General features: G+C 56.0%; 103 protein-coding genes and 1 tRNA gene (2 of these 104 only partly in view). 32 read left to right on the forward strand and 72 right to left on the reverse strand.

Annotation, left to right across the window (positions count from 1 at the left end):
* From L383_RS12700 to rsuA, 3 genes are all read right to left on the reverse strand, one after another.
* Nucleotides 1-266, reverse strand: the 5' portion of a protein-coding gene (locus tag L383_RS12700) for a YejG family protein (RefSeq protein ID WP_014884590.1). It extends 79 nt beyond the left edge of the window; the window shows 266 of its 345 coding nt (coding positions 1-266); the start codon lies at nt 264-266; the stop codon falls past the left edge of the window.
* Between the two features lie 279 nt (nt 267-545).
* Nucleotides 546-1,742 (reverse strand): Bcr/CflA family multidrug efflux MFS transporter, encoded by a 1,197-nt coding sequence (locus tag L383_RS12695; RefSeq protein ID WP_023330939.1) that lies wholly within the window; start codon nt 1,740-1,742, stop codon nt 546-548.
* Between the two features lie 15 nt (nt 1,743-1,757).
* Entirely contained in the window at nt 1,758-2,465 is a 708-nt protein-coding gene (gene rsuA / locus L383_RS12690; protein WP_014884592.1) for a 16S rRNA pseudouridine(516) synthase RsuA, read from the reverse strand.
* 151 nt (nt 2,466-2,616) lie between these two features.
* Here rsuA and L383_RS12685 point away from each other — a divergent pair, with 151 nt between their 5' ends.
* A complete protein-coding gene (locus L383_RS12685) occupies nt 2,617-4,377 on the forward strand; it encodes a DNA repair helicase RadD (RefSeq protein ID WP_023330940.1) in 1,761 nt (586 codons plus the stop codon).
* A gap of 125 nt (nt 4,378-4,502) precedes the next feature.
* The gene (gene rplY, locus L383_RS12680; RefSeq protein WP_014884594.1) at nt 4,503-4,787 is read left to right on the forward strand and encodes a 50S ribosomal protein L25; all 285 of its coding nucleotides are present in this window, start codon (nt 4,503-4,505) and stop codon (nt 4,785-4,787) included.
* A gap of 51 nt (nt 4,788-4,838) precedes the next feature.
* Here the strand turns inward: rplY and yejK are convergent, their stop codons facing one another.
* On the reverse strand, nt 4,839-5,846 hold the full coding sequence (gene yejK / locus L383_RS12675; protein WP_014884595.1) for a nucleoid-associated protein YejK: 1,008 nt from the start codon (nt 5,844-5,846) through the stop codon (nt 4,839-4,841).
* Nucleotides 5,847-5,980: 134 nt separating this feature from the next.
* Between yejK and L383_RS12670 the strand changes: the two genes are divergently transcribed.
* From L383_RS12670 to L383_RS12660, 3 genes are all read left to right on the forward strand, one after another.
* Complete coding sequence (locus L383_RS12670; RefSeq protein WP_014884596.1) at nt 5,981-6,208, forward strand: YejL family protein; 228 nt, start codon at nt 5,981-5,983, stop codon at nt 6,206-6,208.
* A 19-nt stretch (nt 6,209-6,227) separates the two neighbouring features.
* Nucleotides 6,228-7,988 carry an LPS biosynthesis-modulating metalloenzyme YejM gene (gene yejM / locus L383_RS12665; protein WP_023330941.1) on the forward strand — a complete coding sequence of 587 codons (1,761 nt, stop codon included), beginning with the start codon at nt 6,228-6,230 and terminating at the stop codon, nt 7,986-7,988.
* 71 nt (nt 7,989-8,059) lie between these two features.
* Nucleotides 8,060-8,136 (forward strand) — tRNA-Pro (locus L383_RS12660).
* A 92-nt stretch (nt 8,137-8,228) separates the two neighbouring features.
* Here L383_RS12660 and L383_RS12655 read toward each other — a convergent pair.
* Nucleotides 8,229-8,489, reverse strand: coding sequence for a DUF2534 family protein (locus L383_RS12655; protein ID WP_008500962.1), 261 nt, complete (start codon nt 8,487-8,489; stop codon nt 8,229-8,231).
* Nucleotides 8,490-8,697: 208 nt separating this feature from the next.
* Between L383_RS12655 and eco the strand changes: the two genes are divergently transcribed.
* Complete coding sequence (eco, locus tag L383_RS12650; protein WP_023330942.1) at nt 8,698-9,198, forward strand: serine protease inhibitor ecotin; 501 nt, start codon at nt 8,698-8,700, stop codon at nt 9,196-9,198.
* Between the two features lie 80 nt (nt 9,199-9,278).
* Here eco and mqo read toward each other — a convergent pair whose 3' ends face one another.
* Complete coding sequence (gene mqo / locus L383_RS12645) at nt 9,279-10,928, reverse strand: malate dehydrogenase (quinone) (protein WP_014884599.1); 1,650 nt, start codon at nt 10,926-10,928, stop codon at nt 9,279-9,281.
* Between the two features lie 187 nt (nt 10,929-11,115).
* Here mqo and L383_RS12640 point away from each other — a divergent pair, with 187 nt between their 5' ends.
* Nucleotides 11,116-12,405 (forward strand): SulP family inorganic anion transporter, encoded by a 1,290-nt coding sequence (locus L383_RS12640; protein WP_023330943.1) that lies wholly within the window; start codon nt 11,116-11,118, stop codon nt 12,403-12,405.
* Here L383_RS12640 and mgtE read toward each other — a convergent pair.
* From mgtE to L383_RS12610, 6 genes are all read right to left on the reverse strand, one after another.
* Nucleotides 12,368-13,804 (reverse strand): magnesium transporter, encoded by a 1,437-nt coding sequence (gene mgtE, locus L383_RS12635; RefSeq protein ID WP_014884601.1) that lies wholly within the window; start codon nt 13,802-13,804, stop codon nt 12,368-12,370. The two genes, L383_RS12640 and mgtE, sit on opposite strands and share 38 nt — an antisense overlap.
* Nucleotides 13,805-13,952: 148 nt before the next feature.
* Complete coding sequence (locus tag L383_RS12630) at nt 13,953-15,596, reverse strand: multidrug ABC transporter permease/ATP-binding protein (RefSeq protein WP_032629321.1); 1,644 nt, start codon at nt 15,594-15,596, stop codon at nt 13,953-13,955.
* Between the two features lie 69 nt (nt 15,597-15,665).
* Nucleotides 15,666-16,322, reverse strand: a complete 657-nt coding sequence (alkB, locus tag L383_RS12625) for a DNA oxidative demethylase AlkB (protein WP_023330945.1) — start codon at nt 16,320-16,322, stop codon at nt 15,666-15,668.
* Nucleotides 16,322-17,380, reverse strand: a complete 1,059-nt coding sequence (ada, locus tag L383_RS12620; RefSeq protein ID WP_023330946.1) for a bifunctional DNA-binding transcriptional regulator/O6-methylguanine-DNA methyltransferase Ada — start codon at nt 17,378-17,380, stop codon at nt 16,322-16,324. Before ada ends, alkB begins: the two co-directional genes overlap by 1 nt.
* Before the next feature lie 72 nt (nt 17,381-17,452).
* Nucleotides 17,453-18,508 (reverse strand): FAD:protein FMN transferase ApbE, encoded by a 1,056-nt coding sequence (gene apbE / locus L383_RS12615; protein ID WP_023330947.1) that lies wholly within the window; start codon nt 18,506-18,508, stop codon nt 17,453-17,455.
* A gap of 115 nt (nt 18,509-18,623) precedes the next feature.
* The gene (locus L383_RS12610; protein ID WP_014884606.1) at nt 18,624-19,739 is read right to left on the reverse strand and encodes a porin OmpC; all 1,116 of its coding nucleotides are present in this window, start codon (nt 19,737-19,739) and stop codon (nt 18,624-18,626) included.
* A 743-nt stretch (nt 19,740-20,482) separates the two neighbouring features.
* Between L383_RS12610 and rcsD the strand changes: the two genes are divergently transcribed.
* Nucleotides 20,483-23,155: a phosphotransferase RcsD gene (rcsD, locus tag L383_RS12605; protein WP_014884607.1), complete on the forward strand. Its 2,673-nt coding sequence runs from the start codon at nt 20,483-20,485 to the stop codon at nt 23,153-23,155.
* Between the two features lie 16 nt (nt 23,156-23,171).
* A complete protein-coding gene (gene rcsB / locus L383_RS12600) occupies nt 23,172-23,822 on the forward strand; it encodes a response regulator transcription factor RcsB (RefSeq protein WP_003859405.1) in 651 nt (216 codons plus the stop codon).
* Between the two features lie 79 nt (nt 23,823-23,901).
* Here the strand turns inward: rcsB and rcsC are convergent, their stop codons facing one another.
* Nucleotides 23,902-26,748, reverse strand: a complete 2,847-nt coding sequence (gene rcsC, locus L383_RS12595; protein WP_023330948.1) for a two-component system sensor histidine kinase RcsC — start codon at nt 26,746-26,748, stop codon at nt 23,902-23,904.
* 134 nt (nt 26,749-26,882) lie between these two features.
* Nucleotides 26,883-29,519, reverse strand: coding sequence for a DNA topoisomerase (ATP-hydrolyzing) subunit A (gyrA, locus tag L383_RS12590; RefSeq protein WP_014884608.1), 2,637 nt, complete (start codon nt 29,517-29,519; stop codon nt 26,883-26,885).
* A 146-nt stretch (nt 29,520-29,665) separates the two neighbouring features.
* Here gyrA and ubiG point away from each other — a divergent pair, with 146 nt between their 5' ends.
* The 4 genes from ubiG to yfaE all read left to right on the forward strand — a co-directional run bounded on the left by ubiG (nt 29,666) and on the right by yfaE (nt 34,512).
* Nucleotides 29,666-30,394, forward strand: a complete 729-nt coding sequence (gene ubiG, locus L383_RS12585; protein WP_023330949.1) for a bifunctional 2-polyprenyl-6-hydroxyphenol methylase/3-demethylubiquinol 3-O-methyltransferase UbiG — start codon at nt 29,666-29,668, stop codon at nt 30,392-30,394.
* Between the two features lie 347 nt (nt 30,395-30,741).
* Nucleotides 30,742-33,027 carry a class 1a ribonucleoside-diphosphate reductase subunit alpha gene (nrdA, locus tag L383_RS12580; protein WP_014884610.1) on the forward strand — a complete coding sequence of 762 codons (2,286 nt, stop codon included), beginning with the start codon at nt 30,742-30,744 and terminating at the stop codon, nt 33,025-33,027.
* 100 nt (nt 33,028-33,127) lie between these two features.
* On the forward strand, nt 33,128-34,258 hold the full coding sequence (nrdB, locus tag L383_RS12575) for a class Ia ribonucleoside-diphosphate reductase subunit beta (protein WP_014884611.1): 1,131 nt from the start codon (nt 33,128-33,130) through the stop codon (nt 34,256-34,258).
* Nucleotides 34,258-34,512 (forward strand): class I ribonucleotide reductase maintenance protein YfaE, encoded by a 255-nt coding sequence (gene yfaE / locus L383_RS12570; RefSeq protein ID WP_008500234.1) that lies wholly within the window; start codon nt 34,258-34,260, stop codon nt 34,510-34,512. Before nrdB ends, yfaE begins: the two co-directional genes overlap by 1 nt.
* A 103-nt stretch (nt 34,513-34,615) precedes the next feature.
* Here the strand turns inward: yfaE and glpQ are convergent, their stop codons facing one another.
* On the reverse strand, nt 34,616-35,674 hold the full coding sequence (gene glpQ, locus L383_RS12565) for a glycerophosphodiester phosphodiesterase (RefSeq protein ID WP_023330950.1): 1,059 nt from the start codon (nt 35,672-35,674) through the stop codon (nt 34,616-34,618).
* Between the two features lie 11 nt (nt 35,675-35,685).
* Nucleotides 35,686-37,038 (reverse strand): glycerol-3-phosphate transporter, encoded by a 1,353-nt coding sequence (gene glpT / locus L383_RS12560; protein WP_014884613.1) that lies wholly within the window; start codon nt 37,036-37,038, stop codon nt 35,686-35,688.
* A gap of 252 nt (nt 37,039-37,290) precedes the next feature.
* On the opposite strand from glpT, the gene glpA reads away from it, so the two are divergent.
* Genes glpA through glpC form a run of 3 tightly spaced genes read left to right on the forward strand, consistent with a single transcriptional unit; the run spans nt 37,291 to nt 41,313 of the window.
* The gene (gene glpA, locus L383_RS12555) at nt 37,291-38,919 is read left to right on the forward strand and encodes an anaerobic glycerol-3-phosphate dehydrogenase subunit A (RefSeq protein WP_023330951.1); all 1,629 of its coding nucleotides are present in this window, start codon (nt 37,291-37,293) and stop codon (nt 38,917-38,919) included.
* Nucleotides 38,909-40,126 (forward strand): glycerol-3-phosphate dehydrogenase subunit GlpB, encoded by a 1,218-nt coding sequence (glpB, locus tag L383_RS12550; RefSeq protein WP_023330952.1) that lies wholly within the window; start codon nt 38,909-38,911, stop codon nt 40,124-40,126. The genes glpA and glpB overlap by 11 nt, the downstream gene beginning before the upstream one ends.
* Nucleotides 40,123-41,313 (forward strand): anaerobic glycerol-3-phosphate dehydrogenase subunit GlpC, encoded by a 1,191-nt coding sequence (glpC, locus tag L383_RS12545; protein ID WP_023330953.1) that lies wholly within the window; start codon nt 40,123-40,125, stop codon nt 41,311-41,313. Before glpB ends, glpC begins: the two co-directional genes overlap by 4 nt.
* A gap of 32 nt (nt 41,314-41,345) precedes the next feature.
* On the opposite strand, the gene L383_RS12540 is transcribed toward glpC, so the two are convergent.
* From L383_RS12540 to tctD, 4 genes are all read right to left on the reverse strand, one after another.
* Complete coding sequence (locus tag L383_RS12540; protein WP_023330954.1) at nt 41,346-42,545, reverse strand: nicotinamide mononucleotide deamidase-related protein YfaY; 1,200 nt, start codon at nt 42,543-42,545, stop codon at nt 41,346-41,348.
* A 93-nt stretch (nt 42,546-42,638) separates the two neighbouring features.
* Nucleotides 42,639-43,178, reverse strand: coding sequence for a YfaZ family outer membrane protein (locus L383_RS12535; protein ID WP_023330955.1), 540 nt, complete (start codon nt 43,176-43,178; stop codon nt 42,639-42,641).
* 129 nt (nt 43,179-43,307) lie between these two features.
* Nucleotides 43,308-44,717 (reverse strand): sensor histidine kinase, encoded by a 1,410-nt coding sequence (locus tag L383_RS12530; RefSeq protein WP_023330956.1) that lies wholly within the window; start codon nt 44,715-44,717, stop codon nt 43,308-43,310.
* Entirely contained in the window at nt 44,704-45,378 is a 675-nt protein-coding gene (tctD, locus tag L383_RS12525; protein WP_014884620.1) for a transcriptional regulator TctD, read from the reverse strand. The genes L383_RS12530 and tctD overlap by 14 nt, the downstream gene beginning before the upstream one ends.
* Before the next feature lie 141 nt (nt 45,379-45,519).
* Between tctD and L383_RS12520 the strand changes: the two genes are divergently transcribed.
* From L383_RS12520 to L383_RS12510, 3 genes are read left to right on the forward strand one after another with little or no spacing between them, the layout of a single operon-like run.
* A complete protein-coding gene (locus L383_RS12520) occupies nt 45,520-46,500 on the forward strand; it encodes a Bug family tripartite tricarboxylate transporter substrate binding protein (RefSeq protein WP_023330957.1) in 981 nt (326 codons plus the stop codon).
* Nucleotides 46,501-46,511: 11 nt separating this feature from the next.
* Nucleotides 46,512-46,943, forward strand: coding sequence for a tripartite tricarboxylate transporter TctB family protein (locus L383_RS12515; RefSeq protein ID WP_014884622.1), 432 nt, complete (start codon nt 46,512-46,514; stop codon nt 46,941-46,943).
* A gap of 11 nt (nt 46,944-46,954) precedes the next feature.
* The gene (locus L383_RS12510; protein ID WP_014884623.1) at nt 46,955-48,469 is read left to right on the forward strand and encodes a tripartite tricarboxylate transporter permease; all 1,515 of its coding nucleotides are present in this window, start codon (nt 46,955-46,957) and stop codon (nt 48,467-48,469) included.
* On the opposite strand, the gene menE is transcribed toward L383_RS12510, so the two are convergent.
* The 8 genes from menE to L383_RS12470 form a co-directional block, all read right to left on the reverse strand.
* Nucleotides 48,470-49,831, reverse strand: a complete 1,362-nt coding sequence (gene menE / locus L383_RS12505; protein ID WP_023330958.1) for an o-succinylbenzoate--CoA ligase — start codon at nt 49,829-49,831, stop codon at nt 48,470-48,472. It lies immediately after the preceding gene.
* Nucleotides 49,828-50,793, reverse strand: a complete 966-nt coding sequence (gene menC / locus L383_RS12500) for an o-succinylbenzoate synthase (RefSeq protein ID WP_023330959.1) — start codon at nt 50,791-50,793, stop codon at nt 49,828-49,830. The genes menE and menC overlap by 4 nt, the downstream gene beginning before the upstream one ends.
* On the reverse strand, nt 50,793-51,650 hold the full coding sequence (gene menB / locus L383_RS12495; RefSeq protein WP_013098093.1) for a 1,4-dihydroxy-2-naphthoyl-CoA synthase: 858 nt from the start codon (nt 51,648-51,650) through the stop codon (nt 50,793-50,795). Before menB ends, menC begins: the two co-directional genes overlap by 1 nt.
* Nucleotides 51,647-52,423 (reverse strand): 2-succinyl-6-hydroxy-2,4-cyclohexadiene-1-carboxylate synthase, encoded by a 777-nt coding sequence (gene menH, locus L383_RS12490; protein ID WP_023330960.1) that lies wholly within the window; start codon nt 52,421-52,423, stop codon nt 51,647-51,649. The genes menB and menH overlap by 4 nt, the downstream gene beginning before the upstream one ends.
* Nucleotides 52,420-54,090: a 2-succinyl-5-enolpyruvyl-6-hydroxy-3-cyclohexene-1-carboxylic-acid synthase gene (gene menD, locus L383_RS12485; RefSeq protein WP_023330961.1), complete on the reverse strand. Its 1,671-nt coding sequence runs from the start codon at nt 54,088-54,090 to the stop codon at nt 52,420-52,422. Before menD ends, menH begins: the two co-directional genes overlap by 4 nt.
* Before the next feature lie 88 nt (nt 54,091-54,178).
* Nucleotides 54,179-55,474 carry an isochorismate synthase MenF gene (gene menF / locus L383_RS12480; RefSeq protein WP_023330962.1) on the reverse strand — a complete coding sequence of 432 codons (1,296 nt, stop codon included), beginning with the start codon at nt 55,472-55,474 and terminating at the stop codon, nt 54,179-54,181.
* An 86-nt stretch (nt 55,475-55,560) separates the two neighbouring features.
* Nucleotides 55,561-55,866: a stress response protein ElaB gene (elaB, locus tag L383_RS12475; RefSeq protein WP_008500219.1), complete on the reverse strand. Its 306-nt coding sequence runs from the start codon at nt 55,864-55,866 to the stop codon at nt 55,561-55,563.
* 53 nt (nt 55,867-55,919) lie between these two features.
* Complete coding sequence (locus L383_RS12470; RefSeq protein WP_023330963.1) at nt 55,920-56,381, reverse strand: GNAT family N-acetyltransferase; 462 nt, start codon at nt 56,379-56,381, stop codon at nt 55,920-55,922.
* Between the two features lie 71 nt (nt 56,382-56,452).
* Between L383_RS12470 and rbn the strand changes: the two genes are divergently transcribed.
* Both rbn and L383_RS12460 read left to right on the forward strand, forming a co-directional pair.
* Entirely contained in the window at nt 56,453-57,370 is a 918-nt protein-coding gene (gene rbn / locus L383_RS12465; protein WP_023330964.1) for a ribonuclease BN, read from the forward strand.
* A gap of 64 nt (nt 57,371-57,434) precedes the next feature.
* Nucleotides 57,435-58,439 carry a chemotaxis protein gene (locus L383_RS12460; RefSeq protein WP_014884631.1) on the forward strand — a complete coding sequence of 335 codons (1,005 nt, stop codon included), beginning with the start codon at nt 57,435-57,437 and terminating at the stop codon, nt 58,437-58,439.
* A 92-nt stretch (nt 58,440-58,531) separates the two neighbouring features.
* Here L383_RS12460 and nuoN read toward each other — a convergent pair whose 3' ends face one another.
* The 14 genes from nuoN to lrhA all read right to left on the reverse strand — a co-directional run bounded on the left by nuoN (nt 58,532) and on the right by lrhA (nt 75,040).
* Nucleotides 58,532-59,989, reverse strand: a complete 1,458-nt coding sequence (gene nuoN, locus L383_RS12455; protein WP_014884632.1) for an NADH-quinone oxidoreductase subunit NuoN — start codon at nt 59,987-59,989, stop codon at nt 58,532-58,534.
* Between the two features lie 6 nt (nt 59,990-59,995).
* Nucleotides 59,996-61,525, reverse strand: coding sequence for an NADH-quinone oxidoreductase subunit M (gene nuoM / locus L383_RS12450; RefSeq protein WP_014884633.1), 1,530 nt, complete (start codon nt 61,523-61,525; stop codon nt 59,996-59,998).
* 76 nt (nt 61,526-61,601) lie between these two features.
* On the reverse strand, nt 61,602-63,443 hold the full coding sequence (gene nuoL, locus L383_RS12445) for an NADH-quinone oxidoreductase subunit L (protein WP_023330965.1): 1,842 nt from the start codon (nt 63,441-63,443) through the stop codon (nt 61,602-61,604).
* Entirely contained in the window at nt 63,440-63,742 is a 303-nt protein-coding gene (gene nuoK / locus L383_RS12440; RefSeq protein ID WP_003861496.1) for an NADH-quinone oxidoreductase subunit NuoK, read from the reverse strand. Before nuoK ends, nuoL begins: the two co-directional genes overlap by 4 nt.
* Nucleotides 63,739-64,293 carry an NADH-quinone oxidoreductase subunit J gene (gene nuoJ / locus L383_RS12435; RefSeq protein ID WP_008500212.1) on the reverse strand — a complete coding sequence of 185 codons (555 nt, stop codon included), beginning with the start codon at nt 64,291-64,293 and terminating at the stop codon, nt 63,739-63,741. Before nuoJ ends, nuoK begins: the two co-directional genes overlap by 4 nt.
* 10 nt (nt 64,294-64,303) lie before the next feature.
* Nucleotides 64,304-64,846, reverse strand: a complete 543-nt coding sequence (nuoI, locus tag L383_RS12430; protein ID WP_003861491.1) for an NADH-quinone oxidoreductase subunit NuoI — start codon at nt 64,844-64,846, stop codon at nt 64,304-64,306.
* A gap of 13 nt (nt 64,847-64,859) precedes the next feature.
* A complete protein-coding gene (gene nuoH, locus L383_RS12425; RefSeq protein WP_008500211.1) occupies nt 64,860-65,837 on the reverse strand; it encodes an NADH-quinone oxidoreductase subunit NuoH in 978 nt (325 codons plus the stop codon).
* Complete coding sequence (nuoG, locus tag L383_RS12420) at nt 65,834-68,557, reverse strand: NADH-quinone oxidoreductase subunit NuoG (protein ID WP_023330966.1); 2,724 nt, start codon at nt 68,555-68,557, stop codon at nt 65,834-65,836. The genes nuoH and nuoG overlap by 4 nt, the downstream gene beginning before the upstream one ends.
* A 54-nt stretch (nt 68,558-68,611) precedes the next feature.
* Nucleotides 68,612-69,949, reverse strand: coding sequence for an NADH-quinone oxidoreductase subunit NuoF (gene nuoF / locus L383_RS12415; protein WP_003861487.1), 1,338 nt, complete (start codon nt 69,947-69,949; stop codon nt 68,612-68,614).
* Nucleotides 69,946-70,446, reverse strand: coding sequence for an NADH-quinone oxidoreductase subunit NuoE (gene nuoE, locus L383_RS12410; RefSeq protein WP_014884636.1), 501 nt, complete (start codon nt 70,444-70,446; stop codon nt 69,946-69,948). The genes nuoF and nuoE overlap by 4 nt, the downstream gene beginning before the upstream one ends.
* A gap of 2 nt (nt 70,447-70,448) precedes the next feature.
* Nucleotides 70,449-72,251: an NADH-quinone oxidoreductase subunit C/D gene (gene nuoC, locus L383_RS12405; protein WP_014884637.1), complete on the reverse strand. Its 1,803-nt coding sequence runs from the start codon at nt 72,249-72,251 to the stop codon at nt 70,449-70,451.
* A gap of 89 nt (nt 72,252-72,340) precedes the next feature.
* Nucleotides 72,341-73,015: an NADH-quinone oxidoreductase subunit NuoB gene (nuoB, locus tag L383_RS12400; RefSeq protein ID WP_003861482.1), complete on the reverse strand. Its 675-nt coding sequence runs from the start codon at nt 73,013-73,015 to the stop codon at nt 72,341-72,343.
* A 15-nt stretch (nt 73,016-73,030) separates the two neighbouring features.
* Nucleotides 73,031-73,471: an NADH-quinone oxidoreductase subunit NuoA gene (gene nuoA / locus L383_RS12395; RefSeq protein WP_014171000.1), complete on the reverse strand. Its 441-nt coding sequence runs from the start codon at nt 73,469-73,471 to the stop codon at nt 73,031-73,033.
* Nucleotides 73,472-74,101: 630 nt separating this feature from the next.
* Complete coding sequence (lrhA, locus tag L383_RS12390) at nt 74,102-75,040, reverse strand: transcriptional regulator LrhA (protein ID WP_014884638.1); 939 nt, start codon at nt 75,038-75,040, stop codon at nt 74,102-74,104.
* Between the two features lie 940 nt (nt 75,041-75,980).
* Between lrhA and alaA the strand changes: the two genes are divergently transcribed.
* Nucleotides 75,981-77,195 (forward strand): alanine transaminase AlaA, encoded by a 1,215-nt coding sequence (gene alaA, locus L383_RS12385; protein WP_003861471.1) that lies wholly within the window; start codon nt 75,981-75,983, stop codon nt 77,193-77,195.
* Nucleotides 77,196-77,313: 118 nt separating this feature from the next.
* Nucleotides 77,314-77,913, forward strand: a complete 600-nt coding sequence (yfbR, locus tag L383_RS12380) for a 5'-deoxynucleotidase (RefSeq protein ID WP_023330968.1) — start codon at nt 77,314-77,316, stop codon at nt 77,911-77,913.
* A 52-nt stretch (nt 77,914-77,965) separates the two neighbouring features.
* On the opposite strand, the gene L383_RS12375 is transcribed toward yfbR, so the two are convergent.
* The 4 genes from L383_RS12375 to yfbV all read right to left on the reverse strand — a co-directional run bounded on the left by L383_RS12375 (nt 77,966) and on the right by yfbV (nt 81,587).
* Entirely contained in the window at nt 77,966-79,798 is a 1,833-nt protein-coding gene (locus tag L383_RS12375) for an SLC13 family permease (protein WP_023330969.1), read from the reverse strand.
* A gap of 75 nt (nt 79,799-79,873) precedes the next feature.
* Nucleotides 79,874-80,533 (reverse strand): sugar phosphatase, encoded by a 660-nt coding sequence (locus L383_RS12370; protein WP_023330970.1) that lies wholly within the window; start codon nt 80,531-80,533, stop codon nt 79,874-79,876.
* 11 nt (nt 80,534-80,544) lie between these two features.
* On the reverse strand, nt 80,545-81,039 hold the full coding sequence (locus L383_RS12365) for a YfbU family protein (protein ID WP_008502874.1): 495 nt from the start codon (nt 81,037-81,039) through the stop codon (nt 80,545-80,547).
* 92 nt (nt 81,040-81,131) lie between these two features.
* Nucleotides 81,132-81,587, reverse strand: a complete 456-nt coding sequence (gene yfbV, locus L383_RS12360) for a terminus macrodomain insulation protein YfbV (RefSeq protein ID WP_014884642.1) — start codon at nt 81,585-81,587, stop codon at nt 81,132-81,134.
* A 337-nt stretch (nt 81,588-81,924) separates the two neighbouring features.
* Here yfbV and ackA point away from each other — a divergent pair, with 337 nt between their 5' ends.
* Together ackA and pta are read left to right on the forward strand one after the other, a co-directional pair.
* Nucleotides 81,925-83,127, forward strand: a complete 1,203-nt coding sequence (gene ackA / locus L383_RS12355; protein WP_014884643.1) for an acetate kinase — start codon at nt 81,925-81,927, stop codon at nt 83,125-83,127.
* A 76-nt stretch (nt 83,128-83,203) separates the two neighbouring features.
* On the forward strand, nt 83,204-85,345 hold the full coding sequence (pta, locus tag L383_RS12350; RefSeq protein ID WP_023330971.1) for a phosphate acetyltransferase: 2,142 nt from the start codon (nt 83,204-83,206) through the stop codon (nt 85,343-85,345).
* A gap of 43 nt (nt 85,346-85,388) precedes the next feature.
* Here the strand turns inward: pta and L383_RS12345 are convergent, their stop codons facing one another.
* From L383_RS12345 to L383_RS12325, 5 genes are all read right to left on the reverse strand, one after another.
* Nucleotides 85,389-86,342, reverse strand: coding sequence for a transketolase family protein (locus L383_RS12345; RefSeq protein WP_023330972.1), 954 nt, complete (start codon nt 86,340-86,342; stop codon nt 85,389-85,391).
* Nucleotides 86,335-87,165: a transketolase gene (locus L383_RS12340; RefSeq protein ID WP_023330973.1), complete on the reverse strand. Its 831-nt coding sequence runs from the start codon at nt 87,163-87,165 to the stop codon at nt 86,335-86,337. The genes L383_RS12345 and L383_RS12340 overlap by 8 nt, the downstream gene beginning before the upstream one ends.
* Entirely contained in the window at nt 87,162-88,553 is a 1,392-nt protein-coding gene (locus L383_RS12335; protein ID WP_014884647.1) for a PTS ascorbate transporter subunit IIC, read from the reverse strand. Before L383_RS12335 ends, L383_RS12340 begins: the two co-directional genes overlap by 4 nt.
* Nucleotides 88,554-88,574: 21 nt before the next feature.
* Nucleotides 88,575-88,847, reverse strand: coding sequence for a PTS sugar transporter subunit IIB (locus L383_RS12330; RefSeq protein WP_014884648.1), 273 nt, complete (start codon nt 88,845-88,847; stop codon nt 88,575-88,577).
* A gap of 79 nt (nt 88,848-88,926) precedes the next feature.
* On the reverse strand, nt 88,927-89,370 hold the full coding sequence (locus L383_RS12325; protein ID WP_023330974.1) for a PTS sugar transporter subunit IIA: 444 nt from the start codon (nt 89,368-89,370) through the stop codon (nt 88,927-88,929).
* A gap of 233 nt (nt 89,371-89,603) precedes the next feature.
* On the opposite strand from L383_RS12325, the gene L383_RS12320 reads away from it, so the two are divergent.
* Nucleotides 89,604-90,623 carry a LacI family DNA-binding transcriptional regulator gene (locus tag L383_RS12320; protein WP_014884650.1) on the forward strand — a complete coding sequence of 340 codons (1,020 nt, stop codon included), beginning with the start codon at nt 89,604-89,606 and terminating at the stop codon, nt 90,621-90,623.
* Nucleotides 90,624-90,626: 3 nt separating this feature from the next.
* Here L383_RS12320 and yfcD read toward each other — a convergent pair whose 3' ends face one another.
* The 3 genes from yfcD to yfcF are packed head-to-tail and all read right to left on the reverse strand — an operon-like array spanning nt 90,627 to nt 92,501.
* Nucleotides 90,627-91,193 (reverse strand): NUDIX hydrolase YfcD, encoded by a 567-nt coding sequence (yfcD, locus tag L383_RS12315; RefSeq protein WP_006811396.1) that lies wholly within the window; start codon nt 91,191-91,193, stop codon nt 90,627-90,629.
* 55 nt (nt 91,194-91,248) lie between these two features.
* Complete coding sequence (yfcE, locus tag L383_RS12310) at nt 91,249-91,800, reverse strand: phosphodiesterase (RefSeq protein WP_023330975.1); 552 nt, start codon at nt 91,798-91,800, stop codon at nt 91,249-91,251.
* Nucleotides 91,801-91,856: 56 nt separating this feature from the next.
* On the reverse strand, nt 91,857-92,501 hold the full coding sequence (gene yfcF, locus L383_RS12305) for a glutathione transferase (RefSeq protein ID WP_023330976.1): 645 nt from the start codon (nt 92,499-92,501) through the stop codon (nt 91,857-91,859).
* 141 nt (nt 92,502-92,642) lie between these two features.
* Between yfcF and yfcG the strand changes: the two genes are divergently transcribed.
* The 4 genes from yfcG to L383_RS12285 all read left to right on the forward strand — a co-directional run bounded on the left by yfcG (nt 92,643) and on the right by L383_RS12285 (nt 95,177).
* Nucleotides 92,643-93,272 carry a GSH-dependent disulfide bond oxidoreductase gene (gene yfcG, locus L383_RS12300; protein WP_014884653.1) on the forward strand — a complete coding sequence of 210 codons (630 nt, stop codon included), beginning with the start codon at nt 92,643-92,645 and terminating at the stop codon, nt 93,270-93,272.
* 75 nt (nt 93,273-93,347) lie between these two features.
* Nucleotides 93,348-93,716, forward strand: a complete 369-nt coding sequence (gene folX, locus L383_RS12295) for a dihydroneopterin triphosphate 2'-epimerase (RefSeq protein ID WP_023330977.1) — start codon at nt 93,348-93,350, stop codon at nt 93,714-93,716.
* Nucleotides 93,717-93,729: 13 nt separating this feature from the next.
* Entirely contained in the window at nt 93,730-94,623 is an 894-nt protein-coding gene (locus L383_RS12290) for a TIGR01777 family oxidoreductase (protein WP_023330978.1), read from the forward strand.
* A 44-nt stretch (nt 94,624-94,667) separates the two neighbouring features.
* The gene (locus L383_RS12285) at nt 94,668-95,177 is read left to right on the forward strand and encodes a GNAT family N-acetyltransferase (protein WP_023330979.1); all 510 of its coding nucleotides are present in this window, start codon (nt 94,668-94,670) and stop codon (nt 95,175-95,177) included.
* A gap of 96 nt (nt 95,178-95,273) precedes the next feature.
* Here the strand turns inward: L383_RS12285 and L383_RS12280 are convergent, their stop codons facing one another.
* The 16 genes from L383_RS12280 to pdxB form a co-directional block, all read right to left on the reverse strand.
* Nucleotides 95,274-96,431 carry a DDE-type integrase/transposase/recombinase gene (locus L383_RS12280; RefSeq protein WP_023330980.1) on the reverse strand — a complete coding sequence of 386 codons (1,158 nt, stop codon included), beginning with the start codon at nt 96,429-96,431 and terminating at the stop codon, nt 95,274-95,276.
* 166 nt (nt 96,432-96,597) lie between these two features.
* Complete coding sequence (hisP, locus tag L383_RS12275) at nt 96,598-97,371, reverse strand: histidine ABC transporter ATP-binding protein HisP (RefSeq protein WP_014884660.1); 774 nt, start codon at nt 97,369-97,371, stop codon at nt 96,598-96,600.
* 8 nt (nt 97,372-97,379) lie between these two features.
* Complete coding sequence (locus L383_RS12270) at nt 97,380-98,096, reverse strand: ABC transporter permease (RefSeq protein ID WP_008502590.1); 717 nt, start codon at nt 98,094-98,096, stop codon at nt 97,380-97,382.
* On the reverse strand, nt 98,093-98,779 hold the full coding sequence (locus L383_RS12265) for a histidine ABC transporter permease HisQ (protein WP_014884661.1): 687 nt from the start codon (nt 98,777-98,779) through the stop codon (nt 98,093-98,095). The genes L383_RS12270 and L383_RS12265 overlap by 4 nt, the downstream gene beginning before the upstream one ends.
* A gap of 88 nt (nt 98,780-98,867) precedes the next feature.
* Nucleotides 98,868-99,650 carry a histidine ABC transporter substrate-binding protein HisJ gene (hisJ, locus tag L383_RS12260; RefSeq protein ID WP_023330981.1) on the reverse strand — a complete coding sequence of 261 codons (783 nt, stop codon included), beginning with the start codon at nt 99,648-99,650 and terminating at the stop codon, nt 98,868-98,870.
* Between the two features lie 226 nt (nt 99,651-99,876).
* On the reverse strand, nt 99,877-100,659 hold the full coding sequence (argT, locus tag L383_RS12255; RefSeq protein WP_014884662.1) for a lysine/arginine/ornithine ABC transporter substrate-binding protein ArgT: 783 nt from the start codon (nt 100,657-100,659) through the stop codon (nt 99,877-99,879).
* 290 nt (nt 100,660-100,949) lie between these two features.
* The gene (locus L383_RS12250; protein ID WP_014884663.1) at nt 100,950-101,519 is read right to left on the reverse strand and encodes a UbiX family flavin prenyltransferase; all 570 of its coding nucleotides are present in this window, start codon (nt 101,517-101,519) and stop codon (nt 100,950-100,952) included.
* Nucleotides 101,520-101,608: 89 nt separating this feature from the next.
* On the reverse strand, nt 101,609-103,126 hold the full coding sequence (gene purF / locus L383_RS12245) for an amidophosphoribosyltransferase (RefSeq protein ID WP_014884664.1): 1,518 nt from the start codon (nt 103,124-103,126) through the stop codon (nt 101,609-101,611).
* Nucleotides 103,127-103,159: 33 nt separating this feature from the next.
* On the reverse strand, nt 103,160-103,648 hold the full coding sequence (gene cvpA, locus L383_RS12240; RefSeq protein ID WP_000262116.1) for a colicin V production protein: 489 nt from the start codon (nt 103,646-103,648) through the stop codon (nt 103,160-103,162).
* A gap of 219 nt (nt 103,649-103,867) precedes the next feature.
* Nucleotides 103,868-104,554, reverse strand: coding sequence for a cell division protein DedD (gene dedD / locus L383_RS12235; RefSeq protein WP_023330982.1), 687 nt, complete (start codon nt 104,552-104,554; stop codon nt 103,868-103,870).
* Nucleotides 104,544-105,812 (reverse strand): bifunctional tetrahydrofolate synthase/dihydrofolate synthase, encoded by a 1,269-nt coding sequence (gene folC, locus L383_RS12230; protein WP_023330983.1) that lies wholly within the window; start codon nt 105,810-105,812, stop codon nt 104,544-104,546. Before folC ends, dedD begins: the two co-directional genes overlap by 11 nt.
* Nucleotides 105,813-105,882: 70 nt before the next feature.
* Nucleotides 105,883-106,788, reverse strand: a complete 906-nt coding sequence (gene accD / locus L383_RS12225) for an acetyl-CoA carboxylase, carboxyltransferase subunit beta (RefSeq protein ID WP_014884667.1) — start codon at nt 106,786-106,788, stop codon at nt 105,883-105,885.
* Between the two features lie 154 nt (nt 106,789-106,942).
* Nucleotides 106,943-107,602: a DedA family protein gene (locus tag L383_RS12220; protein WP_023330984.1), complete on the reverse strand. Its 660-nt coding sequence runs from the start codon at nt 107,600-107,602 to the stop codon at nt 106,943-106,945.
* Nucleotides 107,603-107,630: 28 nt separating this feature from the next.
* Nucleotides 107,631-108,443, reverse strand: coding sequence for a tRNA pseudouridine(38-40) synthase TruA (truA, locus tag L383_RS12215; RefSeq protein WP_014884669.1), 813 nt, complete (start codon nt 108,441-108,443; stop codon nt 107,631-107,633).
* The gene (locus L383_RS12210) at nt 108,443-109,456 is read right to left on the reverse strand and encodes an aspartate-semialdehyde dehydrogenase (protein ID WP_023330985.1); all 1,014 of its coding nucleotides are present in this window, start codon (nt 109,454-109,456) and stop codon (nt 108,443-108,445) included. The genes truA and L383_RS12210 overlap by 1 nt, the downstream gene beginning before the upstream one ends.
* A 67-nt stretch (nt 109,457-109,523) precedes the next feature.
* Nucleotides 109,524-110,660, reverse strand: coding sequence for a 4-phosphoerythronate dehydrogenase PdxB (pdxB, locus tag L383_RS12205; protein ID WP_023330986.1), 1,137 nt, complete (start codon nt 110,658-110,660; stop codon nt 109,524-109,526).
* A gap of 113 nt (nt 110,661-110,773) precedes the next feature.
* Here pdxB and flk point away from each other — a divergent pair, with 113 nt between their 5' ends.
* Complete coding sequence (gene flk / locus L383_RS12200) at nt 110,774-111,778, forward strand: flagella biosynthesis regulator Flk (protein ID WP_014884672.1); 1,005 nt, start codon at nt 110,774-110,776, stop codon at nt 111,776-111,778.
* Nucleotides 111,779-111,862: 84 nt separating this feature from the next.
* Here the strand turns inward: flk and L383_RS12195 are convergent, their stop codons facing one another.
* Nucleotides 111,863-113,041, reverse strand: coding sequence for an MFS transporter (locus tag L383_RS12195; protein ID WP_023330987.1), 1,179 nt, complete (start codon nt 113,039-113,041; stop codon nt 111,863-111,865).
* 68 nt (nt 113,042-113,109) lie between these two features.
* Nucleotides 113,110-114,327 carry a beta-ketoacyl-ACP synthase I gene (fabB, locus tag L383_RS12190; RefSeq protein ID WP_014884674.1) on the reverse strand — a complete coding sequence of 406 codons (1,218 nt, stop codon included), beginning with the start codon at nt 114,325-114,327 and terminating at the stop codon, nt 113,110-113,112.
* Between the two features lie 158 nt (nt 114,328-114,485).
* Here fabB and mnmC point away from each other — a divergent pair, with 158 nt between their 5' ends.
* Nucleotides 114,486-115,343 carry the 5' end (the start) of a bifunctional tRNA (5-methylaminomethyl-2-thiouridine)(34)-methyltransferase MnmC2/FAD-dependent 5-carboxymethylaminomethyl-2-thiouridine(34) oxidoreductase MnmC1 gene (mnmC, locus tag L383_RS12185; RefSeq protein ID WP_023330988.1) on the forward strand. 1,140 nt of this gene lie beyond the right edge of the window, so the window shows 858 of its 1,998 coding nt (coding positions 1-858); it begins with the start codon at nt 114,486-114,488; the stop codon falls past the right edge of the window.

The following is a 115,343-nucleotide window of genomic DNA, read 5'->3' on the forward strand; positions in this document are numbered from 1 at the left end:
TCCTGGCTTTTAACAAACAGGCACGGCTCACCTTCGCACTCCAGTACGGAGCTGTCCACTTCGATATCCGTCAGGGCCTGACTGAGACGCTCCATCACCCGCCACGCATTTTCGTCGCTTGGGCTCAACAGTTTGAGCGCCACGAGGCAATTGTCACTGCCCGCGCCGTTTTGCGGAATCGGTTCAACTTTCGAACCTGCAAAACCCGCCGACCAGCGATAGCTCTGGGGCAAGCGATGGACAATGGAGAGTTGTAATGTATTCACGTTCGTTCCCCGGAAGCAAAATTTACTTCACAATTTATTTACATTTATAGTAACACATCATCGCTAACCTGCACTATTCAGCGCTTTTTTATCGGTATAGAGGTTCGCGTCGGCGCTATATGTACCCGTTTCTGCGATCTAACTCAACCTTTTTGAATACAATGATGTGACTTTTTACATAAATAGATTTTACATAAAATAAACAAACACGGGATAAACGAACGCGGGTTTGGTTGATATGTATCAACAAAAAAGGCCCTGTCGGGCCTTATCTGCTCATCAATGAGCCACTTTCCGTGGCCGGCTGGCATAAAGACAGAAGAGGACGGAGCTGGTTGCGCAAAACGCCATCGCCCATAGCATAGGCCAGGCCGTGGTGAAGGTCGCCATAGACAGTAATGCCCCGACGATGGCGCCAATGCCGAAGCGGAACGTCCCCGCCAGTGACGATGCAGTTCCCGCCATATGCGGGAATTCATCGAGGATCACCGCCATCGCATTTGAGGATATCATCGACACGCAGCCCACAAAGGCCGCCACGCCAATCACCAGCGCCCAGAAGCCCACGCCCAGGAATGCACTGACCACCAGCCAGACAGCCATCACAAACTGGATCCACAGCCCGGCGCGGAACATGTTCAGCGCGCCGACCCGCCGGACAAAGCGGCTGTTAATAATAGTCAGTACAAACAGGAAGACGATATTGAGCGCAAAATAATAGCCGAAGTGCTGCGGAGAAACATGGTTCAGCTCGATATAAACAAACGGCCCGGCGCTCAGGAAGGAGAACATCCCGGCGAAGCTGAACCCGCTTGCCAGCATATAGCTCAGCACGCGCTTGTGGCGAAACAGCGAGGCAAAGTTACCTATTGTGGTGCGAATGTGGAATTTCTGGCGGTGCTCGGCAGGAAGCGTTTCATCAATAAAGAAGAAAATCATTGCCGAGGCCAGCAGTGCAGCCAGCGCCAGGATCCAGAAAATCGCATGCCAGCTAAACCACACCAGAACCGCCCCACCGGCCATCGGAGCCACCAGCGGCGCAATCGTCGTCACCAGCATGACAAACGACATCATGCGGGAGAACTCTTCTTTCGGGTAGATATCACGCATCAGGGCGTTGATCACCACACTCGCTGCAGCAGCGGCCAGACCGTGCAAAAATCGCATGAAAATCAGATGATCGATGGTTTGCGCCAGCGCGCAGGCCACCGCCGCCCCGGCAAAGACCAGCGTTCCGCCCAGAATAACCGGTTTGCGCCCCAGGCTGTCGGCCATCGGGCCGTACAATAACTGGCCGAGAGCAAAGCCGAGAATATAGGTGCTGAGCGTCATCTGTGCGCTGCCAGCAGGTACCCCAAACTGCGCGGAAATGACCGGCAGCGCGGGCAGATACATATCTATAGACAGCGGCATCAACATGGCCAGCAGGCCAAGAATGAAGACAATTTTGAACGACGAGTGTGGCCTGGTGGTCACAGAAATCTCCTGAAATTAGTGCGAAGGCAGACCGACGCTGGCGATCTCTTCTTCCGTCAGCGGGCGATATTCGCCAGGCGCCAGGTCGGGATCGAGCGCGATTGCGCCAATACGTTCGCGATGCAGACCGACAACGCGGTTACCCACTGCGGCAAACATGCGTTTAACCTGATGGTAACGCCCTTCGCTGATGGTAAGACGGACTTCCGTCGGCGTGATCACGTCCAGCACCGCCGGTTTAGTCAGGTCTTTTTCATTATGCAGCTGAACGCCTTTCGCGAATTGCTCTGCAGTGTCATCCGCAACCGGCGACTCCAGCGTGACCAGATAGGTTTTCTCGCAGTGGTGACGTGGGGAAGTAATACGGTGTGACCACTGCCCGTCGTCGGTCATCAGCACCAGCCCGGTGGTGTCGATGTCGAGGCGGCCCGCGGCATGCAGCTTATGCGCCACCGGTTCGTCGAGGAAATAGAGTACCGTCGGGTGATCGGGATCGTCCGTTGAGCAGACGTAGCCTTCCGGCTTGTGGAGCATGAAGTAGCGCGGGCCGTTCTGCTGGGTCAGCGGATTGCCGTCGTATTCAACCTGATGCTCAGGTTGAAGTTTGAAAGCGCTGTCTCTCACAATGTCGCCATCCACGGTAACGCGGCTGGCGCGAATTTCGCGCCCGGCAATAGCGCGGCTTACGCCGAGTTGCTGAGCGATAAACTTATCAAGTCGCATGAAATCTTTTTAGCCTTAATGGTGCTGGAAGTCGGACCGTGCGTCCGAAAAAGAAGCAGTCAGGAACGGTTCAGTATAATGGTCTGGTTGCGCCACTCAAGGGAAAAAGTTTCGTGGCATACTATATGCGGATTAACGAAACTGAGACACCATGACTTTTACACTTCGTCCCTATCAGCAGGAAGCCGTTGACGCCACCCTCGCCTGGTTTCGCAAACACCGGGAACCGGCAGCGATTGTCCTCCCGACCGGCGCAGGCAAAAGCCTGGTCATTGCCGAGCTGGCCCGCCTGGCGCGTGGCCGCGTGCTGGTGCTGGCGCACGTCAAAGAGCTGGTCGCGCAGAACCACGCCAAGTATTGCGCGCTGGGGCTGGAGGCCGATATTTTCGCCGCCGGGCTCAAGCGTAAAGAGAGCCACGGTAAGGTTGTCTTTGGCAGCGTGCAGTCGGTCGCCCGCAACCTGGATCTGTTTCGCAGCGAGTTTTCGCTGCTGATTGTCGACGAGTGTCACCGCATCAGCGATGACGACGACAGCCAGTATCAGCAAATCCTCACGCACCTGAAAGAGGTGAACCCTCACTTACGCCTGCTGGGCCTGACGGCAACCCCGTTTCGCCTGGGCAAAGGCTGGATTTACCGCTTTCATTATCACGGCATGGTGCGTGGCGATGAAAAAGCATTGTTCAGCGACTGTATCTACGAACTTCCGCTGCGCTACATGATTAAACACGGCTACCTGACGCCGCCCGAGCGGCTGGATATGCCGGTGGTACAGTACGACTTCAGCCGGTTACAGGCGCAGAGCAACGGCTTATTCAGCGAAGCGGATCTCAACCAGGAATTGAATAAGCAAAAGCGCATAACGCCGCATATCATCAGCCAGATTGAGGAGTTTGCCGCGACGCGCAAAGGGGTGATGATCTTTGCCGCGACAGTCGAGCACGCGCGAGAAATTACCGGACTGCTCCCCGCTGACGACGCTGCGTTAATTACCGGCGAAACGCCCGGCCCTGAGCGTGACAGGCTGATTGAGGCGTTTAAAGCCCAGCAGTTCCGCTATCTGGTGAATGTTTCCGTGTTAACCACCGGTTTTGACGCCCCGCACGTCGACCTGATTGCGATTTTGCGCCCGACGGAATCCGTCAGCCTGTATCAGCAGATTGTCGGTCGTGGTCTGCGCCTGGCGCCGGGCAAAACTGACTGTCTGATCCTCGATTACGCCGGTAACCCGCACGATCTTTACTCTCCCGAAGTGGGCACGCCAAAAGGCAAAAGTGACAACGTGCCGGTACAGGTGTTTTGTCCAGCCTGCGGGTTTGCCAACACCTTCTGGGGGAAAACCACCGCCGACGGCACGCTGATTGAACACTTTGGCCGCCGCTGTCAGGGTTGGTTTGAAGATGATGACGGGCATCGCGAGCAGTGCGATTTCCGTTTTCGTTTCAAAAACTGTCCACAGTGCAACGCCGAAAATGACATTGCCGCCCGCCGCTGCCGTGAGTGCGACACGGTGCTGGTCGACCCGGACGACATGCTGAAAGCGGCGCTGAAGCTGAAAGATGCGCTGGTGCTGCGCTGTTCCGGCATGGCCTTACAGCCGGGCGCGGATGAAAAAGGCGAGTGGCTAAAAATTACCTATTACGACGAGGACGGCGCTGACGTCAGCGAGCGATTCCGGGTACAGACGCCAGCCCAGCGCACGGCATTTGAGCAACTGTTTATCCGCCCGCATACCCGCACGCCTGGCGTGCCGCTGCGCTGGATCACCGTGGCGGATATCGTGCATCAGCAGGTGCTGCTGCGCCATCCGGATTTTGTTGTCGCCCGCAAAAAAGGCCAGTTCTGGCAGGTACGTGAGAAGGTCTTTGACTATGAAGGTCGCTATCGTCGGGCAAACGAATTGCGTGGTTAGCAGGACTTTTCATTGATGTGAGCGGCGTTTGAGTATAAAATGCCGCCCGCTTCACATCCGTGGGGCAGAACACTCACCTGCTGCTGGGTCGCCTGTAGTAGGGTTTTAAATACAGAGAGAAATCAATGTTCACTATCGAAGCAGAAGTACGTAACGTGCAGGGTAAGGGTGCGAGCCGCCGCCTGCGTACCGCTAACAAGTTCCCGGCTATCGTTTACGGTGGCGAAGCTGCTCCAGTTGCAATCGAACTGGATCACGACAAAGTATGGAACCTGCAGACCAAAGCTGAATTCTACAGCGAAGTTCTGACCATCGTTGTTGGCGGTAAAGAAGAAAAAGTGAAAGTTCAGGCTGTTCAGCGTCACGCGTTCAAGCCAAAACTGACTCACATCGACTTCGTTCGCGCGTAATCGCAAACCTGTCGAGAAAAACCCCGCTTCGGCGGGGTTTTTTTATGGCGATTATTTACCGCCCGAGGTGCGACGCTGAAGCTGATCGCGCAGGTTTGGCGGCGTGCCTTTGATGGTCAGCGTATCGGTGGCAGGATCCCAGAAGATACGTTCCCCCAGCAGCATGGCATCGAAGTTGATGGTTAACCCACCGCCGCTCCCGGCAAATTTGGTTAACTGACGCAGCGTACTGCGATCCGCCGGGAAGCTCTCTTCAAGCTCATAGCCTTTCTCTGCGGTGAACGCCTGGAAGCTGACTTCGCTGACGCCCGCCAGCTCTTTTGACAGCGACTCCAGCTCAATCTCTTCCCCCGCCTGCAGCTGTTCGTTGCAGTAGCTGTAAACCTGCTGACGCACGTTCTGGCGTTCAGATTTATCGAGCTGCGCCTCAGCCGTAAAGTCATCTACCGCCTGCAACAGCCCTTTGTTCTGCGCTTTGGCGTTAAGTCCTTCGCTGGCGCCGAGGAAATCCATAAAGAAATCGGCCACTTTACGGCCCACACGCCCTTTCAGGAAGGTCAGGTAGCGGGTCGATTCCGGGTTGGTTTCCCACTCGGTCAAATCAATCCGCGCCACAATATCCGCATGGTTGATATCCAGATAATGCGTCGAGCTGATATCCAGTTGCTCATTCACGCGCATGCTGCTCAAGTTATTCAGCACGGTAACCAGCAGATACTCTACCGCCAGGTAGCGATAGTGGCAGAACAGGACGATGCCGCCGTCGGCGAAGGGATATTTTGCCAGCTCGTCGCGCAGACGCCCGGTGGCCGCGCGGCTAAACGCCAGGAAATCCTCTTCCCCCTGACGCTGCAGGCGCAGGCTATCAGCCAGTTCACTCTCTTCGCTGAACAGACCATAGGCTTTATTTTTGGCGCTGTAGACGCGATGCAACTCAGCCATCATTTCCACAACGGTCGCCGTGGGTTCCAGTAACGAATCGCGTAGCACCACTTCAAGGGTTTGCTCATCACGCTTGATAAGCTGGTGCAAGGCAATCTGGTTGATTTCCAGACTCATGATAAACTCTCCTTTTAGACCGGGCGGTATTCAACCACCACCAGGACATGTGTGCAACAACAGATAAAAAAGGGGAAAAAAAGCTGTTGCTACGGTAATATGTTGCCCTTTCATCAACAAACTGATTTTGATTTATGCCACAACATTCCCGCTACAGTGATGAACACGTTGAACAACTGCTCAGTGAGCTGGTCAACGTACTGGAAAAACATAAAACGCCGACCGATCTCTCCCTGATGGTTTTGGGAAATATGGTCACCAACCTTATCAACACCAGCGTTGCTCCGGCTCAGCGTCAGGCGATCGCAAAATCTTTCGCCCAGGCGTTACAGTCATCCGTCAGCAACGACCAGGCCCATTAAGGGAAACGAACAACAGTTTATGGTGACGAATCGTCAGCGCTACCGTGAAAAAGTCTCCCAGATGGTCAGCTGGGGACACTGGTTTGCCCTGTTTAACATTCTGTTAGCGGCGGTGATTGGCTGTCGTTATCTGTTTGTCGCAGACTGGCCAACCACGCTAACCGGGCGTATCTACTCCTGGATAAGCGTTGTCGGTCACTTTAGCTTTTTGGTATTCGCCACCTATCTGCTGATCCTGTTTCCTCTGACGTTTATCGTCATGTCGCAGCGTCTGATGCGGTTCTTATCCGCGATCCTTGCCACAGCAGGGATGACGCTGCTGCTTATCGACAGTGAAGTGTTCACCCGTTTCCACCTGCATCTTAACCCTATCGTCTGGGAACTGGTGATCAACCCTGACCAGAACGAAACGGCCCGTGACTGGCAGCTGATGTTTATCAGCGTCCCGGTGATCCTACTGATTGAGATGTTGTTCGCCACCTGGAGCTGGCAAAAGCTCCGCAGCCTGACCCGACGCCGCCACTACGCGAAGCCCGTCGCCGCACTCTTTTTCATCTCATTTATCAGTTCGCACATCATGTACATCTGGGCGGATGCGAACTTCTATCGCCCTATTACGATGCAGCGTGCCAACCTGCCGCTCTCGTACCCAATGACGGCCCGTCGCTTCCTTGAGAAACACGGCCTGTTAGATGCCCAGGAGTATCAGCGTCGTCTGGTCGAACAGGGTAATCCGGAAGCGGTCAGCGTTCAGTATCCGCTGAGTGAACTGCGCTATCGCGATATGGGCCGCGGACAAAACGTCCTGCTGATTACCGTCGATGGTCTGAACTATTCCCGTTACGAGAAGCAGATGCCTGCGCTGGCCGATTTCGCGAGTCAAAACGTCTCGTTCACCCAGCATATGAGTTCCGGGAACACTACCGATGCGGGCATCTTTGGCCTGTTCTATGGCATTTCTGCCGGATACATGGATGGCGTTCTGGCTGCACGCATTCCTGCGGCGCTAATTACCGGACTGAATCAGCAAGGCTATCAGTTAGGGTTGTTCTCATCCGATGGCTTTAACAGCCCACTCTACCGCCAGGCGCTGTTGTCTGATTTCTCGCTGCCTGCTGCGCAGAGCCAGTCTGATACCCAGACCGCAAACCAGTGGATAAACTGGCTGCAGCGCTACGCCCAGGAAGATAACCGCTGGTTCTCGTGGGTGGCCTTTAACGGCACCACGCTTGACGACAGCAACCAGACTGGCTTTGCCCGCCGATACAGCCGTGCGGCCAGCAATGTTGACGCGCAGATCGGCCGCGTTCTTGACGCGCTACGCGAATCAGGCAAGCTCGATAACACTGTCGTGATTGTGACCGCAGGCCATGGTGTACCGCTCGGCGACGAAACGAAGAGCATGAGCTGGTCACGCCCGAACCTGCATGTACCGCTGGTGATCCACTGGCCGGGAACGCCGGCGCAGCGCATCAATATGCTCACTGAACATAAAGATGTTATGACGACCCTGATGCAACGCCTGCTGCACGTCAGTACGCCAGCAAACGAGTATTCGCAGGGGCAGGATCTTTTCAGCGCCGCGCGCCGCCATAACTGGGTGACATCAGCAGACGGTAACACGCTGGCGGTGACCACACCGACGCTGACGCTGGTGCTGAACAGTAACGGAAATTACCAGACGTATAATCTACAGGGTGAACGGTTGAAGGACCAGAAACCGCAGCTGAGCCTGTTGCTGCAGGTCCTGACGGATGAGAAGCGCTTTATCGCTAACTGATTAATTATAAACCAGTTAGCGACAGATTCTCTTGCATTCGAAACGGAATCGAGTAGTATCTTTTTATGCGTCGGCACGTAGCGCAGCCTGGTAGCGCACCGTCATGGGGTGTCGGGGGTCGGAGGTTCAAATCCTCTCGTGCCGACCAAAAACACATTGAAAACCAGCCTCTTATGGCTGGTTTTTTTTATGCATAAAAAAGCCACCCCGCAGGATGGCTTCCTTATCGCACGTCGGCGCTTAGTGCTTCTCACGTCCACCCAGGAAGAAAATACCCAGCGGGATGGCAAGCAGAACGGTGAAGACAAGGCTGTAAACGAAGATCATCGCCGATTGCAGAACATACATGCTGGTGGTCCAGGCGGAGAGAGGAATGTTGTACTGTTCGATAACGCCAACAATGGTTGCCCGCCCCACGCACGCGGCCGCAATCATAAACACAACCAGTAGCGCCAGGAGGAACTTGCGGCCTTCAGGTGTTTTCAGTTTTGCACGAACCATCTCTCTTCCCTTTACAGATGAATAACATTATGTGGCGTTCAAAATAACACGATCTGCCGCCAGATACCATTTCAGCACAAAAAACTGGATTTATAGTGTAAGTCAGGTTTATTACACCACTTATATTGAAAATGTAAGTAAATGACGCTAATCATTCATAAGTGTTATGCTAATCTGATTCGGCTCGTTTTGACATAAAGGAATGACAATGAAAAACGCACCTAAATTTGCCATCGCCCTGATTGCCGCGTGCATCAGCACCGGCGCTTTCGCCAGCGAAACCCAAAAAGAGCAGCCGCTGGAAAAAGTTGCCCCCTATCCGAAAGCGGACAAAGGGATGAAACGTCAGGTGATTCAGCTACCGGTTCTGCAGGACGAAGCGAACTACAAAGTGGAGCTGTTGATTGGTAAAACGCTGGAAGTGGATTGTAACCAGCACCGACTGGGCGGCCAACTGGAGAGCAAAACGCTGGAAGGTTGGGGCTACGATTACTACGTCTTCGACAAAGTGACCTCCCCCATCTCCACCATGATGGCGTGCCCGGACGGCAAGAAAGAGAAGAAATTTGTAACGGCATATCTGGGTGATAACAGTCTGCTGCGCTATAACAGCAAGTTGCCTGTCGTGGTGTATACGCCTGAAAACGTAGAAGTGAAATACCGCGTATGGAAAGCGGATGAGAATGTCGGACAAGCGGTAGTACGTTGAAATTAAGTCGGGTGGCGGCTTCGCCTTACCCGACCTACAACACTAAAAACGGTAACGAATGTTACCGTTTTGCTTTTACCTTACAGGGCGATATCCGCAACCGGTTTGTTTTCCGCCTGAGGCTTCAGTTCCGCCTTTGGCGCAGCATCCGCTGCCTGCGGCTTCACATATTGCAACTGCAATACGCGGCTGGTGTATTCCAGCTCCTGCTCCGTCGCGTCAACATTCCCGTTCAGCTTCGTACCGTAGGATGGAATAATCGTTTTCAGCTTCGCCTGCCATTCCGGGCTGGCAACTTTATCTTTAAACACTTTTTCCATCAGGTGCAGCATGATTGGCGCAGCAGTAGATGCACCCGGTGACGCGCCCAGCAGCGCGGCAATCGTGCCATCCTTATCGCTCACCACTTCCGTACCCAGACGCAGCACGCCGCCCTCTTTCGGGTCACGCTTGATGATCTGAACGCGCTGTCCCGCCTGCCACAGACGCCAGTCTTCTTTCTTCGCCTGCGGATAGTACTCTTTCAGCGCCTCGAAGCGTTCCTCGTCAGAGAGCATCACCTGGCTGATGAGATATTTCACCAGATCGAAGTTATCCAGACCCACGTCCATCATCGGCTTGACGTTAGAGGTGGTCGTGGCGCTGAGCAGATCCCACAGGGAGCCATTTTTCAGGAACTTGGTGGAGAAAGTCGCGAACGGTCCGAACAGCACCACGCGCTTACCGTCAAGCATACGGGTGTCGATGTGCGGAACAGACATCGGCGGTGCACCGACGGAAGCCTGACCGTACACTTTTGCCAGATGACGATTCACCACTTCCGGGTTCTCGGATACCAGGAACTGACCGCCAACCGGGAAGCCAGCATAGTCGTCAGCTTCAGGAATACCGGACTCCTGCAGCAGTTTCAGCGCCGCCCCACCGGCACCAATAAAGACAAACTTCGCCTTGATGACGTGCTCGGCTTCGTTGTTTTTCAGATCGGCAACGGTCACGCTCCAGCTGTTATCCGCGTTGCGCTTAAAACCACGCACTTCGGTGCTGAGCTGCAGGTTGAAGTTCTCTTTCTTCTTCAAAGACGTCACCAGCTGACGGGTAATTTCGCCATAGTTAACGTCGGTACCAATTTCAGTCCGGGTCGCGGCCACTTTCTGGTTCGGGTCACGACCTTCCATCACCAGCGGCGCCCACTCTTTGATCTGAGCGTGGTCTTCAGAGTATTTCATCCCACGGAAGAGCGTGCTCTGCTGCAGCGCAGCGTAACGCGCGCGCAGGAAGTTGACGTTCTGCTCGCCCCACACAAAGCTCATGTGCGGTACGGTGTTAATGAAGGAGTGCGGGTCATGCATCACGCCGCTGTTGACCTGGTGAGACCAGAACTGGCGTGAGATCTGAAACGCTTCGTTGATCTCTACCGCCTTCTCGATACTAATGGAACCGTCCTTTTTCTGCGGCGTATAGTTCAGTTCCATGAGTGCCGAATGTCCGGTACCGGCGTTGTTCCAGCCGTTCGAACTTTCCTGCGCCACGCCATCAAGGCGCTCGACCATGGTCATGGACCAGTCCGGCTGAAGTTCTTGCAGATAGGTTCCCAGCGTGGCGCTCATGATACCGCCACCAATTAAAAGGACGTCCGTTTCCTGCTCTTTAGGGGTGTCAGCTTTCGCCGCCATAGAGACGGTGTTAAGCCCCACGGCCAGAGAAAAGAGCATGGCAGTCATTTTTTTCATAATTTATGCCTTAGTGTAAAAGTGCTTGATGCGTGGAAATTGCAGGTGAAAAAAGCTGCGGAGGCACGGTAACAACTTTTAAATATTGTTTAAAGGTTACGAAATTATTGTAATTGTGAAATTTAATGGTGGGTTGTTTGTAAGGAATTATCGATGTGGCTGGTAAATCGTGGGTTTACTGGCTAGTATGTGGCGTTTTGTGATCGCGCGCACGGAAGCCTGCCCTAATCTGCGAAGAGTTATGTCCTTACCCCATTCTGCTGTACCCGGCGAAGACCGCGTCACCACGGTCCTTAGCTCGCCAAAACTTCTGATGCGTGAAACGCTGGCGGGCGTCATTACCGCCCTGGCCCTGGTCCCTGAAGTGATCTCATTTTCGGTGGTTGCAGGCGTTGATCCCAAAGTCAGCCTGATCGCCTCCGTGGTGTTGTGTTTTGCTTTGTCTGTGCTGGGCGGTCGTCCGGCGATGGTCACGGCGGCGGCCGGTTCCGTGGCGCTGGTTATTGGCCCGATGGTGCACCAGCACGGCGTGCAGTACATTCTTCCGGCGGTTCTCATGGCGGGGGTGATCCAAATACTGTTTGGCGCACTGGGCATGGCAAGGCTGATGCGCTTTATCCCTCAGTCGGTGATGACCGGGTTTGTTAACGCCCTCGGCATCTTAATTTTCTTTGCTCAGGTTCCGCACTTCTGGAGCCGAAGCCCCTTAATCGTCGGCCTGTTCGTGCTCACGCTGCTTATCGTGCTGTGGGTGCCGCGCTATATCAAAAGCATCCCTTCCCCGCTGATTGCGATAGTGGTGCTCACGGTGTTCACCGTTACCAGCGGGCAAATTCTGCCGACGGTGGGTGATGAAGGCTCGATGAGTGGCGGGTTACCGGGACTGACGGAACTGCTGGTCCCCCTGAACATAGAAACGTTAAGCATTATCTGGCCGTGCGCGTTAAGCATTGCGTTCGTCGGGCTGCTGGAGTCACTGCTGACGGCGAAGCTGGTGGATGAACTGACCGTCACCCCGTCCAGTAAACGCCGTGAAAGCATCGGGTTGGGCGTGGGCAATATCCTGGCCGGGCTCTATGGCGGGATCGCAGGCTGCGCGATGATTGGACAAACCATCGTCAACGTGGAGATGGGGAAAGGCCGAAGCCGTATTTCAACGTTAGCGGCTGGCATCGTTTTACTGGTGCTGGTGACGGCGCTGAGCGACGTGATGGCTAAAATTCCGATGGCGGTGCTGGCAGGCATTATGGCGATAGTCGCCATCAAAACCTTCAGCTGGCACAGCATTCAGCCCGCAACGGTAAAAAATGCACCTGTTGCGGAAACCGTCGTGATGCTGGTGACGGTCGCCGCAACGGTATCAACCGGTAACCTGGCGATTGGCGTGCTGGGGGGGATTATCCTCATGGCACTGCTTCCCGCCCGCATTAAACGTCGTCTTAAAGCAGAAAAAGCGTTGCAAGCCCAAGAAAAATAAAGAAACCACCGGTATCGGTGATGGCAGTGATCATCACGCTCGACCCCACCGCGGGGTCGCGCCCCAGTTTGGTCATGGTCAGTGGAATAATGACCCCCATCATCGATGCCACCAGTAAATTCAGCACCATCGCCAGCATCATCACCCCGCCTAAGGCCATATCGTCATACAGCCACCAGGTGATGCCCCCCATAATGCCGCCCCACACCAGGCCGTTGATCAGCGCCACCCCCATCTCCCTGAAGATCAGAAAGGCGAAATTGCCGGGCTGAATATTTTCCAGCGCCAGCGCGCGGACGATCATCGTGATGGTCTGGTTTCCGGTGTTGCCGCCAATCCCGGCCACAATCGGCATCAATGACGCCAGGGCCACCAGCTGTGAAATGGTGTGTTCAAAGCCATCGATTACGCGGGAGGCGATAAAGGCGGTACACAAATTAATGGCAAGCCACGCCCAGCGCGTTTTCACCGCCTTACCGACGGAGGCGTGGACGTCATCTTCGGCACTGATCCCCCCGAGCGCGCGCAGGTCGTTATCGGTCTCTTCGTAGACCACGTCAACGATCTCATCAACCGTCAGACGGCCCATCAGCTTGCCGACGGAATCCACGACGGCCGCACTCACGAGGTCGTCACGTTCGAAGGTACGTGCCGCTTTTTCAGCATCGTCTTCCGGAGAGAAGACCATCGGCTCGTTTTCCATCACCTCACTGACTCGCCGCTGGGTGCTGTTAAGCAGGATCGTTTTCAGCTCCAGCTCGCCCAGCAGGGTTTTATCCCGCGAGGTAACGAACAGTTTATCGGTGTTATCCGGCATCTTGCCCAGGCGACGCAGGTAGCGCTGCACGGTACCGAGCGTGACGTCCGGACGCACCGTGATAACGCCAAACTCCATGATCGCGCCGACGCTATTTTTCTCGTAGTGCATCACCTGACGGACACGCGCGCGCTCATCGGCAGGCAGGGAGGCCAGCAGGCGACCGGTCAGGTTACGCGGCAGGTGTTGTACAAGGTAAATCTGTTCGTCGATATCCAGCGTTTGCAGCGCATCGAGGATGTCCCGGTCGCTCATCTCGTCGATCAGGTCATCCCAGACGTTTTCCGAAGCTTCAAGCAGTACCTGCCCGCGCTCGTGATCCTGCACCAGACGCCACAGGGCGTGACGCTCTTCGGAGGGAAGTGCTTCGAGCGTATCCGCCAGATCCGGCGGGGGTAAATGAGCAACCAGCGCACCTACCTCAGCAATATCGTCGGCTAAAGTGCCGACATCATATTGCTCAGCCAGGGTCAGTTTGCCTAATAACGTAGAAGTGACCGCTTTATCGGTCGTGAGAAGCCAGATGAGTCGCGCACGCTCCTGATCGCGCTGCCTGGCGCTGTTTTTCTTTAATACCGACATCAATCATAAATCCATTAAATGAGTTGGCGTTAAGCATAGCGCGAGGATATGTAAATAAGAATAAACAACGGGACGGGATGAAGAAAAAAACGGCATTACGGCCACGATCTATCCCCTCTCCCTGTGGGAGAGGGTTAAGGTGAGGGCATCAGGCCGTGCGCGCCACCGCATCACGCGAGGCCGCCGCACGCTCGTCACCGGTCAACTCGCTCAGCTTGCCATCGCGCATCTCCAGCAGACGGTCGGCGTGAATGAAGTAGTGATCGTCGTGGCTAATGGCGAAAATGGTTTTGCCCATCTCCTGCATCAGCGGCAGCAGCACCTGATAGAACTCACGGCGGAAGTGGGGATCCTGATCCGCCGCCCATTCGTCCAGCAGAATGATATCGCGCTCTTCCGCCAGCGCCAGCAGCAGCGCCACGCGCTTCTTCTGCCCTTTAGAGAGCTTCAGGTTGAGAATTTTACCGTCCTGAAGCTCCAGCTTGTGCGACATCTGCAGCTGTGCCAGCCATTTTTCCACCAGCACAGGATTGGCCTGCTGCCCTTCAGGACCGAGCAGCCGATCGAACAGCCAGACGTCGGTAAATACCGCCGAAAAGAGCTTGCGGTAGTCCTCAGGTTTCCCGGCACTCAGCGCCTTACCGTCCAGCAAAATCTCGCCCGACTGCGGCTGGTAGAGTCCGGTGAGCAGCATCGCCAGCGTGGATTTACCGCTGCCATTACCGCCGATGAGGAACAGCAGTTCGCCGCGGTGAATCGTCAGGTTGACCGGCCCCACGGAGAAGGCGTTGTCCTGATAGCGGAACGTCACGTCGCGCAGCTCCAGCGTATGCCAGTCCGGGAAGGCTTGCGGGCGAGGGAATTCCGCCTTAAATGGCGCGAGGTCGAATTTTTTGAGCTTGTTAAACGCCACCTGCGCACTCAGCAAGGTGGGCAATGCGCCGACCGCCGAGAGCAGCGGCGTGCGTAAAAACAGCAGCGTCAGTGAGTAGGTTGCCGCCACGTTGGTGTCCGCCCAGCCCAGGCTGTTCGCCATCCAGAATACCAGGCCAATGGCACCCAGCATCATGATATTTGACCAGTTCACCGCGCTCAGGTGGAAAGTATCGGCGCGGATGATGTGATGCCGATATTCGCGCGCGTCCGGGATATAGAGATGATTGAAGATATACTCGGCGCGCTCGCGGTTCAGGGTCAGCTCCTTGCGCCCTTCCAGCACCGTCTGGTAATCGTTATACAGTTTATCTTCCGTTTCGCGCAGCACCGCCATATGTTTATAGACGCGTGACACCAGCACAAAGCCGCCCCAGATGGTAATGGCAATCCACAGAGCGGTCACCGCCAGCATTTTACTGGAGAGCCAGGCAAGATAAGCCGCCGAGCCAAAGGTCAGAATGATCCCCTGCACCAGCTCCGGCAGACGAACAAACGCGATGGTGATAGCCCGCACGTCACTGGTCAGCCCCGCCAGCAGGGAGGCGCTGCCAAGTTGCTCCACCCGTTCAACCTGAGTGTCCAGGATCCGCTTGATAAATTCGCTGCGCAAACGGAAAACGAAATGGTGGCCGAGCGCGGTTAGCGCCAGCTGAGAGCCAAGCGTAACCGCCATCAACAGCAGCAGCAGGCCGAGAAACTCTGGCAAAACAGAGAGTGAGGTATCGACCATTTCAATCAACCGCACGTTAATAAACGCGATCAGGCCAATACCCAATGCGGCGCTGGCAAGGCTTAACGCCATGACGGCAATGAAGGGCCAGCGATACTGACGCCAGACAAGGAGAAGTAGTTGCATGCAGGCAATCCGGACAATAAAAATCAGCCAGCAGTGTAAACTGCCCGGCGTGTACATCAAGAATAATTCTTATTTTTGTTTACTAAACCCTGCCTGGCGAAACGTCAGGTTAAAACGGTACTCGCCAGTGAGGGGATGCACCCCGGGTTTCAGAGGCTGAATGCCGTGATAATACAGCCGCGATTCCCTGCCCCACACCACCACGTCGCCATGCTCCAGCATAATGCGTTTGAGCGGATCGTTACGGCGTAATCCGCCAAACTGGAAGACGGCAGGAAGCCCTAACGATACCGAGACGATGGGCGCGCGGAGATCGGGTTCATCTTTATCCTGATGCAGGGAGAGTTTCGCGCCAACGGCGTAGCGGTTAATCAGGCAGGCATCCGGTCGGAAGTCAGGATAATCAGCGGCAACGGCAGCCTCGTGGCAGAGAGCCTGAAAAACCGCAGGCATCGGGGGCCACGGCTGGCCGGTCGCGGGATCGTTCGGCGCATACAGGTAGCCTCGTTCATTCGTCGCCCACCCTAATTCGCCGCAGTTCGCCATGGCCACCGACATCGTGTAACCGCCCGGCGTGACCATATGGCGAAAAGGGGAAACCGCCGTCACCTCTTCTATACCCGCAAGCAGCGCCGCCGCACGGGAGAGCGCGAAGCGACGCAAAATAACCGCCCCCGGTGCCAGTGGCTCCTGCCAGGGTTCCGCATCCGCAAAAAGATCGAGCATTATCCCTCCTGGCGTTTCGCCTCACGTTTTAGCAATAGCGCTTTTCGCGCCGTCCCCCATCGGTAACCCGACAGTGCACCATCGTTACGGACAACGCGGTGACAGGGGATCACAATCGCCAGCCTGTTTGCCGCACAGGCACCCGCGACGGCACGTACCGCGTTGGGTTGTCCAATCGCCTGCGCCACCTGCTGATAACTTGCCGTTTCACCGCAGGGAATTTCACGAAGGGCCTGCCAGACTCGCTGCTGGAACGCGGTTCCGCGTATATCCAGCGGCAGTTCAAGCGGCGCTGCGCGGTTATCAATACTGGCAATCACCTGGCGGATACGCTGCGCGAAGGCATCTTCCTGCGGCGCGGGCTCTGCTTTTGGAAACAGCGTCGCCAGCTCCCCGGCTAATTCGGCATCGTCATCACCGAGCAGTATTGCGCAAATCCCCCGCTCGCTTTCAGCGACCAGACAGCGTCCTAATGAGCAGTCATCGATGGCGTATTGCACCGCCACGTCGCCTTTGCGGTACTGCTTCGCCGTCATACCCAGCGCATCCGTGGCTTTACGATAATAGCTGCTGCTGTCGGGAAAGCCTGCGGCCAGCACGGCATCGGTAACGGTATCCCCCTGGGCAAGCGCCGTGCGCAGACGTTGACCGCGCGCCGCCTGCTGCCAGGCTTTTGGCGTCATTCCGGTGACGGACTTAAACAGCCGGTGGAAGTGAAAAGGACTCATGGCCACCTGCTGCGCCAGACCGTCCAGCGTTAACGCAGGATCCTGCTCCAGAAGGCGACAGGCGTGCTCCACTTTCGCCAGCTTCTGCTGCTGCGGATCGCGTTTATCCGGCATACAGCGCTTGCACGGGCGAAACCCTGCCTCAATGGCATGGTGAACATCAGGATAAAAGTGGACGTTTTTACGCAGGGCGTGACGTGCCCGGCATGACGGACGACAGACAATCCCCGTCGTTTGCACGGCAAAGACAAACTGATCGTCAGCACGCGGATCGCGAGCCAGTACAGCCTGCCAGCGATCCTCATCGGTCATATAGGTTGGATTTTTCATCATCAGCTCCTCTTACAAGCATACCTGTAGCGTGCCTGAGTGCCACTGATAAAAAACCCGCAACCTTGCTTTTTAATTTTTGTCGCCCACCAGGAAACTGTTGAACTGCGGCGAGCTCCAGGTTTTAAACTCGTCGCCCTCTTTGGTGATCATGTACACCGCCAGCCCTTCCTGACGAACCACCTCTTTCGCTTTTTCCGGGCCGAGGACCATTAAGCCGGTATCCCAGGCATCGGCTTCCAGCGCCGTCGGCGCAATCACCGTCACCGAGACCAGATTATGCGCGATCGGCCGCCCGGTCTGCGGATCAATAACATGCGAGATGCGCTTCCCGTCAAGCTCGTAATAGTTACGGTAACTCCCGGAGGTGCTGATGCCATGTCCGTTGATATCGACTATCGCCTGCACGGCATTTTGCCGATCGGTCGGTTTTTGAATCGCTACGCGCCACGGTTTATCGCTGGCGTTCATGCCCCGGCTGACTAACGCGCCGCCCACGGAGACCAGATAGCGCGAAATGCCTTCCTGCGTCATCAACGCGGCAAGGTGATCCGCCGCGTAGCCTTCCCCTACCGTCGACAGATCGACAAACAGATCGGGGATATCTTTTTGCAGGTACTGTTGGCCGTACTGATTGATCACCGTCAGATGCTGCAGCCCTGTCCGGGCACGGGCATCATCAATAGCCGCCTGATCGGGCGTCGCCACCGGCTGTTTATTCGGGCCAAATCCCCAGAGGTTCACCAGCGGCCCGACGGTCACGTCCATCGCACCGTTGGTTTTATATCCCACGCGAATGGACTCGGTGACGATATCAGCCATCGCTTCACTCACCGGCCACAGAGACGTACTGGTGGAGAGGTTAAAGCGCATCAGCGCCGAGTCATTTTTGTAGGTCGACAGCAGCTGATCGTCGGCGTCCAGCTGAGCCTGGATTTTGCCGCGAAGCTCTTCCGTGCGCGTTTTATCGAGATTCATCACGCTGACGCGCCAGAAGGTGCCCATCGTTTTGCCTTCGAGCACCGTGGCAGCGGGTGCGTCAGTTTTCGCCACGGGGGCGGGATCGTTACATGCGGTCAGGAAAAAAAGCATAGCCAGAAAGCTGGCGCGTAAAAAAGTCATATCCATTCATTATTATCCTCATGCCAGGGCGGCAAGAGTACACCAAAACGGGTCAATTGTGAGATCCAAAAACACGCACAAAAAAGGGGCCATCAGGCCCCTGAGTCATACTACGACGCGATTAGAACTGGTAAACCAGACCCAGCGCGACGATATCATCAGTACCGATACCGGCCTGACGGGTGAACTCATTTTCATCAACCAGGTTGATTTTGTAATCCACGTAGGTGGACATGTTTTTGTTGAAGTAGTAAGTCGCACCCACATCAACATATTTCAGCAGATCCTGGTCGCCATACCCTTCGATGTCCTTACCTTTAGACTGCAGGTAAGCCACGGATGGACGCAGGCCGAAGTCGAACTGGTACTGAGCAACCACTTCGAAGTTCTGCGCTTTGTTAGCGAAACCGTAGATATCGCTGCTGCTCTGAGAGTTGCCGAAACGTGTTGCGTTATAAGTCTGAGAGTACTGCGCGGCCAGATAGATGTTGTTGGCATCGTATTTCAGGCCACCCGTATAGACTTCGGCGTGATCGCCTTCGCCTTTCAGGGCTGGGTTAGCCGTGTTGTTCTGATCGGCGGTACGTTTGGAAGAAGACATTGCACCACCGATGCTGAAGCCTTCGCCCAGGTTATAGGTCAGGGACGCACCGTAACCGTCGCCGTTCTGTTTCAGGGTGCTACGACCGGTGTCGTTTTCACCGCTTACGCTACCGTTTTTACCCTGATACTGCAGAGCAAAGTTCAGGCCATCCACCAGACCAAAGAAGTCCTGGTTACGGTAGGTTGCCACGCCGTTAGCACGAGATTGCAGGAAGTTGTCTGCACCGTAGGTATCACCACCAAATTCTGGCAGCACGTCAGTCCATGATGTTACGTCGTAGATCACACCGTAGTTACGACCGTAATCGAAAGAACCCGCTTCAGCGAATTTCAGACCAGCAAACGCCACACGGGTCCAGGCCTGGTTGTCGCTTTCTGTTGTGTTGCCCTGGATCTGGTATTCCCACTGGCCGTAACCGGTCAGCTGATCGTTAACCTGAGTTTCACCTTTGAAGCCAAGACGCATGTAGGTCTGGTCACCGTCAGCACTCTTGTCGTCAGAGAAATAGTGCAGACCATCAACTTTGCCGTACAGATCTAATTTGTTGCCATCTTTGTTATAAATTTCAGCCGCATTTGCTGCGCCTGCTACCAGCAGTGCTGGTACCAGGAGGGACAGTACTTTAACTTTCATTTTATTAACCCTCTGTTATATGCCTTATAATTGCCACTGCTTACTGGCTAACCCTCATTAACCAGTCGGCAATTTCATTCTCCGCAAAATTACAGAATAATCCAATGCGAATATGATACGAAAACTTTGAAGATGTTTCATTCATCTATCAACATGCTTCAAAATGTTAATATCAAGGAACTTTTACAAAGCACAAATAGCTTAGAAAATTAGCATTTATTATCAAAATTAATATTATTCCATTAAATTTCAATGACTTGAGATATAAATCGTTACAGCACTGAATGACAAAACAAGATCGCACCTAATCTCTAAAATAACTCTCGCTATCATCATTAACTTTATTTATTACCGTCATTCAGTTTTGAATGTCTGTTTATCCCTAATTGAGCCGAATGCATCGCATTCGGTTTTTTTTTACCCTTCTTTACGTAACTTTTCTTTTTATGTGCTACCAGCACGAAATTGTAACGACTATTAACTAATCCCGTTACGAGGGTCAACCAACGTGCAAAAATTCAGCAGAAACTTAATTTCTTGTTAATTCGTGCTATTTACTGGCGAGAAGTTTCTTTTATTTATACACGCATCGTGAACTTGTACACTTTTAACGCACATCGCCTCTTCCTCAGTGTTCCCTGAAAAAGTCGCCTGTTCCAGGCCAGTGGCGCTGGAAATTCAGGTATTACCCTTTATACTGCCCTATCGCCACAGAGCACGACCATTACGGGTTAAAGATATCAATGAGTCAGACTGAAACTACCGCCCCGAGCAAATTCTCCCTTCTTCCCGGGAGCATCACCCGTTTCTTTCTTCTTTTGATCGTTGTGTTATTAGTCACCCTGGGCGTGATGGTGCAGAGCGCGGTAAACGCCTGGCTGAAGGACAAGAGCTACCAGGTGGTTGATATCACTCATGCCGTCCACAAGCGCATTGATACCTGGCGCTACGCCACCTGGCAGATTTACGACAATATTGCCGCAGCGCCTGCAAGCGCATCGGGGGATGGGCTTCAGGAGACCCGGCTTAAGCAGGATGTCTACTATCTCGAAAAACCGCAGCGTAAGACTGAGGCGCTTATCTTTGGCTCTCACGACAGCGCAACGCTTGAGATGACGCAGCGTATTTCAACCTATCTGGATACCCTCTGGGGTGCCGAGACGGTGCCGTGGTCGATGTACTATCTGAACGGTCAGGACAACAGCATGATCCTGATCTCGACGCTGCCATTGAAAGATCTCTCTTCTGGTTTTAAAGAGACGACCGTTGGCGGCATTGTCGATTCCCGCCGTGCAGAAATGCTGCAGCAGGCGAATGCCCTTGATGAGCGTGAAAGTTTCTCATCGCTGCGCCGCCTGGCCTGGCAAAATGGTCACTATTTTACCCTGCGTACCACGTTCAACCAGCCGGGACATCTGGCGACGGTCGTGGCGTTTGATTTGCCTATTAATGATTTGATCCCGCCGGATATGCCGCTCGACAGCTTCCGTATGGAGCCAGACAGCAGTACCCAGAACATGCGCGCGGCGTCCGACAAAGAGGCCGCAGAGAGCGTCACCATCTCCTTTAACGGCTCGAAAATTGAAATTGCCTCGTCACTGAACTCAACCGGCATGCGCCTGGTGTGGCAGGTACCGTTTGGCACCCTGCTGCTCGATACCCTGCAAAATATTTTGCTGCCGTTGCTGCTGAATATCGGCCTGCTGGCGCTGGCCCTGTTTGGCTACAGCACCTTTCGCTTCCAGCCGGGACGTCAGAGCGACGCCTCTGCGGTCACCGCGGGCAACACGAATGAACTTCGCGTGTTACGCGCGCTCAATGAAGAGATTGTTTCCGTGCTGCCGCTGGGCGTATTAGTCCACGATCAGGAAGCGAACCGCACGGTGATGAGCAATAAAATTGCAGACCATCTGCTGCCGCATCTTAACCTGCAGAACATCACCACCATGGCGGATCAGCACCAGGGGGTTATTCAGGCCACCATCAATAATGAACTGTACGAGATCCGTCAGTTCCGCAGTCAGGTAGCCCCACGCACGCAAATCTTCATTATCCGCGACCAGGATCGCGAAGTGCTGGTGAATAAGAAACTCAAGCAGGCGCAAAGGCTGTATGAGAAGAACCAGCAGGGGCGCGCCGCCTTTATGCAGAATATTGGCGACGCCTTCAAACAGCCATTAAAAACGCTGGCAACCCAGGCGGCGGCGTTAAACACCTCTGAAAGCCACCAGCTTGCCTGCCAGGCCGACTCGCTGGTTCGTATGGTGGATGAGATCCAGTTAGCGAACATGCTGGAGAATGATTTCTGGAAAGGTACGCCTTCCCTCTTCTCCATTCAGGATCTGATCGATGAAGTGGTTCCGGAAGTCCTGCCGGTGATCAAGCGTAAAGGTCTGCAGCTGCTGATCAACAACCATTTACCGGCAAATGACGAACGCCATGGCGATCGCGAAGCGCTACGTCGCATTCTGCTGATGATTATTCAGTATGCCGTGACCACCACGCAGATCGGCAAGATCACCCTCGAAGTGAGCACCGACGAGTCGGCAGAAGATCGCCTGACGTTCCGCATTCTGGACACCGGGGAAGGCGTCACGACGAGTGAAATTGATAATCTGCACTTCCCGTTCCTGAATGACACACAAAGCGATCATTACGGTAAGGCTAACGCCCTGACCTTCTGGCTGTGCGATCAGCTGGCGCGTAAGCTCGGCGGCCACCTGAATATCAAAGCACGTGAATCGCTCGGCACCCGCTACTCTCTGCACGTGAAAATGGCCGTCAATCCGCAGGAAGAAGATGAAGAGCGCCTGCTGGATGACGTGGTGGCGATGGTGGATGTGACCTCAAACGAGATCCGCAACATCGTGGTGCGTCAGTTAGAAAACTGGGGCGCGGCCTGCATCACGCCGGATGAACGACTGGCAAGTCAAGAATTTGATCTGTTTTTAACGGATAATCCGTCTAATCTTACTGCCTCGGGCTTGCTTTTAAGCGATGATGAGTCAGGCGTGCGGAAAATCGGCCCTGGCCAGCTGCGCGTCAACTTTAATATAAGCAATGCGATGCAGGAAGCTGTACTACAACTAATAGAAGAGCAGCTGGCGCAGGATGAGATAACGGAATCCCCGTTAGGCGGCAATGAAAACGCCGAGCTTCACGCCAGCGGATACTATTCACTCTTTGTTGATACAGTACCAGATGATGTTAAGCGGTTGTATACTGAGTCCGCTGCGAATGATTTTGCAGCGCTGGCGCAGACAGCACACCGGCTTAAAGGGGTGTTTGCCATGCTTAATCTGGTTCCCGGCAAGCAGTTATGTGAAACGCTGGAACATCTAATTCGTGAGAAAGATGCCTCTGGCATTGAAAAATACATCAGCGACATTGACGACTACGTCAAAAGCTTGCTGTAGCAAGGTAGCCTTATACATGAACAATATGAACGTAATTATTGCCGATGACCATCCGATTGTACTGTTCGGTATTCGCAAATCGCTTGAACAGATCGAGTGGGTGAATGTAGTCGGTGAATTTGAAGACTCTACAGCACTGATCAATAACCTCCCAAAGCTTGATGCGCACGTGCTCATTACCGATCTCTCCATGCCTGGAGATAAGTACGGTGATGGGATTACGCTCATCAAATATATCAAACGTCACTTCCCGGACATCTCGATCATTGTTCTGACCATGAACAACAACCCGGCGATCCTGAGCGCCGTGCTGGATCTGGACATCGAAGGGATTGTGCTGAAACAAGGCGCACCGACCGATCTGCCAAAAGCGCTCGCTGCGCTGCAGAAAGGCAAGAAGTTCACGCCTGAGAGCGTCTCTCGTCTGCTGGAAAAAATCAGCGCGGGTGGCTACGGTGACAAACGTCTGTCACCGAAAGAGAGCGAAGTTCTGCGCCTGTTCGCTGAAGGTTTCCTGGTGACCGAGATTGCCAAGAAGCTGAACCGCAGTATTAAAACCATCAGCAGCCAGAAGAAATCCGCAATGATGAAGCTGGGTGTGGACAACGATATTGCCCTGCTGAACTATCTCTCCTCCGTGACGCTGAGCGCAACGGACAAGGATTGATCACCGCAGTAAATGCCGGGTGGTGTTCGCGCAAGCGAAGCGCCGCCGGGCAAATAAAAAAGGCCCGAAAGGGCCTTTTTTATATCCTCGTTTTCCTGACGCGTTCCGCATAGACCGACAAGGTCTGCTTCAGCACGTCCAGCGTGACCGGTTTCGACAGACAGCTGTCCATGCCTGACTCCAGGCATCGCTGTTTCTCTTCCGCCAGCGCGTTCGCCGTGACGCCCACCACCGGCAACGTCAGGCCAAGCTGGCGGATACGTTGCGTCAGACGGTAGCCGTCCATGTTAGGCATGTTGACGTCACTGAGAACGATATCAATATGATTTTTACTCAGCACATTCAGCGCATCCACACCGTCATTGGCCGTTTTGCACTGGTAGCCAAGCGACCCGAGCTGGTCTGCCAGCAGTCGGCGGTTAATCGGATGGTCATCCACGACCAGAATCATCATATCGTCATTCACTGACGCCAGACCTTCCGGTGACGGCAATTCACCGGCTCCGTCGTTCTCTTCCAGCTGCACTTTGTAGATGCGTGCCAGCAGGCTCAACAGCTCATGCGGCGTGGCGACACTGTGTACCCACTCTCCCGGCGCACGTTCAACCGGTATGCCAATGTGGCGACGACAGAAAAGTACCGTTCCTCTCCCCTGCCACGCCTGTTCCGGCATCTCGTCGGCGATCAGCACGTCATCCGCGTCCGGCGTCTGGTCTTCATAGCGGCACACCCTCACGCCGCTATGGGTAAGCAGCGCCGTCAGGTAATCATTCAGCGAAGCGTTATTCACCGCCAGCCAGCAGCGCTTATCGCTCAGCCCGTCAACCGTCGCTTTTGCCGGATACTGCGCCGAATAGAGCGGAATACGGATGGTGAACTGGCTACCCATGCCGGGCTCGGTATCCACCGAGATATCACCGTCCATCATGCTGACGAGCTTCTCACAAATCGCCAGCCCCAGACCGGTACCCTGGAAGTTACGCTGCACGCCGGTGCCGACCTGGAAAAACGGGTCGAACAGGCGAACCACTTCTTTCGCCGGGATGCCTACACCCGTGTCACGGACGCGAATGCTCAGGTAATCCCCCGCCCGGCAGACGTGTAACACGATACAGCCAATATCGGTGAATTTGATGGCGTTGCTAAGTAGGTTAGAGATGACCTGCTGCAGGCGCATCGGATCGCCGTGCAGCGTCAGCGGCACATCCGGTTCAATAAAGCAGTAGAGACCCAGCTGTTTACGCACCACCAGCGGCAGATAGTTGGCGCTGATGTGGTTCATCACTTCACGCGGCGAAAACTCCCGCGGTTCGATTTTCAACTGCTCAGACTCAATTTTAGAGAAATCGAGAATATCGCTGATGATTTTCAGCAGCAGGCTGGAGGAGTTGTTCATTGCCGTCACCAGCCTGTCGACCCCTTTCGGCAACTCTTTCGTCTGCAACAGGTCGAGGTTACCGATAATCCCGTACAGTGGCGTACGCAGCTCGTGGCTGACGGTGGCAAGGAACATAGATTTCGACTGGCTGGCCTGCTCCGCCGCCTGCGCCATCTCCTGCAACGACTCCTCCATCTTCACGCGTGCGGAGACATCCACCAGCACGCAAATCGCCACGTTTTCATTACGATAGCGGGAGTGAACAAAGCTGATCTGCAGGTTGGTATGGGTGCTGGTGAGCACGTCGACAAAGTTTACCTGCTGACCGCAGATGATTTGCGTCAGCCTTTGACGATCCTCATGCGTCAGCATGTTCAGATAGTTGTGCGCCAGCTCGTTACTCAGGATGTTGGTCCCGTCCTGAGTACGCAGAATACAGATCCCCACCGGTGCCGAGGCAACTATCTTACGGTTAAACTGCTCGTGCTCTTCCAGACGCTGGGCGTCGCTTTCGGCGGGAATAAAGATTCTTCGCTCATACATGCGCGCCAGCGTAAACAGCGCCCCTCCCACCAGCAGGTTGAGCAGAATCGCATTCATAATCAGAATGCGTATCCGCTCCAGCACCATATCGACCGGCAGCGAGTAGACGATACTCAGCGACGACGGTGGCAGGCTTTTTTTCAGCACCAGCTCACGAAAGCCGGAGGTGTAACCAAACCACGAGCGTTCCTGCATCCAGTGCGGATCGACGTTCAAACGGTTATCCGGCCCGGCAAGCGAGATCAGCTGATGTCCGTTTTCATCCAGAATGGTCACACCCATCGGCAGGCTGCCTGGCGTGAAGAAGTTTTCCATGCGGATGGTCTGCTCAATGCCCAGCAGCGCCTGCAGGCGGTTACCGAGGTAAACCGGCGTCAGCGCGTAGAAATAGCCCACGCCCATGCGCGGCCCCTGGCTAATCCAGAAGATGTTATTCCCGCGCTCGTCCTGCGGCGCATTGCGATATTTCACAATACGCTCATGCAGGCTTTTCAGCGCATCATCACGCTCGACGGGCACGTCGCGCAGGCCGAAGTCAGCCATGCAGAGATTTTCGCTGCCAATCAGGAAGACGCGATTGAGATCGTAGGCGGCGGAAAAATTGTCGCGCCAGTAGCGCATAAACCAGGCGAGGGATTCCAGCGACCCGCGCCAGGTGTTGCTCATGGTGGAGCAGTCGGAGTCCGGGAACAGCGGCTGGAAGTCCGGCACTTCGGTTTTGTCATTACGCCCGCGAAGCGCCAGGATGCCGTTTTCCGCCGTCAGCCGGTTTTCGGCAATATACTTCAGCTCCTTCATTACATCAGATGTTCGCTGAATGTAACGCTGGGCCTGATCGGAGCTTAAATTAAACTCCTGGCGGATCTCCGCTTCTTTCTTGTGCAGCGCGTTGACGATGTAGAACACCGACAGCAGGACCACCAGCAACCAAAGCAGGAGCGCCAGCGCCCGGAACAGATAGCGAGAAACTTTCAGCGTGGTACGAAAGGAGACGAGGTATTTCAAAGGGGCGAGGCTCCGCCGTCGGGGTCAAAAGAATGTGGTTAAGGTAGCGGTAAACGCGGCTTGCCGCAACGTTCACTTGTCTGCTTACGTAAAAGAAAAGGGCCGGAATCCGGCCCTTTTTGCGTCAGGAGACATTACTCGTCAGCGTCATCCGCTGCATCATCGTCGGTGTCCGCTTCCGGCGCGATTTCATCGTCACCTTCCGCAACGCTACCGTCGATGGAATCGAGCTCTTCGTCATCCACCGGCTCAGCCACGCGCTGCAGACCCACCACGTTTTCATCTTCCGCAGTACGGATGAGGATAACGCCCTGGGTGTTACGACCCACCACGCTGATCTCAGATACGCGTGTACGCACCAGCGTACCGGCATCAGTGATCATCATGATCTGGTCGGCATCATCGACCTGTACCGCACCCACAACGGAACCGTTGCGCTCGGTAACCTTAATAGAGATAACGCCCTGCGTGCCACGTGATTTGGTCGGGTATTCGCTTTCCGCGGTACGTTTACCGTAACCGTTCTGGGTGACGGTCAGGATTGCACCCTCGCCGCGAGGAACGATCAGGGAAACAACGGAATCTTCACCCGCCAGTTTGATACCGCGTACACCGGTCGCTGTACGACCCATTGCGCGCACGGCGTTCTCTTTGAAGCGCACCACTTTACCGGCCGCAGAGAACAGCATGACTTCATCAGAACCGGAGGTCAGATCCACACCGATCAGCTCGTCGCCTTCGTTCAGGTTCACCGCGATGATCCCGGCGGAACGTGGACGGCTGAACTCGGTCAGCGCGGTTTTCTTCACGGTACCGCTGGCGGTCGCCATAAAGACGTTCACGCCCTCTTCGTACTCGCGTACCGGCAGAATGGCGGTGATACGTTCGTTCGCTTCCAGCGGCAGCAGGTTGACGATTGGACGACCACGCGCGCCACGGCTCGCTTCAGGCAGCTGATAGACTTTCATCCAGTACAGACGGCCACGGCTGGAGAAGCAGAGGATCGTGTCGTGGGTGTTGGCCACCAGCAGACGGTCAATAAAGTCTTCTTCTTTAATACGTGCCGCAGACTTGCCCTTGCCGCCACGACGCTGTGCTTCGTAGTCGGTCAACGGCTGATACTTCACATAGCCCTGGTGAGACAGGGTGACCACCACATCTTCGCGGTTGATCAGATCTTCAATGTTGATATCTGAGCTGTTCGCGGTGATTTCGGTGCGGCGCTCGTCGCCAAACTGGTCGCGGACCAGCTCCAGCTCTTCACGGATCACTTCCATCAGGCGCTCTGCGCTGCCCAGAATGTGCAGCAGCTCGGCAATCTGCTCCAGCAGCTCTTTGTATTCGTCGAGCAGTTTTTCATGCTCAAGGCCGGTCAGTTTCTGCAGACGCAGATCCAGAATCGCCTGGGCCTGCTGTTCAGTCAGGTAGTACTGACCGTCACGTACGCCGAACTCAGGTTCCAGCCACTCAGGACGCGCCGCGTCATCACCCGCACGCTCCAGCATCGCCGCCACGTTACCCAGATCCCACGGACGGGATACCAGTCCGGCTTTTGCTTCTGCCGGGGTTGGCGCGCGACGGATCAGTTCAATGATCGGGTCGATGTTGGCCAGCGCAACCGCCAGCGCTTCAAGGATGTGCGCACGGTCGCGCGCTTTGCGCAGTTCAAAGATGGTACGGCGGGTCACCACTTCGCGGCGGTGACGCACGAACGCGCTCAGGATCTCTTTCAGGTTCATGATCTTCGGCTGACCATGGTGCAGTGCCACCATGTTGATACCGAAGGAGACCTGAAGCTGAGTCTGGGAGTACAGATTGTTCAGTACAACCTCACCCACCGCGTCGCGTTTGATCTCAATCACGATGCGCATACCGTCTTTGTCAGACTCGTCACGCAGCGCGCTGATGCCTTCAACACGTTTTTCTTTTACCAGCTCGGCGATTTTTTCAATCAGACGGGCTTTGTTCACCTGATACGGGATCTCGTGAACAATAATGGTTTCACGGCCGGTTTTAGCGTCCGCTTCAACTTCGGCGCGGGCACGGATGTAAATCTTGCCGCGACCGGTGCGGTACGCTTCTTCAATACCGCGACGACCGTTGATGATCGCCGCCGTCGGGAAGTCCGGGCCCGGGATGTGCTCCATCAGCCCTTCAATGCTGATGTCTTCATCTTCGATATAGGCCAGGCAGCCGTTGATCACTTCCGTGATGTTGTGCGGCGGAATGTTAGTTGCCATACCCACGGCGATACCGGACGAGCCGTTCACCAGCAGGTTAGGGATTTTCGTCGGCATGACGTCAGGGATTTTTTCCGTGCCGTCGTAGTTATCAACGAAATCAACCGTCTCTTTTTCCAGGTCGGCCATCAGCTCATGGGCAATCTTCGCCAGACGGATTTCCGTATAACGCATTGCCGCGGCGGAGTCGCCGTCGATAGAACCAAAGTTACCCTGACCATCTACCAGCATGTAACGCAGCGAGAATGGCTGCGCCATACGGACGATAGTGTCGTACACCGCGGAATCACCATGGGGATGGTATTTACCGATTACGTCACCAACGACACGGGCAGATTTTTTGTAGGCTTTATTCCAGTCATTGCCCAATACGTTCATGGCGTATAGTACGCGACGGTGTACCGGCTTCAGGCCATCTCGGACGTCCGGCAGCGCACGGCCAACAATGACCGACATCGCATAGTCCAGATAGGAGCTCTTCAGCTCTTCCTCGATGTTAACCGGTGTAATTTCTCTCGCAAGGTCGCTCATCTAACCGCTATCCCTCTACTGTATCCCGGATTCAAAGGTCGCAAATTATAACACAGCCGCGGTGATTGAGGTAAACCTATACGCTTTATTCATGGGGATTGCCTGATATACTCCTTTGTCTTGCTAAATAAGGAGTAAAAGCGCCCATGAATGCCGAAAAATCCCCGGTGGCTCACAACGTTGACCACGAAGAGATTGCCAAATTTGAAGCGGTGGCGTCCCGCTGGTGGGATCTCGAAGGTGAGTTCAAACCGCTGCATCGCATTAACCCGCTGCGTCTGGGCTATATCGCGGAGCGTTCCGGCGGCCTGTTCGGTAAGAAGGTGCTTGATGTCGGCTGCGGCGGCGGCATCCTGGCGGAGAGCATGGCGCGCGAAGGCGCGACGGTCACCGGTCTGGATATGGGCTTTGAACCCTTGCAGGTGGCCCGTCTCCATGCGCTGGAGTCAGGGATCCAGGTTGAATACGTGCAGGAAACCGTGGAAGAACACGCGGCAAAACATGCCCACCAGTATGATGTGGTGACCTGCATGGAGATGCTGGAACACGTTCCCGATCCGCAATCTGTGGTGAACGCCTGCGCAAAACTGGTGAAACCGGGCGGTCAGGTCTTCTTCTCAACCATCAACCGTAACGGTAAAGCCTGGCTGATGGCCGTCGTCGGCGCGGAATATGTGCTGCGCATGGTGCCAAAAGGCACGCACGACGTGAAGAAATTCATTAAGCCAGCGGAGCTGTTAAGCTGGGTTGACGAGACGTGGCTCAAAGAGCAGCACATTACCGGCCTGCACTACAATCCATTGACCGATAAATTCAAACTCGCCCCGGGCGTGGATGTTAACTATATGTTGCATACTACCGCCAAAAACGACTAACGTCATTCGTTATTCTTATAAAGATTGCGCGACATCATGTTGCGCAATTCTGCCCTCCCGTTGAAGAAATCAGCACTCGATCAAATTTTGAATTTTTTTTCTTAATTATTGACATGTCGTCCAGGCCTTACGGTACGAGGACTTAGCCTTTTTTACCCTTTCACAACCTCAATTTAACGTCAAAATCAACCCTTGTGCTGAAAAGATTCGATACTAGAATACTCACCATATAGCGTTTTTCTTATCGCAAACCCCCTATATGTAGTATTTATCCACAGAGTTAGTCACAAGACGGTTCTGTGGATAAGCGGGGGATATTTTTTATTTCACGGACAGGTAAAACCCACATGAATCAGAGTCTGCTGGTGACAAAGCGCGACGGGACGACCGAGCGTATCAATCTGGACAAAATCCATCGAGTTCTCGACTGGGCAGCAGAAGGACTGAACAACGTATCTATCTCCCAGGTTGAACTGCGTTCCCACATTCAGTTCTACGACGGCATCAAAACGTCTGATATCCACGAAACGATTATCAAAGCAGCGGCAGATCTGATCTCCCGCGACGCACCGGATTATCAGTACCTTGCTGCACGTCTGGCGATTTTCCACCTGCGTAAAAAAGCCTACGGCCAGTTTGAGCCGCCTGCGCTTTACGATCACGTGGTGAAAATGGTTGAGCTGGGCAAATACGACACGCATCTGCTGGAAGACTATACGGAAGAAGAGTTCGAGCAGATGAACGGGTTTATCGATCACTGGCGCGATATGAATTTCTCCTATGCGGCGGTGAAGCAGCTCGAAGGCAAATACCTGGTTCAGAACCGCGTTACCGGTGAGATCTACGAAAGCGCCCAGTTCCTCTATATTCTGGTGGCCGCCTGCCTGTTCTCAAACTACCCGCGTGACACCCGTCTGGATTACGTGAAGCGTTTCTACGATGCGGTATCGACGTTCAAGATTTCTCTGCCAACGCCAATCATGTCTGGCGTGCGTACCCCTACCCGTCAGTTCAGCTCCTGCGTACTGATCGAGTGTGGCGACAGCCTGGATTCCATCAATGCGACCTCCAGCGCCATTGTGAAATACGTCTCCCAGCGCGCCGGTATCGGCATCAACGCCGGTCGTATCCGTGCACTGGGCAGCCCGATTCGCGGCGGTGAAGCGTTCCACACCGGCTGTATCCCGTTCTACAAGCACTTCCAGACGGCAGTGAAATCCTGCTCTCAGGGCGGCGTGCGCGGCGGTGCTGCGACCCTGTTCTACCCAATGTGGCACCTGGAAGTGGAAAGCCTGCTGGTGCTGAAAAACAACCGTGGCGTGGAAGGCAACCGCGTGCGTCACATGGACTACGGCGTACAGATCAACAAACTGATGTACACCCGTCTGCTGAAAGGGGAAGACATTACCCTGTTCAGCCCGTCCGACGTCCCGGGCCTGTACGACGCGTTCTTCGCCGATCAGGACGAGTTCGAGCGTCTGTACACCAAATATGAAAAAGACGACAGCATCCGCAAGCAGCGCGTGAAGGCGGTCGACCTGTTCTCCCTGATGATGCAGGAGCGTGCCTCTACCGGCCGTATCTACATCCAGAACGTTGACCACTGCAACACCCATAGCCCGTTTGATCCGGTGGTTGCGCCAGTACGCCAGTCTAACCTGTGCCTTGAGATCGCCCTGCCGACCAAGCCGCTGGAAGACGTGAACGACGAAAATGGCGAAATTGCGCTGTGTACGCTGTCTGCGTTCAACCTGGGTGCAATTAAAAGCCTGGACGAGCTGGAAGAGCTGGCCGTGCTGGCGGTTCGCGCGCTCGACGCCCTGCTGGACTACCAGGATTACCCAATTCCGGCCGCTAAACGTGGCGCGATGGGTCGTCGTACCCTGGGTATCGGCGTGATTAACTTCGCCTACTGGCTGGCGAAAAACGGTAAGCGTTACTCCGACGGCAGCGCCAATAACCTGACGCACCAGACGTTCGAAGCCATTCAGTATTACCTGATGAAAGCGTCTAACGAACTGGCGAAAGAGCAAGGCGCATGCCCGTGGTTCAACGAAACCACCTATGCAAAAGGCATTCTGCCGATCGACACCTACAAGAAAGACCTGGATGCGATCGTCAGCGAGCCGCTGCACCTTGACTGGGAAGGCCTGCGCGAGTCCATCAAGACTCACGGTCTGCGCAACTCCACGCTCTCTGCCCTGATGCCGTCTGAGACCTCTTCGCAGATCTCCAACGCCACTAACGGTATTGAGCCGCCGCGCGGCCACGTCAGCATTAAAGCGTCGAAAGACGGCGTGCTGCGTCAGGTGGTACCGGACTATGAAACACTCGGGAACAACTACGAGCTGCTGTGGGAAATGCCAAACAACGACGGCTACCTGCAGCTGGTGGGTATCATGCAGAAGTTTATCGACCAGTCGATCTCTGCCAATACCAACTATGACCCGACGCGTTTCCCGTCTGGCAAGGTACCAATGCAGCAGCTGTTGAAAGACCTGCTGACCGCCTACAAATTTGGCGTGAAAACGCTGTACTATCACAACACCCGTGACGGTGCAGAAGACGCGCAGGACGACATGGTACCGTCAATTCAGGACGATGGCTGCGAAAGCGGCGCATGTAAGATCTAAGCACTTCGCCGGGTGGCGCTACGCTTACCCGGCCTACGGTTTTGTAGGCCCGGCAAACGCAGTGTTGCCGGGCAATAAAATCTCAACAGGACTCACCGCAATGGCATACACCACATTTTCACAGACGAAAAACGACCAGCTCAAAGAGCCGATGTTCTTTGGCCAGCCGGTCAACGTGGCACGCTACGATCAGCAAAAATATGACATCTTCGAAAAGCTGATTGAAAAGCAACTCTCCTTCTTCTGGCGTCCGGAAGAAGTAGACGTCTCCCGCGATCGCATTGATTACCAGTCGCTGCCGGATCACGAAAAGCATATCTTCATCAGCAACCTGAAGTACCAGACGCTGCTGGATTCCATTCAGGGCCGTAGCCCGAACGTGGCACTGCTGCCGCTGATTTCCATTCCCGAGCTGGAAACCTGGGTGGAAACCTGGGCGTTCTCCGAGACGATTCACTCCCGCTCTTATACACACATCATCCGCAACATCGTGAACGATCCGGCGGTGGTGTTTGACGATATCGTCACCAACGAGCAGATCCAGAAGCGTGCGGAAGGCATTGCGCACTATTACGACGAACTGATCGAGATGACCAGCTACTGGCACCTGCTGGGCGAGGGTACGCATAACGTGAACGGTAAAACCGTTACCGTGAACCTGCGCGCGCTGAAAAAACAGCTGTACCTGTGCCTGATGAGCGTCAACGCGCTGGAAGCGATCCGCTTCTACGTGAGCTTCGCCTGCTCCTTCGCCTTTGCCGAGCGCAAGCTAATGGAAGGCAACGCCAAAATCATCCGTCTGATCGCCCGTGACGAAGCCCTGCACCTGACCGGCACCCAGCACATGCTGAACCTGCTGCGCAGCGGTACGGATGACCCGGAGATGGCGGAAATCGCCGAAGAGTGCAAGCAGGAGTGCTATGATCTGTTCGTGCTGGCGGCTCAGCAGGAGAAAGAGTGGGCAGACTACCTGTTCCGCGACGGTTCCATGATTGGCCTGAACAAAGACATTCTCTGCCAGTACGTTGAGTACATCACCAACATCCGTATGCAGGCTGTCGGTCTCGACCTGCCGTTCCAGACGCGTTCTAACCCAATCCCGTGGATCAACACCTGGCTGGTGTCCGATAACGTGCAGGTTGCGCCTCAGGAAGTGGAGGTGAGTTCTTACCTGGTCGGTCAGATTGATTCTGAAGTCAACACTGACGACCTGAGCGACTTCCAGCTCTGATGTCACGCGTCACGTTAAGTCTTTCCGGCACTGAGGTGCTGTGTCGGGAGGAGCACCCTTCTCTGCTGGTGGCGCTTGAGGCGCATCAGGTAGAAGTAGAGTACCAGTGTCGTTCCGGCTATTGCGGCTCCTGCCGCTGCCGTCTGGTCGCCGGCCAGGTGGACTGGCTGACTGAACCGCTGGCCTTTATCAACGAAGGGGAAATTTTGCCCTGCTGCTGCCGGGCAAAAGGCGATATTGAGATCGAGATGTGATTGCCCTGGTTCCCTCTCCCTGTGGGAGAGGGTTAGGGTGAGGGCATCAGGCCGCAGAGCCTGATTGTCGGGTGGCGGCTTCGCCTTACCCGACCTGCCAAACCTACTTCCGGTGAATGAATTCGACCGCTTTATCCGGGAAATCCGTAAACAACCCGTCCACGCTCGCCTGGTTATACAACACCTCATAAAGCTGATTCACGTCCGTGGCATACGGCGGCAGCTGGTCTGCACGCACGGTATACGGATGGACCTGCATCTTGCTGGCATGCGCCTCTTTCACCATCGCCGTCAGCTTCACGTGACCCGGCGTGGAGCCTTCTGCCACCAGCATGTGGTAATCCGGTCCGATGCCGTCAGCGTACTGCGCAATCTGCTTCATCGCGCCCGGCTTAAACATCCAGTCGTAGTTGTAGTTCACCCACTTCCCGTCCGGCTGTTTCTCCTGGGTTTCATTCCAGTCGGTGTAGGCAATCAACTGCACCAGATTGAGATCCATCCCCATCTTCGGCTCCAGCTCGGTTTTAATGCGCTTCAGCTCGGCGGCGTCAAAACACTGCAGGTAAACTTTGTCCTTCTTGCTGGTGTAGCCGTACTGCTTCAGGACCTCCAGGGTTTTCGCGGCAATATCCTTCCCTTCCTGATGATGGAACCACGGCGCTTTGATTTCCGGGTAGATACCGATATTTTTACCGGTCGAGTGGTTCAGCCCCTGAACAAACTCTATCTCCTCCTGGAAGGTGTGAATACGGAAGTCAGATTTGCCCATCGGGAAACGTCCCGGATAGACCTGTACCTTCTTGCCGTTTTCAATCTCGAACCCTTCGGTAAACTTCAGGGAGCGGATCTCCGCCAGGGTGAAATCAATGGCGTAGAAACGGCCATCTTTACGCGCGCGGTCCGGGAAACGCTCCGCCACGTCCGTTACGCGGTCAAGATAGTGATCATGCAGGACGACCAGCTGGTCGTCCTTCGTCATCACCAGATCCTGCTCCAGATAATCCGCGCCCTGCGCATAGGCCATTGCTTTCGCCGCCAACGTATGCTCCGGCAGATAGCCGCTCGCGCCGCGGTGGGCAATCACGATTTTATCCGCCGCCAGCGCGGAGCCTGTCATCAGGCCCGCCAGCAGCAGACCGGTGGTTAAATGAGATAATTTCATGGTCATGTTCCTTATTGACGACGCGCCAGCACTTCCGCGTGGTGACGTTTCTCACCGATCATCACGACAATCAACAGCAGTACCGCCAGCACGCTACCGCCAATCATCACCATAAAGCCGCCGTCCCAACCGAAGAAGTCAACGGTGTAGCCCACGATGGCGCTCGCCGCGACCGAACCGCCCAGGTAGCCGAACAGACCGGTAAAGCCTGCCGCCGTGCCCGCCGCTTTTTTCGGTGCCAGTTCCAGGGCATGCAGGCCAATCAGCATGACCGGGCCATAAATCAGGAAGCCGATGACGATCATACAGGCCATGTCTACGCCCGGGTTGCCCGGCGGGTTGAGCCAGTACACCACGGTGGCGATGGTCACCAGGGTCATGAAGAACACGCCTGTTGCACCACGGTTACCTTTAAACACTTTGTCCGACATCCAGCCGCAGATCAGCGTGCCCGGGATCCCCGCGTATTCATACAGGAAGTAGGCCCAGGAGGATTTATCCAGCGCGAAGTGTTTCACCTCTTTCAGGTAGGTCGGTGACCAGTCCAGAATGCCGTAACGCAGCAGATAAACGAACACGTTGGCCACCGCGATGTACCACAGCAGTTTGTTAGGCAGCACGTACTTCATGAAGATCTGCTTCGCGGTCAGCTCTTCTTCGTGCTTCTCGCTGTAATCATCCGGATAGTCGTCTTTATACTCTTCAATCGGCGGCAGGCCGCAGGATTGCGGCGTATCGCGCATCAGCGCGAAGGCAATAATCGCCACCAGAATGGCGCCAAACGCAGGCATGTAGAGCGCAGCGTGCCAGTCGTTAAACCAGGCCATCCCCAGCAGGAACAGCAGCGGCGGAATACCGCCACCCACGTTATGCGCGCAGTTCCACACCGACACAATGCCGCCGCGCTCTTTCTGCGACCACCAGTGCACCATGGTACGTCCGCATGGCGGCCATCCCATCCCCTGGAACCAGCCACAGAGGAACAGCAGCACGAACATAACGGCAATGCTGGAGGTTGCCCACGGCACAAAACCCATGAACAACATCACTGCAGCCGCCAGAATCAGACCGGCGGGCAGAAACACGCGCGGATTCGAGCGATCCGACACGGACCCCATAATGAACTTGGAAAAACCATACGCGATAGAGATCCCCGACAGCGCGAACCCCAGATCGCCGCGTGAAAAGCCCTGCTCCACCAGATACGGCATGGCGAGCGCAAAGTTTTTACGCACCAGATAGTACGCCGCGTACCCGAAGAAGATCCCCAGGAAAATTTGCCAACGCAGACGACGGTATAGCGGATCAATCTCTGCCTCTGGCAGACGCGCCCGATGCGGCGCGGGTTTGAAAATACTGAGCATGACAGCCTCCGTGGCCTTGAATTGAATGAGCAGGTGGCTCGCACCTGAATTCCAGAGCCGGGGATGTTAAGAAATCATGGTGATTGTTACTGTGAATCAACGCACAGATTGTTACAGAAATATGACATAATGCGCAAAAAAGCGCATTAAATCACGTTTCACTTTCGAATTTCGCGCGTTTATGTTCGAAATCAAACAAACCACAGTTTTCATGTGGCTAAATGATAAAAAAACGAACATTGAGGGAAGACAATGACAATTCACGATCCTCGCTACAGCGATGTGATTATCATTGGCGGAGGTGCCACCGGCGCCGGTATCGCTCGCGATTGCGCCCTTCGCGGATTAAGCGTCACGCTTCTGGAACGCCACGATATTGCCACGGGCGCGACCGGGCGTAACCACGGTCTGCTTCACAGCGGTGCACGATACGCCGTCACTGACGGCGAGTCGGCACGGGAATGTATTGCGGAAAACCAGATCCTCAAGCGTATCGCCCGCCACTGCATTGAACCGACCGATGGCCTCTTTATCACCCTTCCCGAAGATGACCTCGCCTTTCAGGAAACCTTTATCACCGCCTGTAACGCAGCAGGTATTCAGGCGGAGGCCATGGATCCGGCGCGGGCACGGCAGCTGGAACCGTCAGTCAACCCGGCGCTTATTGGCGCAGTGAAAGTCCCGGATGGCACCGTCGATCCGTTCCGCCTGACCGCCGCCAATATGCTGGATGCCCGGGAACATGGGGCGCGCATTCTGACCGGACATGAAGTGACCGGACTTATCCGCGAAGGCCATCGCGTCTGCGGCGTGCGGGTGTTTGATACGCAATACCACGAACACAGCGAGCTGTTTGCCTCCGTCGTCATTAATGCCGCGGGGATCTGGGGGCAGCGCATTGCAGAATACGCTGACCTGTCGGTGCGCATGTTCCCGGCGAAAGGCTCGCTGCTGATCCTCGACCATCGCATCAATAACCATGTGATCAACCGCTGCCGCAAACCGTCTGATGCCGATATCCTCGTGCCGGGCGATACCATTTCGCTGATTGGTACGACCTCAACCCACGTCGACTACAGCGACATTGACTACAACCGCGTGACCGCCGAAGAGGTGGATATCCTGCTGCGTGAAGGCGAGAAACTGGCCCCGGTGATGGCCCAGACGCGTATTCTGCGTGCCTACGCGGGCGTGCGTCCTCTTGTCGCCAGCGATAACGATCCTGGCGGACGTAACGTTAGCCGGGGCATCGTGCTGCTCGACCACGCCGAACGCGACGGCATGGACGGATTTATCACCATTACAGGCGGCAAACTAATGACCTACCGCCTGATGGCCGAATGGGCCACCGATGCAGTCTGCCGCAAGCTGGGGAATACCGAGCCGTGCGTGACGGCAGAACAACCGCTGCCGGGATCGCGTCAGTCCACCGAAAAAACGTTGCAAAAAATCATCTCCCTGCCCGCCCCGCTGCGCGGTTCCGCGATTTACCGCCACGGGGACAGAACGCCGGTCTGGCTCGGCGAAGGTCGGCTGAGCCGCAGCCTGGTGTGCGAGTGCGAAGCCGTCACCGCGGGCGAGGTGCAATACGCGGTGGAGAACCTGACGGTCAAGAGCCTGCTCGATCTCCGCCGTCGCACCCGCGTCGGCATGGGAACCTGCCAGGGTGAATTGTGCGCCTGCCGTGCGGCGGGTCTGCTGCAGCGTTTTCATACCACGACTGCCACCCAGTCGCTCGATCAGCTCAGCGCCTTTTTAAACGAGCGCTGGAAAGGCATTCAGCCTATCGCCTGGGGCGATGCCCTGCGTGAGAGCGAGTTTACCCGCTGGGTCTACCAGGGGCTTTGCGGTCTTGAGAAGGAGCAACACGATGAAATTTGATACCGTGATTGTCGGCGGCGGGCTGGCGGGCTTGCTCTGTGGCATCAAGCTCACGAAGCAGGGGCTGCGCTGCGCCATTATCACCCGGGGCCAGAGTGCCCTGCACTTCTCGTCGGGATCGCTGGATCTGGTGGACGACACGTACCGCGACAAACTGCCGCCGGAGCACCCGTATCATCGGGTTGGCGCGCAGCATATTGACCGCTTTGCGCTGGAAACCGAAGCGCTGCTGGCTGACTGCGGTGCGCATCTGAAGGGGAGCGCCAGGCAAAATCATCAACGCATCACGCCGCTTGGCACCCTGCGTTCCGCGTGGCTCAGCCCGGAGGAGGTCCCCGTTGCCCCTGTGAGCACAGGACGGGTACGGGTCGTGGGTATTAGCGGCTTTCTGGATTTTCAGCCCCATCTTGCGGCGGCGTCACTGTGTCGCCAGGGCGTGAACGCCGAGACGGCAGAGATAGAACTGCCTGAACTGGATGTCCTGCGCGAAAACCCGAGCGAGTTTCGCGCGGTGAATATCGCCCGCTTTCTGGATAACGAAGACAGATGGCCGCTGCTGTATGAGGCGCTCAGACCGCTCGGTGAAACCTGCGATACGCTGTTGATGCCTGCCTGCTTTGGACTCAGCGATAACCGCCTGTGGCGCTGGCTGTCGGACCGTCTGCCCTGCTCGCTCGGCCTGCTGCCAACGCTTCCCCCTTCCGTGCCCGGCATTCGCCTGCATACCCAGCTCCAGCGCCAGTTTGTGGCGCAGGGCGGCGTGTGGATGGCGGGTGACGAGGTGAAAAAAATCACCCTGAGGGACGGCGCGGTGAGCGAAATCTGGACCCGCAACCACGGTGATATTCCGCTTCGCGCCCGCTATACGGTGCTGGCAAGCGGCAGTTTCTTCAGCAACGGGCTGCTGAGCAGCCGGGAGGGCATCCGGGAAGCCATTATGGGGCTTGATGTCCGGCAAGGCGCCTCCCGCGCGGACTGGTATCAGAGTGATTTCTTCTCGCCGCAGCCCTGGCAACAGTTCGGCGTGATGGTTGATAACCAGCTGCACCCGCAACTGTCCGGTAAGCCCGTCAGGAATCTCTTTGCCATTGGCTCGCTGTTGGGCGGGTACGATCCCATAACTCAGGGGTGCGGTGGCGGGGTCTGCGCCGTCACGGCGCTGTATGTGGCAGAGCAGATTAGCCAGCGCGCGGAGGCGGAACAATGAACGATACCCGTTTTGAAAGCTGCATTAAATGCACGGTCTGCACGACCGTCTGCCCGGTCAGCGGCGTGAACCCGCGCTATCCCGGACCGAAACAGGCCGGGCCTGACGGCGAGCGTCTGCGTCTGAAGGACGGTAAGCTGTACGACGAGGCGCTGAAATACTGTATCAACTGCAAACGCTGTGAAGTCGCCTGCCCGTCGGATGTTAAAATCGGCGATATCATCCAGCGCGCCCGGGCGCGCTACGGCACACAAAAGCCGTCCCTGCGCGATGCCATCCTCAGCCATACCGACCTGATGGGCAGCGTCTCAACGCCGTTTTCCCCGCTGGTCAATGCCGCGACCTCGCTCAAGCCGGTGCGCCAGCTGCTGGATGCCACGCTGAAGATAGACCATCACCGCAGCCTGCCGAAATATTCTCACGGCACCTTCCGCCGCTGGTACAAATCCGTCGCGGCGGAGCAGGCGCAGTACGCCGACCAGGTGGCCTTTTTCCACGGCTGCTATGTGAATTACAACCACCCGCAGCTGGGCAAAGATCTGCTGAAGGTGCTAAACGCCATGGGAACGGGCGTTCAGCTACTGAACAAAGAGAAGTGCTGCGGCGTACCGCTGATCGCCAACGGGTTTACCGATAAAGCGCGCAGGCAGGCTCAGAGCAATGTCACGTCACTGCGCGAAGCGATTGTCGATAAAGGTATTCCGGTGCTGGCGACCTCGTCCACCTGTACCTTCACCCTGCGCGATGAGTACCCGCATCTGCTGGACGTGGATAATACCGGCCTGCGCGAGTACATCGAGCTGGCGACACGCTTCCTGTGGCGCAAGCTGGACAGCGGGCAGACGTTGCCGCTGGGGGAATTGCCCCTGAAAGTGGTGTATCACACCCCGTGTCATATGGAGAAAATGGGCTGGTCGCTCTATACGCTTGAGCTGCTGCGGTTAATTCCCGGACTTGAGCTGACGGTGCTGGATTCGCGCTGCTGCGGGATTGCGGGAACCTACGGCTTTAAGCGCGAAAACTACGCAACCTCCCAGGCGATTGGCGCCCCGCTGTTCCGCCAGATCGAAGAGAGCGGCGCGGATATCGTGGTGACCGACTGCGAAACCTGTAAATGGCAGATTGAGATGTCCACCAGCAAGCGCTGTGAGCATCCGATTACCCTGTTGGCGAACGCGCTGGGCTGAACATGGCCGGGGCGAACGCCCCGGCACAAACATTACTCGACGAACAGCGACTCAACAACGTTAATCCAGCCGTGCTCGCTGGCGACCTCTTTGCCATTGAGCCAGCGGCGCAGCATATTCAGCGCCATCATGGCGCAGACTTCCTGACGCACCGCCAGACTGTGGCGAGTGATGCTCATTTTGACCCTCAGAGCCCAGGTCCCCTCCGGCGTCGCCAGCGCGACGTTAAGGTGTTCCTCATCCAGCCCACCCACGAACAGCGCCAGACCGGCAAAATGTTTAACCCGTCGCTCCGAGGCCCAGCGGGCGGTTTGCGCCAGGGTCTCCTGCTGGAACGGCACCACTTCGCTGGCCAGCAGCGGCGCGCTGGCGCGCGACAATTGCAGCGCCAGCAGGCCACCGGTGAACTGCTCGCTTAAGGTCACGCTCAGCTGACGATCCTGCAGGTGCTTCGCAATCTGCGCAGGCAACCCCTCCGTCCCTTCAAAGATCAGGCTCTCGCCCGCCACGCGCTGCACTTCGGGCCACAGGGCCAGCATCGCCGCTTTCTGCGTCGCCGGTCCTGTCAGCTTGAGTTCAATGATCGGCATAGAGGAGCGATAGCCCATGGACACGCCCGGCGGCAATTGCAGGTGGTCAAGACTCTGGGCCAGATCGCTTTCAGAACGGCCAAACGTGGTCAGTCGCAGGCACAGCGGAGGTTCAGGCAGGGTAAAACGGTCGCGAAGGCGCGGCAGGATCTGCTGCTCAACCATCACTTTAAATTCGGAAGGTACGCCGGGCGTGAAGAACATCAGGCAACGGTTCAGCTGCAGGGCAAACCCGCACGCGGTGCCGACCGGGTTATCAACCAGCTCAGCACTGGCGGGGATTTCAGCCTGCTTGCGGTTGCTGGGGGCCATAACGCGGCCACGTTCGGAGAAAAAGCGTTCCATCTGTGAAAGCCATGCCTCATGCAGCACCAGCCCTTCACCTTTTGCGGTTGCGGCGGCCAGCGCGCTGAGATCGTCACTGGTAGGACCGAGTCCGCCATTCACGATCAGCACATCGCAGTGTTCGCTCCGCTCACGCAGAATGCTGACCAGCGACTCAAGATTGTCGCCTACCGTATTGCGACGCGTTAACGGTAATCCTTGCTCAAAGAAAAGATCGGCAAGCCAGGCAGCATTGGTATCAATAATTTGTCCATGCAGCACTTCGTCGCCGGTGGATAACATCTCCACGTTAATCATTGTGTTCTCCCGCTTATTTGGTGAAAACACTATAGCGCAAACGCGGGAGGGAGAAGAGAGAAACTGGCGCGACGGAACGCCGCGCCGACAGGATTAGAAGCCTGCGCTTACGCCCACGTAGGGACCGTCGGCCAGCGCGTTGTCGCGGTTGCCGTCTTTGCCCGCCAGGTTCAGGTAGCGATAGCCCGCTTCGATGGTAATCGGACGCATGATGGTCCAGCGCGCGCCGGCGTTGGCTTCTTCATAGCTGTCGATACCGCTGGAGAGCGAGTCCGGAGAGTAGTAATACTCGCCAAACAGACCGAAGCTGTCGCCAATTTTCCACTGCAGGCCGCCACCCACCGCTGCCGCATACCCTTCGTCACCGTCGTTCGGGTTGGTATAGATACCTTTACCGCCGACGGTCGCCAGGAATGGACCAAGAGGAATGTTCAGACCCAGACCGAGGCTTGCCGCATCGCCGTCGTCATCGTTATGCGTCCAGCCACCGGTCATCGCCAGGCCGGAAGTCTCTGTTCCCAGGCCAAAGCCCAGGTGGGTATAGTCCTGACCCGCCGAGCCGTTGAAGCTGATGGCGTTAGCCGCCGCCGATACAACCATCAGGCCGAAGCCCAGTAATGCCACTTTTTTCATTGTCATGATCCCGCGCAATTTTATAGAGAAGTCCCAAAACCGCGAGATTTTAACCTGAGTCTCCCGGGGATCAAGCACTCTGCGTGCGGCGGGGGGGAAGATTGTAACGATTTGAAACTTGCGGCTTTTTTATGCAAGCAACAGAAAGCGCATTTTGACACACAGGCCACCCAGGGATTCACTGCGGTTGAGTTGCAAATGGCTGCGGTGCAGCCGGGCAATATCACCCGCCAGTGCCAGCCCGATCCCGGAACCGGCAGCGTCCCCGACGTTGTCCAGGCGGTGGAAAGGGAGCATTGCCTGGTGAATTTGATCCTCTTCAATGCCGGGGCCGCTGTCTTCAACGCGCAGCTCAACGGCACCGGCCTCCGCGCGCAGGAAAACGGTCACGGTCCCGCCTGCTGGGGTATATTTAATCGCGTTCTCCAGCAGGTTAGCGCACAGTTCGCCCAGCAGGACGTCATCGCCTTCGATCATGACCGGCTGCTCCACACCGTCGTAACCCAGATCGATCCCTTTGCTCCGCGCCTGCGCCAGTCGGGAGAAGCAGCAGTTCTGCACCACCTGAACCAGATCCACAGGCGAGAACTGACGATCGCCCTGCTCTCTCCCCTTCACCGCCGAAAGCTGCAACAGCCGCTCGGTGAGTACGATAGTCTCATCCAGCGTGGCGTTCATTGCCCGCAGACTCTCCTGCCACAAAGCGGGATCCTGGCGAGTAAGCGCGACAGACACCTGTGTTTTCAGCACCGCCAGCGGCGTTTTGAGCTGGTGCGATGCATCCGCGTTGAAACGTTCCTGACGCGAAAGCACGCCGCGCAGACGGTCGATATAGCGGTTAAAAGCCACAATCAGCAGCCGGGTCTCGGACCAGGGCAACAGCTCCGGCAGCGGTGCCAGCAGGCCCGGCTCGCGCCGCACCATCAGCGAGGAGAGCTGGCGCATCGGGCGCAACACGCGGCGCAGCATCCAGGCGGTTAGCACCAGCGTCAGCAGCACCAGCAGCCCCTGCGAAACCCAGGATGAAAAGAGCAACTGGCTGGCGAGATAGCGGCGGGACTGGAGCGTCTCCGCAACGTAAATTTCCGCCATGCCAAAAATAGAATCTTGATTCACGGGCTGCAGCAGACGCGCCACCCGAATCGCCTGCCCGCGATATTCGGTATGGTAAAACCACGCCAGCGCGGGGTAGAGCGTGGTACGCGATGTTGCAGGCGGCATCTTCGGTAGATCGTCATAGCCGGAGATCACCCGCCCGTCGGGGTCGACCACCTTGTAATAGAGCCGGTCGTTCATGTTGAGCTCAAAGCTATCAAGCACCACCCAGGGCACGTCCACCGCCAGCTTGCCGTCGCGCACCTCCAGCCGTTCCGAGATGGTGCGGGCAGAGGATAACAGCGTGCGGTCGTAAGCCTGCGTGGCCGCCTGCAACGCGCTGACGTAGCTGTTAAAGGCTGACAATCCCCACAGCAACAGCAGCGGCAGGCCAAGGAAAAGCAGCAGTTGCAGATAGAGCGACTGCGGCTTAAACCCTCTCATCGCCGCACTCCAGCACGTATCCCAGCCCCCGTAACGTGGTGATCCGCACGCCGCTGCCGGTGAGCTTCTTTCGCAGGCGGTGAATATAAAGATCGATACTTTCAGGGCTGACGTCGTCGTTCAGGCTGAACACCTGGTCAAAAAGCTGCTGCCGCGAAACCGGACGGGTGCGGCGGTGCATCAGCACTTTCAGCAGAGAGAGCTCGCGCGGCGTCAGGGAAAGCGGTTCATCGCGGAGCAGGAAAAAGCCCTCGTCGTCATACTCCAGCTCCCCAAGACGCTGACGTTCCTGCGTGCGCCCCTCGCTTCTTCGCAACAGGGCACGCAGCCGGGCGTCAAGCTCCTCCAGCTCAAACGGTTTTGGCAGATAATCATCCGCCCCGGCGTTCAGGCCCTTTACCCGGTCCGCCACGTTGCTGCGCGCAGTCAGGAACAGGACGGGCAGCGTCTGCCCCCGTTTTCTGAGGCGATGGACCACTTCCAGGCCGTCAAAACCGGGCATGCCGATGTCCAGAATAGCAACCGCGTAATGTTCTCCCTGCAGCAGATGGTCGGCGGCACGCCCGTCAGACACGCAATCCACGGCGAAGCCCTCCTGCACCAGTGCTTTCTCCAGCCAGTGAGCCAGCTCACGATTATCTTCTGCGAGTAAGAGACGCATGTCACATCCTGTAAAGTTGGTTCCCCATTGAAAGGGAAATGAAAGGTTATTGTTTTAACAATCACGCAACGGAACCGCTACAAGGCGGTTCACATAATCAGAAAAAAGACCCATACCCGTACCCCGGCGTGAGGATAAACGATGAAAAAACACTTACTTTCTACCCTTGCTGCAAGCGCATTCCTGTTGAGTACCTCTGTCGTTCAGGCGCAGGACGCCCCGTCCCGTACCGAATGTATCGCCCCGGCCAAACCGGGTGGCGGTTTCGATCTCACCTGCAAATTGATTCAGGTCAGCATGCTGGAGACGAAGGCCATCGAGAAACCGATGCGCGTGACCTACATGCCCGGCGGCGTGGGCGCGGTGGCCTATAACGCCATCGTCGCACAACGACCTGCGGAAGCGGGGACGGTGGTGGCCTTCTCCGGTGGTTCACTGCTGAACCTGTCTCAGGGCAAGTTTGGCCGTTATGGCGTGGATGACGTGCGCTGGCTGGCGACCGTCGGTACCGACTACGGGATGATTGCCGTGCGTGCCGACTCACCGTGGAAGTCCCTGAAAGACCTGCTCACCGCCATGGAAAAAGATCCGAACAGCGTGGTGATTGGCGCAGGCGCGTCGATCGGTAGCCAGGACTGGATGAAAGCCGCCCTTCTCGCGCAACAGGCGAAGGTTGACCCACACAAAATGCGCTACGTGGCCTTTGAAGGCGGCGGCGAGCCGGTTACGGCACTGATGGGCAACCACGTTCAGGCCGTTTCCGGCGATCTCAGCGAGATGGTGCCCTACCTGAACGGGGACAAAATCCGCGTGCTGGCGGTCTTCTCGGAAAACCGTCTGCCGGGACAGCTGGCTAACGTGCCGACCGCCAAAGAGCAGGGTTACAACCTGGTCTGGCCGATCATCCGCGGGTTCTTCGTCGGGCCAAAAGTGACCGATGCCGAGTACCAGTGGTGGGTCAACGCGTTCAACACACTCCAGCAGACCGAAGCGTTTAAGAAACAGCGCGATTTGCGCGGGCTGTTTGAATTTAACCTGACCGGTAAGCCACTGGATGAGTACGTCAAAAAACAGGTGAATGACTACCGCGAGCAGGCGAAAGCCTTTGGCCTGGCGAAATAACCGGAGGCGCTATGAGCGATCGTATTTTTGCCGGGATATGGCTGCTGCTCTGCGTTGGCGGGATGTTTGTCGCCTGGCAGATCCACAGCGAATACAGCTATGAACCCGTAGGGCCACGCCCCTTCCCGATGGGCATCGTCGGCCTGATGCTGCTCTGCTCGGTGGCGCTGCTGTTGCGCCACCCGGACACCGTCGAGTGGCCACCGCGTCGCATTCTGCAGCGTCTGCTGGTGATGGTCATTGTCCTGCTGATGTACGCCTGGGGCTTTGAATGGCTCGGCTTCCCGGTGGCGACCGCCATCCTGACGATGGTGATCGGCATGCTGTTTAACGCCACCCTTCCCGCGGCAGGGATCTCAGGCGTGGTGATGGGGATTTTACTGTGGTACGCCTTTGACCGCCTGCTGGACGTGACGTTACCGCTCGGCGCCTGGCTTAATTAACGGAGCACGCTATGGATACCTGGATTTACCTCTCACAGGGGTTCGCCGTGGCGATGACCCCGGAAAACCTGGTGATCGCCCTGATCGGCTGTTTCGTGGGCACGATTGTCGGCCTGCTGCCGGGTCTTGGGCCGATCAACGGGGTAGCAATTTTACTTCCGCTGGCCTTTGCCCTGCATCTGCCTGCGGAATCGGCGCTGATCCTGCTGGCAACGGTCTATATCGGCTGTGAATATGGCGGGCGCATCTCGTCGATCCTGCTTAACGTGCCGGGAGATGCGGCGGCGATCATGACCGCGCTGGATGGCTATCCGATGGCGCGACAGGGTCGCGGGGGCGTGGCGCTCTCCATTTCAGCGGTCAGTTCGTTCTTTGGCTCGCTGGTTGCCATTGGCGGCATCATTCTGTTTGCGCCTGCGCTGGCCCAGTGGTCGCTGGCGTTTGGTCCGGCAGAATATTTTGCCCTGATGGTGTTTGCCATTGCCTGCCTCGGCAGCATGATGGCGCAAAATCCGCTCAAGTCGTTTTTGTCCGCGCTGATTGGCTTAGGGTTAGCCACCGTCGGCGTGGATGCCAACACCGGGGTCTATCGCTTTACCTTCGACAGCGTTCACCTGTCCGACGGCGTGCAGTTTATCGTGGTCGTGATTGGTCTGTTCTCTGTCTCTGAAATCTTACTGATGCTGGAACATACCAGCAGCGGGCAGACGCTGGTGCGCAAAACCGGCCGGATGCTCTTTAGCGCTAAAGAGGGCGCGCAGTGCATCGGCACCACGCTGCGCTCATCGGTAATTGGCTTCTTTGTCGGCATCCTGCCGGGCGCCGGGGCCACCATCGCCAGCGCCATTACCTACATGACCGAGAAAAAGCTCAGCGGCAACAGCGACAGCTTTGGTAAAGGCGATATTCGCGGCGTGGCGGCGCCTGAGGCGGCCAATAACGCCTCGGCCTGTGGCTCGTTTATCCCGATGCTGACCCTTGGCGTACCGGGCTCCGGCACCACGGCGGTGATGATGGGCGCCCTGACGCTCTACAACATCACGCCGGGACCGGCAATGTTTACCGAGCAGCCGGATATTGTCTGGGGGCTGATTGCCGCCCTGCTGATCGCTAACGTGATGCTGCTGGTGATGAATATCCCGCTGATTGGGCTGTTCACCCGCATGTTGACCATTCCCCTGTGGTTCCTGGTCCCGGCGATTGCCGCCGTCTCTGCTGTAGGGGTGTACGCGGTGCACAGCACCACGTTTGACCTGGTGCTGATGGTGGTCCTGGGCGTGCTGGGATACATACTCCGTAAGATGCACTTCCCGATGTCACCGCTGATTCTGGGGTTCGTGCTTGGCGAGATGCTGGAGCAGAACCTGCGCCGCGCGCTGTCCATCAGTAACGGCAATATGTCGATCCTGTGGGACAGCAGCGTCGCGAAGGTCCTGTTAGCGCTGGCAATCATGGTGATTGTGGTGCCGCCGGTATTACGCCTTCTGCGCCGTCGTCAGCGCAAACCGGAGCCGGATATCGGCTAATTACGCCGACAGCTGGGCATTCACCCACTGTTTTAACGTCTGGCGGGAGATCTTAATCCCGCCATTTTTTAGCTCAGCCGGCAGTACCAGCCAGTGGACCGGCTGCTCAAAGCGCGCCAGTCTGCCCTGGATCCAGTCAGGAAATTGCGCGATATCCGTTCCCGGCTCGCACTCCACCACCGCCACCGGACGTTGTCCAAACTCGGCATCGTCCAGCGGGACGATAAACACCTGGTTAATCTGCGGGTGTGCGGCGATAACACGTTCCAGCGATTCCGGCTGGATCCCCTCTCCTCCGCTGAAAAAGAGATTGTCTATGCGGCCTAAAATCGTCAGTCGCCCGTTATGCCATTCCCCACGGTCGCGGGTGGCGAACCATCCCTGCGCATTGGTCAACGGCATCAGCGCACCGTCCCGCCAGTAGCCGGAAGCCATACTTTCAGCCCTGATCCAGACTTCACCGTCAACGACCTGCACCTCTCTGCCCGGCAGCGCATACCCTACGTCCGGCTCGCCGTCTGCCTCTTTCGCACAGACGGTAGAGGCAAACTCGGTCAGGCCGTAACCGCAGAAGGAGTGAATACCCTGTTCGCGCGCCTGCTGTGTTAAATCAACGGGGATTGCAGCCCCGCCCAACAGCACCGCTTTCAGTGCAACAGGCTTGTGACGATTAAGCAGACGCCAGAGCTGGGTCGGCACCAGCGAGGCGTGGGTGCAGCCGCGTAACGCCTGTTCCAGAGGTTGTTTCTCGCGCACCGTTAAGCGTGCCCCGGCCACCAGCCAGCGCCATAAAATTCCCTGACCGGAAACGTGAAACAGCGGCAGCGAAAGGAGCCAGTCGTCGTTGTCCCCATAGGGCATCAGCGACAACACGCCGCGTGCGCTGGCAAGGTGGGCGGCACAGGTATGCACCGCCGCCTTCGGTAGCCCGGTCGAGCCGGAGGTGAGCGTCATCGAGGCCAGCCGCGCCGGTTGCCATGCAACGCGGTATGCATCGGCTGGCTCACGCATGCTCAGGGCAGGAAGAGCGTCGTAGCTGCCGTCCAGCACCAGCGCAAAGCGCAGGGTCATCTGGGGGAGCAGCACGTCCAGCAGCGGACGCGGCAGCTGTGGATTCACTGGAAGAATACGCGCGCCGCACTGGAGCAGCGCCAGCCATGCCATCAGCGTTTGCGGGTGGTTATAGGCCAGCAGCAGAACACCGTCACCCTCCTCCACCCCCTGCTGATGAAAGCCCGCGGCAAGGCGATCGATACGCGTGCACAGCTGTTGCCAGCTCAGCGCGTCGTCGTTCAGCCTGAGAGCAGGTTTATCGGCAAACTGCGCACACCAGTGCCGCCATGGCCAGTCGGTAAAACTCATAGCAGCGGCTCCAGCGCCTCAACGCTGAGGCACGGCAGCGCGCTGTCCGGCCACTGGCGGAGAAGCTGAGCCTGCATCAGGTTCAGCGTATCGAGGCCGGGGACAGCGTCAGGCGTTAACCAGGCGGCAATACGTGCCAGCTGGGTCAGCCCAAGGCTGGACTCAATCGACGAACTGATCACCGCCGTCAGACCCAGCGCATGCGCCGCGGCAACCTGCTCGCGGACCTTCGCCAGGCTGCCGGTTAACGTCGGTTTAATCACCACTGCGCTGACGCCGGGCTCGGCAATAAATTCAAAATCGTCTTCGCGCAGGCTTTCATCCCAGGCGATAGCAATCCCCGTTTCACGAGCAAACGCGCGCGAATCGTCGCGGGTTTTGCACGGCTCTTCCAGGAAGGCGATGCGGCTGCGGTACGCCGGGTTGACGTATTTCGCAAACTGCTGCGCCTTAAGCGGCGTCCAGGCGCGGTTTGCGTCAAGACGCAGGTGCAAATCGGGAATCGCTTCCAGCAGCAGGTTGGCAACCATTCCGTCGCGCACCGCTTCGTAGAGACCGACCTTAATTTTCGCCACTTTCTCGCCCGGCATGGTGGAGAGCAACGCAAAGAGCTCGTCCGGGTCGCCCGTGCACAGCGGTGCCGCGCGGTAATTGCCCTCTTCCGGCAGGCTGCCCTCCAGTTCTGCCAGCGCACAGCTGATACCAAAGGCCGCAGAAGGCACGTCCGGCAACGCCGGGTTCGCGCCCTCGCGCCACGCACCTGCCCACGCCAGCAGCGCAGCCTGTGCATCATCGAGCGATTCCAGGCTAAAGCCCGGCAGCGGCGAAATCTCGCCCCAGCCTTCTCGCTCACCCTGCTGGAGATGCACAAAGAAGCCATCACGGGTTTTTAACCGCCGTTCACGCAGCACCACGCCCGCGTCCATCGGTATCTGCCAGCGGTAAACCTGCGCGCGACACATTACGGGTTCCGTTTGTATTTGCTGAAATCAGGCTGGCGTTTTTCGTTAAACGCGTTGCGTCCTTCCTGACCCTCTTCGGTCATGTAGAACAGCATGGTGGCGTTGCCCGCCAGCTCCTGCAGGCCCGCCTGACCGTCACAGTCAGCGTTGAGTGCCGCCTTCAGGCAGCGCAGCGCCATTGGGCTGTTTTGCAGCATTTCACGGCACCAGCGGACGGTCTCTTTTTCGAGATCGGCAATCGGTACCACGGTATTCACCAGGCCCATATCCAGCGCTTCCTGGGCGTTGTACTGACGGCACAGGAACCAGATTTCACGCGCTTTTTTCTGCCCGACGATGCGCGCCATGTATGAAGCGCCCCAGCCGCCGTCGAAAGAGCCCACTTTCGGACCGGTCTGGCCGAAGATGGCGTTCTCGGCGGCAATGGTCAGGTCACACATCATGTGCAGCACATGACCGCCGCCGATGGAGTAACCCGCCACCATCGCCACCACCGGTTTCGGGCAGGTGCGGATCTGGCGCTGGAAATCGAGCACGTTCAGGTGATGCGTACCCGCATCGTCCTGGTATCCGCCGTAGTCACCGCGCACTTTCTGATCGCCACCGGAGCAGAAGGCTTTCTCACCTTCGCCGGTCAGGACAATCACGCCGATGTTATCGTCATAGCGAGCATCCGCCAGGGCCTGGATCATCTCCTTGACGGTCAGCGGACGGAAGGCGTTACGCACCTGCGGACGGTTGATGGTGATTTTGGCGATGCCGTCAGCGGATTTGTGGTAACGAATGTCGGTGTAGCCTTCGGAGCAGTCTTGCCATTCGACCGGCGCGTAAAGCATGTTTTCATCAGGATAGATCATAGAGTGTCCTTTGTTCGAAGACGCAGTATCTGAGCCAGACTCGCGGCGACCGCAGCGGGGTTTTCCCGGTGGGCGTTGTGTCCGGCGTTTGGAATTTCATGGCGAACGGCGTGCAGTTCGGCGGCAAGGGCCGCGAACTTTTTATCACGTTCGCCATAGAGGTAATCAAAAGAGAAATAGCGGGTGCTGAGCGCGGGACGTAAATCCGGCTGCCCGGCCAGCGAGGTCGCTTCAAGCATTTTCGCCAGCGTTATGCCGTTGTTTTGGCTGCGCAGGGTAATAAGCGCCTTCCGCTCAGCGTCCGGGAGAGAGGCAAACACCGGCTGCTGGTACCAGTCAGCAAAGACCTTATCCAGCGGTTCGGTGCGAAAACGTGTCGCCCAGCGGTGGTCGGATACCCGCCGCGCATGGCGATCGTCGGCGTTCTGCAGGCCCGGATGTCCGCCCTCAACCATCACGCCCAACAGCCCCTTCGGCTGCTGGCAGGCGTGAAACATCGCAATGCGGCCGCCGAGGGAGTACCCCACCAGCCAGAAATTCAGTATGTTGTAACTAAGAAGAGTCCGGGTCAACAAATCGCTCATCTCCTCGAACCCCGTCACGGTAATATTCCGGGATTCACCGTGCCCCGGCAGGTCAAGATAGAGCCGGGGATACTCGCTCAGCGTCTCCCCGACAACCTGCCACTCGCGGCAGTCTCCGGAAAAACCGTGCAAAAAGACCAGCCAGGGATAGCCGGGTTCTCCGGTCTGCTGCACGCCTGCGAGGATCACAGCTGGCTCACCTGTGCCAGCAGGCTTTGCAGGCTCTGTGCACCGTCGGCATCGTTCACGACCAGCTCAATCAGCGTCGCGCCCGGTTGCTTCCAGGCGCAGCTTAGCGCGGCTTCCAGCTGTTCCCAGCTCTCCGGGCGGTGGTATTTCAGGCTGAACATTGCCGCAGCATGTTCAAACTGCACGTTCTGCGGCATCAGATAGAAGCGCTCACGCTCGCTCTGGGGCGTTGGCAACAGAGAGAAAATCTGCCCGCCGTTGTTGTTCACGACGATCAGCACAAACGGTGCGGAAGCCTGACGCAGCAGCGCCAGCGCGTTGAGATCGTAAAGCGCGGAGAGATCGCCCACGATCGCCAGCGTCGATTTCGCGCTGGCGCGCTGCACGCCCGCCGCCGTCGAGATCAGCCCATCGATGCCGCTGGCACCGCGGTTGCTGTAAACCGGGTAGCCCGCAGGCAGCTTCGAAAAGGCGTCAATCAGACGCACCACCAGGCTGTTACCGACAAACAGCTGGCCCTGTTCAGGCAGATACTGACGAATACGGTGCGCCAGACCGGCTTCGCTGAATGTCTCACAGTGCGCTTTGGTGATTTCCCACGCCTGACGAGATAATTCGGGGATTGCCACCGCCCAGGGTCGACGTTTTTCCGCCGGATGCAGTTCCAGCCAGCTCTCAATGTTGCTCACCAGACGGCGGCCGCGATGGTGCGCCGGGTCAAGCCGCCCTTCCAGCGGGTCGACCAGCCAGTACTCTTCCGGCGTGCAGGTCGCCTGCCACTGCAGCAGGCGTTTCCCGGTCAGGCTGGCGCCGATCTGGACCACAATCTGCGCCTGTGAAAGCTCAGTGACCGCCTTCGCATTCCCGAGCCAGAGATCGGCGCACGGCAGCGGCTGACCGGTCTGGGAAAGCACGTCGCCAATCAGCGGCCAGCCGAGTGTTTGCGCCCATTCGGCGACCCGCCGGCCTTCGGCGGCGCTCATGCGCCCGGCAATAACCACGCCGCGTTTTTGGCGCCAGAAGAACCAGTCGCGCTGTTTCGCGCTCTCAAGATGCGTTTGCCCGCGCAGCCACGGTTTTTCACTCTGCCACCAGTTACCGAGGGAGCGCTGCCAGTCAAGGCCGGTATCGTCCAGTTCGCCATACAGCGGCTCGGCAAATGGACAGTTAATGTGCAACGCCCCGCTGCGCAATGTCTCCATGGCGTGATCGACGGTGGAGACCAGCCAGCTTGCCGGAATATCCTGGGTAGGACGCGGCAGCGAAACCGTCTGCGAAGGATGCGAAGAAAAGAGTCCCGGCTGACGAATGGCCTGATTCGCTCCGCAGTCGATAAGCTCAGGAGGACGGTCGGCCGTCAGCAGGATCAGCTTTTCACCGGTTAGCCCGGCTTCAATCAGGGCCGGGTAGAGGTTCGCCACGGCGGTACCGGAGGTGACAATCACCGCCACAGGTTCTTTGCTGACCTTTGCCAGCCCAAGCGCCAGATGCCCAAGGCCACGCTCATCAAAATGGGTGTGATGAATCAATGCCCGATTTTCGGCGGCCGCCAGCGTCAGCGGCGTTGAGCGAGAACCCGGTGCAATACACACGTGCCTGACGCCATGGCGCGTCAGGGCTTCAAGGATCACCGCCGCCCAGCGTCGGTTAAAAGAACTTACTGACATGAGATTGTCCGGTATCAAGAATGCGACACAGTATAAATAATAGAAAAAATTGGAATTTTGATATGAATCGGGATTGCGCGAATCAGTATTAATCCCTAAGGAGCAGAGAGCGCAAGCCAGCAGCTTTGTTTTCGATCTCCTGCCACTCCTGCTCCGGGTCAGATCCGCTGACGATGCCCGCCCCGGCGTAGAGCCGCAGGGCGTCATCCTGGACGCGCGCCGAGCGCAACGCCACACAGAACTCGCTTTGATCGGGCGATAAATACCCGGCCGAACCGGCGTACCATTCGCGGTTGAAAGGCTCAACGTTGTGGATAAACGCACGCGCGGGCTGTCGCGGAAGCCCGGCAACGGCGGCTGTCGGCTGGAGCACATGCAGACACAATTCGTCATCGGCCTGTTTTAGCTCCGTCCAGATACAGCGTCGTAAATGCTGGACTTTACGCAGCCGGACGACCTGAGCAGGCAATACCTCAAGCGTCTGCGTATGGTGCTGAAGACGCTGACAGATATCTTCCACGACCAGCATATTTTCACGCTGGTTTTTATCATCATTCAGCAACCACTCGCCCAGGCGCTGCGCCTGTTTATCATCCGTATGGCTGGCGACGGTGCCCGCCAGCGCTTCGGTGCGCAGCAGCTTGCCACGTCGCCGCCAGAGGCGCTCGGGCGTGGAGCCGAGGAACGCGTTGCGGGCGTCGAATACCATGCAGAAATGATAGCAGTTGAGATTCAGGGCGCGGCTGGCGGCCATCAGTGCGACAGGATTAACCCGCTGTTTACACTGCAGATCGGTGGCCCGGGCAAGCACGACCTTTTCGAAATCGCCGCGCGCGATAGTCTCCGTCGCCTTGCCGATCAGGGTCAACCATTCCGGTTTTTGCGGCAGATGCGTTTCGCGCTCAACCTGGACAGACAGCGGACGAATGGCTCTGGCTGGACGGAGTTGCTGGAGTAACTCCAGGGCAGTGCGCGCGTCGTCCTGAAGCGAGCTATCGCTCCACAGCTGCAGGCGGAGAGTGGCGTTGCCAGCGGTACGTCGCCAGAGCAGGCGCGGCAGAAAAAGACTGCCATGCTCCGGGCTGAATGCGTTGAGGCCGCAGATGCGCGTCTCTTTTGGCGCATGTTCTGCACGCAAAAACTGTGAGGCCAGCGCCAGAGAGGAAAATTGGGTGACCGCCCCCAGCGCAGCCAGCTCTTCATCACCGTTACGCTGCTGCCAGTAAAATTGCGGATAGCACTGCTGCTCGCCAAGCCAGGCGAGAGGATCGAAGGCGTCGTTTAACGGGAAAGAGACGTCGAAATGACGCAGGCCGGGTGTGGCGGGTAACGCTTGCGAAAGCTGGGTATGCAGTTGCTCCAGCGCAAGGAAAATCGAATTCACGCGAACCTCTCCCTGTTAAAACCGCATATTATACGGGGTACTAAACATAAATAGCAGTACCCACGTATAGGGAGTGGTTAAGCGGCTTAACGACGGGCCAGCAGCAGACCCAGCACCAGCCCTACGGCAGCACCCACCCCAATGCCCTGCCACGGTTTTTCATGGACATAGTCATCGGCACGATAAACCGCTTTTTTGGCACGGTAGTAGTAAGTATCAGACGCATGGCTGACGCGGTTTTTCACTTCATGCAGCGCCTGTTCAGCACGGGCTTTTAACTCAATATATTTCTGATCGGCAGGGTCGCCCGAGGAACGTAACACCTCTTCCAGCGTTTCGCTCAGCAAAGCCAGGTCGTCGTCGATACGGGTATCCCAGGATTGAAATGACATATTTTTCTCCATGTTAGTACACCAGTCCGCTAACTATAGACAACGACGTGCCATTACGCCTGTTTCACTTCCCGTGCCATGCCGATGTGCGGGATACCATCTTCGTCATAAACGTCGGTAACCGGCGTAAAACCAAAATGGCCGTAGAAGGGTTGCAGGTGCGCCTGCGCGCCCAGGTATAACGCCTTGTCCGGCCACTGTTTCCGGCACGCATCCAGCGTTTTTTCCATCAGCTGATAGCCGAGTTTTTCGCCCCGTGCTTTGTTGCTGACAATGACGCGACCTATCACGACGGGCTCAAAATCGTCCTCGCTTTTCAGAATCCTCGCATACGCCACCAGCTCGTTATCCTTCCAGCCGAGGATATGACGGTTTTCCCCTGTGAGATCATCACCGTCGATATCCTGATACGGACAGGTTTGTTCAACCACAAACACTTCGCAGCGCAGTCTGAGCAACGCGTAGAGCGACTGAACGGTGAGCTCACTATGGTGTAAATCTTGCCACTGGATCATCTCTTTCTCCTTCCTGGGGTTCATCACGTTATACTAAACCCCTCCCCGTTCGGCAAAGGGCTGATTGCATTATGGAACTGATATTTCTGGGGACGTCTGCTGGCGTGCCAACCCGATCACGAAATGTGACCGCGATACTGCTGGATCTTAAACATCCCACCCGTGGCGGGCTATGGCTGTTTGACTGTGGTGAAGGGACACAACATCAGCTTTTACATACCGCTTATCACCCCGGCAAGCTGGATAAAATTTTCATCACTCACCTGCATGGCGACCATCTTTTTGGCCTTCCCGGTTTGCTTTGCAGCCGCTCAATGGCCGGTAATGCCAACCCGCTGACGATTTATGGGCCTGTGGGAATCCGGGAATTTGTTGAAACCACGCTACGCCTCAGCGGCTCCTGGACCGACTATCCGCTTGAGGTCGTTGAGATTACCGAAGGCCTGGTTTTCGACGATGGGAATTATCAGGTCACCGCCCGACCGCTTAATCATCCGGTGGAGTGCTATGGCTACCGCATTGAGGAACACGACAAACCCGGCGCACTGGATGCCGCCGCGCTCATCGCCGATGGCGTAAAGCCTGGACCACTGTTCCAGCGCCTGAAGCACGGACAGCACGTTACGCTGGAGGACGGGCGCATCATCAACGGCCAGGATTATCTCGCCGCACCGCAGCCGGGCAAAAAACTGGCCATTTTTGGCGACACGGCACCGTGCCCTGCCGCCGTTCAGCTTGCTCAGGGCGTGGACGTGATGGTGCATGAAGCCACGCTGGAGACGGCGATGGAAGAGAAAGCCAACAGTCGGGGCCATAGCTCAACGCGTCAGGCGGCGCTGCTTGCCCGTGACGCGGCTGTCGGCAGGCTCATTATCACCCATGTCAGCTCGCGTTACGACGCGCGGGGGTGCGAAAGCCTGCTGGCAGAGTGTCGGGCGCTGTTCCCGGAATGTGAGCTGGCCGAAGATTTCGCTAAGGTCAGCGTTTAGCCCTTCATTTTTCCCTCAGGATGCCGATAACGATTAAAAGGCCAGCATTTCTCTCGAGGGTAGAATGGATAATTTCCAGAAAGATATTGATGACAGGGCGAATCTGACCCTGTCGAACCGTTTTGAACTGTTGCTGTTCCGTCTTGGCACCTCTCTGAACGACAACAAATCCGAGCTGTTTGGTATTAACGTTTTCAAGCTGCGCGAAATTGTACCGATGCCGGAGTTCACGAAACCTGCCGGCATGAAGTCTCCGCTGATGGGGATGGTGAATATTCGCGATCAGGTGATCCCGGTGATCGATCTGGCCGCCGTGGCGGGCTGTAAACCCACCACCGGGCTGAACATCCTGCTGATTACCGAATATGCCCGCAGCGTGCAGGCGTTTGCCGTGGAGTCGGTTGAGAACATCATGCGTCTGGACTGGAAGCAGGTGCACGCGGCGGAAACTGCCGTCAGCGGGCGCTACATCACCAGTATTGCCTGCCTGGACGAGAAGGCCGATACCAACGAACTGGCGATGGTGTTGGACGTTGAGCAGATCCTGTATGACATCACCCCGGCGAACCACGACCTGCACGCCACGAATCTGAAGACCACTAAATTCAACATCAAGCCGGGTTCTGTGGCGATTGTGGCGGAAGATTCCAAAGTGGCGCGCTCGATGCTGGAGAAAGGTTTGCAGGCGATGGAGATCCCGGCGCAGCTACATATCACCGGTAAAGATGCGTGGGAAAAAATTAGCCTGCTGGCCGCTCAGGCGCAGGCCGAAGGTGTGCCGATCACCGATAAGATTGCCCTGGTGCTGACCGACCTCGAAATGCCGGAGATGGACGGTTTTACGCTGACGCGCAAAATTAAAACCGACCCGGTACTGAAGGATATTCCGGTGGTGATCCACTCTTCCCTTTCCGGCAACGCCAACGAAGACCATATTCGCAAGGTGAAGGCGGACGGGTACGTGGCGAAGTTTGAGCTGAACGAGCTGTCGTCGGTGATTGAAGAGGTGCTGGATCGCTCGATGAAAAAGATTGATGGGCCGTTGATTAGCCGCAAGCAGCTTGCTTAGGTCTGGTGCGGGCTGGTGCCCTCACCCCGGCCCTCTCCCACAGGGAGAGGGAGAAAACCATAAAAAAAACCCGCCGAGGCGGGTTTTTGTTTTTACATCAACGGCATCGCTCGCTGCACGATATCAATCAGCGGCTGCGGATAGATACCGAAGATCAGCACCAGCAGGGCTGAGATAAGCACTACGATACCACCGGCGCTGTACTGCCAGTTAGATGGCGCATCGCGGTTGAGCTGCTGAGGCGCGCTCAGGTAGAGGCTCACGGCAACGCGCAGGTAGTAATAGAGACCAATCGCGGAACCGATAACCACACCGGCAGTCAGCCACCACAGGTGTGCCTGCACACCGACGGCCAGCACGTAGAATTTACCGATAAAGCCCAGCGTCATCGGGATACCCGCCAGAGAGAGCATCATCACGGTCATCACCGCGGACAGGATCGGACGGTGCCAGAACAGACCACGGTAAGAGAACAGTGAGTCGGCATCCGGGCCACGGTATGGGCTGGACATCAGGCTCACCACGCCGAAGGCGCCGAGGCTGCTGAACAGGTAACCGGCCAGATACACGCCCACGGCTTCCATCGACATTTCACCGCTCTGCAGCGCAATCAGCGCCACCATCAGGTAGCCCAGATGAGAGATGGACGAGTAGCCCAGCAGACGCTTGATGTTGGTCTGGCTCAGCGCCATCAGGTTACCGAAGATGATGGAGACGAACGCGATGATGCCCAGCACCACGCGAACCGCTTCACTGTCACCCACCGGCGCGTACAGGAACAGACGCATGACCACACCGAAGATAGCGATTTTGCTCGCTGTCGCCAGGAAGGTCGACACCGGCGCAGGCGCGCCCTGGTATACGTCTGGTGTCCACAGGTGGAACGGAACCAGTGAGAGTTTAAAGCCAAGGCCTACAATCATCATGCCCAGACCCGCCAGCAGCAGCGGCTCGTGGAGCATGCCGTCGCCGAGGCTCTTGCCGAGCGCCATGAAAGAGAGGTTACCGGACTGTGCGTACAGCAGCGCAATACCAAACAGCAGGAACGAGGACGCAGCAGCAGACAGGATGGTGTACTTGATGCTTGCTTCCAGAGAGCGCTTTTGACGGAAGGCGTAACCAATCAGACCGAACAGCGGCAGAGAGATCAGCTCAATACCGAGGAACAGCGCGGCCAGATGGTTAGCATTCGCCAGCAGAATGCCGCCCAGCGCGGCAATCAGAACCAGCAGATAAAACTCTTCTTTGTTGTCGTTGTAGCCCTCGAGCCATGGGTACGCAAAGGTACAGGTCGCCAGGCTCGCCAGCAGCACCAGACCGGTGTAGAGCATGGCATAGCCGTCAACGCGCATCAGCGGCGTGACGTCCATCGCACCGCCCTGGCCAACAAACCAGAGAGAGACTAACGCGGCGTTCAGGCCGATGACCGACAGCGTGGCATTCAGGAAGTGATTGCGTCGCCACGCAATGGAGAGCATCACAACCACCACCGTCAATCCGACGATCAGCAGCGGTAGCAGCGCAATCAGTTGTTGTGGAGTTATTGTCATGGCGATTTACGGCCTTGTAGTAGAAGCAGAATTAACAAACCACTGCTGGATGTTGCCCATCGCACTGTGCGAGGTATCCAGAATCGGCTGAGGGAAGAAGCCCAGCAGCACCAGCAGTACGACCAGCAGCAGGATGATGAACAGCTCACGCAGCGACATCCCCGGCAGTTCTTGTGCAGCAATTTCGCTCTTCGCTTTACCGAAGTAAGCGCGGTGCAGCATCGCCAGCGAGTAGACGGAAGCGAACACCAGACCAAAGGTGGAGATCACGGTGATCACCGGCACCACTTTGAAGCTGCCGAACAGAATCATAAATTCGCCGACGAAGTTACCGGTGCCTGGCATCCCCAGGGTGGCAACCGCGAAGAACATGGAGAGCGCTGGCAGCCATTTAATTTTGCTCCACAGACCGCCCATCATGCGCATGTCACGCGTGTGCAGACGTTCGTACAGCTGACCACACAGGATGAAGAGGCCGGCAGCGGACAGACCGTGCGCAATCATCTGGATCACCGCGCCCTGGTACGCCAGCTGGCTGCCGGTGTAGATGGCAATCAGCACGAAGCCCATGTGGGAAACGGAGGTGTAGGCAATCAGACGCTTGATGTCGTACTGCGTGAAGGCCATCCAGGCACCGTAGAAGATACCGATCACACCGAGCCACATGGCAATCGGGGCAAACTCAGCGGACGCATTCGGGAACAGCGGCAGCGCGAAACGCAGCAGACCGTAGGCCGCGGTTTTCAGCAAGATGCCCGCCAGGTCAACGGAACCCGCCGTGGGTGCCTGAGAGTGCGCGTCTGGCAGCCAGCCGTGCAGCGGAACCACCGGCATTTTCACCGCGAATGCGATGAAGAAGCCCAGCATCAGCAGGTATTCAACGCCGTGTGACATCGGGGTTTTCAGCAGATCTTCGTAGTTGAAGGTCCAGATGCCCGTTGCGTTATGGTGAACAAACACCAGCGCCAGAATGGCAATCAACATCACCAGACCGCTCGCCTGGGTGTAGATGAAGAACTTGGTCGCCGCCGTGATACGCGTTTTACCGTCGGAAGCCTTGTGGCCCCAAAGCGCGATCAGGAAGTACATCGGCACCAGCATCATCTCCCAGAAGAAGAAGAACAGGAACATGTCGATGGCAAGGAACACGCCGATCACGCCGCCCAGGATCCACATCAGGTTCAGGTGGAAAAAGCCCTGGTATTTTTCGATTTCTCGCCAGGAGCAGAGTACCGCCAGAACACCGAGCAGACCGGTCAGCACCACCATCAGCAGCGACAGACCGTCAATCGCCAGGTGGATGGTGATACCGAAACGTGGGATCCAGGGCAGGATGAACTCAGACTGCCACTGCGGGATGCCCGCAGACTGGGTCAGTGAGTAACCGCCCTGCAACCACAGTTGCAGGCCAAGCGCGAGCGTCAATCCCATGGTGATCAGCGCGATCCAGCGCGGCATCTTCACGCCAAAGCGTTCAGTCTGCCAGCACAGGAAGCCGCCGATGAAGGGAATTAATATTAGCCAGGGTAGTAACATGGCGATTTACATTCCTTTTTAAGGCCCCCAGCAGGGGCCTGATTTTCAACGAATTCGAATAAAATTCACTTAACGATCAACGCAACACCATCAGCAGCGCCAGCACGACAACCGCACCGATGCTCATGGACGCCACATACCAGCGCAGGTAACCGTTCTCGCTGTACAGCAGGCCTTTACCTGCAAAGCGGGAGAGGATCGCCGGGATATTCATCAGGCTGTTCAGTGGGTCGCGCTTCAGCAGCCACGCAATGCCCAGGAACGGCTTAACGAAGATCATGTCGTACAGCCAGTCGAAGCCCCACGCGTTGTACCACCAGGTGCCCAGCAGACGGCCAGGCGCGCTGTTGGCAACGGCGGTCACCAGCGTGCGTTTGCCCAGCCACAGCCATGCCGCAATCAGGATGCCCGCAATAGCGACTACACCGGAGGTGATTTCAAGCGTCAGAACGCGACCGTGCTCAAGCTCGGTGGTGTCTGGCAGTACGCCCTGCAGCGGCGGCACAATCATTGCGCCAACGAAGGTGGACAGTACCAGCAGCACAATCAGCGGCAGGTGGTGGGTAATCCCCTTCCCTGCGTGAGCGTGAATTTGTTCTTTACCGTGGAATACGATGAAAATCATACGGAAGGTATACAGGGAGGTCATGAATGCACCGACCAGACCAGCAACCATCAGATTGATATGACCATTCGCCATGGCACCCGCAAGGATTTCGTCCTTACTGAAGAAGCCCGCGGTGATCAGCGGCAGTGCCGCCAGCGCCGCGCCGCCCACCAGGAAGCAGACATACACCAGCGGAATGGACTTACGCAGTCCGCCCATCTTGAAGATGTTCTGCTCGTGGTGGCAGGCCAGAATCACCGAACCGGATGAGAGGAACAGCAGCGCTTTAAAGAACGCGTGCGTCATCAGGTGGAAAATGGCCGCGTCCCACGCCTGAACGCCCAGCGCCAGGAACATATAACCAATCTGGCTCATGGTGGAGTACGCGAGAACGCGTTTGAGGTCGGTCTGTACCAGCGCAGCAAAGCCTGCCAGCACCAGCGTGACCGCACCGACGATACCCACCAGATGCAGAATTTCCGGGGTCATCAGGAACAGGCCATGGGTACGCGCAATCAGGTAGACACCGGCGGTGACCATGGTCGCGGCGTGGATCAGCGCGGAGACAGGGGTTGGACCCGCCATCGCGTCGGCCAGCCATGTCTGCAACGGCAGCTGTGCGGATTTACCCACAGCGCCACCCAGCAGCATCAGCGTTGCCCACCACAGCATGTTGTTGCCTGCAGCGAAGTGCGCTGGCGCCAGTTCAACCATTTCGCGGAAGTTCAGCGTGCCCAGTTCGTTGTAAAGAATGAACAGCGCGAAAGCGAGGAAGACGTCACCCACGCGGGTCACGACGAACGCTTTCATGGCCGCTGCGCCATTCTTCGGATCGGTGTAGTAGAAGCCAATCAGCAGGTAAGAACACAGACCCACGCCTTCCCAGCCCAGATACATCAGCAGCAGGTTATCGGCCAGCACCAGAACCACCATGCTGGCGATAAACAGGTTGGTGTAGGCGAAGAAGCGGGAGTAACCCTCTTCACCGCGCATATACCAGGAGGCGAACATGTGGATCAGGAAGCCAACGCCGGTGACCACGGAGAGCATGGTCAGAGACAGACCATCCAGCACCAGGTTGAAGCCGATGTTGAAATCACCGACCGACATCCAGGTCCACAGCGGCACGCTGAAAGGCTGACGTCCGTTGTTAAAGAAGTCGATCCCCGCATACGCTGTGACCAGCGCAGCCAGACCGATTGAGCCAATGCCCACGGATGCAGACAGATTCTCAGACCAGCGGCCGCGAGAAAACGCCAGCAGCACGAAGCCAATCAGCGGAAAAATAATGGTTAAGGCAAGCATGTTCATCCACGCAACTCACTTACTGAATCGATGTTCAGATTCTGGCGGCGACGATGGAGCTGCAGCAACAGCGCCAGGCCAATACTCGCTTCGGCAGCCGCGAGGCTGATGGCGAGAATGTACATCACCTGACCATCGGTCTGGCCCCAGTAGCTTCCGGCGACCACGAAGGCCAGCGCGGAGGCGTTAATCATGATTTCCAGACCGATCAGCATAAACAGCAGATTGCGGCGGATAACCAGACCGGTCAGACCCAGAACGAATAAAATCGCAGCGAGGATCAGTCCATGTGTTAAGGGGATCATGCGCGCTCCTCCGTTTTTCTTTTCGCGCGGTCGTCAGTGCGGTTGCTCAGCACCTCGCCAGCACGCTCTTCGCGACCAACGTGGAAAGCAACCACCAGGCCTGCCAGCAGCAGCATAGAGGCCAGTTCCACCGCCAGAACGTATGGGCCAAAGAGCGTGATACCCACCTCTTTAGCGCCGATCGGCGTGCCGTCGATGCCCTGATCGTTCACGCCCAGAATGGCGTAAACAATCACCACCAGCATGATGGCCGACAAAATTGCCGGGCCAATCCACACCTGCGGTTTTAACCACTGACGTTCCTGCTCAATTTCAGAGCCGCCCAGGTTCAGCATCATCACCACGAACACGAACAGCACCATAATGGCCCCGGCGTAGACGATGATTTCCAGCGCACCGGCGAAGTGCGCGCCCAGTGCGAAGAACACCCCGGAGATAGCCAGCAGCGAGATGATTAAGTACAGCAGCGCATGCACCGGATTGGTGTGCGTAATCACTCGCAGCGTAGCCAGGATGGCGATAAGGCCACAGATATAAAAAGCGAATTCCATTGCCCTCTCCTTACGGTAACAGGCTCTTGACGTCGATAGGCTTAGCTTCGTTCTCTGCTTCGCCCTTATCTTTACCGTCGATTGCCATACCCGCCATCCGGTAGAAGTTATATTCCGGGTATTTGCCCGGACCGGAAATCAGCAGATCCTCTTTCTCGTACACCAGGTCCTGACGCTTGTACTCACCCAGCTCGAAGTCTGGAGTCAGCTGAATCGCCGTGGTTGGGCACGCTTCTTCACACAGACCACAGAAAATGCAGCGTGAGAAGTTGATGCGGAAGAACTCAGGGTACCAGCGGCCATCTACCGTCTCTGCTTTCTGCAGAGAGATACAGCCGACCGGACACGCTACCGCACACAGGTTACAGGCAACGCAGCGCTCGGAACCGTCCGGGTCGCGCGTCAGCACGATACGGCCACGGTAGCGCGGCGGCAGATATACCGGCTCTTCCGGGTACATCCGGGTTTCGCGTTTGGCAAACGCGTGCAGGCCGATCATCCAGATACTGCGTACCTGGGTACCGAAGCCTACCAGTAATTCTTTTAAGGTCATGGTCTATAGCCCCTTATGGCTGCTGCCAGAGAATGACAGCTGCCGTTACCAACAAGTTGACGAGCGTCAGCGGCAGGCATACTTTCCAGCCGAAGGACATTACCTGGTCATAACGTGGACGCGGTAACGCTGCGCGAATCAAAATGAACATCATCATGAAGAACGCGGTTTTCAGCGCGAACCAGATGAACGGCGGTAAGAACGGGCCATGCCAGCCACCAAAGAACAGCGTTACCATCAACGCGGAAATGGTGACGATACCGATGTACTCGCCCACGAAGAACAGACCGAACTTCATACCGGAATATTCGATGTGGTAACCATCGGCCAGTTCCTGTTCGGCTTCTGGCTGGTCAAACGGGTGACGGTGACACACTGCCACGCCCGCGATAGCAAAGGTAATAAAACCAAAGAACTGCGGGATAACGTTCCAGATGTCAGCCTGGTTGTTGACGATGTCGGTCATGTTGAATGAACCGGCCTGCGCCACCACGCCCATCAGGGAGAGTCCCAGGAACACTTCGTAGCTCAGCGTCTGCGCGGAAGCACGCATCGCACCCAGCAGCGAGTATTTGTTGTTACTGGACCAGCCTGCGAACAGGACCGCGTAAACCGCGAGGCCTGCCATCATCAGGAAGAACAGAATGCCGATGTTCAGGTCAGCGACCACCCAGGTCGGGCTAACGGGAACGATAGCAAATGCCAGCAGCAGCGAGGTGAAGGCGATCATCGGCGCCAGCGTAAAGATCACGCGGTCCGAGAAGCGCGGGATCCAGTCCTCTTTAAAGAACATCTTGATCATGTCCGCGACCAGCTGGAGTGAACCACCCCAGCCCACGCGGTTCGGTCCGTAACGGTTCTGGAACAGACCGAGCAGACGACGTTCACCGAAGCTCATGAACGCGCCGCAGGTGACCACCACCAGCAGGATAACAATCGCTTTCAGAATGCTCAGCAGGATGTCGATAAGATCCGGCGTTAACCAACTCATGCTTTTGCCTCCTGCAGATTATCAAGACGCGCACCCGCCAGAACCGGCGCGATGCCTGGCATACCCATCGGCAGACCCACCTGCCCTGCTGTCAGGCTTTCAGAGATAATCAGCGGCAGGCTGATGGTCTGGCCGTCATAGCTAAAGGCAATATTCGCACCCGCGTTAACGCCAAGCTTTGCGGCATCCGCCGGGTTGAGCTTGATGTACGGCTGCGGCATACGGGTCTGGAAGACAGGTGAACGCTGGGACAGCTCGTCGCTACCGAACAGATGGTAGTACGGCGCAATACGCCAGCTACCGTCCTGGGCCTGGAAGCTTGCTGGCACGGTCGTGAAGAAATCCAGCCCGGTTTCAGACGCTTCAATCAGACGCACGCCCGGATCGCCGTGGCGCAGGGAACCGCCCACTTCAGCCTGGAACTTGTTCCACGCCTGCGGGGAGTTCCAGCCCGGAGCCCATGCGAACGGGATTTGCGAACGCGGCGCAGACGGCTGGTTGTTCCCTTCCATTGAGAAGGCGAACATGGTGTCTTTATCCTGCGGCTGACGCGGTTCGTGTACGCTGATGTTGGCACGCATTGCGGTACGGCCACTGTAGCGGTGCGGTTCACGTGCCAGTTTCTGGCCGCGAATACGGAAGCTTGCTTCAGGGGCTGCATCTTTAATGCCCGCCAGCTGAGGCAGTTTTTCCACCACCGCGTCGATAACGTGGTCAAGCTGCGTCCAGTCCACTTCACGGCTCTGTACGGTGCTGTGCAGGGAGTGCAGCCAGCGCCAGCTTTCCAGCATCACGGTGTTGCTGTCGTAGTACGCCGGATCATAGACCTGGAAGAAACGCTGTGCGCGACCTTCGTTGTTGATAACGGTACCGTCACTTTCTGCGAAGCTTGCCGCAGAGAGCACCAGGTGTGCTTTGTCCATGATCGCGGTGCGCTGATGGTCGATGACCATGACCAGCGGCGCTTTGGAGAGCGCGGCGTCAACGCGAGCGGCAGAAGCATGGCGATGCAGGTCATTTTCCAGCACCACAACGGCATCCGCAGAACCAGACTCCAGTTCGCTTAACGCCGCTTCCAGCGAGCCGCCGCCAATCATACCCAGACCGATGCTGTTCACCGCACGGGCAATCATGGTCACACCAACATCTGCACCACGGCCTTTCAGCGCTTTAGCCACGTTAGCTGCCGCCTGAATGATCTCCGCGCTACCGGCGTTGGTACCGGAAATAATCAGCGGTTTCTTCGCACCTGCCAAAGCCTGAACAATCACGTCAACCTTGTTTTGCAGATCGCGATCCAGTTCAACGGCGGGAGAGTTGTTGTCCAGCGCGTGGGCGATGGCAAAGCCAAGGCGTGCCTGATCTTCAACCGGCGCGCAGTAGGTCCACGCAGCGATATCGTCCAGACGGGTGTTGTCGACGTTGGTCACAAACAGAGGATGCTTCGCACGCTGACCGATGTTCAGGATCGCCGCAATCTGCCAGTCAGCCACTTTCTGCGCGGCAGCCATTTCACGTGCTTTTCCTTTCACCGCCTGACGAACCGCCAGAGCCGCGCGTGCGCCGGTCTGAGTCAAGTCTTCACCCAGCACCAGAACCGCATCGTAGGATTCAATTTCGCGCAGCGCAGGGGTATGAATACCGCCTTCACGCAGCACTTTCAGAACCAGCTGGAGACGTTCCTGCTCGCCCTCGGCGATGCCGGTATAGAAGTTCTCAGCCCCAACCAGCTCACGCAGCGCGAAGTTGCTTTCGATGCTGGCGCGCGGGGAACCGATACCGATCACTTTCTTAGACTGACGCAGAATATCTGCCGCGCCCTGCATCGCCTGCTCAGCGTTCAGGGTAATGAAGTCGTCACCACGGCGCTGAACCGGCTGACGCGGACGGTCTTTCAGGTTCACATAGCCATAGCCGAAACGACCGCGGTCGCACAGGAAGTAGTGGTTAACGGTACCGTTGTAACGGTTTTCGATACGACGCAGTTCGCCGTAACGCTCACCCGGGCTGGTGTTACAGCCGAGGGAACACTGCTGGCAGATGCTAGGCGCAAACTGCATGTCCCATTTACGGTTGTAACGCTCGGAGTGGGTTTTATCCGTGAATACGCCGGTCGGGCAGATTTCTACCAGGTTACCGGAGAACTCGCTTTCCAGCGTTCCGTCTTCCGGGCGACCGAAGTAGACGTTGTCATGCGCGCCATACACGCCCAGATCCTGACCGTCTGCGTAGTCTTTGTAGTAACGCACGCAGCGGTAGCAGGCGATGCAGCGGTTCATTTCGTGAGAGATGAACGGCCCCAGATCCTGGTTACGGTGGGTACGTTTAGTAAAGCGATAGCGACGGAAGCTGTGACCTGTCATTACGGTCATATCCTGAAGGTGGCAGTTACCGCCCTCTTCACAGACCGGACAGTCGTGCGGGTGGTTGGTCATCAACCACTCCACCACGCTTTCGCGGAACTGTTTGGCTTCTTCGTCATCAATCGAAATAAAGGTGCCTTCGGTGGCTGGCGTCATACAGGACATCACCAGGCGACCACGCGTGTCTTCCGCGTTTTGATATTGCTTCACCGCACACTGGCGGCAAGCACCGACGCTGCCCAGCGCCGGATGCCAGCAAAAGTACGGAATATCGAGGCCAAGAGACAGACAAGCTTCCAGAAGGTTGTCCGCCCCGTTGACTTCGTATTCTTTGCCGTCTACATGAATCGTAGCCATTAGCATGCTTCCAGTTGGCTCGGTCGTAACCGAGCGTTAATCAAAATTCTGTCTTTACCAGCGTGCTTTCAGCAGGTTCGGCTGAATCCCATTGATAGAATGGGTATTGCTGAACGGCTGCTTGATGCCTGCTTCGAATTCGTCGCGGAAATATTTAATCGCGCTCTGCAGCGGCTCGACGGCACCCGGTGCGTGGGCACAGAAGGTTTTACCCGGGCCAAGGAATCGACACAGTTGCTCAAGTGTCTCGATATCGCCCGGCTGACCTTCGCCGCGTTCGATAGCACGCAGGATCTTCACGCTCCACGGCAGTCCGTCACGGCAAGGTGTACACCAGCCGCAGGACTCGCGGGCAAAGAACTCTTCCAGGTTACGCACCAGCGAAACCATGCCGATCTCGTGGTCGACGGCCATCGCCAGCGCCGTACCCAGACGGCTGCCTGCTTTACCAATGCTTTCGAATTCCATTGGCAGGTCAAGATGGGCTTCGGTCAGGAAGTCTGTCCCTGCCCCACCCGGCTGCCAGGCTTTGAATTTCAGGCCATCACGCATGCCGCCAGCGTAGTCTTCAAGAATTTCACGTGCGGTGGTACCGAACGGCAGTTCCCAGACGCCAGGATTTTTAACGCGACCGGAGAAGCCCATCAGCTTGGTACCGGCATCTTTGCTTGAGGAGATGCCCTGATACCACTCCACGCCGTTGGCGAGGATAGCTGGAACGTTACACAGGGTTTCAACGTTATTGACGCAGGTCGGTTTACCCCATACGCCGGAGCTTGCCGGGAACGGTGGCTTGGAACGCGGGTTCGCGCGGCGGCCTTCCAGGGAGTTAATCAGCGCGGTCTCTTCACCGCAGATATATCGCCCGGCACCGGTGTGCACAAACAGTTCGAAGTCAAAACCCGTGCCCAGGATGTTTTTACCCAGCAGGCCGGCTTCGGTGGCTTCGGCAATCGCACGACGCAGGTTTTCCGCCGCTTCGATGTACTCACCGCGCAGGAAGATGTAGCCACGGTAGGCTTTCAGCGCAAACGCGGAGATCAGCATGCCTTCCACCAGCAGGTGCGGCAGCTGTTCCATCAGCAGGCGGTCTTTATAGGTGCCCGGCTCCATTTCATCCGCGTTACACAGCAGGTAACGGATGTTCATGGATTCGTCTTTCGGCATCAGGCTCCACTTCAGACCGGTGGAGAAACCTGCGCCGCCGCGGCCTTTCAGACCCGACTCTTTCACCGCGTTAACGATGTCGTCCGGCGCCATGCCGCCAAGGGCTTTACGCGCACCGGCATAGCCGTTTTTGCTCTGGTATTCGTCGAGCCATACCGGCTGTTTATCATCACGCAGACGCCAGGTCAGCGGATGCGTCTCAGCAGTACGAATTACAGTTTTCATTTGTACTGCTCCAGCAGGTCAGGAATCGCTTCCGGCGTCAGATGGCTGTGAGTATCCTCATCAATCATCATGGTCGGCCCCTTGTCGCAGTTACCCAGGCAGCAGGTTGGCAGCAGAGTAAAGCGACCATCGAACGTGGTCTGGCCCGGCTTGATATTGAGTTTCTTCTCAATGGCAGCCTGAATGCCCTGATAACCGGTAATGTGGCAGACCACGCTGTCACAGTAGCGGATCACATGGCGGCCCACCGGCTGACGGAAGATCTGGCTGTAGAACGTGGCTACGCCTTCTACGTCACTGGCCGGAATACCCAGCACTTTTGCGATCGCGTAGATCGCCCCATCCGGCACCCAACCACGCTGTTTCTGTACGATTTTCAGCGCTTCAATGGACGCCGCACGCGGGTCTTCGTAGTGGTGCATCTCGTGCTCAATGGCGGCACGCTCTGCGTCACTCAGCTCAAAAGCCTCGGTTTGTGGTTGTTGATTCTCGTGCATAATTAGCGGTCCACATCTGACATAACAAAATCGATACTACCCAGATACACAATCAGGTCGGAGACCAGACTGCCGCGAATGGCGGACGGGATCTGCTGCAGGTGCGCAAAGCTCGGCGTACGCACGCGGGTACGGTAGCTCATGGTGCTGCCGTCACTGGTCAGGTAGTAACTGTTAATACCCTTGGTCGCTTCAATCATCTGGAAGGATTCTTGCGCCGGCATGACCGGGCCCCAGGAAACCTGCAGGAAGTGAGTGATCAGGGTTTCGATATGTTGCAGCGTGCGCTCTTTCGGTGGCGGCGTGGTCAGCGGGTGATCCGCTTTGAACGGGCCTTCCGGCATATTGTTGAGGCACTGCTCAAGGATGCGCAGACTCTGGCGCAGTTCTTCCACTTTCAGCATCACGCGGGTGTAGCAGTCGGAAACACCGCCGCCCACCGGGACTTCAAAGTCGAAGTTCTCATAGCCAGAGTAAGGACGGGCTTTACGCACGTCGAAATCAATACCGGTCGCACGCAGACCTGCACCTGTCGTCCCCCACTCCAGCGCTTCTTTTGCGCCGTAGGCAGCAACGCCCTGGGAACGGCCTTTCAGGATGGTGTTGCGCAGTGCGGCTTTCTCGTAAGAGGCCAGACGTTTTGGCATCCAGTCAAGGAATTCACGCAGCAGACGATCCCAGCCGCGCGGCAGATCGTGTGCCACACCGCCGATACGGAACCAGGCCGGGTGCATACGGAAACCGGTAATCGCTTCCACCAGATCGTAGATTTTCTGACGATCGGTAAAGGCGAAGAAGACCGGGGTCATCGCGCCGACGTCCTGAATGAACGTGGAGATGTACAGCAGGTGGCTGTTAATACGGAACAGTTCTGACAGCATTACGCGAATCACGTTAACGCGATCCGGCGTAACGATACCCGCCAGTTTCTCAACGGCCAGCACGTAAGGCATTTCGTTGACGCAACCGCCGAGGTACTCGATACGGTCGGTATACGGAATGTAGCTGTGCCAGGACTGACGCTCGCCCATCTTCTCAGCACCACGGTGGTGGTAACCGATGTCAGGAACGCAGTCGACAATCTCTTCGCCATCAAGCTGAAGAATAATACGGAATGCACCGTGCGCAGACGGGTGGTTCGGACCGAGGTTGAGGAACATGAAGTCCTCGTTTTCGGTACCGCGCTTCATGCCCCAGTCTTCCGGCTTGAAGGTCAGTGCTTCCATCTCCAGATCCTGCTTGGCTTTGGTCAGCTCAAACGGGTCGAATTCGGTTGCACGTGCCGGGTAGTCTTTACGCAGCGGGTGGCCGGTCCAGGTCTGCGGCATCATGATGCGCGTCAGATGTGGGTGGCCGTCGAAGGTCATGCCGAACATTTCCCAGGTTTCACGCTCATACCAGTTCGCGTTCGGGAAAAGTTTGGTGATCGTCGGCAGATGCATGTCGTTTTCAGACAATGCCACCTTGAGCATGATATCCGTGTTGCGGTCTATTGAGATCAGGTGGTAGAAAACGGAAAAATCCGCAGCAGGGAGACCCTGGCGGTGAGTACGCAGACGCTCATCCATGCCGTGTAAGTCAAACAGCATGACGTAAGGTTTTGGCAATTTCTTGAGGAAATCGACCACTTCCAGTAATTGTTCACGCTTCACCCAAACAACGGGTACCCCGGTGCGGGTCGCCTGAACGGTAAAGGCATCCGGCCCAAAACGGTTGCGCAGTTCGCCAATGACGGGGTCATCCAGATGATCCCGTGTCTGCCATGCGGCTTCTTGCGCGGTTAAGTCGGTCATATTGTTCACCATTGCAAATGGTCCGTGGTGACTGTTAAGCCTGGCTTCGCGCTATTTGAGTAGTGATATGCGAAGGTGTTCTCCAGGCCCACAGGCGCAAATTAAATTTCGTCAGGCGTACGCAGGTTGGTGACGGCAATACGTTCACCACGTTTACGCTCGCGCTCAGATTGCATGTTCGCGCGGTAGACACCCTGATCGCCAACAACCCATGAAAGCGGACGACGCTCTTTACCGATAGACTCCTGCAGCAGCATCAGCGCCTGCATATAGGCTTCTGGACGCGGCGGGCAGCCCGGGATGTAAACATCCACCGGAATGAACTTATCAACGCCCTGCACAACGGAATAAATGTCGTACATGCCGCCAGAGTTTGCACATGCGCCCATGGAAATAACCCATTTTGGCTCCAGCATCTGGTCATAAAGACGCTGAATAACAGGTGCCATCTTGGTAAAGCAGGTACCGGCTACCACCATCAGGTCAGCCTGACGCGGGGATGCACGCAGTACCTCGGCGCCAAAACGCGCAACGTCATGCACCGCAGTGAATGACGTCACCATTTCAACGTAGCAGCAAGAAAGGCCAAAGTTGTAGGGCCAGATAGAGTTCTTACGACCCCAGTTGACCATATCGTGCATGGCATGTTCGAGTTTGCCCATGTACACGCTTTTGTTGACTTCTTGCTCCAGGGGGTCGGTTACGATCTCCTGTTTTTGCAGGGGGTAACGGTCATTCTCACCGTTAGGATCTATGCGGGTGAGCGTATAATCCATCTTATTGCCTCGCTGTTACTGCTGACGATTAGAGATACTGTTTTCCGGGTTGATGTGTTCACGACGTGAACGCGCAGGCGTCCAGTCAAGCGCGCCAATACGCACCAGATAAACCAGACCGGCCAGTAACACTAAAATGAAAATTGCGGCCTCGACAAAGCCCACCCAACCACTTTCGCGGATGGAGGTCGACCATGCGAACAGGTAGAGCGCTTCCACGTCGAAGATGACGAAGAACATCGCTACCAGATAGAACTTGGCAGACAGGCGTAAGCGAGCGGAACCTACTGAATCAATACCTGATTCGAAAGGTGTGTTTTTGTGCCTTGCACGGGCGCGACCGCCCAGGAACCAGCCGCCGACTAACATCAGGCAGCACAGGCCAATGGCTACAATAAGAAAGATTGCGAATGCCCAGTGATGAGCGATGACTTCTGTGGATGTTGACATACTCATTGCTTACTCATCAAAAGTGATACCGACGACACTGCTCTTGCTGGCAGATAGGCATCACATCGATTCATGGGGAGGAACAAATAACCTTACACTAACTGTCTGAAATGAGACGTAGACAGCAAAATGATGGGGTTTTTTACTCCTTTCTATAACCTTTTGTCAACTTTAACAAAGGTTTCTTCACATTAAATTACATCGAGCGATTCTCATTAACATTTGGTGCCCTTTAACCCTGGTGGGTACATGACTTTCCGTCAAATGCAGGTTGTTGAATCGTGTCCGTTTTGGAAGTAAAAAAAATAACCCTCCTATTTTGACAGGATTTGCCAACGATTCCTCCCCCCAAATAGGAGTATTTTCTTGATCTGAGACACGCTTTTGTTAATTCAACCAAAAAACCAGCAACATATTTGCTGTTTTTTTAACATCGTTAGGTTATGGATGAAGTTAGAACTGAAAACGAACAGAATTTAAGCAAAAGCATTTATGACATTGATAAATAGACCCTATTTATGAAGCCCCTTCGTCAAACAGGGATAATATTGACAAAAAAAAGCCACTGCGTGCGAAAACGACACGAGTGGCTTTTTTTTACACTTACATTTTGTTACCGGAATTTTGAGCGTTTGATCACTCAAAGTCACCTTCAACGATCAGGGAATCATCCCCTCCTTCGGAGGTAACATGCTCGTACTGCCACGGGTTATGGTAGTTTTCCATCGCCTCGAACACCACTTTCGCCAGCTCGTTATGACTGGACGCATTATGGCAAAGCAGATACTCAGTATCTGGCAGCGCAGGAAGACCATCAGATTTACCGAGAACGCGCAGGTCAGGGCTCATCATCTCCACCGGACGGGCCGTTACGCCAAGTCCTGCTTTGACGGCGGCACGCACCGCAGGCAGCGTGGACGCTACATACGCCAGACGCCATGGAATATTGGCTTCATTTAATGCCGTCAGCACCATATCGCGGAAAGGGCTCGGATCGTCCAGTAAAACCAGTGGAACGGGCTCCCCTTTTTGCAACACATATTCAGCCGCGCAATACCAGTGCGTTGGCGATCTGCGCAACGTCAGGCAATCAAACTGCCCGGGACGATGCGTGGTGACCACAAGATCGACCTTATTCTCATTTAACATCTCAACCATAAAAGCATTGCGCTTGACGCTCACATCCAGCGCAAGTTTCGGATAAACCGAACTAATTCGGTTGAGAAGAAACGGTAATATCGTATCCGCTGACTCATCAGATGCCCCTAAGGTTAACACCCCCTGAAGGTTGCTAAACATAAGTGACATACATGCTTCATCATTAAAGCGAAGAATTTTCCTGGCATAACCCAGTAGCTGAATACCGTGTTCCGTTAAGAGCTTATTGCGTCCGTGACGGGCAAAAAGCTCTTTACCGACCAGTTGCTCCAGCCGCTGCATTTGCTGGCTAACGGCGGACTGAGTTCGGCAGACGGCGGCAGCAGCTGCTGCAAAAGTGTTGAGATCGGCGACCGCAACAAACGTTCTCAGCAGATCGAGGTCGAGATTCATTATCGGACGATTTGCATTTATCATATCTATTCACTTTCAGGTTGCTCGTGCGGAGCTGCCCGGGTTGAAGCTGTGTGTGTAACAGTTAAGCAATTCCCTCTGAAGATTTTCCCTCGCATCCCGGCCCGGCAGACTGCCTGACAGATAGTTATTGTGCTGCTTTATATCAACAGTCAGAAAGCACGTTTCATGACGATATTTTTATTCTCTTAAACGTTCAGGATATTTAGATGTTCGCAGGTTTATGTAAATTACATTAAAGGCGTGACACCTTTTCTGCCATCTTTATCGCAGCGCTGTCAACGTAGCAGGAGATGTTTTACACATTCCAGCCAGAGATAACTCTAACAATAACAATCAATTAAATCGGAAAACCAGTTTCAGATATACAACATTTGGGTATCTTTCATCTGCTTTACCTAAAGACATCTTAACCCAAATCCACTTTATTTATAAGTCTTATTGCAATATTAAGGAGTAAAGCGCTTTGTTAAGCTTCTCAACTAATTTTATTAAAATTAACTAAAGTTGCATTTTGTTGGTTAATAATAAATAAATTTTAATTTCGATTAAGGTCATTCATTAATAACACTTAACATTATTTTCACATGAGTAACTTTTAGCCGCTGCAGGCTATTACTGCAAGATTTTTTCAACACTCAGGTTTTACGAAAAGTCACGCAGCGTGACTTCTGTCTCTCCTCTACGGGTCATTTATTTTACACCGGGATAATATCCATTTTTTACAATGATTTTCAGCACAATCACCCTTAACCAGCGCATTTGACCATACGTTACGACAGTAAAATCGTCAACAAACAGCAAAAAAGATTCACCAGAATTTCACAACATGCGCAAAATCTTCTACTGCACACCCTTCAAAACGAAGCGTGGGGGGAGTACATTATTCCGTGCTGACTTCCACGGCAGGGAGTGGCAATAATAGCGAAAAGGTTAAAGGTTCATGTCCCCTATCGAAAAATCCAGCAAGCTAGATAACGTCTGTTATGACATCCGTGGCCCGGTTCTGAAAGAGGCAAAACGCCTTGAGGAAGAAGGCAATAAGGTTCTGAAGCTCAACATTGGTAACCCTGCGCCATTTGGTTTTGAAGCGCCGGATGAGATTCTGGTTGATGTGATCCGCAACCTGCCCACAGCGCAAGGCTATTGCGACTCAAAAGGACTTTATTCCGCACGTAAAGCCATTATGCAGCACTACCAGGCTCGTGGCATGCGTGACGTTACCGTAGAAGATATCTACATTGGCAACGGTGTATCTGAACTGATCGTCCAGGCCATGCAGGCGCTGCTGAACAGCGGTGACGAAATGCTGGTTCCCGCGCCAGACTATCCGCTGTGGACGGCTGCCGTATCACTGTCCAGCGGTAAAGCTGTCCATTATCTTTGCGACGAATCCTCTGACTGGTTCCCGGATCTGGATGATATTCGCGCGAAGATTACCCCTCGCACGCGCGGCATCGTAATTATCAACCCGAACAACCCGACGGGCGCGGTCTACTCAAAAGAGCTGTTGATGGAGATCGTTGAGATCGCCCGCCAGCACAACCTGATCATTTTTGCCGACGAAATTTACGACAAGATCCTCTATGACGCGGCGCAACACCACTCCATTGCCGCGCTGGCCCCGGACCTGTTGACTGTTACCTTTAACGGCCTGTCTAAAACCTACCGTGTGGCCGGTTTCCGCCAGGGCTGGATGGTACTCAACGGCCCGAAAAAGCACGCCAAAGGCTATATTGAAGGGCTGGAAATGCTGGCGTCTATGCGTCTTTGCGCCAACGTGCCGGCACAGCATGCAATCCAGACCGCGCTCGGTGGCTATCAGAGCATCAGCGAGTTTATCGTCCCTGGAGGCCGCCTGTACGAACAGCGTAACCGCGCGTGGGAGCTGATCAACGATATCCCGGGCGTCTCCTGCGTGAAGCCAAATGGGGCGCTCTATATGTTCCCGAAAATCGACGCGAAGCGCTTCAATATTCACGACGATCAGAAGATGGTGCTCGATTTCCTGTTGCAGGAAAAAGTGCTGCTGGTTCAGGGGACGGCATTTAACTGGCCGTGGCCGGACCATGTGCGTATCGTGACGCTGCCGCGCGAGGACGATCTCGAAATGGCTATCAGCCGCTTCGGGCGATTCCTCTCAGGTTATCATCAGTAATGTAGCCATTCTGCCGGGTAGCGCTGCGCTTACCCGGCCTACAAAATCCGCAAATTTGCATCTTGCCTCCCCTCCCCGCACAATGAAGTCCTGTCGCAGTGAAGACAAAAGGTAACCTATGAGTCAGAGTCATTTCTTTGCCCACCTCTCCCGCCTGAAACTCATCAACCGCTGGCCGCTGATGCGCAACGTGCGAACAGAGAACGTATCAGAGCACAGTCTTCAGGTTGCCATGGTCGCGCACGCGCTGGCCGCCATTAAAAACCGCAAATTTAACGGGCAGGTGAATGCCGAGCGCATCGCATTGCTGGCGATGTACCACGACGCGTCAGAAGTGTTAACCGGTGATCTGCCGACACCGGTGAAATATTTCAACTCGCAGATTGCGCAGGAATATAAGGCCATTGAGAAAATCGCCCAGCAGAAGTTGATCGACATGGTGCCGGAGGAGCTGCGCGATATCTTTGAACCGCTCATCGACGAGCATCAGTATACGGAAGATGAAAAGTCGCTGGTCAAACAGGCCGACGCGCTGTGCGCCTATCTGAAGTGTCTTGAAGAGTTGTCTGCGGGCAATAACGAGTTTTTACTGGCGAAAACGCGTCTGGAAAAAACGCTGGCATCCCGCCGCAGCGAAGAGATGGACTACTTCATGCAGGTGTTTGTGCCGAGCTTCCATTTATCGCTGGATGAGATTAGCCAGGATTCACCGTTGTAATTTTAGCCGGGTGGCGGCTTCGCCTTACCCGGCCTACGTTTCTGCGCTCACGCTAAAACGGGAATAAAACCGGAATTAACACCACGCACACCACCATCACCAGCACGGTGAATGGCACGCCAATCTTTACAAAATCACTGAATTTATAATTTCCTGGCCCCAGCACCAGCGTATTGACCGGGGATGAAACCGGCGTCATAAATGCCGCGGAAGCCGCCATCGCCACCATCATCGCAAACGGGTAGGGTGACACGCCCATGGATTTCGCCATCGCCAGCGCAATGGGTGCCATCAGCACCGCCGTGGCGGTATTGGAGATAAACAACCCGATCGTGGCGCACATAATGAACAGGCACACCATCATCAAATACGGTCCGTACCCGCCGCCCATGTCCATGAGCCCTTTAACGATTAAATCTACCCCGCCGGTTTTTTGCAGCGCGAGGGCAAAAGGCATCATCCCCACGATAAGAATGATGCTCGGCCAGTGAATGGCTTTATAAGCGCTCTCGGCGTCGATACAGCGGAATTTCCCCATCAGCAGACAGGCAATGATGGCGGCTATGGGGTTTGGAATTTCATCGGTCAGCATCAGCGCGACCATCAGCACCAGACAAAAAATCGCGTGCGGCGCCTGGCTGTGCGCCGGAGACGCATCGCTCTCCTCAACCGGCATGTTGAGCACCACAAAATCACGCCCTTTTTGCCCGAGTTGGCTAATCAACTTCCAGTTTCCCACCACAAGGAAGATATCCCCCAGCAGGATCGGTTCATCCACGACGGCCCCTTCCATCGCCACGCCGTCGCGCTTCAGCCCCACGACGTTCAGACCATACCGGGTGCGGAACCCCATTTCGCGCACGGTTTTGCCCAACAGTTCGGACTCGGGGATCAGCGAGACTTCAGCCATACCGACATCCAGCGCCTGATCGGAGAAATACTCCCCGCGCAGCACCATTGGCTCCAGCAGTTGTTCGCTGCAGAACTCGCGCAAATCCACATCCGCAGTGGACATATCGATCAGCAGGACGTCACGCGCCCGAAATTCCGATACGCCATTGACGTTGACGATCACCCGGCGAAAACGGCGCCAGCGTTCCACGCCGATCACGTTCGCCCCATAGCGCTCGCGCAGTTTCAGGTCGTCAAGACGCTGGCCGACCATCGGCGAGCCGGGGCGAATGGCCAGACGCCGAGCCCGCCCGGTGAGGCGGTACTCTTTGATGAGATCGCGGAAAGTGCGCCGCTTCCACCCGTCTTTGTTTCTGTCCTGGTTCTCGCCTTTCAGGGCAAAACGGGTCAGCAGCATATAGACCACGCCCATCGCCAGAATCACCAGACCCAACGGGGTGACGCTGAAAAAGCTGAAGCCCTGAAAACCTTCCCGCAGCAGCTCACTGTTGACGACCAGGTTCGGCGGCGTCGCCACCAGCGTCATCATACCGCTTATCAAACCGGCAAAACTCAGAGGCATCATCAGTCGCGACGGCGAGCTTTGCATCCGCATGGAGACGCTCAGTACCACCGGGATAAAAATAGCGACCACGCCCGTTGAGCTCATAAACGCCCCCAGCCCGGCAACCGTCAGCATCAGATAGATCAGCATTTTGGTTTCACTGCTGCCGGCCACTTTAACCAGCCACGCGCCCACGATGGTCGCCACACCGGTGCGCACCAGGCCGTCGCCAATAATAAACAGGGCGGCAATCAGGATAACGTTAGGATCGCTGAACCCGGAGAAAGCTTCCGGTAGCGTAAGCGTGCCGCTCAGCACAAACGCGACGATGACAAACAGGGCAACGGCATCCATGCGCACCTTGCCTGTGGCGAAGAGAATAATGGCGATTAAAAGCAGGCTCAGGACCCAAATCAGTTCACCGTTCACAACCTATCCTTGTCAGTGGAAGATGAGGAATTTTGCCATAAAAAAGCCCCAGCAACGTGGGGCTAAATCATGGGATTACATTTTTAGCGAGACGGTTACAACGCCATCGGGCGCCTTAGACACCGCCAGTGCCGTCAGGGAATCCAGCACAAAGTCCGCCTCACTCAGCCGGGGAGACCCCGCCGGAACGTTAACGGCAATGACGTGACTCCCGGCGTTCAGCCCGGCCAGCACGCCGGCCGCCGCGTCTTCCACGACCACGCACTCAGCGGGAGCGAGACCCAGCAGTTCAGCGCCAAGCAGAAACGCATCCGGCTCTGGCTTGCCGCGTTTAACGCGTTCAGCGGTAATGAACACCTCGGGCTTCGGTAATCCGGCCGCTTTGTGACGGGCATGCGCGACCGGAACAGAGCCGGACGTGACGATAGCCCACGGGATCTGCGCTTCGTTAAGATGTTCAAGCAGTTCGCGTGCGCCAGGCAATGCAGTGATACCCTCCGTATCGGTGGCCTCAATCTGCTCCAGGTATGTGAACTCCGCCTGAATCTCCTCCTCAGAACGCCCCGCTAAGAAGTGCCGCAATGAGGTTATGGCCTGCTTGCCATGGATGAAATTCAGTACGTCCTGATGGTCGATACCGTGCCTGTCAGCCCAATGGCACCATGAACGCTCCACAACCGGCAGCGAATCCACCAGCGTACCGTCCAGATCAAACAGAAAACCTCTACACTGCACACGCACCTCCGTCAGGCATTAATGATTTGTTGAATTTCGTTGCTGCTTAAATGGTACTGACGCGGACAGGCGTGCCACGCGCTCAGCATGCGCTGGTATTTATCCCACATTGGGGTCTGCGCGTTAAAGCCGTGGGTACCCGCATCGAAGTGGGTATAACGCCCCTCGGTATTCACCATAAAGCGGACATAGCTCAGATAACGCGCTTCCGTCGCTGCATCAAAGCCTAAGAAGGTGACACGGCGCTCGTCAATGGACTGCTGATCTTTGAGATTAGTCCAGGAAACATGCAGGGCGTGGTACATCTCCATAATGTCGATCACGATGCGGCAGGTTTCTTCTTTCAGCTCACCAAACTCGCGGTCCAGTTCGCGCATTTGCAAACCAAACCCCCGTTCGACGATAGTCTGCAGGCGGCTGTAGCGCGCAGCGTTATCGGGATCAAGCATTGTCATCATTTTGTACTGGTTAGACAAAATCAGACGTTGAGCATGGGTCATTTCCATCTTTCGACTCCTGTAGCGCATTGCACTGTAAAAAAAAGACACGGTAACGGTTTGTTACTGTGCCTTTTTTTGTTAGTCGTTTCGATGATCAATCACAAGTCATCGAGGAATGTTTTATCCAACTGCTTAAAAGCGCGCTTTAACGTATCCGCCAGCGCCTGGTAATCCGGCTTGCCTTCAACCGGAGCAAGCGCCTGCCCGGCCTCCTCCAGTTTTCCACGGACTTCATAAAACCAGTGTAAAATAGAAGGTGGCAGTGGCGTGATGGACCGTTTTCCTAACCACCACAGCCCCTGCATCGGCAGGCTTAACGCAAAGAGTGCTGTCGCCACGGCCGGGCCAAGCTGTCCGCCTAACGCTATTTGCCAGCACAGGGTAAAAATGGCGACAGGGGGCATAAAGCGAATCGCGTAGCGCGTGGCGCGGATGGTGCGATTCTCAATAAACATTGGCGCAAGGCGCTTTTCCATCGGCCACGTCTTTGCGTAATGCTGTCCCCGACGAAACAGACTGAAGAAATTCACGGTAGGGGTTTCGGGTGTCGACATGGCTGTACCTCAACTTCACGTATAAAAATTAAAATTTTTGTGCAAAACCACAACAGGCTATGACAACGTTCAAAATATTTTGTCATCGCTACCCCGTATCGGGTATCCTGTGCCAGCCTGATTGGGCCATAGACGAGAATCATTCACTCGTCAAATTATCGCACATTATGCCATTGGCTGAAAATTGTGCAAAATGGCATAAAATCATAGTTATTTCTTCCATCATGCCACAATGTTCGTTTGGCATGATGTTAATCATAAATGTCCGAGTCATCATGCGTTACGCTGTTAGACTCACTGACGTTTTTTTAGCCACGTATCAATAATAGGTACTTCCATGTCGAGTAAGTTAGTACTGGTTCTGAACTGCGGTAGCTCCTCACTGAAATTCGCCATCATCGATGCGCTCAACGGTGACGAGTACCTCTCTGGTTTGGCCGAATGTTTCCATCTGCCTGAAGCACGTATCAAGTGGAAGATGGACGGCAGCAAACAAGAAGCGGCTTTAGGTGCAGGCGCCGCTCACAGTGAAGCGCTGAACTTTATCGTTAACACTATTCTGGCACAAAAACCAGAACTGTCTGCTCAGCTGACTGCGATTGGTCACCGTATCGTCCACGGCGGCGAAAAATACACCAGCTCCGTCGTGATCGACGAATCTGTTATCCAGGGCATCAAAGATTCTGCCTCTTTTGCTCCGCTGCACAACCCGGCGCACCTGATCGGTATCGCTGAAGCGCTGAAATCCTTCCCGAATCTGAAAGACAAAAACGTGGCCGTGTTCGACACCGCGTTCCATCAGACCATGCCGGAAGAGTCTTACCTCTATGCCCTGCCATACAGCCTGTACAAAGAGCACGGCGTACGTCGTTACGGCGCGCACGGCACCAGCCACTTCTTTGTGACTCAGGAAGCCGCAAAAATCCTGAACAAACCTGTTGAAGAAGTGAACATCATCACCTGCCATCTGGGCAACGGTGGTTCTGTTTCTGCTATCCGCAACGGTAAATGTGTTGATACCTCCATGGGTCTGACCCCGCTGGAAGGTCTGGTGATGGGTACCCGTTCCGGTGACATCGACCCGGCGATCATCTTCCACCTGCACGACACTCTGGGCATGAGCGTTGACGACATCAACAAAATGCTGACTAAAGAGTCTGGCCTGCTGGGTCTGACCGAAGTCACCAGCGACTGCCGCTATGTTGAAGACAACTACGCAGAGAAAGCAGACGCTAAACGTGCAATGGACGTTTACTGCCACCGTCTGGCGAAATACATCGGTTCTTACACTGCGCTGATGGACGGTCGTCTGGACGCGGTTATCTTCACCGGTGGTATCGGTGAGAACGCGGCTATGGTTCGCGAACTGTCCCTGGGCAAACTGGGCGTTCTGGGCTTCGACGTTGATCACGAGCGTAACCTGGCTGCGCGTTTCGGCAAGTCTGGCTTCATCAACAAAGAAGGCACCCGTCCGGCTATCGTTATCCCAACTAACGAAGAGCTGGTCATCGCGCAAGACGCACACCGCCTGACTGCCTGATTCCACACCGCCAGCAATGCTGGCGGTGCTGTTTTGTAACCCGCCCCGTGTCGGCGGTAACGAAAGAGGATAAACCGTGTCCCGTACTATTATGCTGATCCCTACCGGAACCAGCGTCGGCCTGACCAGCGTCAGCCTTGGCGTAATCCGTGCTATGGAACGCAAAGGCGTTCGTCTGAGCGTCTTTAAGCCAATCGCCCAGCCTCGTGCCGGTGGCGATGCGCCTGACCAGACCACCACCATCGTTCGCAAAAACTCCAATCTGCCTGCGGCTGAACCGCTGAAGATGAGTCACGTTGAGTCGCTGCTCTCCAGCAATCAAAAAGACGTTTTGATGGAAGAGATCATCGCCAACTACCATGCAAATGCGCAGGACGCAGAAGTGGTGCTGGTTGAAGGTCTGGTCCCGACGCGCAAACACCAGTTTGCTCAGTCTCTGAACTTTGAAATCGCGAAAACCCTGAACGCAGAGATCGTTTTCGTCATGTCCCAGGGCACTGATACCCCGGAACAGCTGAACGAGCGTATCGAACTGACACGCAGCAGCTTCGGCGGCACGAAAAACACCAACATCACCGGCGTGATCGTGAACAAACTGAACGCCCCGGTTGACGATCAGGGCCGTACTCGCCCAGACCTGTCTGAGATCTTCGACGACTCTTCCAAAGCGAAGGTCGTCAAAGTTGATCCGGCGAAACTGCAGGATTCCAGCCCGCTGCCTGTTCTCGGCGCGGTACCCTGGAGCTTCGATCTGATTGCCACCCGTGCAATCGATATGGCGCGTCACCTGAACGCGACCATCGTTAACGAAGGCGATATCAATACCCGCCGCGTGAAGTCCGTGACCTTCTGTGCGCGTAGCATTCCGCACATGCTGGAACACTTCCGCGCTGGTTCCCTGCTGGTAACGTCAGCCGATCGTCCTGACGTGCTGGTTGCAGCGTGTCTGGCGGCGATGAACGGCGTAGAGATCGGTGCCATCCTGCTGACCGGCGCTTACGAGATGGACCCACGCGTGAGCAAGCTGTGCGAACGCGCGTTTGCCACTGGCCTGCCGGTCTTCATGGTGAATACCAACACCTGGCAGACCTCCCTGAGCCTGCAGAGCTTCAACCTGGAAGTGCCGGTTGATGACCACGAGCGTATCGAGAAAGTTCAGGAATACGTTGCAGGTTACATCAACGCAGACTGGATCGAATCCCTGACCGCGACCTCCGAGCGCAGCCGCCGTCTGTCTCCTCCTGCATTCCGTTACCAGCTGACCGAGCTGGCGCGTAAAGCGGGCAAACGCGTTGTTCTGCCAGAAGGTGACGAACCACGTACCGTTAAAGCGGCGGCTATCTGTGCAGAGCGCGGCATCGCGACCTGTGTGCTGCTGGGTAACCCGGATGAGATCAACCGCGTTGCGGCGTCTCAGGGCGTTGAGCTGGGTGCGGGCATCGAAATCGTTGACCCTGAAGTGGTTCGTGAAAGCTACGTTGCCCGTCTGGTTGAACTGCGTAAGAGCAAGGGCATGACCGAAGCCGTTGCGCGCGAGCAGCTGGAAGACAACGTGGTGCTGGGTACGCTGATGCTGGAGCAGGACGAAGTTGACGGTCTGGTTTCCGGTGCAGTTCACACCACCGCAAACACCATTCGTCCACCGCTGCAGCTGATCAAAACCGCACCGGGCAGTTCTCTGGTCTCCTCCGTGTTCTTCATGCTGCTGCCTGAACAGGTTTATGTTTACGGCGACTGCGCGATCAACCCGGATCCAACCGCAGAGCAGCTGGCTGAGATCGCTATTCAGTCCGCAGATTCCGCGACTGCCTTCGGCATCGAGCCGCGCGTTGCGATGCTCTCCTACTCCACCGGTACTTCTGGTGCAGGTAGCGACGTAGAGAAAGTGCGTGAAGCGACCCGTATTGCTCAGGAAAAACGTCCGGATCTGATGATCGACGGTCCGCTGCAGTACGACGCCGCCGTGATGGCTGACGTGGCAAAATCCAAAGCGCCGAACTCTCCGGTTGCAGGTCGCGCTACCGTGTTCATCTTCCCGGATCTGAACACCGGTAACACCACCTATAAAGCGGTACAGCGTTCAGCAGACCTGATCTCCATCGGGCCAATGCTGCAGGGTATGCGCAAACCTGTGAACGACCTGTCCCGTGGTGCGCTGGTTGACGATATCGTCTATACCATCGCGCTGACGGCGATCCAGTCTTCACAGCAGCAGTAACGTTTAAAGCAAGAAAGGCGACCACAAAGGGTCGCCTTTTTTATTACAGCAGCTCTCGCGCCGCCGACACGATGTCATGTGCCGTCAGGCCGTACTCCTTCTGCAGGAAGTCCTGCGTCCCCACCTGACCGTAACGCTCTTTCACCCCCACGCGGCGCATTGGCACCGGGCAGGTTTCCACCAGCACTTCCGCCACCGCCGAGCCAAGGCCGTTGTGAATGCTGTGGTTTTCACAGGTCACGATGCGCCCGGTTTTCTCAGCGTAGTTTTTCACCAGCATGCGGTCGATGGGCTTCAGGGTGAACATATCAATAACCGCTGCACTGACCCCCTCCTGCTCCAGCTGACGCGCCGCCTCCAGCGCTTCCGCTACCATAATGCCATTGGCGATAAGCGTTATATCGCTTCCCTCACGCAGCACGTTGCCTTCGCCGATGGTGAAGGTTGAGCCCGGCGCATACACGCTCGGGGCCTGCTTACGGATGGTGCGTACCCAGTAGAAGCCTTCCAGATCGATAAGCTGGCGCAGCACATCGTCAAACATCACCGCGTCGGTCACCTCCAGCACCACCGAGTGCGCCAGACCGCGCACGATGCCCATATCCTCGAACGACATATGCGTCCCGCCGTTGTGACAGGCCGTCACGCCAGCATCCGAGGCTATCACCTTCACGTTGTTACGCTGATAGTCCAGGGACATAAACAGCTGGTCGAAGCAGCGTCGGCTGGCAAACGCGGTGAACGTATGCACGAACGGTTTGCGACCGGTGAGCGACAGCCCGGCAGCTGTACCGATCACGTTGGCCTCCATGATGCCGCAGTTAATCACGTGCTGCGGATAATCGCGCGCCACGCCGTCCATCGCCATCGAACTCATCAGGTCCGCTTCCAGGGCGATAATCTCGCTTCCGGCCTCAATCTGCTTTGCCACGAAGCCCGCGTAGACCTTGCGCATCTCAACGGCGTCTTTCTGTCCTGCCGGTGCAACCTTAATCATGTGAAGCCTCCAGTTGGCGAATCGTCTCGTTGAGGGCCGCTTTGCTCTCCGCGGTCAATCGCAGGTGGTGCGAATTGCTGAGCTGTTCGAGATACGGCACCCCCTGCCCTTTAATGCTGTCGAGGATCACCACCTGCGGGCGGGCGTCTTTCGCCGGCACGCGCGACGTCACGTCCAGCAGCGCCGGAATGTCGTCTCCCTTCACGGTCACCACGTCAAAACCAAAGGCACGGAATTTCCCTTCGAGGTCAAACGCGCAAATGATTTCATCCAGTTCGCCATCCAGCTGCTGTTTGTTCCAGTCGACGAATACCGTCAGATTGTTCAGACGATGGTGGGCAATAAACTGGAAGGCTTCCCAGCACTGTCCCTCGTTCAGCTCGCCGTCACCGACAATGCAGAAAACCCGATTCGGTCGCCCCGAGAGCTTGTGCGATAGCGCCATCCCGCCAGCAATGGAAATCCCCTGCCCCAGCGAACCGGTGGTCGCATCCACGCCGCGTGTTTTCAGGCGATCCGGATGGCTCGGCAGGCGCGTACCGTTCTGGTTCAGGGTGCTCAGTTCCTCCACCGGGAAGTAGCCCTTGATCGCCAGCGTGCTGTACAGCGCCGGGCCCGCATGGCCCTTTGACAGGACAAAATAATCTCGCTCTGGCCAGTCCGGATCTGCCGGGTCGATTTTCATCACCGCGCCGTACAGCACGGCCAGCGTTTCGACCACCGACATGCTGCCGCCGTAGTGTCCAAATCCGAGCTGCGTCAGCGATTTCAGCGTCTCAAGGCGAATCTGGCGCGCCAGCTCGGTTATCTCATTCTCATTCATGATTTGGCTCCGGTATTTTCCTGCGCGTTACCGCCCGCAGGTTTGTTTTTCGCAAACAGGTTGTAGGCCACCAGCAGCGCGAACAGCGCCACGACCAGCCCGGTGATGGCAAGCGGTGACAGGAAGCGCGCCAGGTTACCGAGCACAATCCCCACCGCGCCGAAATCGGCGTCCGAGAAGGTGGTGTTAGCAAAGCCAATCGCGCCCAGCACCGGCAGCAGCAGAACCGGCAGGAAGGTAATCAGCAGACCATTGGCGAAGGCGCCTATCATTGCCCCGCGACGTCCGCCGGTGGCATTACCGAACACGCCCGCCGTTGCACCGGTAAAGAAGTGCGGCACGACGCCCGGGAGGATCAGCACCCAGCTGAACTGCCCGCAGATGAACAGCCCGACAATTCCCCCGAGGAAGCTGAACAGGAAGCCAATCAGCACGGCATTTGGCGCATAGGGGTAGACCACCGGGCAGTCCAGCGCGGGGCGTGCGTTCGGCACCAGTTTTTCAGAGAAGCCGGTAAAGGCCGGGACGATTTCCGCCAGAATCAGGCGCACGCCCTGCAGGATGATGAAAACGCCCGCCGCGAAGGTGATCGCCATGATAATGGCGTAAACCAGGTAGTTCTGACCGCCGCTGAAGGTGGCTTCGACGTACTCCCGCCCGGCGCTCACCGCCATGATCAGGTAGATAATCATCATCGTCAGGGAGATAGAGATCGAACTGTCGCGCAGGAAGCTCAGGTTCTTCGGCAGGTTCATCTCTTCGGTTGAACGAGAGCCTTTGCCGACCTTGCTGCCAATCCAGCCGGACAGCACGTAGCCCAGGGTGCCGAAGTGGCCGAAGGCGATCTCATCGTTACCGGTGATGCGCTTCATGTAACGCTGCGCAATGGCCGGGAAGAAAGCCATAATCAGGCCGAGGATCAGCGATCCGGTAAAGACCAGCCCTACCCCCTCAAAGCCCGCCACGGTGAGAATTACGCCAATCATGCACGCCATGTAAAACGTGTGGTGCCCGGTCAGGAAGATGTACTTCAGACGGGTAAAGCGCGCGACGATAATATTCGCTACCATCCCAAACGCCATAATCAGCGCGGTAGAGGCTCCGTATTTTTCCAGCGCAATCGAAACAATCGCTTCATTATTGGGAATGATGCCCTGAATATTAAAGGCGTGCTCGAACATACCCCCCAATGGATTTAATGACCCCACCAGCACCGTGGCGCCACCGCCCAGCACAATAAAACCAAGAATCGTTTTAATGGTTCCCTTCACCACATCTGAAAACGCTTTTTTCTGCGCAACCAGACCGATCAAGGCAATTAATCCGACCAGCACCGAAGGGACTTTTAAAATATCAACAACGAAATTCAGCGTTTCAAGGATAAACATATCCACCTCGCCTTATCAGGATTATTGTCTTTCGAACCAGGCGCGCAGTTGCGCTTCAAGTTCGTTGATATCAATGATGTTATTGATCACCACCAGTTGGCTTTCCGGTACGCTGGCGCTGGCGGCAATATCTTTTGCCATCACGAACAGGTCAGCCGCGCCCGGCGTGGCGGAGGAGAGATCGGAGTGTTCAACCTCGGCGTCAATTTCCAGCTTTTTGAGCACCTTTTTAATGTTCATTTCGACCATAAAACTGCTGCCCAGGCCAGACCCACAAATAGCCATGATTTTCATTGTTGTCCCCTTTTATGAGTAGAGCACGCCCCATCACGCTGGCGCGTAATGTTGTGAATAATCGGATTAAAGAATTAAATCAGAAGCTGTCAATAATGGTTTTAATGTCCTCCAGGGTATTCGCCTGATGTAATTTTTCCATATCTTCGTCGCTGGAAAATAACTCTGCCAGCGATGAGATCATCCCGAGATGGCTATGTTTGTCCGGTGCCGCGAGCATAATAATGACATCGACAGGGTCAAACTCCTCGGCACCAAAAGAGACACCCTGTTTTAGTTTTAGTAATGACAACCCCAGTCCTTTGGCGCCTTCTTCCGGCCGCGCATGCGGCATGGCCAGCCCTGGTGCCAGCACATAATACGGTCCTAAAGCATGGTGCTGCTGAATGATTGCCGTCACGTATTCCGGTTCAATCACCTGCAGCTCCAGTAACGGTTTCGCGCATATCTCCAGCGCCTGAGGCCAGCTTTCAACGCTCTCCTGAAGCGTGATGGTTGTATCATATATCCACTTTTTGAGCACTTTTCACTCCGTTGTCACGCCAAAGATGAGCAAACTTTATTCAACCCATCAATCCTTGACTGCGATCCCGGTCACAAAGATAGCGCTACCAACGATTAACATGCAGAAGTGTGATAGCGCTATCAAAATGCCATCATCGTGTGAAATCACAGCAAAAAAAGGGATTTAAGGCGTATACTGCCTGTCACCTGGAGTGAAGGAAATAAGAACGCGTCTGGTCAGCAGGAAGGTGTATGTCTTTAACCCGAAAACGGCGCAGTACCGGAAAAGTCACGCTCGCGGATGTCGCACAGCTTGCCGGAGTTGGCACGATGACCGTCTCCCGTGCGCTCCGCACGCCGGAACAGGTTTCCGATAAACTGCGTGAAAAAATTGAAGCTGCGGTGCAGGAACTGGGTTATATGCCCAATCTCGCCGCCAGCGCACTGGCATCGGCGTCGTCATGGACGATCGCAATGGTTGTTCCTAACCTTTCCGAAGCTGGGTGTTCAGAGATGTTTGCCGGGCTACAGCAGGTGCTTCAGCCTGCCGGATACCAGATCATGCTGGCCGAGTCTCAGCATCGTCTTGAACAGGAGGAAAAGCTGCTGGAAACGCTGCTGGCGTCCAATATTGCCGCCGCGATTCTGCTCAGCGTGGAGCATACCGACACCGTTCGCCACTGGCTGAAAAATGCCTCCATCCCGGTGATGGAGATGGGTGCTATGCGCGCCGACCCGATTGATATGAATATCGGGATTGATAACGTGGCGGCCATGTATGAGCTAACAGAAATGGTTATTAAGCGCGGCTATCAGAATATCGGCCTGCTGTGCGCCAACCAGGAACAGTGGATTTTCCAGCAGCATTTGCAGGGCTGGTACAAAGCGATGTTGCGCCATCATCTGTCGCCGAACCGGGTAATTAACGCCGCCATGCCGCCGAGTTTCTCGACCGGTGCGGCGCAACTGCCTGAGTTTCTGCTGGCGTGGCCGGAGCTGGATGCGCTGGTATGCGTTTCAGACGAACTGGCCTGCGGTGCGCTGTATGAGTGTCAGCGTCGGCGCATCAAAGTGCCGGACGATCTTGCCGTCGTGGGCTTTGGGGATAGCGACGTCAGCCGCGTCTGTCAGCCGCCGCTGACGACCATGGCGGTACCGCATCGAAAGATTGGGATTGAGGCCGGGAAAGCGTTACTGGAACGTCTGAATGATGGAGACTGGCGCGACCATAAACCCATCGCGTCCAGCCTGTGTCTGCGGGAAAGCTGTTAAGGCTTATTCAGCCTCTTCCTCTTTTTCCGCTTTATTTTCCGGCTTAGCGGATTCGTTTTTGGCGTTGCGGGTCATCCACAGCGCCAGTGCTTTTAACGAATCCGGCGTGAACTCGTCGCAACGCGCGGTAATCTCTTCCGGCGTCATCCAGCAGACTTCGCTCACTTCTTCTTCCTGCAGGGCGAAAGGCCCGTGGGAAACGCAGCTAAACAGTCCGCCCCAGACGCGGCAATGTTCGTCTTCGAAATAGAACTGCCCGTGTTCAGCAAATGGCACACCGGCAATCCCTAACTCTTCTTCCGCTTCACGACGCGCGGAATCCAGCAGCACTTCATCGGCCTGCACGACACCACCCGCTGTGGCATCCAGCATACCTGGGAGAAAATCTTTCGTGTCCGTGCGACGCTGAACCAGAATCTTGCCCATGCCGTCATGCACAACAATGTAGGTTGCACGGTGACGCAGACGCTCTGCACGCATTTGTTCGCGGCTGGCCTGCGCGATCACTTCATTTTCTTCGCTGACAATGTCAACCCATTCAGTACTTGCCAAATGATTCTGCTCCACCATCGGGAAACCTTCTCGTCTAAGCGCTCTTTCGGCGCGTTTGCAGTTGAGGTGTAACTTACGGATTAATCGTTACCTGCGCAATAACTTGCTGATCATTAAGTGCGATAACGCTCAGGGTATTTCCATCCAGCATGCCATAGCTCGCAGGATATCCGCCTTTGGGTATGCTGACCGACCCCGGGTTAACGTGATAAATTTCACCGCGTTTTTCAGCCACCGGAATATGAGTATGACCGTAAACCAGGACATCGCCAGCCGCGAGTGCCGGAAGATTATCCGGGCCGAAAAGGTGCCCGTGGGTCAGGAACAGGCGGCTGTTTTCCAGCAGTACCTGTTGCCACGGAGCGGTAAGGGAAAAGTGCAGTAGCATCTGGTCGACTTCGCTGTCGCAGTTACCGCGCACGGCAATGATGCGCGAGGCAAACGGATTGAGCTTCTCCGCGACCTGCGCAGGGGCATAGCCTTCCGGCAGCGCATTGCGCGGGCCATGGTTTAACACATCCCCCAGAATCACCAGCCATTGCGCGCCGCTTTGCGCAAACAGAGAAAGCACGCGCTCGGTCGCGGGCAGCGATCCATGGATATCCGACGCAAACATCAATTTCATTCGTCTCTCCCTCGGAAAACTCACTGCCCTTATCATACCTGAAGCGTCAGGGCTTATCAGCCCGCGCGCTTAGCGGAGAGTGCCACATAGCGCTGCACAGAGGCGCGCTGCCACTGGAACGCTGCATAATCCACCAGCAGCTGAGGGACTTCATCGCCGTTGAGGATCAGACGGTTCAGCATCAGCGCCAGGTCGGTATCGGCAATGCACCATTCACCAAACAGGTTCGGATTGCCGTGCGCGAGTAGCGACGTGGCCGTTTCAATCAGTTTTTGGGTGCTATTCGTGCCTTCCGCGCTCAGAGCTGGCTTTTTCACCCCGGCAAACACGACATCCGTCGAGCGCTCTACACGAATCGGCACCAGGTCGCTACGTAGCCACGCCTGGATCTGCCGCGCACGGGCGCGTTTTTGCAGATCGAGAGGATAGATCCGTTCCCACTCGGGCGGCGCAAAACGATCTTCCAGGTATTCATCGATCGCTGATGATTCGCTCAGCGCAAAGCCGTCAACCTCCAGCACCGGTACGCGTCGGGTGAGATCGTAACCCTGCCACTGCGGTTTGAGATGTTCCCCGCCGTCGAGATCAACGGTCTTCAGCGTAAAAGTAAGCCCTTTTTCAGCCAGCGCAACGTACACGCTCATGACATAGGGGGAAAAGAAATTCGCATCGGACCACAACGTGATTAGGGGCTGGTTCATAACATCCTCATCGGCTGATCGGTTTTTTACTCAACATATAATCTCTTTGCCCCGCTGTCACTTGATGAAAACTCACGATTTACAACAATTACCTATACTCAGTTGTCGTGGCACTACTATTCGCATGGACAGGAGTTGAGAATGATTGACCTTTATTACGCCCCTACCCCAAACGGCCATAAGATCACCCTCTTTCTCGAAGAAGCCGAACTGGATTACAGAATCATTCGCGTGGATATCAGCAAAGGTGAACAGTTCAGTCCTCTCTTTCTGGCTATCTCGCCGAACAATAAAATTCCGGCCATTATTGACAACCAGCCGGCCGACGGGGGAAGACCGTTGAGCCTGTTTGAATCCGGCGAAATTTTGCTCTATCTGGCGGAGAAAACCGGCAAACTCCTGAGCGGGGAGCTGCGTGAACGTCACCATACCTTGCAATGGCTCTTCTGGCAGGCGAGCGGACTTGGGCCCATGCTGGGACAGAATCACCATTTTACCGCTTACGCCCCGCAGCCCATCCCTTATGCGATAGAACGCTATCAGGTGGAGACGCAACGTCTGTATGGCGTGCTAAACCAGCGGCTGGAAAAAACGCCGTGGCTTGGGGGAGATCATTACAGCATTGCCGATATAGCCTGCTGGCCGTGGGTGAATACCCATGAAAAGCACCGGATTGATCTCGCGTCCTACCCGGCGGTGAACAACTGGTTTGAACGTATCCGTACCCGCCCGGCCACCGAACGCGCACTGCAAAAAATCCAGCAGATTTAACCTTATAGGAGGCTGTGTGCCTGCAAGCCTCTCATGTATTATGGGCGGCAATTACTGACACGGAGAAGACCTGCAATGTCACAGCCAGACGCTATTATTCGTATAAAAAATTTACGCTTGCGTACCTTCATCGGTATCAAAGAGGAAGAGATTGCCAACCGTCAGGATATTGTCATTAATGTGGTTATTCACTATCCCGCCGACAAAGCGCGGGCCAGCGAAGACATCAATGACGCGCTGAACTATCGCACGATAACCAAAAACATCATTCAGTACGTGGAGAACAACCGCTTCTCTCTGCTGGAGAAATTAACTCAGGATGTGCTCGATATCGCACGCGATCATCACTGGGTCACTTATGCTGAAGTAGAGATCGATAAACTTCACGCCCTGCGCTACGCCGACTCCGTCTCTATGACGTTAAGCTGGCGACGCCAGGGATAAACCTGGAGGTTGTATGAAGATTTTGCTGACCGGCGGTACGGGTCTGATTGGTCGCCATCTCATTGCGCGTCTTCAGGCGCTGCATCATGACATCACTGTGGTGACGCGCAGCCCGGAAAAAGCGCGTCAGGTGCTCGGTGCAGGCGTCGACATCTGGAAAGGGCTGGCTGAGCAGCAGAATCTGGACGGCTTTGATGCCGTCATCAACCTCGCGGGTGAACCCATTGCCGATAAGCGCTGGACCGAAGAGCAGAAACAGCGGCTCTGCAGCAGCCGCTGGAACATCACCGAGAAGCTGGTTGAGCTGATTCGCAACAGCCACACGCCGCCGTCGGTGCTGATTTCGGGCTCAGCGACGGGCTATTACGGCGATCTTGGCGAAGTGGTGGTGACCGAGGAAGAGCCGCCCCACAACGAATTTACCCATAAACTCTGTGCCCAGTGGGAACGCATCGCCTGTGCGGCGCAAAGCGATCGTACCCGCGTCTGCCTGCTGCGTACCGGTGTGGTACTGGCGCCGAACGGCGGTATTTTGGGCAAAATGCTCCCGCCTTTTAAGCTGGGACTTGGTGGACCGATTGGCAACGGCCGTCAGTATCTGGCGTGGATCCATATCGACGATATGGTCAACGGCATTCTCTGGCTGCTGGATAACGACCTGCGCGGACCGTTTAATATGGTCGCGCCATATCCCGTGCGTAATGAACAGTTTGCTCACGCTCTGGGGCACGCCCTGCATCGCCCGGCGATATTGCGCGTACCTGCCACGGTGATTCGCCTGATGATGGGTGAAGCGTCCGTGCTGGTATTAGGCGGACAACGGGCGCTCCCCAAACGGCTGGAAGCGGCGGGGTTCGCGTTCCGCTGGTATGACTTAGAAGAGGCGCTGGGGGATGTGGTGCGGTGAATATGTTACAGTTGTACGCCATGTTCCGATGAAATGGCGTAACAATGGCAACCATCACCACTCCCCGGCTTCATCTCACCCCTTTCGAACCCACCGACTGGGCCTTTTTCCGCTCGCTGCGTGAAAACCGCGACATCATGCGCTATATGTCCGCCATCGCGCCGGAAAAAGAGACCCGACGCGTGTTTGCCGCGCGCCTGATGGCCGAGCATGTTTTCGTGATCCGTTTTCGGGATGAGGAGACCCCGCTTGGCGATATTGGCCTGCAAATCAGCCCGGCGAATCATGAAGAGGCAGATATCGGCTATACGGTTGTGCCTGCTGCGCAGGGGAAAGGTATTGCCAGCGAGGCGCTGCGCGCGGTGTGTGATTACGCCTTTAACCAGACCGGCGTGAAGGCCATTAACGCGTTTGTGCTGGCGGATAACGGCGGGTCGGTGCGCGTGCTGGAGAAAGCCGGGTTTGTGCGTACGCAGGTACTGGAAAAGGCATATGAAATTAATGGGGTGCGGTATGACGACTGGGTCTATCGGCTGGAGTGTGGTGCGGTCTGAATGCCGGGCGGCACTGCGGTTTTTGTAGGCCCGGTAAGCGAAGTGTATGACCGGATACATAGGTGACAGATCAGACCGGGAACATAGGTAACACTTTTAGTCTATCCGGAGCACACTCTGGGTTTTTCGGTCGTAGTACGCAAGTGTTATTCCATTAAAGATGATGGCCTCAAGGCCATCATCTTGCTCTTCCAGCATGATGTACTCCCCAGTCAGTGCTTCACTCAGGAACACCGTACCCTTTTTTCCCATATAGAGGGTCCCCCTCGATTTCACCCTGTAGACTGTACCTCCTTCCGGATAAGCATATTCAGGAAGACGGCCATCCCAGTGTCGGTTTGAGGGTTGCCATACCGTTCCGGGCGTTGCACCCGCCAGTGCTTCATGCGGCCTTTCGTAGTTAAATTCTTTCCGGTAGTCACTGAACCACCGCTGTTGTTCTTCCATCGTCATGAAGGTGTTGCCCTGTTTCACCGCACTTTTCAGGGAGCGGTGCATTCGCTCATGGCGGCCATTTTCTTCCGGATGCCCCTTTCTGATACGCTCCGGCCTGATGCCCAGCTTGATTAGCCAGACGGCAAGACGACTTAATCCGGCTATTCCTGTTCCCGCGAAGGGCTGGCCGTTATCGGTTCTAAGCACTTCCGGCAGACCATATTCCAGGAACGCATCCGTCAGGCACTCTCTGACAAAGGGTTCACTCTCACGGTGTGTTCCCCGGCAGCTGAGCAGATACCGGCTGTGATTATCGGTCAGGGTGAAAGGATGGCAGTACTCTCTGCTGAGCAGCCTGAACTTGCCTTTAAAATCAGCGCTCCAGACCTGATTGTTCTCACTGATGATGGTCAGGGGCTGGCGATTGCCTGGTGTTCTGCGTTTTCGTTTTTTATCCGGAACCAGGCCTTCGCGCTTGAGGATATCGCCGATAGTGCTGGCGGCAGGTACGGTAAAATCGACGTGATGATTGAGCAACCACATCCGCAGTTTTTTTGGCCCCCAGTCAGGGTGTTTTTGACGCAGGGCAGTCAGGTGTCCGGCGATATCATCAGGAACCGTCCGGGAGTGGGAGCGTGGCGCGCGCGACCGGTCAGAGAGAGATGACAGATCAGAAGGGTCAAAACGCTGAAGCCATTTATAGCCGGTTTTACGGCTGATGCCAAAAAGACGGCAAAGCGCGGAGAAGGAGTCCGTACCTGCATGGCTGGCACGGATAAAATCAAGGCGTTGCATAGGTCGGGTCTCAGTCCAGGGCATAGCGAGTCTCCTCTTCTATGCCAGTTATAACTGTTACCCATGTATCCGGTCTAAAGTGTTACCCATGTTTCCGGTTCATACCGAAGCGCCACCGGGCGATTGGGCTGTACTGCGGTCTGATGCCCTCATCCCAACCCTCTCCCACGGGGAGAGGGAAAACCCCCCGTTATTTCAGGGAGCCTTTCAGGAACTGCTGCAGACGCGGGCTTTGCGGATTCGCTAAGACGTCGTCCGGATGGCCCTGCTCTTCAATTTTGCCCTGATGCAGGAAGATGACGTGGTTAGAAACGTTACGGGCAAAGCCCATCTCGTGCGTCACCACCACCATCGTTTTGCCCTCTTCGGCCAGCTTCTGCATGATGCGCAGCACTTCGCCAACGAGTTCAGGATCCAGCGCTGAAGTCGGTTCATCGAACAGCAGCACTTCGGGTTCCATCGCCAGCGCGCGGGCGATGGAGACACGTTGCTGCTGACCGCCGGAGAGGTGCACCGGGTATTTCATCTGCTGACGCTCGTCGATACCCACTTTCGCCAGGTATTTCACCGCGCGCTCGCGGGCTTCCTGTTTGCTCAGGCCCAGCACCTGAATCGGCGCTTCCATCACGTTCTCCAGCACCGTCATGTGGCTCCAGAGATTGAAGTGCTGGAACACCATGGTCAGACGCGTGCGCAGCAGACGCAGCTGATTCTTATCCGCCACCTTCAGCTGGCCGTCTTTATCGCGTATCAGATTAATATTCTGCCCGCTCACCACAATCGAGCCTTCACTCGGTTTTTCGAGGAAGTTAATGCAGCGCAGGAAGGTACTTTTACCCGAGCCGGATGAGCCGATGATACTGATTACGTCGCCTGCATTCGCCTGCAGCGACACCCCTTTCAGCACTTCATGTTCGCCGTAGCGTTTGTGCAAATCAATAACGTTTAATTTGTTCTCAGCCATCATCTTTCTCAGTGCGTCGAAGAAGGTTTTATATGCTGCAACCAGCGTTTTTCAGCCTTGCGGAACAGGCTAATCAAGACATAAGAGATAATTAAATAGAGCACCGCCGCAATGCCAAACGCGGTAAACGGCTGATAGGTCGCGGAGTTAATATCGCGCGCGATTTTGAGCAGATCCGGCACCGTCGCGGTAAAGGCAAGCGCAGTGGAGTGCAGCATCAGAATCACTTCGTTGCTGTACGCAGGCAGCGCAATACGCAGCGCCGATGGCAGAATAATGCAGCGGTAAAGTTTTACCGACGAAAAGCCATACGCCCGCGCCGCTTCAATCTCGCCATAAGGCACGGAACGAATAGCCCCGGCGAAGATCTCGGTGGTATAGGCACAGGTGTTGAGCGTCAACGCCAGCACCGTACAGTTCAGGCCGCTACGGAAGAACGCATTCAGCATTTCCGTGCCTTTTACGATTTCCAGCGTGTACATGCCTGAATAGAAGACCAGCAGCTGCACGTACAGCGGCGTACCGCGAAAGACGTAGGTAAACAGCCAGATGGGGAACTGAATAAATTTATTGTTCGACACGCGGCCAATGGCGAGAAACACCGCCAGAATGCCGCCCATCACCACGGACGAAATCAGCAGCCACAGCGTGATCGCCACGCCGGTAAAGCGATAGCCATCCGTCCACAGCAGGGATTTCCAGTATTCCTGAATAATCTCAATCACAGGTCAGCCCTCTTCACACCCACGGAGTAGCGACGCTCAAGCAGAAGCAGCACACCATTGGAGACGGTCGTAAAGACCAGATAGATCACGCCACAGACCACCGCAAAGTAGAAGGGCTCCCAGGTGCTTTTACCCGCCAGCTGAGTGGCTTTGACCACATCTTCCAGACCGAGCAAAGAGACCAGCGCCGTCGCTTTGAGGATAACCTGCCAGTTGTTACCAATGCCCGGCAGCGCATAGCGCATCATGGCCGGGAACATGATCCGGCGAAACGTTTGTGAAGAGGTAAAACCAAATGCGGTTGCCGCCTCAATGTGACCTTTCGGCACGGCCATATAAGCACCGCGGAAGGTTTCGGTGAAGTAGGCACCGTAGATAAAACCGAGGGTAATAATACCGGCCACCATCGGGTCGATATCAATTTGTCCCAGTCCCATCGCATCCGTTACGCTGTTTAACGCAATCTGCAGACCATAAAAGATGAGCAGCATCAGCACCAGATCGGGTACGCCGCGAATGAGCGTGGTATAGCCTTCAAAAATGAGCGCCAGCGGTTTGTTAGCCGAAAGCTTCGCCCCTGCGCCCGCCAGACCTATCAGCACCGCCAGCACCACGGAGCTGATAGCCAGCTCAAGGGTGACAAGCGCGCCCTGTAAAATGACGCCAGAAAATCCGTACAGCATACCGCGAGCCCTGTCGTATCGTGAGTGGTGAAACCGTGTCTTTTCCCCTCCCGCATCGGGAGGGGCCGCACGTTATTTGACGGAGCGATTAGCCGCCGTACACATTGAAATCAAAATACTTTTTCGCCAGCTTGTCATAGGTACCGTCAGCGCGCATTTCCGCAAACGCTTTGTTCAGCGCTTCGCGCAGTTCGTTGTCTTCTTTGCGCAGGCCCATACCGGTACCCACACCGAACAACTTCACATCCTTAATGGACGGACCGCCGAACTTGTAATCTTTGCCCACCGGCGTTTTCAGGAAGCCTTCACTTGCCGCGACTTCATCCTGGAATGCCGCATCAATACGGCCGGCCGTCAGGTCTGCGTAAATATTTTCCTGGCCCTGATAGGAGACAATTTCGATCCCCTCCGGCGCCCAGTGTTCGTTACCGTAGGTTTCCTGGGTGGTGCCCTGCAGCACACCCACGCGTTTGCCCTTCAGCGACTCAAGCGTTGGCTGAATATCAGAAGACTTCGCCACCACCAGACGTGAATCGGCCGCGTAGAGTTTGTCGGTGAAGGCAATCTCCTGCTGGCGTTTTTCAGTGATGGAGAGCGAGGACATAATTACGTCGATTTTTTTTGCTTTCAGGGATGGGATCAGCGCGTCCAGCGGGTTCTCAACGTAGGTACATTGCGCTTTGATGCGTTTGCACAGCTCATTGGCCAGATCGATGTCAAAACCCACCAGCTCACCCTTTGAATTCTTCGATTCAAACGGCGCATAGGTTGGATCGGTACCAATACGGATTTTCTGCGGAATGGCTGCGAATGCCGCGGTGGCGCTGGAAAAGGCCAGCACCAGAGATAGTGACAACACGAGTTTTTTCATATTTGTCCTCAACAAACTGTCTTCATACGGGATTTTTACGACGACGGGGTGGTGCTAATGTGCCATTAATCCCCACCTTCAGGCAAAGATTAATGCCTTCGGGCCGGGATATTTTGCATTATAAATGCGTAAGTATGCACAAAGCGATCCAATATAGTGCATTTAACGCACCATACTGGATCACCCCTTCGCCTGATGCCTCTTTTCAGTGCATCACCGTCAGGTCTCAGTCACCGTAGACGTTGAAGTCGAAGTATTTCTTCGCCAGTTTGTCGTAAGTACCGTCTTTACGCAGCTCTGTAAACGCTTTGTCAAAGGCGGCTTTCAGCTCGGTATCATCCTTACGCAGGCCAATACCGGTGCCGTCACCAAAGTATTTTTTGTCTTTCACTGACGGGCCTGCAAAAGCGTAGTCTTTCCCGGCTGGCTGCTTCAGGAAGCCTTCGCTCGCGGCGACTTCATCCTGGAATGCGGCATCCAGACGGCCCGCCGACAGGTCAGAGTAAATCAGATCCTGATTCTGATAGGCAACCACGTCGACACCCTTCTCGCGCCAGTTGGCATTGGCATAACCTTCCTGCGTTGACCCCTGGAGCACGCCAACATGCTTGCCTTTCAGGGAGTCGATGGTCGGCTGGATCGGGGAGCCTTTAGCAGCAATCAGACGTGAATCAGCGGCGTAGAGCTTGTCAGAGAAGGCAATCTCCTGCTGACGTTTTTCGGTGATAGAGAGAGAAGAGATAATGGCATCGATTTTCTTGGCTTTCAGCGACGGAATTAATGCGTCAAAGTCGCTGCCCACCCATGTGCATTTTACCTGCATGCGTTTGCACATTTCATTTCCCAGATCGATATCAAACCCCACGAAATCGCCTTTCGCATCCTTGGAAGAGAATGGCGCGTAGGTTGCGTCTGTACCGATACGAACCGTCTGTGGAAGCGCTGCATAGCTACCTGCCGCCGCACTTAACCCCACCAGCAAAGACAGAGCCAGAACCGTCTTCTTCATACATTTACCCTCAAGTACCGTGATTTTATTATGTATTGTGTTGTGTGTTGTGTTGCAGGCTTCTCTTGCAGGTCTTATGCCACATTGCCGTCTGGTCAAAACTTCGACGTTAAATATGTTAATAAAACGTTGCGATATTGCCTTAATGGTGAAAGATAGCAGGTCTGCCGAACGAACCGGAGAGAGAAAAAGGGAAAAAACGAATTAAATGTCGAGGATATGATCGCCGTTGCATAATTGCCCTGAAACAGGGCAACGTCTCTTTTCATGCACAGCATGTGTGCACAGAATCAGGCTCCTTGCCAGCGGGTGAAGAGATCTTCCGGCAGGTCGATATCAAACTGATCCAGCACGCGGTTGACGGTCTGGTTGATCACATCATCCAGCGACTGCGGGCGATGATAAAACGCCGGTACCGGCGGCATGATCACGGCGCCCAGCTCGGCGGCCTGGGTCATCAGGCGCAAATGCCCCAGATGTAGCGGCGTTTCCCGCACGCAAAGCACCAGCGGGCGACGTTCCTTCAGCACGACATCCGCCGCGCGCGTCACCAGCGTGTCGGTATAGCTGTTCACAATGCCGGAGAGCGTTTTAATTGAACAGGGCAGGATCACCATGCCAGCGGTTTTAAACGAGCCTGAGGAGATGCTGGCGGCGATATCGCGCGCGTCGTGCACGACGTCGGCCAGTGCCTGAACATCACGCAGGGAGAGATCGGTTTCAAGGGAGAGGGTTTGTCGCGCCGCCTGGCTCATCACCAGATGGGTTTCGACTTCCGCTACGTCGCGCAAAACCTGCAGCAGACGTACGCCGTAAATGGCGCCACTGGCACCGCTGAGCCCAACAATGAGTCGTTTCATGATTTTCGCCCTTACTGATTTCAGGGCAGACTGTGCAGGATTTCGCGGGGAGTTGCAAGTGAGGGCGAACGCCCTCACCTGCAGAGAGATCAACCTTCGTTGTGCATCTCTAAACTTTCGAGATCGTTTTGCAGCTGAACGGCTTTCGCATCGTCGTTGCGCAGCGAATCAAGATAGTCAAGGTACTGCTGGTCGACGTCTTTCGTCACATAGACGCCGTTAAACACGGAGCATTCGAACTGCTGAATCTCCGGGTTCTCGGCGCGCACCGCGTCGATAAGATCGTTCAGATCCTGGAAAATCAGGCCATCGGCGCCGATAATCTGACGAATTTCGTCCACTTCGCGACCGTGCGCAATCAGCTCATTGGCGGTTGGCATATCGATGCCGTACACGTTCGGGAAGCGAATTTCCGGTGCGGCAGACGCCAGATACACTTTCTTCGCCCCCGCTTCGCGCGCCATCTCGATAATCTGCTCAGAGGTGGTACCACGCACGATGGAGTCATCCACCAGCAGAACGTTCTTATCACGGAATTCGGCGCGGTTGGCGTTCAGTTTACGACGTACAGACTTACGGCGCAGGTGCTGGCCCGGCATGATGAAGGTGCGGCCAACGTAGCGGTTCTTCACGAAGCCCTGACGGTAAGGTTTATCCAGAATACGGGCAATTTCCAGAGCGATATCGCAGGAGGTTTCCGGGATAGGAATAACCACGTCGATGTCGAGATCGTCCCATTCGCGAGCAATCTTCTCGCCGAGCTTCGTGCCCATATTTACGCGCGCGCTGTAGACGGAAATCTTGTCGATGAAGGAGTCCGGGCGGGCGAAATAGACGTATTCAAACAGACACGGGTTGCTGACCGGGTTGTCGGCACACTGACGGGTAAACAGCTGGCCCTTCTCGGTGATATACACCGCTTCGCCCGGCGCAACGTCACGCAGGAATTCGAAGCCCAGGGTATCCAGCGCCACGCTCTCAGAGGCAACCATATATTCGGTACGGCCATCGCCAAGGTCGCGCTTGCCCAGCACCAGCGGACGAATGCCGTTTGGATCGCGGAAGGCAACCATACCGTGACCGATAATCATCGCCACGCAGGCGTATGCACCGCGGATCTGGCGGTTGGTCGCAGCAATGGCAGCAAAGATATTGTCTGCTTCCAGCGGGTAGTGACGGAAGTTATCCAGCTCGCTGGCGAACACGTTGAGCAGGATTTCAGAATCAGAGGTGGTGTTAATGTGGCGACGTTTCTCTTCGAACAGCTTTTTACGCAGCTCATGGGCGTTGGTCAGGTTGCCGTTATGGGCAAGGGTGATGCCATACGGTGAGTTGACGTAGAAAGGCTGTGCCTCAGAGGCGCTGGAACTGCCAGCAGTAGGATAACGAACGTGACCGATCCCCATATTACCTTGCAGACGCTGCATATGGCGGGCTTCAAACACATCGTTTACCAGGCCATTCGCCTTACGTAAACGGAAGCAGTTGTTTGCATCAATGGTGATGATACCCGCAGCATCCTGCCCACGGTGCTGAAGCACCGTTAACGCGTCATAAATCGACTGGTTTACCGGCATGAAACCGGCGATACCGACAATACCGCACATTCGTCTTTTCCTCGTTAAGCCACATCTCAGGGTTTATGCCCTGGGCAAAAAACTCGACGAGCTTTGCAGATAGTCAAAGAACCATCTGATGATGAAGCTGAACTCAGGAATGAGCTGCGATTTCTGCCAGTCTTCACTTTTGGAGAACCCGGTGAAGGTATCCAGGAAGAACAGGATGGCGGCCACAATCAGCACACCTCGCAACGCCCCGAAACAGATCCCGAGTACCCTGTCCGTTCCTGACAGACCGGTTTTCTCGACCAGCTGACCTATCACGTAATTGACGATAGCACCAACAATCAGCGTCGCGATAAACAGCACCGCGATGGCGATTCCATTTCGGACCAGTTCATCTTCAAAGCCCGTGAACCAGACAGACAGGTAAGTGTAGTAATGACTGGCAACAAAGAAAGCACAACCCCAAGTCACCAGCGATAACGCTTCACGAACAAAGCCACGGATCAGGCTAACCAGACAGGAAAAACCAATCACCGCAATGATGGCGTAATCAATCCAGACCATATGTGTCCCACGATTTAACGCCCTGTCATCCAGTTCGGGGCGAATTCTAACAGAAAAAGAAAACGTTTGCGTAGGGATTTCCTTCCCGCGCGTAAATAAAAAAGGCGCTGAAAAAATAATCAACGCCACGGTCCTTTTGACATCTCTGTGGACGTCTTCTCCCCCTCACCCCGGCCCTCTCCCTTGAGGGGCGAGGGTTAGGGTGAGGGGGAGATCTTATCAGTTCGCGCTATAGTTCATCACCACACCGCTCAGACCGGAGATCTGCTTCAGCTCACCCAGCGAGCCTTTCAGCTTATCTTTAGACGCTTCCGGCCCCACAAGGATACGGGTAATTTTACCCTGCACCGGCGTGGAAGGTGAAGTGTAAACACGATAGCCCGCGCTGCGCAGTTTACCCACGACCTCGTTAACTTTATCGGCGTTTTTCAACGCGCCCAGTTGCACAACATAGGCTTTGCCGGTCGGGGCTGCGTCTTGCTTCGCTGGCGGAGGGGTTTCTGACGCAGCAGCCAGTTGCTCTGCCGCTTTATCACGCGTTGGCTTCGGCTGCGGTTTCTCTACCGGCTTCGGTTTTTCAACAGGCTTAGGCTTCTCTACCGGTACCGGATCAATCTCGATGTTGTTATTCGCCGCCAGACGCGACGGGTCGAGCGACGGCGCAGCGGCATCGCCCGCGCGAACTTCTTCAGCCGCCCCTTCCGGCGGCTGGGCAGGCAGCGCCTGTGTCGCCGCAGGCAGCATATCCGGTTCATCACGGTCGCCCGGTTTCGGCACCAGCGGAATGGCTGCAAACTCGTCCTGATAATGCTTTTTCTGCCCGTCGAGCAGCCCGGGAAGAATAATCACCCCGAGCGCGACCAGCACAATCGTTCCTGTTAAACGGTTCTGAAACTTACTCGCCACCGGTTCTCCCCGCGTCCATCACTTCCATGACATGTGCCACCGTGTGGAAAGAGCCACACACCAGCACGGTATCTTCTGGTTTAGCATCCGCCATCGCGGCATGCCAGGCCTGAGCCACGCTACTATAGATTGCGCCTTTGCCGAGATGTTCCATCAACTGCTCGGCCGTCGCACCACGCGGCCCCTCAAGAGGAGCACAATACCAGCTATCGACCACACTCTCCATGCAGGCCAGCGTGCCACCGATATCTTTATCATGAAGCATACCGATAACCGCCAGCACGCGCCCGGTTTTTGGTAACGATTTGAGACGTCCTGCGAGGTACGCCGCTGCGTGTGGGTTGTGCGCCACGTCCAGGATCAGGCGCGGTGACTCACTCACTATCTGAAAACGTCCCGGCAGTAGCGCATTCTGAATGCCGTCGCGGATAGCCTGATCGCTGACCGCTAATCCGCTGGCGCGCAATGCCGCCAGCACGGTTGCCGCGTTAGGCTGTGGCACCTGCGGCAGAGGCAGGTTGTCCAGCATTCCCTGCGCATCGCTAAAGCGCCAGCCGTTATCCTGAACCTCATATTGCCAGTCAACGCCACGGCGCAGCAACAGAGCGCCCTTCTCCTGGGCCACGTCAGCAATAGTGTGCGGCATATCCGGCTCACCGACCACGGCGGGTTTATTCGCCCGGAAAATTCCGGCCTTCTCGCGACCAATGCTTTCACGATCCGGCCCCAGCCAGTCGATATGGTCCAGCGCGATACTGGTGACCACCGCCACGTCCGCATCCACCATATTGGTGGCATCAAGCCGCCCGCCAAGACCCACTTCCAGAATCACCACATCCAACTGCGCCTGTTTGAACAGCCACAATGCCGAAAGCGTGCCGTACTCGAAATAGGTTAACGAGATATCACCTCGCGCGGCTTCGATTTCCGCGAACGACGCCGTATGCGCCGATTCCGGCAGCTCGCTGTTCTGCACGCGAACCCGCTCAGTGTAACGTACCAGGTGTGGTGAGCTGTAAACGCCTACCTTGTAACCCGCCGCCATCAGGACGGATTCCAGCGTACGGCAGGTAGTGCCTTTACCGTTGGTGCCTGCGACGGTGAAAACGAAAGGCGCAGGTTTCAGCACGCCCAGACGCGCGGCAACCTGGCTTACGCGCTCAAGCCCCATATCAATGGTTTTACTGTGCAGGTTTTCCAGATAAGAAAGCCACGCGGCCAGGGGCGACGTGGCTTGAGGAATGCTTTTATTTTCCATGATGCCCGGTTGTCATTAGCAGGTTATAAAGCAAAAGGGCAGCGCCATCTGGCCCTGCCCTTTTCAGTTATCAGGCCTCGGGTTCCTGATCCGGTACCACCACGCCTTCGCGCGGCTCATCCGGGTTTGGCGCGGGCAGATTCATCAGCTTCGCCAGAACGCTTGCCAGTTTCAGGCGCATTTCCGGACGGCGGACGATCATATCGATGGCGCCTTTCTCAATGAGGAACTCACTGCGCTGGAAGCCCGGCGGCAGTTTTTCACGAACGGTTTGCTCAATGACGCGAGGACCAGCGAAACCGATCAGTGCTTTTGGCTCAGCAATGTTCAGATCGCCCAGCATCGCGAAGCTTGCAGAGACGCCACCCATGGTTGGGTCTGTCAGCACGGAAATGTAAGGCAGACCGCGTTCCTGCATTTTCGCGAGCGCCGCAGAGGTTTTCGCCATCTGCATCAGAGACATCAGCGCTTCCTGCATACGTGCTCCGCCAGAGGCAGAGAAGCAGATCAGCGGGCAGTTATCTTCCAGCGCTTGCTCAACGGCACGCACAAAACGTGCGCCCACGACAGAGCCCATTGAGCCACCCATAAAGGAGAACTCAAACGCCGCGGCGACAACCGGCATTTCATGCAGGGTGCCTTTCATGACGATCAGCGCGTCTTTCTCGCCAGTCTCTTTCTGTGCAGAGGCAAGACGATCTTTGTATTTTTTGGAATCGCGGAACTTCAGCACATCTTTTGGCTCAAGCTCGCTGCCCAGTTCTACCAGTGAACCTTCGTCCAGCAGGCTATGCAGGCGGTTACGCGCCGACATACGCATATGGTGGTCACACTTCGGACACACTTCAAGATTGCGTTCCAGCTCTGCACGGTACAGAACCTGGCCGCAGCTATCACACTTCGTCCATACCCCTTCAGGAATGCTCGCTTTGCGCGTTGGGGTAATGTTGCTTTTAATTCGTTCAATCCAGCTCATTGATAACCTTTCTGCCTGAACCTGGTCGTATGCCAGTTTTGCTATAAGAGGCGAATAATGCCATTTTTGCCTCCAACAGACCATGAATGTTGCACATTAAAACATAACAGCCCGAAACTTTGGATAAAAAAGTGGTCGAACCGCCAGCGTGCATTTACTTCGCTTGCTTTGCCGCCGCGCGTTTGTGACGAATAATCTCGATAACGCCAGGCAGTACGGAAAGCACAATAATCGCTACAATCAGTAACTTAAGGTTTTCCTGAACCACCGGCAAGTCGCCAAACAGGTAGCCTGCATAGGTAAACAACAGCACCCACAGCAGCGCGCCCACGACGTTATACATCGCAAAATGACGATAGGACATATGCCCCATTCCCGCCACAAACGGTGCAAATGTGCGCACAATAGGCACAAAACGCGCAAGGATAATGGTTTTTCCGCCATGACGTTCATAAAACGCATGGGTTTTATCTAAATAGCTGCGACGGAAAATTCTCGAATCAGGATTGCTGAACAAGCGCTCACCGAACACCCGGCCAATGGTATAGTTGACGGCATCCCCGATAATTGCGGCAATCACCATCAACACCACCATCAGATGCACGTTCAAATCATTGGTCGGTAGGGCCGATAACGCACCCGCAACAAACAGCAGGGAGTCCCCCGGCAGGAAGGGGGTAACGACCAGACCGGTTTCACAGAACAGAATGAGGAACAGGATGGCATAAACCCAGACGCCATACTGCGCGACCAGTTCCGCCAGGTGAACATCAATATGCAGAATGAAATCAATCAGAAAACGTATTACGTCCATATTGTCTAAGCCTTAATTGCACCTTTGTTTAGTCCGCTAAAAACAGCGGGCCCATTGGCGGTTTTGGCAGGTCAAACCGATCCGGATAGTCTACCGCAACCAGATACAGTCCTTCTGCTTTCGCCGTGGCTGCCGCAAGCGTTCTGTCCTTCGCTGCCAGCAGGTCTGCAATCCAGCTCTCCGGCTGGTGTCCGGCACCCACTTCCATCAGGCTGCCTACAATATTCCGCACCATATGATGTACAAAGGCATTGGCTTTGATATCCACCACCACATACGCGCCAAAACGGCTGACGTTTATGTGCATAACGTTACGCCACGGCGTACGGGACTGACATTGCACCGCACGAAACGACGTAAAGTCATTTTCACCAATCAGACACTGCGCCGCACGATGCATGCGTTCAGCATCGAGCGGTTCATAAAAATGCGTTACGCCCTGGCTTAGCACCGCCGGACGCAGACGCTGGTTGTAGATGACATAGCGGTAGCGACGCGCCGTCGCGCTGAAGCGCGCGTGAAAATCATCCGGCACAGCTTTCACCCAACGCACCGCAATGTCACCAGGTAAATTCGCATTTACACCCAGCGTCCAGGCAGCATCTTTGCGCACGGCAGTGGTTTCAAAGTGGACCACCTGCCCGGTACCGTGAACACCCGCATCCGTTCGGCCTGCGCACAGAACGTTAATCGGCTCGTTTGCCACCTGAGAGAGCGCTTTCTCCAGCTTTTCCTGGACGCTACGCACCTCATTCTGACGCTGCCAGCCATAATATTTACTGCCATCGTACTCGATACCGAGGGCAATTTTATGAACCGGCTTTTGTTCCACTTCTGACATCAGTACAGGTACTCCTGCACCAGTTTCTCAGCAATTTTGACCGCCATCAGCGCGCCGCCAAAACGAACGTTGTCCGCAACGGACCAGAACTGAACCTGCTCCGGCATACCGTAATCGTTCCGCACGCAACCGACTGAAAGATGGGCGCTACCGGTGGCGTCACCGACCTGCGTCGGAAACTCGCTCTCTTCGGAAAGTACGATATCTTCACCGCGGCCAAACGCATCGCGCGCTTCTTCCGCCGCCAGCGGGCGCAGGGCTTCAAAACCTACCATCTGCGCGTGACCGTAGAATACCGGCGACTGCACGACGTTTGCGGAGATCATCAGCCCCTCATCCTGCAGAATTTTGCGCGCTTCATCGACGATACGGCGCTCTTCGCGCACGGAACCTTCACGATCCGGCAGCAGTGGCAGCATGTTGAACGCCAGCTGGCGACCGAAGAAATCATCCTCATCAATCGGGATACCGTTCAGCAGCTTCGCGCTCTGCCCGGCCAGCGCATCGACGGCCTTTTTGCCATTTGCGGAGGCAGACAGCAGGCTGGTGACGGTTATACGCGACAGGCCACCGTCGTCAATCAGCGGTTTCAGCGCGGTCAGCAGCTGGCTGGTCAGACTGTTCGGTACCGCGATGATATTACGGTTACGGTAGTCAGCCAGGACATACGGGTTGACGTCCGGCACCACCAGCGGCACGTCCGGCTCCATGGCGAACAGACCGCTCAGGTCGATCACCAGGCAACCTGAATTGGTCGCCTCTTCGATGTAAGACGCCGTGGCTTCAGCACCTGCGGCGAAAAATGCCAGCTGCGCCTGGGTCCAGTCAAACGCAGCCGCATCCTGGACCATGACGGATTTACCGTTAAAGCGCAGATGCTCACCCGCGCTATCGGTACGCGCCAGCGCATAGATATCGCCCACCGGGAACTGACGCTCAGCAAGGGTTTCGAGCAGGGCTTCGCCCACGGCACCGGTGGCACCTAAAATGGCAATGTTCCAGCCTTCAGACATGGTGGTTTACTCCAGAAATAAAAAAGCGTCCCTGTCGGAGTATCCGACAGGGAGCATTAAGAAGACATTAATGCGCCGGGTGATGAACGGCGTTAAAACCCAGTTTTTTCAGCAGCGTCGCGGCCGTTGCGTCGTCGCACATCACATACAGGGACGACCACTCGCGGCGCTCAACATAGTTCTTACGCAGCTTGTCAAATTCACCCGGGATCCCCGCCACTTTACGCAGCAGCGCATCATCGCGGCGCACATCATACACCAAATGCACCAGCCTTTTCAGCGTTGCCTGATCGAGCGGGCCGTGCAGGGTAATGCGGCCAAATTCAGGTGCGGGAAGTAAGGTATCCAGCGCCACCTGCTGCGGATGGCCAATAAACATGCTGTAGGCTTCAAACACCTGCGTTGTGCCGCGGGCTTTGCCTTCAAGCGTATAGCCCGCGATATGCGCAGTGGCTACGTCCACCTTGTTAAGCAGTTCAACGTTAAGATCCGGCTCCGGCTCCCAGACGTCCAGCACAACGCGGAGGTCTTGTCCTTCATTCAGACATTTCAGCAGCGCGGCGTTGTCCACCACCGGGCCACGGCAGGCATTTATCAGAATAGTGCCAGCCTTCAGACGACGGATCAGTGCTTCATCGGCAAGATGCAGGGACGTATAGGGGCCCTCTTTAAACAGCGGCGTGTGGAACGTCAGCACATCGCACTGTTCAACCAGCTCATCCAGCGAGCGGAAATCCCCTTCGTCACCGTTGTCTTTACGCGGTGGGTCGCACAGCAGCGTGCGAATACCTAACGCCTCCAGGCGCTTTTGCAGGCGTCCACCCACGTTACCCACCCCGACGATCCCCACGGTGCGGTCTTTCAGCACAAAACCGTCGCGCTCGGCCAGCATCAGCAAAGAGGAGAAGACATATTCCACGACGGCAATAGCATTACAGCCGGGCGCGGCGGAAAAGCCGATCCCCGCCTGCTTCAGCCATTGGTCATCCACATGATCGGTCCCTGCCGTTGCGGTTCCGACAAACTTAATCGCTTTTCCGGCGAGCAACGACGCATTTACTTTGGTCACCGAGCGCACCATCAGCGCGTCTGCGTCATCCAGTTCGTTGACCGGGATCGGGCGACCAGGGACAGCCTTAACGTTACCCAGGCGGCTAAACAGCTCACGGGCATAAGGCATATTTTCATCAACGAGGATTTTCACGTCTGAGTACCTGTTTGAGAGGAAGTAAACCTGCCAAGTGTGCCATAATCTGGCCGCCAGGCATATACGTCTGCCAGGTTTACGCTGAGTTTTGACTTTAAGGATTTTTGACGATGCAGCCCATTTCAGGTACGCCGCCACGCCCTCCGGGTGAAGGCCCTGTCACGCCAAACGTTGCCGGTGAACAACCGCTATCCACGCAACAGCGCACCGTGCTGGAGCGACTGATCACGCGCCTGATTGCGCTGACTTCACAGCAAAACGCGGAAGTCTGGGCCGGGGTAAAGCATGATTTAGGCGTCAGGAACGACGCACCGCTGCAGTCGCGACATTTCCCTGCTGCCGAGCAAAATCTCAACCAGCGTATTACGACCGCACAGCAGAACCACACCACGCGGCAGATTGTCACGCAACTGACCGAGCTGCTCGGCCAGGGAAATAACCGTCAGGCGGTCAGCGACTTTATCCGCCAGCAGTATGGCCAGACTGCCCTGAGCCAGCTGACGCCAGACCAGCTTAAAACCGTGCTGACGCTGTTGCAGAACAATCAGCTGTCTATCCCACAGCCGCAGCTGCGGCCAGCGACCGAGCGTTCGCTGCTGCCTGCTGAGCACAACACGCTGAATCAAATGGTGACCAAACTGGCCGCCGCCACCGGCGAGTCAACAAAGCTTATCTGGCAATCCATGCTCGAACTGTCCGGCGTAAAGGCGGGCGAGTTGATCCCGGCCAAACAGTTTCCCCATCTGGTGACCTGGCTACAGGCGCGCCAGACGCTCAGCACCCAGAGCGCCCCTACCCTGCATACCGTTCAGGCTGCGCTTAAACAGCCGCTGGAACCGCACGAGTTCGAGGCGATTCGGGATTACGCCCAGCAGAACTGGCAGGCGACACCGCAAACGGTACTGACCACCGCGCAGGTGCAGGATGTGCTCAATCAGATCTTCGTGCGCCGCGCCGAGCGGGAAGGCGGCGTACCGGAGGCAAGAAACATTCAGCCGATCTACAGCCCGCTTTTTGCGCCCGTTGTGGAGACGTTCAGAACGCTCTCCGCCCGTCCGGGATTGTTGTTTATTGCGTTACTGATTGCGCTGGCGATTTTCTGGCTGGTTGCTTAACACTGCCGGGTGGCGGCTTCGCCTTACCCGGCCTACGGTTAGTGCGGTTGTAGGCCCGGTAAGCGAAGCGCCACCGGGCAAAAACTACGACCGGCGAAACGCCACCAGCGTCATCACGATCCCCACGACCGCAGAAATGGCACCGGCCAGGAAGACGGACGGGTAGCCAAACGAGGTGGCCAGCAGTCCGGCCAGCGGTCCGGTTACTCCGTATGAGATATCCTGAAACGCCGCATAGCCGCCGAGTGCTGTGCCACGCACCTGCGGGGCCACACGCTTCACGACTTCCACGCCAAGCGCCGGGAAAATCAACGAGCAACCGCAGCCGGTGAGTGCTGCGCCAATCAGCGCGACAGAGGCGACCGGTGCGTGCCACAGCAGCAGCAGGCCAACGGTCTCTATCATCAGCGATGCCACCGCCACCTTCACGCCACCAAAGCGATCCGGCATCCAGCCGAAGAACACGCGCATCAGCACAAACGCCCCGCCAAACGCCGTGAGCGTAAATCCGGCCATCGCCCAGCCGCGGCTCATAAAGTAGAGGGAGACGAACGTGCCAATCACCGCAAAACCTACGCCCTGCAGCGCCAGGCCCAGACCCGGCTGCCAGATTTGGCCGATCACGCTCCACAGGGAAGGACGCTCCCCTTTGTGAGCGGGTACCTTACGTACCGAGCCGTTAAATGCCCACGCCAGCAGCGGCAACACCATGGTGGTGGCTGCCAGCGCCACAAAGCCAAACTGGCTATTGATCAGCAGTCCCAGCGGTGCGCCAGCGGCCAGCGCGCCATAGATAGCCATGCCGTTCCAGGACATCACTTTGCCCGAACGAGCAGGCCCCACCAGGCCCATTCCCCAGGTCAGGGTGCCGGTCAGCAGCTGGCTTTCACCAAAGCCAAGGATTAAACGTCCCAGCACCAGCAGCGCAAATTTATACCCTGCGTCTACCGGCAAAAGCGCGGCTAACAGCCATGCCCCGCCCGCCAGACCACAGGCAAACATCCCCTGTAACGCCGAGCGTTTTGCACCATGCTGATCTGCCAGCCGTCCGGCGTACCCGCGGGTTAACACCGTGGCTAAAAACTGAATGCCCACGGCAATGCCGACCATGGTGATGCCATAGCCGAGTTCCTGATGAACGTACAGTGGGATCACCGGCAGCGGCAGGCCAACGGTCATGTAGGTCAGAAATACCGCAAAGGCGATTCGGAAAAGGGAAAGGTTACCGGAAGGGGCGCTCTTCTCTGGGATAACAGCCTTCATGCATAACTCCGTGTTGAGGCATAAAAAAAGGGAACCTTCCGGTTCCCTTCTACTATACATTCAAACGCTTATGCTTTGTACTTACGCATTACCAGCGTCGCGTTCGTGCCGCCGAAACCGAAGCTGTTAGACATGACGGTGGTCAGTGTCGCTTCCGTTGGTTTCGTCACGATATTCAGGCCAGCAGCCTGCTCGTCCATCTCATCAATGTTGATGCTTGGGGCGATAAAGCCGTTTTCCAGCATCAGCAGAGAGTAGATCGCTTCCTGCACGCCCGCAGCACCCAGAGAGTGACCGGTCATTGCTTTAGTGGCAGAAATTGCCGGGCTGTTGTCGCCGAAGACTTCGCGGATTGCACCCAGCTCTTTCACGTCGCCTACCGGAGTAGAGGTACCGTGAGAGTTCAGGTAGTCGATTGGCGTATCAACGCCGTGCATCGCCATCTTCATGCAGCGCACCGCACCTTCACCGGATGGCGCAACCATGTCGGCGCCATCAGACGTTGCGCCGTAGCCCACGATCTCAGCGTAGATATGCGCACCACGTGCCAGCGCGTGCTCCAGCTCTTCAACCACAACCATACCGCCGCCGCCTGCGATGATGAAGCCATCACGGTGCGCGTCGTAAGTACGGGACGCTTTTTCCGGGGTTTCGTTGTACTTGGTGGACAGAGCGCCCATCGCGTCGAACTCACAGGCCATTTCCCAGCCCAGCTCTTCGCCGCCGCCAGCAAAGACGATGTCCTGTTTACCCAGCTGGATCTGCTCAACCGCGTTACCGATGCAGTGTGCGGACGTCGCACACGCGGAACTGATGGAGTAGTTCACACCGTGGATTTTGAACGGAGTGGCCAGGCATGCGGAAACCGCAGAGCCCATGGCTTTGGTGACCACGTACGGACCTACCGCTTTCAGACCACGCGGGCTACGCATTGCGTCAGCACCGAATACCTGCGCTTTAGATGAGCCGCCGGAACCAGCGATAAGACCTACGCGGGGATTGTTCTGGTAAACTTCCGCGCTCAGACCTGCATCTGCAATCGCTTCCTGCATGGAGAGATAAGCATAAATAGAGGCATCGTTCATGAAACGAACCACTTTGCGGTCAATCAAACCGGTGGTGTCCAGTTTGACGTTACCCCATACGTGGCTACGCATACCTGAATCTTTAAACTCTTCAGAGAAAGTGATCCCGGAGCGTCCTTCACGCAGAGATGCCAGGACTTCCTGCTGGTTATTACCGATGCTGGAAACAATGCCCAGGCCAGTAATCACTGCACGTTTCATTCAATACCTCTGTAAGTCGCACTATAGTAAGTTTCGAGTCGCACAATAGCGTACACTTGTACGCCGAACAAGTCCGATCAGACATTTTCTGCGGAAATTTGCACCGATGGACTCACATCGTTAAGATCGTGCCACTGCCTGTCAGACGAGTAACTTACGTGAAACAAAACGCTATACATCCCGCCAACCTCGAATTCAACGCTGAGGGTACACCTGTTTCCCGAGATTTTGATGACGTCTATTTTTCTAATGATAACGGACTCGAAGAAACTCGCTATGTTTTCCTCGACGGAAACCAGCTCAGCACCCGCTTCCCGGAGCATCCGCGGAGCCTGTTTGTGGTCGCGGAAAGCGGATTCGGCACCGGGCTCAATTTTCTGACCCTCTGGCAGGCGTTTGACCAGTTTCACGCTGCCCACCCTGAGGCTACGCTACAAAGATTACATTTCATCAGTTTCGAAAAATTCCCGCTCACCGCGCACGATCTGCGCCTGGCCCATCAACGCTGGCCGGAGCTTGCCACCTGGGCTGAACAGCTTCAGGCGCAGTGGCCGCCTCACATTGGGGGCTGCCACCGTCTGATTCTGGACGGCGGACGCGTGACGCTGGATTTGTGGCTGGGCGACATCAACGACCTTACCGATAAGCTTGATGATGCGATGAATCAGACGGTGGACGCGTGGTTCCTGGACGGTTTTGCGCCTGCCAAAAACCCGGATATGTGGAGCCAGCATCTGTTTAACGCGATGGCGCGACTGGCGCGTCCGGGCGCAACGCTCGCCACCTTCACCTCAGCAGGCTTTGTTCGCCGCGGCTTGCAGGAAGCGGGCTTTACTATGCAGAAAACCAAAGGTTTTGGCCGCAAGCGCGACATGCTGGTCGGCAGGATGGAGCAGACGCTGGACATCCCCGCCAGTGCACCCTGGTTTGCGCGCAGCGCCGGCGCGTCACGGGAAGTGGCGATAGCAGGCGGAGGGATCGCCAGCGCCCTGCTGTCTCTTGCGCTTATCCACCGT

The organism is Enterobacter sp. MGH 37, assembly GCF_000534515.1.
Taxonomy (GTDB): domain Bacteria; phylum Pseudomonadota; class Gammaproteobacteria; order Enterobacterales; family Enterobacteriaceae; genus Enterobacter; species Enterobacter kobei.

Coding starts and splice junctions, on each gene's coding strand:
- alkB (WP_023330945.1), bottom strand. CDS start 16,322: ATGCTCGATCTTTTTGCGGATGCGGAACCCTGGCAGGAGCCACTGGCA.
- nuoH (WP_008500211.1), bottom strand. CDS start 65,837: ATGAGTTGGTTAACGCCGGATCTTATCGACATCCTGCTGAGCATTCTG.
- menD (WP_023330961.1), bottom strand. CDS start 54,090: ATGTCAGTAAGTTCTTTTAACCGACGCTGGGCGGCGGTGATCCTTGAA.
- L383_RS12340 (WP_023330973.1), bottom strand. CDS start 87,165: ATGAATGAGAATGAGATAACCGAGCTGGCGCGCCAGATTCGCCTTGAG.
- mgtE (WP_014884601.1), bottom strand. CDS start 13,804: ATGTCGGTATTAAAGAAAAACAGCGCCAGGCAGCGCGATCAGGAGCGT.
- nuoA (WP_014171000.1), bottom strand. CDS start 73,471: ATGAGTATGTCAACATCCACAGAAGTCATCGCTCATCACTGGGCATTC.
- nrdA (WP_014884610.1), top strand. CDS start 30,742: ATGAATCAGAGTCTGCTGGTGACAAAGCGCGACGGGACGACCGAGCGT.
- L383_RS12195 (WP_023330987.1), bottom strand. CDS start 113,041: ATGAAGGCTGTTATCCCAGAGAAGAGCGCCCCTTCCGGTAACCTTTCC.
- glpA (WP_023330951.1), top strand. CDS start 37,291: ATGACAATTCACGATCCTCGCTACAGCGATGTGATTATCATTGGCGGA.
- gyrA (WP_014884608.1), bottom strand. CDS start 29,519: ATGAGCGACCTTGCGAGAGAAATTACACCGGTTAACATCGAGGAAGAG.
- L383_RS12670 (WP_014884596.1), top strand. CDS start 5,981: ATGCCACAACATTCCCGCTACAGTGATGAACACGTTGAACAACTGCTC.
- elaB (WP_008500219.1), bottom strand. CDS start 55,866: ATGTCATTTCAATCCTGGGATACCCGTATCGACGACGACCTGGCTTTG.
- nuoL (WP_023330965.1), bottom strand. CDS start 63,443: ATGAACATGCTTGCCTTAACCATTATTTTTCCGCTGATTGGCTTCGTG.
- folX (WP_023330977.1), top strand. CDS start 93,348: ATGTCACAGCCAGACGCTATTATTCGTATAAAAAATTTACGCTTGCGT.
- nuoK (WP_003861496.1), bottom strand. CDS start 63,742: ATGATCCCCTTAACACATGGACTGATCCTCGCTGCGATTTTATTCGTT.
- lrhA (WP_014884638.1), bottom strand. CDS start 75,040: ATGATAAATGCAAATCGTCCGATAATGAATCTCGACCTCGATCTGCTG.
- nuoI (WP_003861491.1), bottom strand. CDS start 64,846: ATGACCTTAAAAGAATTACTGGTAGGCTTCGGTACCCAGGTACGCAGT.
- menE (WP_023330958.1), bottom strand. CDS start 49,831: ATGAGTTTTACCGACTGGCCATGGCGGCACTGGTGTGCGCAGTTTGCC.
- yfbV (WP_014884642.1), bottom strand. CDS start 81,587: ATGTCGACACCCGAAACCCCTACCGTGAATTTCTTCAGTCTGTTTCGT.
- mqo (WP_014884599.1), bottom strand. CDS start 10,928: ATGAAAAAAATGACTGCCATGCTCTTTTCTCTGGCCGTGGGGCTTAAC.
- nuoG (WP_023330966.1), bottom strand. CDS start 68,557: ATGGCTACGATTCATGTAGACGGCAAAGAATACGAAGTCAACGGGGCG.
- glpC (WP_023330953.1), top strand. CDS start 40,123: ATGAACGATACCCGTTTTGAAAGCTGCATTAAATGCACGGTCTGCACG.
- L383_RS12290 (WP_023330978.1), top strand. CDS start 93,730: ATGAAGATTTTGCTGACCGGCGGTACGGGTCTGATTGGTCGCCATCTC.
- tctD (WP_014884620.1), bottom strand. CDS start 45,378: ATGCGTCTCTTACTCGCAGAAGATAATCGTGAGCTGGCTCACTGGCTG.
- L383_RS12285 (WP_023330979.1), top strand. CDS start 94,668: ATGGCAACCATCACCACTCCCCGGCTTCATCTCACCCCTTTCGAACCC.
- hisP (WP_014884660.1), bottom strand. CDS start 97,371: ATGGCTGAGAACAAATTAAACGTTATTGATTTGCACAAACGCTACGGC.
- eco (WP_023330942.1), top strand. CDS start 8,698: ATGAAAAACGCACCTAAATTTGCCATCGCCCTGATTGCCGCGTGCATC.
- L383_RS12535 (WP_023330955.1), bottom strand. CDS start 43,178: ATGAAAAAAGTGGCATTACTGGGCTTCGGCCTGATGGTTGTATCGGCG.
- glpB (WP_023330952.1), top strand. CDS start 38,909: ATGAAATTTGATACCGTGATTGTCGGCGGCGGGCTGGCGGGCTTGCTC.
- apbE (WP_023330947.1), bottom strand. CDS start 18,508: ATGGATATGACTTTTTTACGCGCCAGCTTTCTGGCTATGCTTTTTTTC.
- L383_RS12610 (WP_014884606.1), bottom strand. CDS start 19,739: ATGAAAGTTAAAGTACTGTCCCTCCTGGTACCAGCACTGCTGGTAGCA.
- L383_RS12460 (WP_014884631.1), top strand. CDS start 57,435: ATGGATAATTTCCAGAAAGATATTGATGACAGGGCGAATCTGACCCTG.
- glpQ (WP_023330950.1), bottom strand. CDS start 35,674: ATGAAATTATCTCATTTAACCACCGGTCTGCTGCTGGCGGGCCTGATG.
- fabB (WP_014884674.1), bottom strand. CDS start 114,327: ATGAAACGTGCAGTGATTACTGGCCTGGGCATTGTTTCCAGCATCGGT.
- yfcF (WP_023330976.1), bottom strand. CDS start 92,501: ATGAACCAGCCCCTAATCACGTTGTGGTCCGATGCGAATTTCTTTTCC.
- L383_RS12265 (WP_014884661.1), bottom strand. CDS start 98,779: ATGCTGTACGGATTTTCTGGCGTCATTTTACAGGGCGCGCTTGTCACC.
- L383_RS12470 (WP_023330963.1), bottom strand. CDS start 56,381: ATGATCCAGTGGCAAGATTTACACCATAGTGAGCTCACCGTTCAGTCG.
- yejK (WP_014884595.1), bottom strand. CDS start 5,846: ATGAGTCTGGAAATCAACCAGATTGCCTTGCACCAGCTTATCAAGCGT.
- argT (WP_014884662.1), bottom strand. CDS start 100,659: ATGAAGAAGACGGTTCTGGCTCTGTCTTTGCTGGTGGGGTTAAGTGCG.
- yfcD (WP_006811396.1), bottom strand. CDS start 91,193: ATGGTGGAGCAGAATCATTTGGCAAGTACTGAATGGGTTGACATTGTC.
- L383_RS12320 (WP_014884650.1), top strand. CDS start 89,604: ATGTCTTTAACCCGAAAACGGCGCAGTACCGGAAAAGTCACGCTCGCG.
- yfaE (WP_008500234.1), top strand. CDS start 34,258: ATGTCACGCGTCACGTTAAGTCTTTCCGGCACTGAGGTGCTGTGTCGG.
- L383_RS12345 (WP_023330972.1), bottom strand. CDS start 86,342: ATGATTAAGGTTGCACCGGCAGGACAGAAAGACGCCGTTGAGATGCGC.
- L383_RS12280 (WP_023330980.1), bottom strand. CDS start 96,431: ATGCCCTGGACTGAGACCCGACCTATGCAACGCCTTGATTTTATCCGT.
- rbn (WP_023330964.1), top strand. CDS start 56,453: ATGGAACTGATATTTCTGGGGACGTCTGCTGGCGTGCCAACCCGATCA.
- nrdB (WP_014884611.1), top strand. CDS start 33,128: ATGGCATACACCACATTTTCACAGACGAAAAACGACCAGCTCAAAGAG.
- L383_RS12515 (WP_014884622.1), top strand. CDS start 46,512: ATGAGCGATCGTATTTTTGCCGGGATATGGCTGCTGCTCTGCGTTGGC.
- alaA (WP_003861471.1), top strand. CDS start 75,981: ATGTCCCCTATCGAAAAATCCAGCAAGCTAGATAACGTCTGTTATGAC.
- nuoB (WP_003861482.1), bottom strand. CDS start 73,015: ATGGATTATACGCTCACCCGCATAGATCCTAACGGTGAGAATGACCGT.
- truA (WP_014884669.1), bottom strand. CDS start 108,443: ATGTCAGAAGTGGAACAAAAGCCGGTTCATAAAATTGCCCTCGGTATC.
- rcsB (WP_003859405.1), top strand. CDS start 23,172: ATGAACAATATGAACGTAATTATTGCCGATGACCATCCGATTGTACTG.
- glpT (WP_014884613.1), bottom strand. CDS start 37,038: ATGCTCAGTATTTTCAAACCCGCGCCGCATCGGGCGCGTCTGCCAGAG.
- L383_RS12365 (WP_008502874.1), bottom strand. CDS start 81,039: ATGGAAATGACCCATGCTCAACGTCTGATTTTGTCTAACCAGTACAAA.
- cvpA (WP_000262116.1), bottom strand. CDS start 103,648: ATGGTCTGGATTGATTACGCCATCATTGCGGTGATTGGTTTTTCCTGT.
- L383_RS12510 (WP_014884623.1), top strand. CDS start 46,955: ATGGATACCTGGATTTACCTCTCACAGGGGTTCGCCGTGGCGATGACC.
- menB (WP_013098093.1), bottom strand. CDS start 51,650: ATGATCTATCCTGATGAAAACATGCTTTACGCGCCGGTCGAATGGCAA.
- accD (WP_014884667.1), bottom strand. CDS start 106,788: ATGAGCTGGATTGAACGAATTAAAAGCAACATTACCCCAACGCGCAAA.
- ada (WP_023330946.1), bottom strand. CDS start 17,380: ATGAAAAATCCAACCTATATGACCGATGAGGATCGCTGGCAGGCTGTA.
- L383_RS12530 (WP_023330956.1), bottom strand. CDS start 44,717: ATGAGAGGGTTTAAGCCGCAGTCGCTCTATCTGCAACTGCTGCTTTTC.
- rsuA (WP_014884592.1), bottom strand. CDS start 2,465: ATGCGACTTGATAAGTTTATCGCTCAGCAACTCGGCGTAAGCCGCGCT.
- nuoN (WP_014884632.1), bottom strand. CDS start 59,989: ATGACAATAACTCCACAACAACTGATTGCGCTGCTACCGCTGCTGATC.
- nuoM (WP_014884633.1), bottom strand. CDS start 61,525: ATGTTACTACCCTGGCTAATATTAATTCCCTTCATCGGCGGCTTCCTG.
- L383_RS12540 (WP_023330954.1), bottom strand. CDS start 42,545: ATGATTAACGTGGAGATGTTATCCACCGGCGACGAAGTGCTGCATGGA.
- yejM (WP_023330941.1), top strand. CDS start 6,228: ATGGTGACGAATCGTCAGCGCTACCGTGAAAAAGTCTCCCAGATGGTC.
- L383_RS12630 (WP_032629321.1), bottom strand. CDS start 15,596: ATGCAACTACTTCTCCTTGTCTGGCGTCAGTATCGCTGGCCCTTCATT.
- hisJ (WP_023330981.1), bottom strand. CDS start 99,650: ATGAAAAAACTCGTGTTGTCACTATCTCTGGTGCTGGCCTTTTCCAGC.
- nuoC (WP_014884637.1), bottom strand. CDS start 72,251: ATGGTGAACAATATGACCGACTTAACCGCGCAAGAAGCCGCATGGCAG.
- yfcE (WP_023330975.1), bottom strand. CDS start 91,800: ATGAAATTGATGTTTGCGTCGGATATCCATGGATCGCTGCCCGCGACC.
- nuoJ (WP_008500212.1), bottom strand. CDS start 64,293: ATGGAATTCGCTTTTTATATCTGTGGCCTTATCGCCATCCTGGCTACG.
- purF (WP_014884664.1), bottom strand. CDS start 103,126: ATGTGCGGTATTGTCGGTATCGCCGGTTTCATGCCGGTAAACCAGTCG.
- L383_RS12330 (WP_014884648.1), bottom strand. CDS start 88,847: ATGAAAATCATGGCTATTTGTGGGTCTGGCCTGGGCAGCAGTTTTATG.
- nuoF (WP_003861487.1), bottom strand. CDS start 69,949: ATGAAAACTGTAATTCGTACTGCTGAGACGCATCCGCTGACCTGGCGT.
- flk (WP_014884672.1), top strand. CDS start 110,774: ATGCAGCCCATTTCAGGTACGCCGCCACGCCCTCCGGGTGAAGGCCCT.
- L383_RS12640 (WP_023330943.1), top strand. CDS start 11,116: ATGTGGCGTTTTGTGATCGCGCGCACGGAAGCCTGCCCTAATCTGCGA.
- rcsD (WP_014884607.1), top strand. CDS start 20,483: ATGAGTCAGACTGAAACTACCGCCCCGAGCAAATTCTCCCTTCTTCCC.
- L383_RS12210 (WP_023330985.1), bottom strand. CDS start 109,456: ATGTCTGAAGGCTGGAACATTGCCATTTTAGGTGCCACCGGTGCCGTG.
- L383_RS12655 (WP_008500962.1), bottom strand. CDS start 8,489: ATGGTTCGTGCAAAACTGAAAACACCTGAAGGCCGCAAGTTCCTCCTG.
- nuoE (WP_014884636.1), bottom strand. CDS start 70,446: ATGCACGAGAATCAACAACCACAAACCGAGGCTTTTGAGCTGAGTGAC.
- L383_RS12520 (WP_023330957.1), top strand. CDS start 45,520: ATGAAAAAACACTTACTTTCTACCCTTGCTGCAAGCGCATTCCTGTTG.
- ackA (WP_014884643.1), top strand. CDS start 81,925: ATGTCGAGTAAGTTAGTACTGGTTCTGAACTGCGGTAGCTCCTCACTG.
- rplY (WP_014884594.1), top strand. CDS start 4,503: ATGTTCACTATCGAAGCAGAAGTACGTAACGTGCAGGGTAAGGGTGCG.
- folC (WP_023330983.1), bottom strand. CDS start 105,812: ATGGAAAATAAAAGCATTCCTCAAGCCACGTCGCCCCTGGCCGCGTGG.
- ubiG (WP_023330949.1), top strand. CDS start 29,666: ATGAATGCCGAAAAATCCCCGGTGGCTCACAACGTTGACCACGAAGAG.
- L383_RS12335 (WP_014884647.1), bottom strand. CDS start 88,553: ATGTTTATCCTTGAAACGCTGAATTTCGTTGTTGATATTTTAAAAGTC.
- menC (WP_023330959.1), bottom strand. CDS start 50,793: ATGTGTCGCGCGCAGGTTTACCGCTGGCAGATACCGATGGACGCGGGC.
- L383_RS12685 (WP_023330940.1), top strand. CDS start 2,617: ATGACTTTTACACTTCGTCCCTATCAGCAGGAAGCCGTTGACGCCACC.
- L383_RS12220 (WP_023330984.1), bottom strand. CDS start 107,602: ATGGACGTAATACGTTTTCTGATTGATTTCATTCTGCATATTGATGTT.
- yfbR (WP_023330968.1), top strand. CDS start 77,314: ATGAGTCAGAGTCATTTCTTTGCCCACCTCTCCCGCCTGAAACTCATC.
- yfcG (WP_014884653.1), top strand. CDS start 92,643: ATGATTGACCTTTATTACGCCCCTACCCCAAACGGCCATAAGATCACC.
- L383_RS12250 (WP_014884663.1), bottom strand. CDS start 101,519: ATGAAACGACTCATTGTTGGGCTCAGCGGTGCCAGTGGCGCCATTTAC.